The organism is Carnobacterium jeotgali MS3, from assembly GCF_000745125.1.
GTDB lineage: Bacteria > Bacillota > Bacilli > Lactobacillales > Carnobacteriaceae > Carnobacterium_B > Carnobacterium_B jeotgali.
Window position 1 is genome coordinate 632,994 of record NZ_JQNF01000005.1, and the last position, 83,581, is coordinate 716,574.

The window sequence follows — 83,581 nt, forward strand, 5'->3', positions numbered from 1 at the left end:
TTGACTGAAAGAGCAACGATGGCAGCTGCAGATAGTTCGGCATTCTATGATAAATCAATTGAAGAAACAACAGAAACGTTACAATCATATTTAAAAGGTAACTATGAAAATGACGCTGCACTAGGTATTTCTTCTACAGAAACAACCAGAAATGCAGCAGCTAATAAACTTTATGGGAAATCTTTTAATGATCTTGAAGAATCACAGAAACAGTTAACTCTTTTGCAAATGGTTGAGGATGGAAACAAATTGGCCGGAGCATTTGGACAAGCAGCTCGTGAAACTAATGGATTAGAAAACGTCTTAGGTAACATGAAACAAGTTGTCACAGATGTAGCAGCCGCTTTCGGAGCTCCTTTACTGGCTCCGTTTATTGCAGGCGCTAAAGGTGCTATAAGTGTTTTGAGCGGATTTGCTAAAGCTTTAACCGCTAATCCTGCTTTAGTCTATGCAATCGCTGGAGCAATCGTTACCTTAGCTAGTGCTTTCGGTGCGGTTTATTTAGCAGCAAATAAAATGAAAATACTAGCTTCAATCCAGTCTGGTTTTGCGTTATTAACGAACCCAGTCTTTTTAGTAGTTTTAGCAATAGGAGCATTGGTTACAGCGTTTGTTTACTTTTATAAGACGAGTGAGAAATTTAGGAATATTATTCAGAAAATTGTTAGTCCGTTAAAAGCACTATCTCCATATATTGATAAAGCAAAAGATAAAATTAAAGAGTTGTTTGACAATTCCGTATTTAAAAATGCTAGTTCAATTGGCGATGCTATTACTAAATTGGTGGATAAATTCGTTGCATTTGTTAAACCAATCGCACAAGCAGCTAAATCAATGAATTTAGTAGAAATAGCCTTCACTATCCTAAAAGCAGCTGCATTAACCTTATTAGGCCCAATCGGCTTAGTTATCAAGATAGTTGAATTGGTAGCTAAAGCATTAGGTGGTGGAGATGTACAAAATGGTATTCAAAAAATGTTGGACGGATTTAGCGACTTAGCTAGTGGAGTGAAAGAAGCTGGCGGACAAGTCGGGGCAAGTGTTGGTGACATGTTAGCGGGTATTTTAACCGCAATTGGCGCTGCACTGCCGGGAATTATATCTGGTGCTTTATCAATCATTGCTGGATTTATTTCTGGTTTAGCTCAAGGGTTGCCACAAGTCGCTTTAGCAGCAACTCATTTAATTTTAGCATTTACAGCAAGCATGTTGTTATTGATCCCAACTATTGCAGCCTCAGCTACTTTATTGATTGTTGCATTGCTTGGAAGTTTAGCGGCCGGTTTGCCACAAATCATTTTAGCAGGTATTAATCTAATCGTGTCGCTAGTTGCCGGTTTAACTGCTGGCATACCTCAATTTGTAATAGCAATTACTAATTTAATTGTTGTATTTTTAGCGAGCGTTACTGCTAACTTACCAAGAATTTTATTAGCAGGTACAAATTTATTAATCGCTTTCCTTCAAGGATTGATTGATAATTTGCCAAAAATTGTTGAGACAGTCGGCACTTTAATCACGACATTCCTAGATGCGATTACTGAAAAACTACCGTCAATTATAACGAGTGGAACTAATTTGTTAGTTGCTTGGTTGCAAGGAATTGCGAATAATTTACCAGATGTTATCACGGCTGCCGTAGATGTAATTGTTGCTTTCTTGAGTGGAATTGCTAACAATTTACCTAGAATTATTACTGCAGCAGTGAGCGTAATCGTTGCTTTCCTAAACGGGATTGCGAATAATCTACCTCGTATTATTGCTTCTGCAGTCAATTTGATTGTGGCTTTTTTACGCGGGATTGCTAGTCAAATAGGCAGAATCGTAAGCGCAGCAATGGATTTAGTCGATGCAATGGTTCGAGGGATTTTACAAGCACAAGGTCGTTTAACTAGTGCAATCATTACTTTAATGAACGGCTTGGCTAGAAACATTGAACAAAGCGCACCTCAAATGAAATCAGCAGCAGGTAGATTATTGAGAGCTATTATAGAAGCGTTTCCTGGAGGTGGACTAGTTACAGCTGGTTATGACTTAATGTCTGGTTTAGCTAGAGGTATTGGCAATGCGGTAGGTAACGTTATATCAAAAGCAAAAGAAGTTGCTGGAAATATCATTGGTGCTGTTAAAGGTGCTTTCGATATAAATTCACCTTCAAAAGTTTTTGAAAAAGAAATAGGGGTTTATCTACCACAAGGTATCGCTGTTGGTATGGAAAAAGATACGAGCAAAGCAGTTAAAGCGGCCAGATTAATGGCCAGTAAAGTAGTTAACTCAATACCTAGTGCCGAAATGGCAATGGGAATCAATGCCAAAATGAGCACAAGTATATCAAGTGTTTCTGGTAGTGCTGGAAGTTCTAACGCTTCTTCGGATACAAGTTACAGCGAAATGGTTAAATTGTTGAAACAACTCGTTAATAAAGACGGAAACGTCTACTTTAACGATGCGTTAATTGGAACGATTGGACCTGGTGTAGATACATTTTTAGGGACAGAAACAACAAACAGTGGAAGGTGGGGATAGATAATGGGGTTTAAAACAAAACAAAAAAGTCCAGAAGAATTTGGATTAAGACTAATTTCTCGTTATCTTCCACCACCAGAAGATGTGGATCTGCCAGAAGAGATTCCTGGTATGCATGGTTCGGTTGATTTTTCGATGATGTTCGGTGAAAGGATTGCTAAAAACAGGCCATTGACTTATGAATATCAATTATTCGAACCAGAACCAATCAAGCGTAATTTTGTTAAACGTCAAGTTGAAAACTGGTTATTAAGAGGTACTCACGAACCGTTATGGGACGATTCAGAGCCGTTGTATTATTACATGGCTAAAGTTATCAATGTGGATACAAGTGTTGATATCGCAACAGGTATGATGAAATACACGATTGAGTTTGACGCTTACCCTTATAAGATTAAAGAAACGCCAGAAGATGATCCTTATTGGGATACGAAAGATATTACGGATTACGTTCAAGATACCGCATTTACGATTAGTGGAAGCAAGGTAGTCGATTTAGTTAATGTCGGAATTATCGGAAGTGTTCCAACGATTACATCAAGTTCAGCAATGATAATCAGCAAAGGAAATAAAACCTTTCAAATATCAGCAGGAACAACTAATTCAGAACGTTTCAGACTTGAAATTGGGAACAATCCAATGACGATTACAGGTAACGGAACGATTTCATTTAGTTGGCATAAGGAGGTCAAGTAATGTATTGGTTGACCTTGCACGACGGACCAAATGATAAAGAAGGAACAGTTATCCATAACCCTTTTCCAAAAGGCGCTAAAACATCAGTAGCAAACGGTAAACTTAAAACGAAAGGCATTTCTACTATGACGTTCACTGTTAACCCGTTCAGTCCTATGTGGGGTAGAATTAAGCCTTATCAAACGTTGATTAAGGTAACAGACGACCAAACAGACGAATTAGCGTTTAACGGTCGCATATTCAATTTAAAACAGTCTATGTCAAATGGTTCGATGTTCTCAGAAACGTATGAATGCGAAGATGTATTGGCTTATCTATATGACACTACCCAAACTTACGGGCGTTTCCAAAACATATCCGTTTTTGATTTGTTTAAGACAATAATAGGCCGCCACAACGCGCAGGCTGAACCGCATAAACGTTTTAAAGTAGGTAATGTAACGGTAACAGATCCCAACGATTCGCTTTACCGCTATTTAGGTTATGAGAAAACGTATGACACGATTAAAGATAAGTTGCTTGATAGATTAGGTGGCTATCTAGTTGTGCGTTATGAAGAAAGCGGTATGTATCTAGATTATTTGGCAGAAGTTGGACAAGTTGCAGAACCAACGATTCAAATGCGCAAAAACATGAAAAGTTTAGAAAAGAATATAGATCCAAGCGGATTGGTAACAGTGTTGATTCCGAAAGGTGCAACGATTGACACAGATGATGAAGATACCAGCGCAAGCAAACCAAGAGTTGGGATTCAGTCAGTGAATAACGGCATTGAGTATATTCGTGATGAAGAGTTGATTGCTGAATTTGGTGAGGTAAAGAGTTCTGAACCTTATTACGATGATGTAAACGAACCTTCTATTTTGCTTACTAAAGCAAGAGATTTCATGGACAGTCAAAAGGCGATTAAAACAACATACAACGTTTCTTCGTTGGATTATTCGTTAATAAATGGCGGAATAGGTCAATTAAAGAAAGGAAATTGGCATTATATAGATAATCCAATTCTAGCAATTGACGAACCTATTCAAATTGCAGAAATAGGTATTGATTTCATTGATCCTCGCAACCCAGATTTAACACTAGGAGAAAAGCAACCAACGTTAACGCAGTACCAAAAAGAATCGAATAAACGTGCAGTAAATATTGATAACTTGCAAAAGATAGTGGATAACCAAGCAAATTCTATTTTTAGATTAACGGAGTCAAACATAGAAATTGTTGATAGATACAACGAAATCCAAACGTCATATAATAATTTAAACACGACTTTAGAAATAGACGATGAAACAGGTACGAGTTTAGCTTTGCAAAATTTAAAAAAAGCAATTGACGATTTAGGCGTTAATATAGAAGACTTACCGATTTATGTTCCAGTAACTCCAGTACCAGGAAGTCCTCCTGGAACCATGACACCAGAAGACAAAGTAAAGTTAGATAACCTAAAAGAATACATCGAGGCTACTCATTTACAGAGTGGTCTTTTTAGCGCATCTGATAAGACTAAACTAGATTTGGTTACTGTTATTAGTCCGGTTGATTTGAATGACATAGTAGCAAGATTGACAGCATTAGAACAACCAGAATAAAGGAGTGAGACATTTGGCAGAAACAACTGAACAATATCGTACAAGAATTAGTCAAATAAAAACAAGTATCGAAAATGAACCAAGGATCGTAAAAATGCGTGACGATATCGCAGAAGGTATTTCTAAAACAGGTAACCGTCAAGCAGATATCGAAGTACGACAAGACACATTAGAAGATGATTTTGTAGCCGTGCAGCAAGATGCTTCATCCGCTTCTCCATCGGGTGCTGAGGTAGCCGTTGCACGTGCAGGATATAACACGCTAAATGGAAGGTTGACGGCAAAAGAACAAGAGATTGTCGCTCAATTCACGAGAACCGGCACTTATTTTACTGATGTAGGCGGGGTAGGAGATGGTGTGACAGACAATACCGAGGCTCTTAAAGAGTTCGTTTCTTTAGGTGGAAATCTAGTAGTTCCTGAAGGCACGTACATGTTAAGAGCTGATTTCTATGAAATAGCAAGTAACACAAAACTATTTTTTATCAATAACGCTACGTTAAAATTGTTGCCTCATAATGCTTCAAACTATTCTATTCTACAGTGCAAAGGTGTAGATAACGTTCTTATTGTCAAACCACAAATTGACGGAAGCAAAGCGGACAATTTGGCGACGTCTGGCGAGTGGGGACACGGAATAGACATACTAAATTCAACTAAAGTTAAAGTCATCCATCCTATTGTCCGCAATACTTTCGGGGACGGTATTTATATAGGTCATGATTACTTCGGAACAAGTTTAAAAGAAACTGAAGATGTAGACATTATCAGACCCCTAATTGATGGCTCGCGCAGAAATGGCTTGTCGTTGTGTAGCGGTAGACGCATTAATGTGATATATCCAACTTTTAAAAATATTACTGACGTGAACCCTAAAGCGGGAATCGACATCGAACCAGAAGGAGAAGGCCCATTAAAACCAATTCTCGAACACGTTCTTATAGATAGTCCTGTTTTTGAAAACTGCACGGTAGGAATAGATCATAATTTGTTCAACTTGATGGACAGGGACCTTGGTGTTGACATCGTGATAAGAAATCCTACGTTTATAAACTGTTCGCATCCATTGATGTTTAGACCCTTGACAGGAAAGTTAGGCGGATCTATAAGCATATCCAAACCAATCATGAGAGGTACTCTTAAAGACGTTCTACATGTTGATAATTACTGCACAAGAGATACTCCACACGTGACGATTGATAGACCTGAGATTTATGGTTTCAATTTGTCCGGTTCACAAGATGAGTTTTATAACCATTGTTTTACTTTTTTGAAATTATCTACTACGACAGATCCGGTAGATATAGGCAATTTTTCGATAATCAACCCATACATCGAAGATAATAATAATGGAGCTTTTAAACTATTATTCGCGAGTGCAGGTGGAGTCAAAAAAATTGGGAATGTAAAAATCGTAAACCCAGAGATCAAGACAACGAATCTTTTACAGAACTTCGTTAGGGACAATCCTGATTTACAAATCATAGACGGGTTAGATTCAATGGTTTTGAAAGATCCTTACTTCACTCACGATATAGCTCAGACTTTAGCTACACAAGTCACCAATCCCGATGCGAGTGTTTGGAATACCTATACGTCCACAGATGCAAATATTCCTTACGGCCACAAAGTCAAATTTAGAGTGGTGAAAAACATGCGTATGACATTCAGACCAACAGGCGGAATAGTCGGATATTCAGGGGCGAATAAAGGTATTTACAGCGAGACTGTAGGAAGCATGATAGAGCTTATTTATCTCGGCAAGTGGTATGTTGAAAATAAAGCTGGTGAATGGTTAGTAGAAACTTAAAAAAAGGGGATTATATGATGAGTAATAGTAGAGAAATAGGTATTTCTATTAGCCGATATAAGAACGTGTTGGTCGAAGAAAAGGCAGTAAAAGAAGAATTAGTTAACGTAAATCATAACATGGCAGATAAACACATAACTATTCAATCGAGATTTTTAAACTCTGCAGGAGAATTTATCAAAGAGGACACCACTTTCGTATCGGGAGAGGAATATGCGTTGCTGATGAGCGATTCTGATATTTTTGGAGTTGGGAAATTGTCAGGCGTATTTAAAGACTCGGATTTGTGGTACATGATTGATAAAATAAGAGGAAAACAAACAAGTTAATTTATGAAAACGAAGATCTACTCAATCGAGTGGGTCTTTTTAATTTGAGAAAAGGATGGTGAGAAATGGTAAACAGGAAATTAAAACAAGATTTGCAGAAAGCTTCCTACAAACGCCCTAGTGACTTCTGGGGTGCTTTAATTGCTGTTGTTAGTATTTTGTACGGTGAATTTATATTTAGAGTGGACGGCTATTTAATTGCAAGCGCGGAGCCATATTTGAGCAAACTACCAGAGAATATCATAGGAATATTACTTCTTATTTTAGGGATGCTGAAACTAGCTGGATTAGGATTGCAAATAAACCGTTAAAAAAAATCAGTATTTGGCTTTTAAGTGGTATGTGGAGCGGATTATTCTTTGTTGCTCTTACGTACTCATTTGGCACAGGGTATCCACATCCGTCATATTTATTTGCTGGAATGATAGCAATAGGATGTTTAAGAGTATCGCTCAAGGGGGATTATAGTGCATGACGTGGCAAATGTTAATAGGTTTATTCGTTGGAACAGGAGGCGCGGGAGCTATTCTATCCGCTTACTTCACGCACAAAAGCAACAATCAAAATCACGAATTGAATTTGTTGGATCGTGCGCGTGTAGAAATTGAACGATTAGATACCAAAATAAAAGAATTAGAAAAAGAAGTAGACGAAAAAGACGAAGAAAATAGCACTCTGAAAGGTATCATTCAAGACTTAAGATTTCAGATGAATGAATTGAAATCAACCATAAAAAAAGGAGAGAACGCAGAATGATTTTAAATAGTAAATACTACGACATTTTAAAATGGATCGTAACAATCGTATTACCAGCTTCTATCGCATTAATTGGTACGGTAGGCGGTAGTTTCAATTGGGATTATACAGAAGTGACCATGACTATTGTTGGAGCTGTTACAACGTTTCTAGGTGCTACACTAGGGGTTTCAAACTCTAACTATAAGAAGGAGGAAAATAAATAGTGGGTACTGTAACCAGAATTAATCGTGATGATATTATTAATGGTAAAGCAGGTAAGCGTCAAGGAAAACCAAAAGGTGCTGTAATACACAACGATTACGGTGCTATGACACCAGAACAATACGTAGATTGGTTAGTTAGAAGAAAAAATGCAGGACAACTAGGATTAGGATTCGCTCAATACTATGTAAATAAAACAACCGTATTAAGAGCGGATAATACTGGAAACAAAGCTTGGCACACTGCTAACAACGAAGGAAACGCTTGGTATCTAGGATACGAAGTTGTACAAAGTTATTACGGTATTATTTCTGATAAAGAATTTATTAAAAACGAAGACATGACTTTGCGCCAAGTAGCAGAGGATTTTCATTACTACGGATTGAAACCGAATAGAGACACTATTAAATTACACAAACAATTTTCTTCAACTTCATGCCCGCATCGTTCTTGGGAATTACATGGGAAATCTACTAACGCAGTAAAAGATTATTTTATCAATAAAGTAGCTCGCTATATGTCTTTAGGTAAAACTGTTGAAAATATGCTGGCTAAAGAAGGAGTATCTGCCCCCGTCGCAACAGTTCCGAATACGGTTACACCTCAACCAGACGGTAAGACAGTTAAAGTTGGCAAGCAAGCAACTCACTGGGAAACAGGTAAAGTTATTCCTAAATTTGTAATCGGACAAGTATATGATGTATTAGCATCTAAGCCTGTCACAAAATCTAAGTCTAAAAAAGCCTACCTAATTGGTAAAGGAAAAGTTGCTACTGGATGGATATTAGAACAAGATGTTGACGGATTCAAAACCGCCGGTGGCGGAAACACAAATAAAGCTACTCCTGCAACTAAACCAGTAATTACAGGAACAACAACAGAGACTCAATCAATTGCTGGGGTTCAAATGTTCTTGAATCGTTGGTTCTACGGTGGTTTAACTGTTGATAATTTAGCTGGTTCTGCAACGTATAAAGCATTGATTAAAGCTTTACAAACGGAATTAAACAACCAATTTAACGCTGGACTTGTGGTAGATGGCTACTGGGGAGCTAAAACTAAGGCAGCATGTGTAACGGTTCGTAAAGGAGCCAGTGGTAACCTTAGTCGTTTAATCCAAGCTGCATTGATTTGCAAAGGTTACAACGTTGGTAAGTTTAACGGAGTATTTTCAGACGATTTATATAATGCAGTGATCCGATTCCAGAAAGCAAAAGGGTTATCAGCAGATGGAATTGTTGGTAAGGATACTTTTGAAGCGTTGTTTAAATAGACACAACAAAACCCTATCTCTTAAATGAGGTAGGGTCGTTTTTTTACAGCGTTTCTTCAATAGAATTAATAGTGTCCGAAACTCCTTTATATATTTGTTTAAGAGTCTCAATTACCGGTAGTTTTAATTCTTCAAAAGAAAGCTTGTTTTTTGCTGTGATATCTTGGTTGATTGAACCTGGAGGGAAGGTGTTTATTAAATCGTAGTCTTGATTACCTATTCTTATAGGAACTCCGACATTTGTCATAGTGATGTTTGTAAATTTAGCTCCCCCGAACTCAAGACTTTTGATATTGATACTTTTCTCTGATGTGTTAAAAGTAAGCTTAGCGTGCTTATTTTCATTAACTAGAAATGTTAATTGACTTAACCATTGTTCGTTGTCTTTAAATGGTTGTGACTTTTCAATTTCTTTAACTATATCGTGTCTTGTATCGTTCAATCCAATAAAATTTGCGTGTAAATTGTTGTGTAATTTATGTTTTTTATAACTTATTGGATAATTATGTTTTATGTTTTTTAGTTGTTTAAAAGTGTAGTTTTCTTTACAGTAGGTATCAAATAAATAATTCGAAATATAGTCGAGTGGTGATCGACAGTTTTCTAGGCAATTTTTTATTTTCGGCTTACAACGTTCCAATAGTTCTATATCATGTATTGAATTCTTTTCTAACTCTTCTATTTGTTGAATAATTTCTTCTGCTTCATTTAAACATAGTAAAGAATCTTTATACCAATTCATATTATCACCTCCTTTATGATATAATTATATTAATAATACATCATAAAGGAGGCTAATGTATGGCTAAGGAAAATATTTTAGAAGTAGTCGATGAAATATTACAAAAATACTATTGGTCAGAAATGGCATGTATTAGTGAATTTGCAATAAACAATGATGGAAGTTTAGAAGATGAATTAGAAGTAGAAGTAAATGAATATAGAAATAAAATAAATATTCTTATAAATAGTTAAAGCCTCTAACCATAAATAATGGTCAGGGGCTTTTTTTGCATTAAAACATAGTTTTCTTAAATGGCAGTCTCCTACCTTTATAGTCCCATAATTGACCTAAAAGAGTAGGCTGACTGTCAATTTTGTATTCTTGAATGATCAGTTGTTTACGTTCATTAATCGTGCAATCAACTGTTAAACCAGTGCCATTTTCAACCTCGTAAACAAATTTAAAAGCTTTCCGCCCAGCAATCAAACAGTTATGAATTTGTCCATTAACCTCTAAAGCAATGTAGCAAAATGGGTATCCATGTTTAGTGTTGATCACTTTTACATCCGAAACTACTTTCCCTGTCATCATTGCAGCATTCATGATCCTCATCCTCCTTCAATAGTTCATCTAATTCATCTTCAATAAGTAACAGTGAAGATTCACTCAATCCCCAAATATCATCCACAATCATTCCTCCATTTCGATAGTAATGATAAATGCATTAAATCCAAAAGGAACGCCATCCAATCGATATTTTCCAATTTCGCCCATATAAATCGTCTGTACCATAGCTGAATATTCGATATTGTATTCTTTGACTTCTTGATGAGAAATCTTATCAAGTATGTAATCAGATTGGTCTCTTTCTGGATATTCTTCAAAACTCATTTCTTTTTCGTTAAACATCATATAATTTTGGTCGAATTCTTGTACTATACATTTCTTCATAATAAATCACCTCGTGTTTATTATACGAACGCACGTTCGTTTTGTAAAGGGATAAATACCCTCGCTGGATGAGGGAGAGCGAGGGCTGGGTATCTATAATATATGCAAATTGAACTAAATAATTTTATTATGGTATAATTTATTTTAACAGAACTCCAAACACCTCTTAACAATGTGTCCCACGTGGAGACGTTATTTATCATCCTACTCGCTAAGGGTTAGAACTTACTAGTTACTATAGTAGGTTCTGTTCTATTAATAGGGCAGAAAAAGGGCATAATTGTGTTTATTCATGTGTATACATATTTATTTTGGAACTCGCTTTATCAAGCGTATCACTTCTTATTATCTCTGGTTTATTCCAGCTCTTATATAAAATTGTATGAGGCACAATTTAGTCAATAAAACAGATGAAAAAAGCCACTAGTAGGATTATTTTCCTTACACTAGTGGCTTTTTTCTAGTTTTTACGTTCAAGAGTGATAATTAATAGATGAGGTTTATTGTTAATCCGAAATGGGAACACGCTGTTCCCGATTCCTCGGCTTACCACTAGCTGCTTTGTAGGGTCTTTTTCACTAGTGTAAATACCTGTGGTATATTTAGGGAAAAATCCTTGGCCAGGAGAGTATAAAGGACCGATAAGTGGCAGTCTTATTTGTCCGCCGTGGGCATGGCCACTAAATGTGATATCCGGCTGGATCATTGGATTAGAAGTGAGATACTGCTCGAAGTATTCCGGGTGATGAGCGAGCAGCAATAATGGTGTATCGTCGCTTATGGAATCTGATAGAGGCACTTCATTGGGAAAGGATTCATCTCTAACACCCACTAGCGCGAGTTGAGCATCATTAACGGTTAAGGTAAGTTGACTATTGTTTAATAGCGTAACGCCACTATGACTTATTTCACTTTCCCATGCGACTAATTGTCCGCTGCTTGTTTCATGATTACCGGATACGGCATATGTTGGAGCAATACTCATTAAAGAGCGACCAAATTCTTCAAGAGGTACTTTACTTAAGTCTGCCGTACGATCGATTAAATCACCCGTCAAAAGAATAATGTCGGGTTCGGCTTGTTCAATTTCAGAAAGTAACGTGTCAATTGAAATACGATTTCTTTCAAAATGAGTATCCGACAAATGAACGATTTTTAAATGGTCTAACTTTGGTGGCAAGTCTTCCAAAGCAATAGTTTGATGATCAATGTCCAATGAACGATTTTCATAGTAGCCATAGAGGCAAAAGATGATAGTTAAGCTCATGAGTAAAAGAAAAATAAATGCCAATTTTTTCATTTGATCTCCTTGTTAAAACGTTTTTTATAGTATAGCACATTTTTGACAAATTTTTACGGATGATAAGTTTTATATAAACGCTTTAATTGAAGCAAATTAGGGTATAATTAAGAATAAAAGAGTGCATTAATTGAAAAGGACTGATTTTTGATGGAAGCAACTAAAAGAAGAGACAGTATTGTTTCGATTTTATCACAGGAGAATAGACCGGTAAGTGCCAGAAAGTTAGCAGAACGGCTAAGTGTGAGTCGTCAAATTATTGTAGGCGATGTGGCTTTATTAAGAGCGAGTGGTATTGATGTCATAGCTACTCCCAAAGGATATGTATTGGAATCTGCATCAATGACCAATAAATTTGTCGGTCAATTAGCCAGTGACCATAGTGCATCCGAAACAAAAGCTGAATTGTATGCAGTAGTGGACAATGGAGGAGAAGTAGTAGATGTTATCGTAGAACATCCTATATACGGAGAGTTAAAAGGGCGTTTAACGATTTCTTCGCGTTACGATGCGGATCGCTTTATGGATACGATAGAAAGTAAACAAGCCAACTTATTGTCAGAATTAACTGATGGCGTTCATTTGCATACTATTGCGTGTGCTGACAAAAAAACGTTTGATCGAATAAAAAAGGTGCTGGATACGCTAGGTCTGTTGTACAAAAACTAAAGGTGTCTTGACAACTTTCGGAAAACAGCTATAATTAAATTTGTTAGCATGTCATGACACGTGATAATGCACATTTGAGAGTAGGAGTTGTTGAGATGAAAACGAATAAGATTCATAAATTAACGATTGCAGCACTGTTAGTAGCGATAGGTATTTTAATTCCAATGGTTTCGCCAGTTAAATTAGTTTTAGAACCAGCATCCTTTACATTAGCGAGTCATGTAGCTATTTTTATTGCGATGTTTATCTCACCGATGATTGCCATAGCAGTGGCATTGGGAACAGCTGTCGGATTTATGCTGGGAGGTTTTCCAGTCATCATTGCACTAAGAGCCTTAACGCACGTTATTTTTGCAGGAATTGGATCGTATGTGTTGTTTAAAAAACCAGATATCCTTCAGTCTGCTGTTAAAACACAAATCTTTTCGTTTTTAATCGGTGTGCTACATGCATTTTGTGAAGTAGCCGTTGTATCTGTTTTTTATTTCGGTGGGGGAATGACAACTGCTTACTATGCGCAAGGTTTCTTACAGTCTGTTTTCTTACTAGTTGGAGCAGGGACAATTATTCATAGCATGATTGATTTCATGCTTGCACATGTTGTTTGGAAGACACTAATGAGTCGCAACTCATTTGCTACAACTATGGCAAAAATTAAATAACTAAATCAGAAACAATTAAGTTTGGAAATTCGATGAGAATTTTCAAGGTTAATTGTTTTTATAATTACCATTACACCGTTTATTTATTCCTGCTAAAAATTTGTTTTATTTCGCTAAATGTGCTAATATGAATCATGTATAGTTCTGTCTGAGAATAGATTTTGAGAGTAGAGTCGCACTTGTTTTTGAGTGCGGCTTTTAGAGACTTAATGTTCTTACTGATAGGGCCTAACGTTCTTTATTTTTATTAAGAGGTGAACAGCTTGGCAATGATGATTCCAGAAGAAACTGTCAATAAAATACGGCAAGAAACCAATATAGTGGATGTCGTCAGTCAGTATGTTCAATTAAAAAAGAAAGGCAAAAATCTCTTTGGCTTTTGTCCCTTTCATGAAGAACGGACTCCGTCATTTTCGGTAACAGAAGAAAAACAAATTTTCCACTGTTTCAGTTGTGGACGAGGCGGTAATGTTTTCACTTTTTTAATGGAAGTTGATGGGTTATCTTTTCCAGAAGCGGTCATTAAAACAGCAGATTTGAGTCAATTTCAACTAGATGAATCTTTGGTTCAAGACCATAATCATAAAAATCAACCAACTGACTCAACAAAAGAAAAACTTATTCGTGTCCACGAAGAAAGTGCTGAATTATTTCATCATATTCTATTGAACACAAAAATTGGAGAAGATGCTCTAGAGTATTTAACTCAAAGAGGATTGACTCGAGAAGTAATCGATACATTCAATATTGGGTTTGCTCCACGAGAGCGAACGATGTTGCAACAGTATTTAGTCGGGAAAAATCATGAGCAAGAGTTATTAAAAAAGACGGGTTTGTTTGTCGAAAAAGACAATGGGGATTTGCTAGACCGGTTTTACAATCGGATCATCTTTCCTATTCGCAATCAGCAGGGTAAAACCGTGGCGTTTTCAGGACGTATCTTTCAGCAAGATGCTGAAGACGGCGCTCCTAAATATTTAAATAGCCCTGAAACCCAGTTGTTTAATAAACGAACCATTCTTTTTAATTTTGATCTGGCTCGTCCTGCTATCAGACGAGAAAAAGAAGTCATACTATTTGAAGGATTTATGGATGTTATTGCAGCTTGGAAAGTGGGATTAACAAACGGAATCGCTTCAATGGGAACCAGTCTCACAAATGAACAAATTCATTTGATTGATCGGGTGACAGACCATGTACTGATTGCTTATGATGGAGATACTGCAGGAATTGAAGCAACTAAGAGAGCAAGCGATCTGTTAGCGGCAGAGACTAACTTTGATATCGATATTATTCGTTTCTCTGAAGGCATGGATCCAGATGAGTACATTAAAAAAAATGGTGCGGATGCTTTTAAAGAGTTAATCGCTCATGGGAGAGAAACACTCTTTGGTTTCAAAATGGCTTATTATCGTAAGTCACTTAATTTATCAAATGAGAGTGAGCGTTTAGGGTATATCGAAAAAATATTATCCGAATTGCTTACGGTCACGTCGGCTGTGGAACGTGAATTGTACTTTAAACAGTTAGCCAGTGAGTTTGAACTCTCCATTGACTCTTTAAAGGAACAATTCCAACAGAAATTTCATGAGTCGCGCAATCAACGAACGAAAGAAAAACAGCAATTGTATCAAAAGCAACCTGTTGAAAGAAATTATCCTCAAGTTCAAATGCAAAAAAGAAAACCGGATAATATTGAAAATGCAGAACGTTTATTGTTGAATCGTTTGTTTCATTTTGAAGAGGCTTGGATTATAATGAAGAATGGTGCTGATGATTTTCATTTTGTACATGATGAGTATCAAATGCTGTTTATTTTATATGAAAGTTTCCGAGAACATACGGATAATGAAGGTCCTATTGATGCCTTTATTGACTTCGTTAAAGAACCGGAACTGAAAAATTTGATTGTTGAAATTGAACTTTTGTCTATCAGCAACGAAGTCACCGCTAGAGAAATAGAAGATTATCTAGATATGATTTCAAGAAAGTCAATTCTTCAAATGAAATTGAAAGAAAAACAAGAAGCATTGACAGAGGCATCAAGGCGAGGCGATAAAGACCAACTTCGCGTATTAATGATTGAAGTAGTCAATTTATCTCGTTTATTAAAAAATAAGTAAGTAAGACTCTAGTAATAAAGTGCTAGTAAGATTGATAGAGGAGGCTTTTTAATGGCTGATAAAAACCCAACAACGAAAAAAGCATTTGATAGCGAAGTAAAGAAATTGATTAAAGAGTACAAACCAGCAGGAACGATTCATTATGATGATTTGACAAATAAAATAGCAACGCCTTTTTCATTAACTGCTCAAAAAATGGATGCACTTATCCAAACGGTTGAAGATGCAGGTGTTGGAGTGGTTGGAGACGATGGTGGTCCAACAGCTCGTCAATTGAAATTGAAAGAATTGAAAGCCGAAAAAGATGCTGAAAAACCTGAAGACTTAACGGCTCCTCCGGGCGTGAAAATTAACGATCCTGTTAGAATGTATTTGAAAGAAATCGGGCGTGTCAATTTATTAACGGCAGCTGAAGAAGTTGAATTAGCCATTAAAATTGAAGAAGGCGATCAAGAAGCTCGTCAACGTCTTGCAGAAGCTAATTTACGTTTAGTTGTTAGCATTGCCAAACGTTACGTTGGACGTGGAATGCAGTTCTTAGATTTGATCCAAGAAGGAAACATGGGATTGATGAAGGCTGTTGAAAAATTCGATTATAAAAAAGGGTTTAAATTCTCTACGTATGCTACTTGGTGGATTCGCCAAGCGATTACGCGTGCTATAGCCGATCAAGCTCGTACGATTCGTATTCCAGTGCATATGGTTGAAACAATCAATAAATTGATCCGTATCCAACGTCAATTATTACAAGATTTAGGACGCGAACCAACTCCAGAAGAAATCGGAGCAGAAATGGATTTACCGACTGAAAAAGTTCGTGAAATCTTAAAAATTGCTCAAGAACCAGTTTCTTTGGAAACGCCAATCGGAGAAGAAGATGATTCTCATTTAGGTGATTTTATTGAGGATCACGATGCAACTAGCCCAGCAGAAAATGCAGCTTATGAGTTGTTGAAAGAACAATTAGAAGATGTTCTAGACACTCTGACAGACCGTGAAGAAAATGTATTGCGTTTACGTTTTGGTCTTGATGATGGACGTAACCGTACGCTTGAAGATGTAGGTAAAGTATTTGGGGTTACGCGCGAACGTATCCGTCAAATCGAAGCTAAAGCACTACGTAAATTACGTCACCCTAGTCGTTCAAAACAATTAAAAGACTTTTTAGAATAAAATTAAAAGAGGGTCGTCCAAAATGAGCTTTATTTGGGCGACCTTCATTCGTTCATAACTAAAATTTAATCGGTTTATTTTAGTATTGATGATCTTAAAAAATTCAGGGATAAGACGGTACCAGGGATCTTACAAGCAAATCCGTCTATTCCGTAAGAATTTTTTGAAGCAGCGCACTGTTTGATGAAGAATCATAAAAATGAACGAATGACAGAAAAAACTGGTATAATAATAAACGATGTAAGAATGAAGGGATGAATGACATGTTATCATTTGAAGAAAAAAAGGCTATCTTTGATAGTTACGAGGAATTAACAGCAACAAAAGTATCAATGAACCGATTGAACTACCACTTTAAGGACAGCGCAGTACCTAAAACAATGGCGATCCGTTTCCTTCACCCGAATGGAAATGCTCTGATTTATGCAGGTTATTTGCCGAAAGAAGAAACAGATAAAGGCTATGTATCCGTTAGAGATGAAACAGAAGAAACGATTCGTTCTATGGTAGATCAAGCGATTGCTCACTTAAAGAAAACAGCTGATGGCTATGAAGAAGGATACACAGAATTATGGTTTGACAATAATGGCGACATTTTACGTTTAATTTATGATAATCCTACATGGGTAGTAGCCTTACCAAATGATCAAGTTGAAGGTGTTTTCAATACTAAAGATGCCGCAGAAGGTTACTTAATGGATGAAGAGTTCTTCGAAGGATAAAGAAAATCATTAATTGAAAGAAGTGTTGAGTATGGACGAAAGTCAATTGTCACTGCGTTTAAGTACAGCTGCATCTTATGTTGAACAGGGTGATCGTTTAGCAGATATTGGTTCTGATCATGCCTATTTACCTTGTGCTTTAGCAAGTAATGGAAAAGTTGCTTTTGCGATAGCTGGGGAAGTTGTTAAAGGTCCGTTTCAAGCTGCACAAAATCAAGTGAATCGTTTAGGGTTAACTAAACAAATCAGTGTTCGTTTAGGTGATGGATTAGAAGTGCTTTCTCCAGCAGACGAAGTATCGGCCATCACTATTTGTGGCATGGGTGGTTCGTTAATTGCTTCTATTTTAGATAATGGCTTTAAAAAAGGTCATTTAACTGGTAAAGAACGATTGATTTTACAACCGAACGTAGGAGAACTAACATTACGCAAATGGTTGGTGGATCATAACTACATGATTACTGCAGAAGATATTATCGAAGAAAATGATAAAATCTATGAACTGATGGTTGCGGTGAAAAGCCCAACAGAAAAGTTTGTAGCAACAGCTTCTCAGTTGACATTTGGATTTTATTTAAAAGATAAAAACTCAGCTATTTTCAAAAAGAAATGGCAAAAAGAACTGGAAAAGAACCAGTACATTCTCGCTAGTTTAAAAAAATCAAGTGTAGATCAAACAGCAAAAATCAAACTAATCCAAGCAGAAATTCAAGAAATAGAAGAGGTGCTGAAATGACTAAGACTTATGGAAGTGAATTTATCCAAAAATTTGAATCATTTGCTCCAAAACAGCTAGCTGAAGCTGGAGATCCGGTTGGGTTAGCAGTAGGAACGTTAAAGAAACCGATTGGAAAAATGATGGTTACGTTAGATATTCGACCTAAAGTCGTACAAGAAGCGATTGAGAAACAAGTAGACTTTATTTTTGCACATCATCCGCCAATTTTTCGTCCGATTAAAAACTTGGCAACAGACGATGCACAAACGAAAATGTACGCTGATTTATTGAAGCATGATATTACCGTTTATGCTGCTCATACCAATTTAGATGTGGCAACCAACGGTATGAATACGTGGTTAGCCGATGCATTAGCGCTAAAAGAAACCGAAATCATGCACGTGACTAAAAGACTAACCTATAAAAAAATTGCCGTATTTGTTCCTGAAGAAAATCAAGCAGAAGTCCGCAATGCATTGACGGCTGCAGGAGCTGGACAAATAGGTCCAAATTACAAAGATTGTACGTATACATTTGCTGGCGTCAGCCGCTTTACACCGATTAATCAGGCTAATCCTACAAAAGGAACTATCGATGAAACGGAACATGTAGCTGAAGTTCGGATTGAAGTTGTTTTTCCAGAACACTTAACGCAAACGATTGAAAAAGCGTTATTTGGAGCGCATCCTTATGAGGAACCGCCATATGATTTGTATACAATTGAAAATTTTGTGGATGAATATGGTCTTGGGAGAGTCGGCAATTTAGCAGAACCCATTTCAGTTGCTGACTTTGCTCAAAAAGTCAAAGATGTTTTTGGAGTGTCTGGTTTGCGTTATGTTACATCAGATAAAGATCAACTAATCCAACGTGTGGCAATTTGTGGTGGAGATGCTGGAAAATATTATCCGGATGCGCTAAAAAAACAAGCTGATGTTTTTATCACAGGAGATGTTTACTACCATACAGCTCATGATATGTTAGCGGATGGATTAAGTGTGATCGACCCTGGTCATCATATTGAAAGCATTTGTAAACCAAGATTAGTAGATTTGTTTACACAATGGAAAACAGAAGCAAATTGGGATTTTGATATTATTCAATCGAAATTAAATACTGATCCTTATAACTTTTTATAAAAAACAATTTTGAAAGGAAGTTATCTTTTATGTATGAAAACCTTGTACCTCGTTTTATTCGTTATGTAAAAACAGAAACACGTTCTAATGAAAACAGCACGACTATTCCTTCAACGCAAAGCCAAGTTGCATTTGCTAAGACGTTAATGAAAGAATTAGAAGAAATTGGATTAAGCGATATTGCATATAACGAATCCAATGGTTATGTTACAGCAACTTTGCCTAGCAATACAGCTAAAGAAGTACCAACAGTTGGTTTTATTGCTCATATGGATACGGCTGATTTTAATGCAGAAAATGTGAACCCTCAATTCCATGAACAGTATAATGGAGCAGCAATTGTATTAAATGAAGAACAACAAATTGTTTTAGATCCGAAAGATTTTCCTAATCTGAAAAATTACGTGGGACAAACGTTAATCACAACAGACGGAACAACTTTATTAGGGGCTGACGATAAAGCGGGAATCGCTGAGATTATGACAGCTATGGAAGTCTTGATTAACGACGATTCAATCGAACACGGTACTATTCGTGTTGGCTTTGGTCCAGATGAAGAAATCGGCATCGGAGCAGATCGTTTTGACGTACCGGGTTTTAATGCAACATTTGCTTATACCATGGATGGTGGTCCAGTTGGCGAATTGGAATTTGAAAGTTTCAACGCGGCTTCAGCGATTGTGAAGATTCAAGGGAAGAATGTTCACCCTGGAACTGCTAAAAATACAATGGTCAATGCCGTTAAAATTGGAATGGCTTTTGATGCCTTATTGCCTCAAGATGAAGTACCTGAGAAAACAGAAGGACGCGAGGGATTCTACCACTTAGTTGGGATTACTGGAGAAGTAGATGAAGCAACTTTATCTTATATTATCCGTGACCATGACCGTGAAAAATTCGAAGCGCGTAAAGCCTTTATGCTTGAACAAGCTGCAACCTTAAATAAAGAATATGGCAGCGAACGAATCACGATTGAATTAAATGACTCTTACTACAATATGGGCGAAATCATTGAAAAAGATATGACTGTAGTTGATATTGCTGAAGAAGCAATGAAGAATCTGTCTATTAAACCAATCATCGAACCGATTCGCGGTGGAACAGATGGCTCGAAAATTTCCTTTATGGGGCTTCCAACGCCAAATATTTTTGCTGGTGGAGAAAACTTTCATGGCCGCTATGAATTTGTGGCAGTTGAAAGTATGGAAAAAGCCACTGCAGTTATTGTTGAAATTGCTCGTTTGAATGCTGTAAAAGGAGCATAAAGATGATCTTTTTATGGATTTATTTGTTATTGTGCAACAGTTTATTATTCGTATTGATGTACGTAGATAAACAAAAAGCCGTTAAACGCCAATGGAGAATACCTGAAAGAACATTGTTAGGTCTGGGTCTTATTGGTGGTGGAATCGGTGGAATCTTAGGTATGAAATTGTTTCGCCATAAAACGACAAAGGGTTCTTTTAAAGCTATCTACACTTTAGGCGCTGCCTTTGCTATTTTCTTGGTTGTCTATTTTTCATAAAATAAAGGACTTATACATTTTCATTTTGTATAGGTCTTTTATTTTTTGCGTATGTTAAAATAAGAGAGACGAAAGTTGAACGAGAGGATGTGTGAAACACTATGGGATTACAATTTGTTTTAGGTCGTGCCAATCGTAATAAACGTTCGGTACTGTTGGATGAAATAGCCGAAAGTCTGACTAACCATACTGAAGAGTCCATTTTTTATTTAGTGCCGGACCATATTAAATTTCAAGCTGAAATGACTGTTTTGGGAAGTTTGAGTCAATACCCTTATTTTAAAAATAAACCGATGATGGGTATGATGCATTTACAAGTATTTAGTTTTACACGATTAGCCTGGTATTGGTTAAAAGATACGGATATTTACGCTAAACCTCAGTTAACAACGACTGGGCTATCCATGCTGATTCGTAAATTATTGATTGAACACGAAGAAAAATTAACTATTTATCGTGGTGAAGTCCGTAAAGAGGGCTTCGTTCAGCAAATGACCGATTTATTTTTAGAACTGCGGAGCGGTCGGATTACACAAATTGATTTAGATCAAATGATTCTTAATTTAGGTAATTCTCCTAAAGAAACTGACTTCAAATTGAAATTACAAGATTTGTCATTAATTTACCAAGCATTTGATGCGGCGTTACTAAATAAATATATCGAATCTGAGGATATTGTGTCTGCTTTAATCCAAAAAGTAACAGAATTAGATTTATCTGAGACAACCATTTATATTGAAAGCTATTATCAATTTACGGCTCAAGAACAAGCGCTTATTTTGGCGTTAATGAAAGCTGCTAAAAAAGTAACCATTGCTTTGACTACAGATAAAGCTTATGCCGTTGAAAAACCAGAAATGCATAATTTGTTTCAAACATCAGGGACAACTTACTACAAACTGTATCAATTGGCTCGCCAAAATAATGTACCTGTTTATAAAGATAAGGTGATTCAAGAAAAAGATGCATCTTATTGTGAGGAATTAAATCAATTGGAAGATTTTTGGGTAGAGACCAGCCAACTTTCACCAGCAACCACTGTCTCTTTAGCAAGTTCTGATGCAATGGGCAACTGTATTGAGGTATGGGCCGCAGAAAATAAACAAGCAGAAATTACACATGTGGCGAAAGAAATTCGTAAATTGGTTGCGACGGGACATTACCGATATAAGGATATATTAGTCTTGACTCGTAATATGGATGATTATTTAGCTATCATAGAACCGCTATTTACGAGCCATGCAATTGAATTGTTCATTGATAGTGCAGAATTGATGAATCAACATCCACTTATTGAAGTGATTGACGCATTAGTCAGTATTTATAAACGCAATTGGCGTTACGCAGATGTGATGCGGCTGCTTAGAACAGAATTAGTGATTCCTGCGTTTGAAGAGCAAGAATCCCTTTCAAAAGAACGAGCGCAACGTGTGAGTCAACAGGTTGAGCGTGCACAAAAGTATCGCGAAAAAGTGGATATTACCGAGAATGTTTTACTAGCATATGGCTACGAAGGCTACCACTGGACGAAGACGGAACCTTGGCATTATACACGCTACTTTTATGAAGATGCCGAATTTCAGTCAGATAATGATCAACGTATTGAACAAACGGCAAATTCGATTAAAACAGCTGTCTCAGGATTGTTAGTTCCGTTTTTCAAACGATTAGAAAAGGCTAAAACAAGCAAAGATGCGGCTAAAGAACTCTATTTATTTATGGAAACGGTCGGCGTTAATGACCAAATAGGCTTTTGGCGTGACCAAGCTATTGAAGACAATAATCTTGAAGAAGCACGTAAACATGAACAAACGTGGCAAACTTTTTTGCAACTGCTAGATGAGTATGTAGAAGTGTTAGGTGATGAACCGTTTGATTTAGATAGTTTCCATGCCATTTTAATGACTGGATTCGATAATGCCACTTACAGTATGGTTCCACCAAGTATTGATCAAGTGACTTTTTCAGGAATTGAAGGAACGAGAATTGGTACAGCAAAAGTGACTTTTATGTTAGGCGTGACAGATGCTCATTTGCCAGCTAAGACGGAAAATAAAAGCATCTTAACTGAAGAAGACCGAGATTTCTTTTCCTATTTCTTAGATGAAACACAGTATTTAAAACCAACTGTTGAAGCCGTAATGGCCTCTGAACCGTTTATTGCCTATCAAGCATTCTTAGATTCTTCAGAAAAACTGATTTTTAGTTATCCGACTAGTGATGAAACGAAAAATGGGCCGAAATTATCGCCTTATGTAGATAGAATTGCAAAAGCATTCCAACTTCCTATTCAAGCTAAACTCATGGATATTACTTCTTTAGAAGACCCGACTGGCAATGAATTGTTGGATTTTGTAGGTACAAAGAAAACAACTATCAGCCAGTTATTGATGGTTTTACGCAAGGAGCAAGACCAAAAAGGGCAATTAAATGCATTTTGGCAAAATCTGTACATGTTCTTTAAACGAGATAAACAAGTGGCACGCGATTTTAATCATTTGCTTGTCAGTTTAGTTAAAAAGAATGTACCAATGCCGTTAAGAAATACGATTGCGACAGATTTATATGGCAAAGATTTGTATTTATCTGTTTCGCGTTTAGAAGCTTTTTACGCGGATCATTACGGTCATTTCTTGACTTATGGGTTGAAATTAAAAGAACGAGATGTTTTTGAGCTTTCGCCAGCGGGTACAGGAGAATTCTTCCATGATGCATTGGATCATTTATTTAAAACAATTATTCAAAAAAATCTCAGCTTTAATCAATTGAATGAAGAGATGCTTGAAGAACTGACAACCGAAGTTTTGACGGAACTTTATGGCAAACCAAAATTTTCTATCTTAAATGCGTCTAATCGTATGAAATATATTCGTGATCAATTAGGGCAAACCATCAAGAAAATGGTGTGGGTCATTGGCAATCAAAGTCGACGCACGAATATGAAAAATATCCAAACTGAAGTGTTATTTGGACATGTAGCAAATCAAACAGGTATCGAAGGTTTATCTTTCCGACTTAATAATGGAGGAACCCTTTATTTGCGAGGGAAAATCGACCGAGTAGATGCCATGACAGTAGGAACTGAATCTTATTTAAGCGTAGTAGATTATAAGTCAAGTGCACATAAATTCAATTACCAGGATGCTTATTATGGTTTAGCGATGCAGATGATTACGTATTTGGATACTGCTCTTCAAAATGCGGTTGATTTAATTGGGCACGAAGCTAAACCAGCTGGCGCATTTTATCTACATGTATCCAATCCTTTTATGAAAAAAGGAACTTTTTTAGATGAAGATGCGTATATCAAGGAATTATTAAAGTCTTATAAAATGGATGGTTTGTTGCTTGAAGACGAAGCGATGTTGCTGTCGCTAGATCCAACGATTGAACCAACGACTGCTTCACTCGTTTACCCTTTTAATCAGCTGAAAAGTGAAGCGTTAAAGTCTACTAAATTTGTGACATTAAATGAAATGACAGCTTTGCGTCAGCACAATAAAAAGTTGATTATCGATGCCGGTAATAAAATAGTCGAAGGTGTAACGACTTTAAATCCTTTCTATGAAAAAAGACAATTTATCCCAACTGTTAATGGACCATTGCGCGCTGTTTCTCAATTTGATGCGATGTTGCCAGAAAATAATTACCGCCGGATGGAGTCATTAAAAAGAGAAGATATTCTTAAGAAAATGCAAGAAGAGGAGGAAGATGAAGAATGATGAACCCACTTCCGCTAAAACCTGAAAATAGTCATTTTACAGATGGTCAGTGGCAGGCTATCTATGAAGAAGGACATAATATACTTGTATCAGCTTCGGCTGGTTCAGGAAAAACCACCGTTCTTGTTCAACGGGTCATTGAAAAAATAAAAGCTGGCACAAATGTGGATGAAATGCTGATTGTGACCTATACAGAAGCTGCAGCCAAAGAAATGAAAGCACGAATACAAGTGGCCATTCAAGAATCAGTCACTTCCGAAAGTGACATGGAATTAAAACGGCACCTTACGAGACAAGTGACGTTGATCAATCAAGCTTCTATCAGTACACTACATGCCTTTTGTCTCCAAGTTATTCGCCGGTATTATTATTTGATCAATTTAGACCCTATCTTTCGTTTGTTGACGGATGAAACAGAGATTTTGCTATTAAAGGAAAGCGTTTGGGAAGATGTACGAGAAGAGTTATACGGAGAAGAAGATACGTTGTTCAAATCTTTAACAGCCTCTTACTCTAATGATCGAAGTGATGCAGGCTTAACCGATTTGATTTTCTCGCTGTATGAATTTTCAAGAGCCAATCCTAGACCGGAAGCTTGGTTGGAGCAATTGTCTTATTTGTACCAGGTTGAAGGCAATGATTTAACCAATGGCGTTTTATTTAAAAAACTGTTAAAACCGCAAATTTTGTCGGTACTAGACAGTCTAGTTGAACTGTCACAAACGGCTGCTCAATTAGGTGAAGGCAGTGAGGAATTGCAAAAACAAACCGCTTTAATTCGAATAGAATGGACAGCTCTGCAAGAAATACAACTGGCTATTAACGAAAACGATTATCAAACAGCTTACAATTACAGCAAACAGTTTGAATTCTCACGGTGGAATGCTGTCAAAAAAGGTACTGATGAAGCGATAAAAGAGACGGCCGAAGAAATGAAGCTGTTAAGAGATCAGTATAAAAATCGATTCAAAGAATTAACCAATGATTATTTTTCTGCTTCACCGCAAGAGCAAATTGATCTTATGTTAAATGCCGCACCGCTTGTAGAAGAGATAGCAAGAGTCACGCAGCTTTTTACCGATGCCTATCGTCAACGTAAAGATGAACGAAATCTATTAGATTTTAATGATTTAGAGCATTTGACGCTGCAAATTTTGGCTCAATTTAAAAAGCAGGATTGGGTTCCAACAGAAGCTTCCATGCACTACCGAGATAAATTTAAAGAAGTTATGGTAGATGAATACCAAGATATCAACCAGCTGCAAGAAAATATTTTACGCTGGTTAGCACATGATCAATCGGATCAAGGAAACTTGTTTATGGTAGGAGATGTCAAACAGTCCATTTACTCTTTTCGTTTAGCTGACCCAGGATTGTTTTTAAAAAAATATGAGCAATATGGACACCATCAATCTGGTGAACGAATTATATTAGCTGAAAATTTCCGTTCTAGAGGAGAAGTTTTGCAATTCACGAATCTAATCTTTGAACAACTGATGGATAAAGCGGTTGGACAAATGGATTACGATGAAGCTGCTCAATTGGTCCAAGGGTTTTCTGGTTTTCCAGCACTGCAAAAACACCATCCTGAATTGTTGATCTATGAAAAAGGAACAACTGATAGCGAAGAGGACAGTGAAGAAACGGAATCAGTCAATTGGGATATGCGTATTGAAGATAAAACAGAAGGCGAATTATTAATGGTTGGCCAGAAAATACAAGAGCTCATTCAAACCCAATTTCCGATTTATGACAAACGTTCTAAAACAACTCGGCCAATCCGTTACAAAGACATTGTCTTGTTAACACCGACGAAAAAAAATAACTTGGTATTGATGGAGATGTTTAAACGACTGTCTATTCCATTGCAAGTAAATGATACGCAAAATTATTTTCAAACGACTGAAATCACCATCATGATGTCTTTATTAAAAGTGATTGATAACCCTTATCAAGATATTCCTTTGGCAGCTGTCTTGCGTTCGCCAATTGTGGGATTGGATGAAAATGAATTGGCTTCAATTAGGATTAGTCAAAAAACGGGTGATTATTACGATGCGTTAAAAACATTTTATCAAACTTATCCAGGTATCGAAAAAGCCAGCCGCTTTACGACAAATTTATATGGAAAAATCGATGTCTTCTTGACTCGCTTGAACAAATGGCGTGAGCTTGCTCGACGTGACCACTTAGTCGCACTTATATGGGCAATTTATGATGATACAGGTTTCCTGGATTATGTCGGAGGAATGAACTCTGGTAAACAGCGGAAAGCGAATTTACACGCTTTATATGAACGTGCAGCTAGTTATGAAAAAACTAGTTTCAAAGGGTTGTTTCAATTTGTTCGATTTATTGAGAAAATGCAAGAAAAAGATAAGGATTTGGCAGAACCCACAGCTATATCTGAAGATGAAGACGCAGTTCGAGTCATGACGATTCATGCGAGTAAAGGGTTAGAATTTCCAGTTGTATTTGTCTTAGATTTAACGAAGAAATTTAATCTCCAAGACATCAAGAAAAGTTATGTTTTTAATGAACAATACGGTGTGGGGACTGATTACAAAGATTTGGAGCGCCGGATCCGGTATCCTTCTTTGCCAGAAACGGCTTTAAAAGTTGAAAAGAAAACGAAATTATTATCCGAAGAAATGCGAAAGTTATATGTTGCGTTGACCCGAGCAGAAGAAAAATTATTCTTAGTGGGTTCTTATAAAAATGAAGAAGCTGCATGGAAAGAATGGGGCGTCGTTAGTTCTCATACGCCTACTGTTTTGCCAGCTGATATTCGGTTTACAGCTGGAAGTTTAATGAAGTGGATCGGATTAGCGTTGGTTCGCCATCCTTCAAGCGAAAATGAATTTACATCTTTCACAGCTCGCAATGGCACTATTACAAACCATTCAGCTCATTTTGCTGTTCATTTTTACGATGAAAGTGTGATTCAAGAACAACTGATTTCAAAAGATGTGGATTTAGATGAAAACTGGTTAGAAAAATTAGACGAGCAGCAAGAAAAAACTCCAACCGATGAATCCATCCATCAAACGGTTCAAAAAGCGTTAGCCTTGATGAATTACACTTATGAACATGAAGGAGCTTCACATACAACGAGCTATCAGTCTGTTTCAGAAATTAAACGATTATTTGAAGAACCGGATAGTGATCAAATGGTGAAAATTGATGTCAGTCAACCTAGAAACCGAAACCGGTATGTTGAAGACAGTTTAGACCGTCCTTTATTTATGACGGAACTGACAGTACCTTCTAATGCAGAGATAGGTACAGCAACTCACTCAGTTATGCAAGCAGTTGACTTAGCTACCAAGCCAACTAAAGAGTCGCTTGAAGCGCTCATTGCTTCTCTAATCAAAGCTGGCGTTTTAAAAGAAGAAGTTGCTTCAAAAGTCAATGTAGGACAACTGGTTCAATTTTTCGCTACACCGCTGGGAAATATGATTTTAGACTATTCAAAAGAAGTCCATCGTGAAGAACCGTTCTCACTTTTACTAGAAGCTGAAAAAATCTTTACAGATATGAACGGCGATGCTGAAGATAAAATTTTGATTCACGGAATTATTGACGGCTATATCGAGTTGGAAGACCACATTATTTTATTTGACTATAAAACAGATAGAGTCAGTCATTATGGAGCACAAGCAGGAAAAAATATGCTAGAGAAGTATAAAGGTCAAATGAATTTATATCGATCTGCATTAGAATCTATTTTAAATAAAAAAGTAACGGAAGCCTATCTTTGTCTACTGGAGACAGGTGAAATCATTCCTGTACCTCAATAGAAATAGAAGGGTTATAAGTAGTAATTGAAAGAAAAATGAGTTAACAACTTTATAAGCAAAAAAAAAGACTAATTCCCTAATCGAGTAAAGCTCAATTAGGGAATTAGTCTTTTTGTAGTAGTTAATCTGCTATTTCGACGACAATGCCGAAGTGATCAGAAATGATAGGTTCATTGTTATCATTAAAAATTACTTGAGAAGAAATTGTTTTTACCGGTTGATTGGCAAAAATATAATCGATTCTTAAGCCGCTTTGATTTTCGGACCAACCATCGATAGCATCTGCCACCGTAAAACCTGTGTCTTTTTGTGCTGCTAAGTGATAAGTATCAAACCAATTTTGTGTGACTAACTCATAACCCTCTTGTTTAATATGAGCTGGGTTATTGAAATCGCCAAGTAAAAAGATTGGTTCTTTTAAAGTAGCGAAATGTGCAGTGCATTTTTCCCATTGACCTGGAAAAGGGTCGTGCTTATCTTGCCACCAACCTAAATGCACGTTAAAGTACCATTGATTTTCTGATTTGATGCCAATAACTTTTCGGCTCTTATAGTCATTATACGCCGTATTTTCTGAAGCAAAGAAAGAGCGAGTTTCTTGAATCGGATTCAAACTCAAAACAGCCAGACCCTCATCATACCGGTCATAACCGATATGTGAAGGTTCCCACGTCCAGTAGTACTCCAATCCATTCTTTTGCAGTTCTTGTTGCAATAAGAACGCAAAGTTATCTTCTTTGATAGGATGCTCATTGTTCGTAGCTGAAAAGGTAACCAATAATGATTGGTCTACTAGGGCAGAAGTCATAAGTTGATTGACTTCTTGCAAGGCAATCACATCAAATGACTGACGAGTAATCGCATCACATAAGTTTTTCAATTTTATTAAAGGATCCTTTTCCATCCAACTGTGTGTGTTTAACGTTAAAAATTTCAAAAATTACACTCCTAATACATCATTGATATCTGATTTTAATACATCAGCTTTTGGTCCGTAAATCGCTTGAATACCTGTTCCTTTTTTGACTAAACCTAAAGCGCCTAGTTTTTTCCAAGCAGCTTCATCTTGAACTGCATCAGGATTTTTAACTGTTACACGTAAACGTGTCATACAAGCATCTACATCTGAAATGTTTTCACTTCCACCTAGAGCTTCGATGATACCATTAACTTGTGCATCAGCAGAAATTGTTGCGCCAGCAGGAGTTCCTTCAGTTGCAGCTCCATCTTCAGTAGCAGTTTCTTCGATATAGTTTCCTAAACGACCTGGAGTAGCAAATTTAAATTTGCCAATCATCCAGTATGAAATAAAGTATGCCAAGAAGAAGAATACCACACAAGAGATAACAAAGTTAACAACATCCCAGATTAATCCGGCATTGACAGACATTGGGATACGTGTCAAGAATTCAAGCGTACCGAATGAGTGAACACGTAAATGAATTACATCTGCCAGTGCAAATGAAACACCTTGAAGAATAGCGTATACTCCATACAAAGCAGGAGCAGCAAACATGAACATAAATTCAAGAGGTTCAGTAACACCTGTTAAGAAAACAGCTATAGCAGCTGATAAAAACATTGATTTGTATTTTGAACGTTTGTCTTTATCTGTGCGACGGTACATAGCAAATGCGATACCTAATAACGTACCAGCTGCACCAATCATTTGTCCAACTTTAAAACGTGCAGGAGTAATAGAAGATAATAATTCATTATAAGCAGTAGTATCGCCAGCATTTTTCAAGTTCACTAAGTCACTGACCCAAGCTAACCACAATGGATCTTGTCCGAATACTTGACTACCAGCACCAGAACCAGTTAAGACAGTGTAAGTACCACCAAGAGCGGTATAGTTTATTGGAATAGTCAACATGTGGTGTAAACCAAATGGAAGCAATAAACGTTCTAATGTTCCGTAGATAAATGGTGCGAATATAGGTGCAGTTTCGCTAGAATTTGCAATCCATTGTCCAAAGTTATTAATTCCTGTTTGAATGACCGGCCATACAAGAGCCAATCCGATTGAAATAATTACAGACCATAAAATAACGACGAAAGGTACAAAACGTTTTCCGTTAAAGAAAGAAAGGGCTTCCGGTAATTTGCGGTAATTATAATATTTATTGAATACAACCGCTCCCACAAATCCAGAAATAATTCCGACGAACACACCCATATTTAAAGCAGGTGAGCCTAGAACAGATGTAAAGTAACCATCTACAGGGATTGTTTGTCCGAATAGAGTAGACGTTGTAGCGCCTTCAGTTAATAACATATCAGAAGTGACTCCGAAGATAGCTCCTGAAGTCATATTAATTAAGATAAAAGCTAAAAGAGCAGCGAAAGCTCCACCGGCACGTTCTTTAGCCCAAGAACCACCAATAGCAACTGCGAATAAAATATGTAGGTTACCAATAATAGCCCAACCTAGGTTTTCCATAACACTACCGATTGTCAGAACTAGGGTGATGTCTCCACTGAACATGGCAATCATTTTTCCAATACTAATCATCAATCCGGCTGCTGGCATAACAGCCACAACAACCATTAACGCTTTACCTAATTTCTGCCAAAAATCAAATGAAAAAATTTTTTTCATTTTTAAAATCCTCCTCGTGAATATAAATATGAATAAAAGTTCGCTATGCAAACGATTGCTTTAAATATACGGCTTGATTTAAAAAAATGCAACCGTTTAAAGTAATCGTTATCTTGTTACCGGTAACAAGATAACGGAATTGCTTTAAATCAGTGTTTCTTTAACTCTGTTCATTAGGAGAGACAAAGTTTTATCCTTTTCAAATTGACAATGCAATCGTTTGCGCTTAAACTTGCGTTAGCTAATAAAGAAAGCGTGAATTGCGAAAATAATTTTTATGCAATTCCTGCGATAGGAGGAAAAAAATGTCATATACACAATTGTTTGAGATAGATGAATGGAAAGTTAGAACAACAGAATTGAATAAAGAAGAACGTCGCTTACAAGAAAGTTTAACAAGTATTGGAAACGGTTATATGGGTATGCGGGGTAATTTTGAAGAAGCTTATTCAGGGGACCATCATCAAGGAAGTTATATCGGTGGCGTTTGGTATCCAGATAAAACACGTGTCGGCTGGTGGAAAAATGGCTATCCTGAATATTTTGGTAAAGTAATTAATACGATGAACTTTATCCAAGTTGATTTATTGATTGATGGCGAAAAAGTTGATTTATATACCGATAAAGTAACCAATTTTGAGTTGGAATTAGATATGCAACATGGAATCTTGAGAAGAAGCTACTTAGTAGAAAAAGGCGGTAAAAAAGTTCAAGTTGTTGTAGAACGCTTTGTCAGTTTGGATCAAAAAGAACTGTGTGCCATTAAAATGGAAGTGACCAGTTTATCCGATCAAGTGAAAGTAGAAGTGATTCCAGCTCTTGATGGAAATGTAACTAATGAAGATTCGAATTATGATGAACAATTTTGGTTGCCTATTTCTCAAGAAACGACTAGCTTAGTTATTGAAACAAAACCGAATGATTTTGGTATTGATCAGTTTACAGTGGGCGCTACAATGTCAAATCACGTTACAAATTTAGAAAAAACAACAAATTTTGTTTCTGAAATGAAAGTTTCAGAAACGTATGCTGGAATTTTAGCCGTTGGAGAAAAAGCTGTCATTGAAAAACGAATTGTATTAACGACTTCACGTGACTACAACAAAGAAGATGTGAAAAAGCAAAGTCAAGCAATCAGTAAACGTGTTGATCAATTATCAATTGAAGAATTGCGGATGCGCCATGAATCTCTTTGGTTAGAACGTTGGAAAAAAGCTGATATTGAAATCGGTGGAGACCCTGCTGCTCAACAAGGCATTCGTTTCAATTTATTCCAATTGTTTTCAACTTATTATGGTGAAGATACACGATTGAACATTGGACCTAAAGGCTTTACTGGTGAAAAATATGGTGGAGCAACGTATTGGGATACTGAAGCATATGCTGTACCGTTGTATTTAGCTTTAGCAGATCCAAAAATTACAGAAAATCTATTAAATTACCGTTACAATCAATTGCCACAAGCAGAACACAATGCTAGACAACAAGGTTTGAAAGGTGCTTTATACCCAATGGTAACCTTCACAGGCGTGGAATGCCACAATGAATGGGAAATCACTTTTGAAGAGATTCACCGTAATGGTGCGATGGCTTATGCTATCTACAACTACACAAATTACACTGGCGATGAAAGCTATTTAAAAGAAAAAGGATTGGATGTGTTAGTAGGCATCAGTCGCTTTTGGGCAGACCGTGTACATTATAACCGCAGAAAAGACCAATACATGATGCATGGCGTAACTGGTCCGAATGAATACGAAAATAATGTCAATAACAACTGGTATACAAACAAGTTAGCCGTTTGGACATTGAAATATACGCTAGAATCTTTACTATTGTCAGCAGACAAAAAAGAAAGTTTACAAGTAACCGAACAAGAAATCGGGAAATGGCAAGAAATCATTGAGAAAATGTACTATCCTTATGATGAAGAAGAGCAAGTTTTTGTTCAACACGATACTTTCTTAGACAAAGAATTGCGTCCAGTTTCTGAATTAGATGTAGCAGATCTGCCATTAAACCAAAAATGGTCATGGGATAAGATTCTTCGTTCGCCTTTTATTAAACAAGCAGATGTTTTACAAGGAATCTACTTCTTTAAAGAAATGTACACTATGGAAGAAATTGAGCGTAATTTTGATTTTTACGAACCAATGACGGTACATGAGTCTAGTTTATCTCCAAGTATCCATGCGATTTTAGCAGCAGATATTGGCAAAATGGACAAAGCTGTTGAATTTTATGAACGTACGGCACGATTGGATTTAGATAATTATAATAATGATACAGAAGATGGGTTGCACATCACCTCTATGACAGGAAGCTGGTTGACGATTGTTCAAGGCTTTGCAGGAATGCAGACGGTTAACGGACAACTATCGTTTAGACCTTATTTGCCAGAAAACTGGACGAATTATGCTTTCCATATCAATTATCGAGGACGCTTATTGAAAATTAACGTGACGAGTGAAGAAGTATCAATCGTATTGCTTGATGGTGAGTCTTTGGAGCTAGCTGTTTACGATGAAGCAGTCGTTTTGAATGATATATACAGTGCAAGAACCAAATCACCAAATAAAACAACTAACTAACAGGAAGGAAGATACTCTATGAAAGCAGTACTATTTGATTTAGACGGCGTGATTACAGATACAGCTGTCTACCATTATGAAGCATGGAAAGCATTAGGAACTAAGCTTGGTATCGAAATCGATGAGGAGTTTAATGAACAATTAAAAGGAGTGAGTCGGACAGACTCATTGAACCTCATTTTAGAAAAAGGCAACAAACAAGATGCTTATACAGAAGCAGAAAAAGTAGCAATGGCTACAGAGAAAAACGACTTATACAAAACATTAATCGAAAAAATGTCGCCAACAGATTTGTTGCCTGGAATCAAAAATTTATTAGATGAACTAAAAACAAAGTCTATTTTGATTGGCTTAGCCTCTGCCAGTCAAAATGGACCGATAATCTTAGACAAACTGCAAATTACCGATTATTTTAATGAAATTGTTGACCCTGCTAAATTAAAAGCGGGTAAACCAGATCCAGAAATTTTTGTGACTGGTGCTCAACAACTTGGTGTTGATGTGAGTGAGTGTGTGGGTGTAGAAGATGCAGCAGCTGGCGTGGATTCAATCAATGCTGCTCATATGGTTTCTGTTGGTGTTGGCGAAGCTAAGAATTTAGGTAAAGCGACAAGAGTTGTCCCAAGTACGAGCGATTTGACAGCAGCACTATTAATGGATGTATGGAGTGAAACTGTTGGACGCGCATAAACGACATTATGGTTGGCATGAAGGGCAAGAAGTTTTTGAGTACGTTCTTACTAATGATCAACAAGCTGTTTTTCGTTGTATCAATTATGGAGCGGTTGTAACGAAAATCGAAGTGCCTGATCAGTTAGGAAAAATAGAAAATGTCGTACTCGGATTTAATCAGTTTGAAGATTATGTAACGGACTCGCCATATTTTGGTGCTTTTGTTGGAAGAGTAGCAGGTCGTATCGCTGATGGTGCATGGTCAGATTATCAACTAACAAAAAACGAGAGAGAACATCATATTCACGGCGGAAATCAAACTTTCAGTCAAGTTGTTTGGGACAGTCAATTAGTCAAAGAACAAGATAAAATCGGTGTGTCTTTTTCATTTGTCAGTCCAGATGGAGACAACGGGTATCCAGGAAATCTCAGCGTGACGGTCACCTATTATTGGACCAATGAGAATGTGTGGGAAATGCTAATCACTGCTAAATCGGATCAAGAAACGCTGTTTAACCCTACAAATCACACGTATTTTAATCTGAGCGGACAAACGAAACGAAACGTATTGAATCACACTCTTCAAATGGAAGCAGCAAACTATGCGGAAACGAATGAATCTAAATTGCCGACTGGACGCTTGCTTCCTGTTGCGCAGACAGCTTTCGATTTTAGAGAACCTAAAAAGATGGATTTAGCCATTCAAGACCGGCCTGTAGGATTTGATACGCCATTTAAATTATCAGGAAACAAAACTATTCGACTTGATGATCCAGATAGTGGTCGAATCTTAAAGATGGAAACAAACCGAGAAGCCGTAGTGGTATTTTCAACTACAGGTATGGAAGAAGAATACCTGGTGGACGGTGAAAAAATGAGCAGTCATCGAGGAATTGCCTTGGAAACCCAAGAATTACCTGATGCAATAAATCATCCTCAATTTTGCTCTATCGTGATTGAACCGGGAAAAACATATCATTATTGGACAAAGTATACGTTTACAACGCATTAAATATAGCCTAGAATAAAGGAAGAAAGGATGTGCGCAGATGTCAGTCACAATCAAAGATGTAGCCAAAAAAGCTGGAGTAGCCACTTCAACTGTCTCGCGCACCATCCAAGATTCTCCCAGCATCAGTGAAAAAACAAAACAAAATGTTCGACGTGTGATGAAAGAAATGGGGTACCGCCCAAATTTAACCGCACGCGGATTGGTGAATCAAACGACACAAACGATTGGAGTTATTTTGCCCGTATCTCAAGGGCAAGGTTTTCAAAACACTTTTTTTCTCAGTATGATTCGAGGAATAAGCAAGGCATGCAACGAAAAGAAATACATGGTTTCGCTTGCTTCTGGAACGACAGAAGCAGAATTGTTGGAGAGTATCCAAACAATGGCTGAAGGTGGTCGCGTCGATGGATTTATCGTTTTGTATTCTAAAAAAGATGATCCAATCATTGAATACCTGCACCAAGAAAAAACACCATATGTGATGATTGGAAAACCATATAAATATGAAAATGAAATGCTTTACGTAGACAATGACAATATTATTGCTGGAAAAGATGCAACAAATTATTTGTTGCAGTTGGGGCATAAAAAAATTGTTTTTGTTGGAGAAAACACTAAACAAATGGTGATTCAAGCGCGTTTAAAAGGCTATACGCGTGCGTTAGAAGATGCTGGAGTTCTAGTAGACCCAAATTTGATTCTGGATGTGACCCTTCCAAAAGCAGCTTATCGTAAAAAAACGCAGCAACTTTTTGAAACTGATGATTTTCCGACGGGGATTGTAGCTAGTGATGATTTAATTGCTTTGAATATGAGTTATTTACTTAGTGAGTTTGGTTTGAAAATACCAAACGATGTTTCGATAATCGGCTTTAATAATTCTATTTTTGCTGAAAAGTTCCGTCCTGAATTAACTTCGATTGATTTGCATACTGATTCGTTGACTTCACAAGCAGTGTATCAACTGATTCAATTGATCTTAGGCAAACAAACATTAGCAGTCAAAATCATTTTACCTCATCAAATCATCGAAAGACAATCCTGTATAAGAAATGATAACTAGAAAAAAGCTGCCACCCTCCTTTTCAATAAAAGAGGGTGGCAGCTTTTTCTATAGGATCTGCTTTCTTCTTCTTCATCAAGTGATATTGGCAGGGTAAATGTTTATTTACAATAGATAAAATTAGATAAAGCCGTGCGTGCATTAAAATGTAAACCAATGGTTGCTAGATGTAAACCAAACGGTGCGTTACTTTTCAAATGAAATAAGAGATAATAGGACTCGTAAGTATTATTTCCGGTATTTATTTTAACTGGTATTCTGTTTTAGATTATTTTCTAAATTGAGTAAGCATAAGGGGGGATAACAATGAAAGTAACCAAAATATCCATGATTATAGCTATCATTATTGGAATAGTATTCTTATTTATTATTCCTTCTGCTAAACAAACGCTTTATTTTTTGCCGCTAATAATCATTGTCAATATAATTAGAATTTGGGAAAAGGCTGTAAATAACAACAATCAAACTAAACATTGATGGTTATTATTTTAAAATGGATGAATCACTTGTATGTTGCTATAAATATGTGGATATTTTTTAGTTGTTTTAGGTAATTTTTCTTCTCTGAAAACCAGAATTGGTTGACAGAAATTCTTTAATCAAGGTTGCGATGAAAAATATAAAACTTAAATATAGATGTTTACCTTGAGGAAAAAATAATGGTGCAGTTTTGGCATTACTAAATATTTTGAAAGCTAGACTTATGATTTTTCTTGAAAAAGATGTTTGATAGTAAAGTTAATTTATCTACAAATACTCTAGAAAGTACTATAAAAGTATCAAGGGAGGAGATGTTTTGAAAAATAATATGTACTATATCCTAATGATTTTTTATTTTCTTTTTATTATACCCTTATTTTGTACCACAATATCTTTCTTTAGATGGTTTTCTATTAAGTTGGTTGTTATTTGTAGCTTTAACGGCCACGTTGATTAGATTAATAATGTCGTATTTGAAAAAAAAAAAGATAATTAATTTCATCTATCCCTTTTATAGTATTTGCATTAAACTAAAAACGATAATATGTTTTTGGTTCCAAAAATTATTCTTTATAGATCTAAGACTATTTACATTGAAGCTATAGTTTATTTAGATACTCAAAAAAGAAAAGAGGTACTCAAGTGAAAAAATACAATAAAATACTCATTGCTTTGGTCATCATACTGGCTGTTCTTGTTCTTGCTCCAGTTATTATATACTTAGTTTATAGTTGATTTCATTTAAAAGGTAGGGAATGAATATGAAAAAGAATATGAGCGTTCTTCTCGCAAAAGTCATTTATAGCTTATTCATAATGGCAACGATAATAGCTCTTATAGTTGTTTATAAAAACATAGAGAATCCTGTTTCTACTAATTTTTTATTGGGTTATGTCCTTTTTGCAGTCTTGATGGTTATTTATATTCCTATTATCACTATTGTGAATGCAAGAAATTTTACATGGAATCAAATAAGAAAAAGAATTGTTAAATTTACTAGCTTATTAATATTGTTTACTGCAGTAAATTATTGTTTTGATTACATAGTTCGACCAACTGAGATAGATTTGCTGAAAAATGCCAGTACTGGTTTAGGAGTATCATTTGGCATAGCTTTTTTTGATATCGTATTTTCAAAAAATAAAACGACGGTATAAATAAGAAAGGGGACAGCTAATGAGTAGAGTTGACTACCGAGAAATCACAAAAGAAAGTGAACTAGATTTACGCCTGCCAAATGAATCATTCGACGTATTTGGCAAATTAATTGTCAGTCGTCTAAATGAGAACTGGAAAACAGATATAGAGTTATTTAGCGAAGTTCATTCTATGGTGTTTCCCAATGAAGCATATCAGTTTGAAGAAATGAATAAAGACGGGTTTGCTCTGGGTGCTTATGAAGGTGGTAATTGTATTGGCTTAGCTGTTTTTAAAGCAAATTGGAACAGCTACATGTACGTTTATGATTTGAAAGTGAATCAAAAATTTCGCAAAAAAGGGATTGCCGAAGAATTGATTTCCAGAGGATTGAAAATAGCTCTGAAACTAGGTTATGTAGGATTGTACACTGTTGCGCAAGACAATAACATAGCTGCGTGCACATTTTACTTAAAACAAAAATTTATCATCGGCGGACTAAATACCAATGATTATAAGCATACAAAACAAGAAGGAAAGTCAGACATCTATTTTTACTTAGAAGGATAAAGGAAAAAAACAGCTGGGTTTTTATTAAAATAGGACGAAGCTTTACCAGTAATAACAATAAAAATGAAATATCCAGAAAAGATGGGAGGAATAGATCAAAGTGAAAGCAGTATTCCAGATTGTCTCATTTTTAATGTTCATATCTCTGATCATTATTTATATTAATTATGTTAATTATTATGATCACTTAATTTGGTTTCCGGGGATATTATTATTCGCAGGACTAGTTTTTAATTGGTATCTTTTTTCTAACCTTTTCACTAAATTGCGTAAGCAGAAAGAGGATAAAAAATAATTCAGATTCTATAGACGGTTTATTTAGCTTCTGATTAGATTTTTACTCATATTATCAAGGCATGCGAGCGAATGAATGTCAAAGGGGATGATATTTACGTTTAAATCAGAAAAATTTTATAAGTTTACTGGATTAATGATTGTTTCAATTGGATATATCAGAGTATCCGCAACAGGAGATTTTAGTAAAGGTAGATATTTAATCTTAGTCGGTTTATTGATTCAAATGATGGGATTACCATTTTATTTTCGTAAACGTTATAATAAAAAACAAAAATAATTGTTTATTGTAATTTTTATTACAAAGTATAGACAGAATACAAATTAGTCCGTAATTAAAAACTCTAGAGCTCTACAAGTGAAACAGCCATAATCTATTTGCTAATAAACGTATTATAAGGATAGGTGAATTACAATATGAAAGCGATAAAAATACTCATTCATCTGGTTACAATTGTGTTGTTGATTGTCCTTGGATTTAGTTATGTTAAATATATCAAACTTGAAGCTAACTTAATATGGATTCCTGGTTTTTTATCTTTTTTTGCTATTTGTTTTAATTGGTATTTCTACTCGAAATTATTTAATAAATTAAGTAAGGATAAAAAGAAATAAAAAAACATGAAGTTGGATAAAGTCTTGTTTATAGAACCTTATTAAAGTTGAAACAGACGTGATATCTCTAACTAAACAAAAGACCACCACTTTATTAGTAGAGTGGTGGTCTTTTATTCAGTTGGATAATGAAACCTTTTTCTTTTTTTGTTTTTTAGAACTAATCCAAAAGAATGTATTGAAAGCCAATACTCCAGAGATTAAAATAATGACACACATTCTTAATGCGACATACGTATCCAACAAAGTTGCCCAGTCTCCCTGGCTAATCCATTGTATGACTTGCATTAAAAGTATAGATAAACTAAGAAATGCCAGGCCTAAGCTGACCGTGAGTTTATTTGAAGAAAAATCTTTTTTCGATAAACTATAAAGTGGAATAATCCAGCTTCCCAAACCTAAAAGCAATACCAATATCAGACCAACTTCTTCTAAAAACATAATTATTTTCTCTCCTTTATGTTTAGTCTATTTTATTTCTATTACAAAACCTTAATTGATTTTAGTATACATTCTCTTATTAAGAATGACCAAGTTTTAACTATTTTATTTTACTTAAGATTTAATTTTGAGCTTCTTAAACCTTTTTGTTTTTTCATATAAATTGCTTGAAATAAGTGCATTTTTTTACTTTTTATCAAACCTCTTTAGGTGATATTTTATGAAAGAAATATGACTTGGTTTAATTGTTTCCGAATTGACTCGCGAAGTTGATGAGTGATCATTAATACGGTTAGTTCGTCATTTTTTATCAATTGGTTTTCGATTTCTAACGCACTCTTTTCATCTAAGCTAGAAGTTCCTTCATCAAGAAGGATGATTTTTTTGCCACGAACCAAACCACGAGCAAGCGATACGCGTTGTCGTTGTCCGCCTGAAAGTAGACGACCTGCATCACCAATATTTGTATCGATTCCTTGAGGTAGCTTTCTTACCACATCTTCTAAATAGCTACTCTTTAAGGCCTGATGAATTTGTTCATTGGAAAAATCTTCGTCTAAAGTGATATTTTCGCGGATTGTTCCTTCAAATAAATACGGAATTTGATCCATGTATAAAATATGTTCACGCAATTCCCTTCCAGATAAGAGACTTAATTCTTTTCCTGCAAATTGGACTGAACCATCGTAATCCGTTAATTTGCCGTTTAGAATATTTAATAGAGTTGTCTTTCCGCTACCACTTTCACCAACTATGGCATATTTTCCACCTAGCTGAAATGAGAAGTCTAAGTTATTCAGAACCACCTTGTCACCGTAAGCGTAACTTAAATTGTCTAAAAAAATTCCTGATTCAACTCGTTTAATTTCTTCAGTGGGTTTCTCAAATGAAGGTTCAATGCTTTCTAACTTTTTAAAAATTGGGTCAGCTGATCGAATGGCAGCAATTTGTTGGCTGATGTTTCCGACGGTATTAAATACATTGCTAGCTAACTCTCCGGTTGCCATGATTGAACCTATGGAGACGATTGATTGAAAAACTAAAAACCCAGTTAGACTCATAATCGACAGTTGCCCTAAAATATTTCCAAAAGTACCTAACAAAGCTACCTTTGCAGTCACTTTAGCTCGATTATTTTTAGCATCAGCTAGTTTGATAGATGCTTCTTTCGTATTTTTTGTTATATTTTCTAATAAATTAAAGGAAAAAAATGTATCAAATCCATTTAAGGTATCTGTCACTTTACTTAAGAATCGTTCGCTTTCTTCAGTTACGAATAAAGAGGACATGCTGAGCAGCTTTTGGTACACCATGGGTAATAAAATTGTTAAAATAGTAATAGAGAGGGTCAATAAAACAATGGACCAATGAAAGATGAACATGGCAATAATGGAACTAAAAGTGCTAATCATTCCTCCTAAGACGGTATAAAATTGATCGAAAGCAACTGTTTCAATCGTATTTAAGTCATTACTGAGCCAGGAAGCATATGTTCCAACTGATTTTGTATGGAAATTTGAGTAGCTAGTCTGTTCCATTCGTTTTGTAACATCTGTTCGAATAGCAGTAGCCATTTTTTGTTTTGTTTGGCTTCTTTTATTGATTTCAATATAGGAAAAGAATAAAAACACCATAAAAATTGCCGCATTGGCTAAAATTGTCTCAAAAAATAATGTAAAATTAAGATCAACTAATGCATTTAAAGAGGAAGCCATAACTACACTCACTAATGTTAGACAAACATTAGTGATGACTAATAAGCCAAAAATTAACAAGTTATGTTTCCAGAAACGCAATATATATTTTTTCATTTTTTCTCCTCCTAGTCATTCTTTCACTTAGAACAAATTATTTAGTAATTATGAGGTATAAGTCTAGTTTTAAATGAAAGGATACTGTATTGAATGTACAATTATTTTATTTGTATCTAAATTATAAACGAACTATACTTAATCAAAATAAAGAATTGCATATATGCAATAAGTTGGGAGAAAGTATGAATTATAGCAAAACATTTAAGAAAATACGAATAGCAAAAGGCATGAAGCTAAAAGAAGCTGCTGGAAATACACTATCAATTTCTCAATTGTCTCGTTTTGAAAACGAACAATCCATGATTTCAATTGATTCATTTATTGAATTGCTAAAGAATGTAAACACCTCACCAGAAGAATATTTTTACTTATTGAGAAAAGAAGAAAATGAATTAAAGAAATATTTTAATATAATAAAGAATTTGCTCAATAATAGAAAGTATGACAAACTTGAAGAGTTGGCTATTGATTTAAAAAATCAAAAACCTACATCGAATAGTTGGATGAGTTTCATAGTATTGTTTGTGGATAGCATTATTATTCTAGATAAAGAAAAAAGAATACTAAATCAACCAAGAGTTCTTTCTTACTTGATGAAAGTAGAAGACTGGGGAGAAATGGAATTATATATTTACGCCATTTTTGGTTTTGTATTTGATGTAGAAACAACCTATCTTTTAATGAAAACAGCGATTAAAAAAAGCCGATTATACCAATCGATTCCACAAGATATGAATCTACTATTTAGCATTTTGTCAAATAATTTTTCTACATTTATTCTACATAAGCGCTACGATTATGCAGAAGAAACTCTTGCTATTTTCGAAAAAAAACTATCGGAGAATACCCTATTAATTGAACCTCATTTAGATTTTTTATTTAATAAGGGGATCTTGGATTTTACGCAAGAAAAAGAAGAAAAGGCAAAAGAGCATTGCGAACAAGTATTTGAACTTTGCCGTTTATTTAAGCTAACTGAACAAGAAGAAAACTACCGAAAGCGCTATCTTATTTGGTCGAAAAGTTATCTAGATCCAGATTTTCAAGAACTAATAATCAAAATTGGATTCATAGTTTAAATGTTGTGGCTAAATAAATTTAGAATAAATAGTGCATCTCGATTTTATTAAGTTATGTATAATCCATTTTAAAAAGAAGTAGGATTTTTTTATAGAATTTAGTCGATAAATAATTAAAAAAGGTATTGCCATTATGGTATCATTTAAAATTAATAGCGCTCTATTAATAAACTGAATCAATACCTGATGAAGGAGAACTTATGACAACTCAAAAAAGCCGTATTTTATTACTAGCTGAAAATACTATTTTAGAAACAGAACGTTTGATTTTAAGGCCCATAAATTTGGAAGATGGCACAGATTTTTTTGAATACGCTAGCGATGAAGAAACAATGAGATACATTTTCAATCCACATACGTCATTGCATCAAACAAAAGAGTTTATTGCGAATTATTACTTAACATCCCCATTAGGTTTTTATGCGTTAGAACATAAAGAAGATCATAGAATGATTGGCGTGATAGAGTTTAGAGTAGAGGATAAAAAGCATGAAGGTGAAATTGGGTACATGTTGAATAAAAAGTACTGGAGACAAGGCTTAACAACTGAAGCCTGCTTACGCATATTATCACTAGGTTTCAACACGCTCCGTTTAGAACATATCTCTTCTGGTCATGATACTGGTCACATAGCTTCAGGAAATGTATTAAAAAAAGTAGGTATGACGTTCGAAAATATTACTAAAGATTCACATGAATTAAAAGGTAAGATGGTAGATACCCATTTTTATGGAATAACTAGAGATGCTTATTTAACAAGCCATCCTAAAAAAGCTGATTTAAATTAAATAACGAAGAGTCATTTTAGTAATTCCTTACCTGAATAATACATATATATATATATATATATATATATGCAATTTTCAAATATACTATACTAGTAACTGACTATACAACGTTTTGACTTGTAAGATGAAAAATTATATAATAGAACAATACCATTTTGGGAATGAATGTCTCCCTTAGCATACTGCTTAAACCGCTTATTAAAGCTGATGACTTCTGCGCATAGGCCGCAGTCTGTCTTCAGCTTTTTTTGTGGAGAGTGAGCAAATTATTTTTTTATTTAGAAGGAGGTAGAGTAAAGAATGCTTTTAAGTATAGCTTTGATATTAATTGTTGGTTTTATATTTAGTTCAATTTTTAGTCGTTTCCGTTTACCAGGTTTATTGGGTCTTATTTTAACTGGAATTATTTTAGGTCCATATGGTTTAAATCTTTTAGATTCTAAAATTTTATCTATCTCAGCTGATATACGTCAAATTGCATTGATTGTTATATTATTTAGAGCAGGATTGACCATGAACATCAGTGACTTGAAAAAAAAAGGTCGTCCGGCTATTTTAATGACCTTTTTACCCGCTACATTTGAAATAATTACAGTAACGATATTAGCCCCATTATTATTTGGAATTAGTACTTTAGAAGCGGCTATTTTAGGAGCTGTTTTGGGAGCTGTTTCCCCTGCAGTTGTGGTTCCGCGAATGATTGGCCTTATCGAAAGTGGCTATGGAAAAGCGAAAGGAATTCCCCAAATGATTCTAGCTGGTGCCTCTGTAGACGATGTTTTTGTGATAGTTTTATTCACATCATTTTTGGGAATGTTTCAAGGGAATAGATTTGACTTCTTTTCATTACTTTCGGTTCCTGTAGCGATTTTATTTGGTATTCTTTTAGGAGTTCTAGTTGGATACATTATGGTTAAACTATTCAAGTATCTTCATGTTCGCGATACTGTAAAAGTGTTGTTGATTTTAAGTGTTTGTTTTTTAATGGTTTCTCTAGAAGACAGTTTGAAAGGGATTTTTCCTATTTCTGGTCTATTAGGCGTTATGGCTTTAGGCGGGATTATATTGAAGTTATATCCACTTTTAGCTAATAGAATTAACATTAAATTTTCAAAAGTTTGGTCAGGTGCAGAAGTTTTTTTATTTGTATTAGTAGGTTCGGTAACGGATATATCGGCACTTAGTGAAGCAGGATTTTTTGTTGTTCTATTGATTTTTATTTCTCTAATCTTCCGTATGTTAGCAGTGTTTTTAAGTGTTGCTGGTACCAATTTAACAGCTAAAGAAAAATTATTTACAGCAGGCGCTTATACACCAAAAGCTACGGTACAAGCTGCGATTGGTTCTCTTCCGTTAGCGATGGGTGTGCCAGCAGGTAGCCTTATTCTAAGTGTCGCTGTTCTTGCTATTATTTTGACTGCTCCACTAGGTGCAATATTTATAGATCTTTCTTACAAAAAATTATTAGATAAATAAGACTTTACGCTTCTTATAACTACGCTATCATAAGCGATAGGAAAATAAAATTCGTTTTATACTGGATGAAAGGAATACACACATGAGGAAATATATAGTAGAGTATAAAGAAATTGGGATATACGCAGTTGTCGCAGTATTTATTGGGTTAGTAGTTGGAATGTTAGATGCATTATTTGGAGAAGTTCTTATTTTTATCAGCAGTTTTAGAGATAGTCATTTTATTTATTTAGTTCCATTCCTTCCTGTGGCTGGATTGATCATTGTCTATATGTACAAAAAAATAGGAAAGAATACGAATAAAGGCATGAGTTTAGTCTTTTCAGCAGGCAATGAAGAATTGCACGAGATTCCTAAACGAATGATTCCTTTAACCATTATTGGCACTTGGATAACCCATCTATTTGGTGGTAGTGCTGGACGCGAAGGTGTCGCTGTTCAGATTGGTGCGACTTTTTCTCATGCAATTGGTCGGAAAATTCCTTTTAAAAATGCTTCAAAAATAATGTTGATTACAGGAATGGCTGCAGGGTTTGGTGGCTTATTTGAAACCCCATTTGCAGCTACATTTTTTGCACTAGAGGTTCTAGTGGTCGGTAAATTAGAATATTTAGCGTTATTTCCTGCTCTAATCGCTGCATTTGTGGCTAGTTATGTCTCTCACTTTTTAGGCCTAGAAAAATTTTCAGTTAATCTAGATGTTGCTGTAACGATGGATAGTCAAACTATAGTTAAAATGATCCTCTTAGGTATGATATTTGGGATTGTAGGCGGCCTTTTTGCTTATGTTTTAGGCTACTCAAAACAATTTATAGGAAAGAAAATCCCAAATTTAAGTAAACGAATTTTCTTTGTAGGGATTTTAATTAGTTTATTGCTTTTAATTTTCCAAATGGGTAGATATTCAGGTCTTGGAACAAATTTAATTGCCGCAAGTTTTAGTGGAGGAAGTATTTATGGATATGATTGGCTTTTAAAATTCCTTTTAACAATTCTTTCCTTAGCCGCAGGTTTTCAGGGTGGAGAAGTAACACCCATCTTCTCAATTGGTGCTAGTTTGGGTGTTTGGCTTGCTCCTTTATTCGGTTTACCTATAGAGTTTGTCGCTGCATTAGGTTATGCAAGTGTATTTTCTTCTGCTACAAATACACTTATTGCACCTGCACTAATCGGAGCAGAAGTTTTTGGTTTCAATTATCTACCTTATTTTCTTTTAACCGTTTGTATTTCTTATGTTTTTAATGGCAATCATTCTATTTATAAAGGACAAAAGACAGTCTTTTAAAATAGATGAACGTAAAATGCTCATTAATTGCTTGAAATATTATTTATTGTTATTAGTTTGATAAATAACACAATTGACAAAGGTGGTTTGACTTTAACTATCATAAATAGATGTCCTTTTTGTTCTTTAAAATTAAAGAACAAAATAATGTATCAGCAACTAAACAATTGATTAAAGCAAGATAAATATTATTATTTCTATTGAAGGTAGCTTATTAGTATGACATGACATTTTTGTAACTAAGCCAGAAATTTTCTAAGAACAATTGATAAGGGTATCCAATTCTTTTAAAATATTTTCTTTTGAATTTAAAATAATTCTTAGTTGAAACAGTAAATGATTAATAGATTAATATATGAAATGGGTAGAATTAAACAAACAGAACCTTAATTTAACAAGGTTCTGTTTGTTTTTTATAGTTATCTTTATTATTGGATATAATAATAAAGATATATAGAATTGACAATCAGTTTAAAAAAGTATCGACACTAGTAAATTGTTGTTGCATCACCTGAAATTTTAGTTGTTTAACTGCCTGCTAGTAAAAAATATGAATACGTATTGAAGGAGAAGTAAAATCCCTAAAATAACACCCACACCTATTTTACCTTCTTTTGAACTTAATAATTCTGAAAAAATGTCTATCCTAGTAAGAATTCCTAAAATAGCAGAAGTAAGTAAAATTGGAAGAAAAGGTGCCCAAAATTTTCTATCCTTTTCTTTATAAAAAAGATAGAGTATTAGTCCAGATATAAGAATGATGGTAACTATGCCTAAATTACCACTAAGATTTACTTTGAGTGGCGTAGATATTAAAAAATTAATATAAAAACCAACTGAGACGCCTAATCCAACTAATAAAAGTAAAACTAGTTTAGAAAATTTGTCTTTAAATCGATATAAGCTAATCCCTAAAAGCCATAGAGAAAAGATAACCATAATAGCCCAATAGAATCCGCATATCAATAAGCTTCCGATATCTAGGGGTTCATCTGGAAAAATAAGGTTGGGTAAAGTGTTAAACATACTATAACTTGCTAAAGCTATTAGGATTATCTTTAGAGTATCTAAAAGGTTAATGGGCAGTTGTTTAATGATTTCATCAGCGACTTTTTTTGGATTTTCTCCAAAATATTCTTCTGCAGAAAATCCTTGTTCTTGCGCATCTAGGATATCTCGTAACACTTCTAGCAATAATTCTTCACTCTTTTTCACATCTCTAAAAACAGCCATTGTTCTAATATAAATAAGTAGGTTTCCGTAGTATTTTTCGTTTTCTTTTGTCAACGAATCTTGTAAGCTAGCAGTTGTTTCAATCAATTCATTTTTTTCCAATTTATTCACTTCCTTCTACTAGATTATCAACACTTTCTCTTAACTTATTCCATTGCACTGTAAATTCATTTTTTTCTATTAGTCCTTTTTCAGTAAGAGAATAATATTTTCTTTTGGGCCCTGTATCAGAGTCACGCAATGTCCCTTTAATTAATTCTTTTTTTTCCAGTGAGAGCAAAAGGGGATAGATCGTTCCTTTAGGAATATCAGTAAAACCAAATTTTGTAAGTTTTTCGCTCAGTTTATAACCATATAATTCTTCTTGATAAAGTAAAAGTAAGATACTACCTGATAAAATTCCTTTTAACATTTGAGAGTTTATTTTATTGTCCATAACATTCCTCCGCTAGTATGCTTTACAAGTTAGTTATACCAAAAAACTACTAACTTGTAAAGCATACTAGTTATTTTATAAAAATAGTTTGAGTTGTATTAAGCTAAGTTACTAAAAATTTCATAAGTAAATTGTGTAGGACATTCGTGATCACTTCTATGTATTCTTTGGTCAGAAATACATGATGAGTGTACCCAGAATGGCTTTTTTAGTTATCTAGCTAAGTCTTATTATACTCGGCGAAACTATATCATGTTGTACTCATTTAAATAGATGGTATAATTTACTTAGTGTAATATATATGTCATATAGGGAGTGATAATATGGCTAAGAATTTAAGATTGAAGGTAGCACGAACTAAGAAAGATATGTCTCAACAGCAGTTAGCAGATGCAGTAAATGTTACTCGACAAACAATCAGCGCTATTGAAAGAGGAGATTACAATCCGACGATAAATTTATGTATAGAGATTTGTAAAGAATTTAATCTAACATTAAACGATTTATTTTGGGAGGAATGAAAGTGAAACAATACGATGAATTCCAAAAATTAATGAGATATAAATATGGTTATTATTCATTTATTTCTTTAGCTAGTTTGATTATATTAAATTACATTCTTGGTTTATTTCTTGATTTTCATTGGGGTGCAACTAAAGAGCTAGAAATATTGATAATAGTGTACATAGTGGCGTTATTTTTTGTGAATATTTGTGTTTATCATAATGCTTACTTTCGCAAAAATGATAACAAAATGATTCTCTCATGGCTATGTTTAATTACGGGATTAATCGGTCTATATACGACTTACCAAACTTTTTTAATTAGGCCTGAAGAAATAATTATAGATGGAAAAATAGGTAGTGGGGTTATTCAATTATTTTCAAGTATTCTGTTTTTGTCTATCCCTGTTACTGACTTCATAAGAAATAGAATTGATAAAAAAATAGAAAAAAAAGAATGTCAACATAGTTAATTAAAAAAACAATACTTGTAAGGAAATAGAATCAAGTATTAATAACTTATTATTTCAGCATCAATTGTTATAAAAAAATATTCCTAAAAGGTAAAATGATTAAAATAGTGCTATGTTTAATTTAATTAAGGGAGGTTGATTGAAGAATGAAAAATAAAGGTATTTATTTTATGGAATTTAATGAAAGTGATTTATCAGAAGTGGTAAATGTTTATATCGAAGTGTTTTCAGCTGAGCCTTGGAATGATAAATTAACAGATAACCAAATTACATCCTATGTTAACCAAATGACTGAATTGAACACATTTAAAGGATATATCGTTAGAGAAGAAGGTACAGCTAATTTATTGGGTGCTGCATTAGGTTTTATTAAACCCTGGTATATGGGAAAAGAATACCAGTTAGATTCCTTCTATATTTCAAATGATTATCAAGGGAAAGGGATAGGTACAAAATTCTTGAATTTTATCAAAGGACAATTAAAAGATAGTTGTATACCCACTATAATATTAGATACCGATCGAGGCTATCCAGCTGAATTATTTTATTTAAACAATGGTTTTGAGCATTCAAATTCATCAGTTATACTTCACGGAGATACTTCTAGCTAAGTTTAAAAATAGGATATATTTTTTTGTTAATACAAGGTTCTCTTTCATTGGAAAGCGCTTTATTTTTTTGAAATAGGCTAGTACCATAGCAATAGAGTAAAAAGAAGTACTTATGATACTGCCTATTAAGTAATTATAAATAGTTTTACCAGGATGGAAAAAGTAAAAAAAGATATACATAAAAATGAAGAAAGTAACTGCACTTAAAACTTCTCGTTTTACTCCTTTTATATTCATAGGTTCTCCTTTTTATGAAAATATGTTATGAGCGGTATAAAACTTTCGTTATCGCTATTACAACGTGGACACGTTGCGCTAATTGAGATCTTTGGTCATAGAAACATGAAAAGGTCACGAAGCATTATATTGAACTTCAGATTGATTTATTAAGCTTATACTTTGAATAAAGTCCAATGAAATCAATTATTTTCATTGGACTTTTTTTCTATTGTTAATAACAAAAAAATTGATTGCCACAACTATAAGTAGTGAGGGAATTGCCCAAATAAAACTAAAGAAAAATGCTGAATTAAATGCACTTTTTATTGTTTAGTTGTTGTTAAACATAAAAATGAATCTTGTACCTAAAAGCACTAGTGCGAATGATAAATAGGAATAAGCGAAGGTTTTAAGATAGTTCTTTGCTTTTTCTGACAATTTAGTTCCTTCTTTTGAATTGGTTGTTATTTATTTAAAATAATTAGTTAATAACACTACTTTATCTGCTATATTATAGATGTTATTAAAAAAATGTTTGGAGGAATTTAATTGAAAAAACTAGTAGTTCTTTTATGTTGGTTCATCTTTTTTAGTCTAGACGTTACAGAAGTAAAGGCGGAAGAAGCTAATTCTATTGATACAAAAGAAGTGATCTATGATTTAGCAGTTGGAGGGACACAAACATTTGAAAGTTTGAGCCCTGATGGTGAGCAACTGATTATCGAAATTGAAGAAATACCTAGTTATTTTAGAGCTGTGAAAAATGGCAGTTACCAAATTGCAGCCTCTACTGCTGGTCAATGGAAAGCGAGTTACCAAATTACAGTGAGTGGCGATAAAATTACAAGAGCATATTCTCCTGCTATTGTGGCTTATACAGGAAGTTTTACACAAGCAGAATTGAAATTAGATAGTTCTATTCAATCTACTTACTATTTGAAAAGGAAAGTAGGTTTATTTACAACTTCAATCAATTTAAGAGCAAAGTTACAGTCTAATAAAATTTCTATTACGTATTAATTATCCTAAATACTCAACAGTAGTTGTTCCCCAACCAAAAATATCACTTAAAATGCCATAGCCTATAAATAAATTATAGGCTATACAACAAATGCACGCTATGTAGATCAACCTGTAGAGTGTGTTTGTTTTTTTATTTCTAATCATTAAAATAGGTGAGATAAGTAACCCTAAAGGTGAGATCAAGAAACTAAGAAATGAGAGACCTAATAATACCAAACCTTCATCATTTTGACTTATGCCACGAATAAAATTTAACTTTTGACTCTTATCTTCAATTTCGAGCTCATTTGCTTCGATTTTATTTTTAAGCTGTTTATTTTCTTTTAATAATTCATCTATAGATACTTCATAGTAGTTACTTAGTTTTACTAAATTAGCTAGATCAGGGAGGCTATTCCCATTCTCCCATTTTGAGATAGATTGTCTTGAAATATTTAAATGATCTGCCACATTTGTTTGTGAAAACCCTTTGTTAGTTCTACTTTGTTTTAATCTTTCTCCTAGTTCCATTATTTCCTCCTTGTGTTTCGTTTTTCTTTATCATACATAATTGAATAGTCGGTGGCTACCATTTATTGCCTTAAATTCTTGAAAAAAAGTATTAGCAACTAATAGTTGCTAGGATGTAAACTGTTGGTTGCTAGTAGTTGCTACGACGTTTAGATATAATAAAGGAACTATTTCAGTTGGAGGTGAGTTTGTGTTTACTAAATATAAAAAATTTAAAGAAAAACGGCCATATGCGAATGTCATACTGATAATGATATTTACGAGTTTTATTGGTATTTTAATAGAGTATATAGTAAATAAAGACTTTATCGGTTCAGGATTATATCCTGCTGTAGCATTCACTTTAATAGGCGTTTTAAGAGTCAAAAGAAGAAATAAAACAAAACAGGATTTATAATTGTCTTGTGAAATAGGATTAACCGATTACTTAACAATAATAGAAGCCTCTTTGTCAACTAATAGGGATTTAAAAAAATTTATGGGATAGACGGATTTGCCTGTAATAGTCCTGGTTTAAGCCAAATTCTTAAGAACTGTTAAGCCTCAAACACAGCTTAACAGCATTGAATACTTCATAGGGCTACAAGCAATTTTATTCCTCCAGAATGATAAGTATGAACTAAATTTAGCTATCAACACTAAAAGTATAGAGCAAAAAAGAACCCCCTCTGCAATTTAAGAGGGGGTTCTTCAAGTATCTATTTGAGAATTGTTTTTATGTTAGCCATTATTCCATATTGTAAGTTACACCTGGTGTGTAACTATTAGAAGCATCCCACAATAGAAATTCATTTACTCCAGCGTCGTGTAATGCTCTTACTTGATCTTCAACTTGAGCTGCACCATATTGTTGGTAATTTCCAGCTCCTAAGTAAGAAGCAGTGAAATCTTGTAGCCATGGTCTTGATTTTGGAGGTGTTTCTAAACCTAAAAGCAATTTGTTTTCAACTTTCATATACTCTGCAACTAAATTGTAAGGTTCTAAGTCTGGTTTACTAATTCCAAAGTAAGAGTTCCAATGACTTGGGTAAATCATAGAAGAAATAACGTCAACATTTTCAGAAATCTTAGAGAAGTTTTGTCCAATGCCAGGAGCTTCTGGAACGGTTGCTGAATAGCCAAAGATATCAACGGAAACTTCTACATCATAAGCTTTAAGTTGTTCTCTAGCGTAAGCCACAAAATCACTAACAGCTGAAACGCGTTGTTGAACGTCATCAAAATCGCTTGTTTCGTAATCACCCAAAGTGTAATCTAATGATTTGCTTTCGTTTTCAAAGCCTTCTGGGAAACGAACATAATCAAACTGAATTTCTTTGAAGCCCATTTTTGCTGCTTGTTTAGCTACTTCAACATTATAATCCCAGACTTCTTTAGAAAAAGGATTTACGAATGCATCGCCGTTAGCATTTTTCCAAACACTGCCGTCAGCTTTTTTAAAAGATAATTCAGGTCTAGCTTCAGCCAGTAAAGTATCTTTAAAGACCACCACCCGAGCGATAGGGTAGACTTCATTTTCTTCAAGTTGTTTCATCATAGCAGCTGGGTCAGTAACGTAATGCTTTGTACTATCTTGGACGATCTTATTTTCAGATTTCAAATCCATAGTCATATTACCGACATCGTCTTTGACATCAATAACCATTGAGTTTAACCCACTAGTATTGACAAAATTAATCAATTCTTTCATTTTATCTGTTCCACCGGCTGAATAGGCGGTAACGTAAATTCCTTTTACGCCATTTTCAGGATAGTCAATAGCAATTCCACTATCATAAGTGAATTTTGATGGGAATTGGACGGGTGTGCTTAGAATAGGTTCTGCATTAATCTCTAGTAGAGTTGGTTCAGAATTCTCATCTGCTGATACAGCAAGAGGGGAGAATCCAAAACTTGCTGTAACGAGTAGTCCAAACCAAAAAGATGTTTTTAATTTCATGTTTTTATTCCTCTCTTTCAGGTGTTTCAATAAGTTTAGGATCAACTAAGATATAGCCTTTTTCAACTAGGCCTTCCGCAATGGGTAACACTGCTTCATTCGTCCATGAACGGTCATGCATCAACAAATTAGCGCCATCATTTAGATATTCTGTAGTCAACATGATATCGGTTAAGGCTTCGCTTGTTTGATAATCTGCTTCCCAATCGTATCCGTAAGTCCAGTTCATAGAAACCATGCCTTCTTCAGCCATAATGGCATCAGAGGTTTCAGTTGTTACACCATGTGGTGCGCGGAAGAAGTGTGGCTTTTCACCTGTGACTTCATAAATCAATTCATTGGTTTTCAAAATTTCTTCACGTTGTTCTTCAGAGCTGATGGTACTTAAATTTGGATGTGTTTGGGTATGGTTTCCAATTTCAAATCCCATGTCATAAATTTGTTTCAATTTGTCTTTGCCTTCATCTGATTCTATGTACATACCGTTTACAAAGAAGATAGCAGGGGCGTTGATTGTTTTTAATTGTTTGGCTATATCTACCGCATGTTGATCTGGAGAGTCATCAAACGTTAAAAGAGCTACTTTTGGGTTGGTTTCTGAATCGATTGGTTCGACAACTGAAGTAGTTGGATTTATTTTGTAACGGTAAGCTTCTTGTTCGGTAGGCAATTCTTTAGTGGATTCGATTGAACTCTGAGCTGAACTACTTGTTTCACTTGAAATACTTGATTGATCTCCACTTGTTTCAGAAGTAAGTGAGCTGCTCGTATCATTGTCAGTTGCGCCAGATGTTTGACAGCCACTTAGAATAAGTGCACTCATAAGAGACACTCCCAGTAAAATAGTTTTCATTTTTAGAACTCCTTTTTCGTTACTTATTTTGAATCATCATTTAATTCGTTCAGAGATGCCGTTGTATTCTTATTTGAATCTTGAACCTCAACAAGTTGTTTATCCAACTTTAAAAGCAATTCTTTTGTTTTGGCATCTTGTTTATTAATTGATTCCATACCAGTAGTAAGTGTTTCGTATGTGGCTTCTCCTTTGCCTAAATCTGTGAAGTAAGTTTCTTGATCTGCTAATACTGATTCATAATGAGTGATGTACTCATCTAATGAAGCAGTTAACGTTTCTATTGTTGTCGTTAATTGGTCTAATTCTACTTGTGGCAATTTATCACTTGTTTTTTTGTCTAAAAGGACTTGTTCTTCTTTTATAGTAGTAGTGGCTTCTTTTAGTTCAGATAGTGAATTCGAACGCGTATCAACATTTTCAAAAACGGCAGAAGTTCCATCTGCGAATGTGCTTAAGGTTTCATCTTCAGCAAGTGTGTTTTCAAAAGATCCTTGCAATTTTTTTTCTTGTTCGGTAATGGCGTTTAAATCACCTACAATCTGATCTTCATGTGACTTAATGGCTGTTGTTGAATCTAATGCTTCTGCAACGTCATTGTTTCCACAAGCAGTTAAAAACAAGGCTACTGCGAATAGATTTGTGACTAAGTATTTTTTTTTCATTTTTATGCAAAACTCCTTTTTTTAGTTTAACCAGATTCGATTTAAGAAAAGAACGTCAAAAAAAGTGTAACATTACGTTCTGATTTAAATGAATCGCTTTTTCTATTATAGCAAACGCTTCCTGATATCTAAAGCAATACGAGTCGTTATTTAATGGTACAAAGTAATGGAATAAAAATAAAAAACTATCTCTTGACTAGAGAATCATGTAAAATGGTAGAGTAAGTGAAAAATAGAATGAGATAAAGAGAGGGCTAATATGTTTATATATTATATCTTAGCAGCCATCATAGTGGCCGTTGATCAGTTCACTAAATTCTTAACCGTGCAGAATATTGACTTATATGAAACAGTAGAAGTTATTCCAAATGTCTTATCATGGATGTACATTCGCAACACTGGGGCAGCTTGGAGTATTTTAGAAGGCCAAATGTGGTTTTTTTATCTTATAACCATCATAGTAGTAGGTGCAGTCATCTATTATTTGCAAAAATTCGGCAAGAACAGTCGATTATTTTCAATTGCTTTAGCACTTATTTTAGCTGGTTCAATCGGGAATTTTATTGATCGTATTCGCTTTGAATATGTTATCGACATGGTTCGTTTGGAATTTATAAATTTTCCGATTTTTAACGTAGCAGATATGTCTTTAAGTATCGGAGTATTCTTAATGATTATTTTTGTTTTCATAGACGAAAGAAATGAAAAAAAGAAACACTAAACCATTGCTTTATTGGAAAGAGTCGGTTTAAAAAAGGAGATCAAGTATGCCACAAGAACATAATTTTATTATTAAAGAAGAAACAGGTCGCTTAGACAAAGTATTAACGGAATTGCTGCCGTCTATCACCCGTTCGCACATCCAACAATGGATTAAAGAGGGAAATGTCACTGTCAATGGCGAGAATTTAAAAGCTAATTATAAGGTACAACCAAATGACGAAATTGTTATTATTGAACCAGAATTGGTTTCATTGGAAGTACTTGCAGAAGATATTCCAATCGAAATCGTATACCAAGATGAAGATGTCGTAGTGGTTAATAAAGCACAAGGTATGGTTGTTCATCCTTCTGCCGGTCATCAAACGGGTACTTTAGTAAATGCATTGATGTATCATATTAAAGATTTATCTGGTATTAACGGAACGATCCGTCCAGGAATCGTTCACCGTATTGATAAAGATACTTCTGGTTTACTAATGGTTGCTAAAAATGATAGTGCCCATGAAAAACTAGCTGCTCAATTAAAAGACAAAACGTCTTTAAGAGAGTATATAGCGCTTGTACATGGTGTGATTCCTCATGAAAAAGGCACAATTGATGCACCGCTTGGACGTTCAAAAGTTGACCGTAAAAAACAAGATATTATTGATGGCGGAAGAGAAGCTATCACACATTTTACTGTTCTTGAACGCTTCAAAGATTTCACTTTAGTGTCCTTAAAACTAGAAACTGGCCGAACTCACCAAATTAGAGTTCATATGAAATACATTGGTTACCCTTTAGCAGGAGATCCAATATATGGACCAAGAAAAACCTTAGAAGGCAAAGGTCAATTTTTACACGCCCAAACACTAGGATTTAAACACCCAACAACGGGAGAATTTGTAACGTTTGAAGCTCCGTTACCACAATTATTTGAAGATACATTAAAAAAATTAAGAAATGATTAATTCTTTTGATTGACTTTCTAAAAGACGCTCTGTATAGTCAGTAGTGACAGAAAGATAAATTATCCTTTAATCCTAGTCCTGTGAGACTAAGAAGGAGCATATTAAGAAAAGGTGGACGAAACCTTCTCTTCTATTACTCAACCGTAATATGCCCTCTTCGACCATTAAAGGTTAAGAGGGCATTTTTTATTGGATGATCCTAGTTAAAGCGATAAAAAAAGAAAGTTGGAGGGAAAAACATGTCAATCAAATCTGAAGTAGAAGTAGTCGATCAAGCTGCTGTAAAACGTGCTTTAACACGTATTACTTATGAAATCATTGAAAGAAATAAAGGAATTGACGATTTGATTTTAGTCGGTATCAAAACACGTGGCATCTATCTAGCGCGAAGAATTGCTGAACGAATGAAACAATTAGAAGGTGTGGAGATTCCAGTAGGTGAATTAGATATTTCACTTTACAGAGATGATGTCCATTCAAGTTCTGCAACTAGCGAGGCTCAAATAAATGGTTCAAGTATTCCAGTATCTATTGAAGGCAAACAAGTGATTTTGATTGATGACGTCTTGTACACTGGCCGTACGATTCGTGCCGCTTTAGATGCTCTAATGGATATTGGTCGTCCAAGCAAAATAGCCGTTGCAGTATTAGTAGACAGAGGACACAGAGAACTGCCTATCCGTGCAGATTTTGTGGGTAAAAACATTCCAACATCTCTAGAAGAACAAATCAAAGTCGGCGTCGAAGAACTTGATGGAGAAGATCATGTTCTCATTCAAAAATTAATTAAATAAAGCTTAAGTGAAACTTTAAATTAGCCCTGTGAGACTAATAAGGTCACTACTATAATGCTGCCCTGATACTATGCTGAGAGTCACTTCCAGATACAGGGCGATTATTCTAGAACCTAAAGTTTTCCATAAAACTTTAGGTTCTTTTTTTGTACAATTTAGCCACTTTTACGCATGAAAAAAGGATTAGGAGGAAAAATGACATGGAAAAAATTTCTGCAACGATTCCTTTGGACCATTTTGTCTCGGTAGAAGATTTAACAAATAAAGAAGTGCTTACTTTAATTAAAAGGGCAGCACAATTTAAAAAAGGGACGATTTCACCCCAGGTAAGGGAGTCTCTTTATGCGGTGAATTTGTTCTTTGAAAACAGTACACGTACCCATAAAAGTTTTGAAATGGCTGAAAAAAAATTGGGTATCGAAATCATTGACTTTGAACCGTCAACAAGCAGCATTAAAAAAGGAGAAAGCCTATACGACACTGTTTTGACCATGTCGGCTCTCGGTACCGAGATTGCGGTTATTCGGGATAGTAAAGAAGCATTTTACACCGAATTGATTACGAGTCCTTCAATCAAATGTTCCATCATCAATGGAGGAGATGGAACGGGTCAGCACCCTAGTCAATGCTTATTGGACTTGATGACTATTTATGAAGAATACGGCCATTTTGACGGGTTGAAAATAGCCATTGTAGGAGATTTAAAACATTCAAGAGTCGCCAAGTCAAATATGCTGATGCTGAAACGATTGGGTGCAGAAGTTAGCTTCTCTGGCCCTGCTCGCTGGATGAACGAAACTTTTAGCGAATATGGTCAGTATGTAGCCATAGATGATCTCGTGCCGGAAGTGGATGTTGTCATGCTATTACGTGTCCAACATGAACGGCATGAAACGCACGACGATGTTAACGTTGAAACGTATCTAGATGATTACGGTTTAAATGAAACTCGTGAAAAGAAAATGAAGCCGTCAGCAATTATCATGCATCCTGCGCCAGTTAACCGAGGCGTGGAATTGCAAAGCTCGCTCGTTGAATGCGACCGCTCAAGAATTGTGACGCAGATGTCAAATGGCGTATTTGCCAGAATGGCTATTTTAGAAGCCGTCATTGCTGGAAGAAATAAAGCCGCTGAAACAAGTTATTGATACTTTTACCTCAGGAGATGAATAGATGACGATTTGGATAAAAAATGCTACGTTGTTAAATCAAAAAGAAAAAATTGTGCCCATTGAGCTAGTACTCAACCAAGAAACGATTCAAGCCATGGGAAAGAATCTAGCTTCGCTTAATTTAGAAGTTGACGAAATAATTGATGCAAGAGGCGCCTTAGTTACGCCTGGTTTGATTGATGTACATGTCCATTTAAGAGAACCGGGATTTTCTTATAAAGAAACCATCAAGTCAGGAACAATGGCAGCTGCGCGCGGTGGGTTTACAACTATTTGCGCTATGCCAAATGTTCAACCTGAACCGGATACAACTGAAAAAATGAAAACTCTTCAAGCAAAAATAGCACAAGACGCTGTTGTAAAAGTCAAACAGTATGCGCCTCTTACGATGGGCTTACACAGTGACACGTTAACCAATCAAACAGATTTACTAGATGCGGGAGCATTTGCCTTCACAAATGATGGAGTCGGTGTTCAGTCAGCAGGTACGATGTATCAAGCGATGAAAGAAGCGGCTAAGAATCAAACAATCGTCGTTGCTCACACAGAAGATGATTCGCTTTTATTTGATGGCGTGATGCATGAAGGAAGGCGGAATAAAGAATTGGGATTGCCGGGGATTCTTAGTGTAACGGAAGCGAGTCAAATCGCACGCGATGTCTTATTGAGTGAAGCAACAGGAGCACACTACCATGTCTGCCATGTTTCAACGAAAGAAAGTGTCCGAGTCATTCGTGATGCCAAACGCGCGGGGATAAACGTAACCGCTGAAGTGACACCACATCATTTATTGTTAACGGAAGATGCGATTCCTACTGATTCTAGTCTGTATAAAATGAATCCTCCGCTAAGAGGAAATGACGACCGGGAAGCGTTGATTGAGGGGTTGTTAGACGGTACGATCGACTTGATTGCCACGGATCATGCGCCACATAGTGAACAAGAAAAAGCAGGGGGCATGGTAGGATCGCCTTTTGGAATTGTCGGCAGTGAAACAGCCTTTTCATTGTTATACACGCATCTCGTTGAAACAGGCATCGCAACGCTAGTTCAACTCATCGACTGGATGACGGTTAAGCCAGCTAAAGTTTTTCAATTAGAAGGCGGAACAATTGAAGTTGGTCAAAAAGCCGATATAGCTTTTTTCGACTTAACAACAACTAAAAAAATTAAAGCTGAAGATTTTCTTTCTATGGCAACGAATACTCCTTTTATCGGATGGTCTGTTAGAGGAACGACAACAATGACGTTTGTCGATGGGAAATTGATCTATCAGGAGGGAGCTAATAAATGAAACGATTATTAATATTAGAAGACGGCAGCATTTTTAAAGGCCGAGGATTCGGAGCGGCAAATGATGCAACTGGAGAAGTCGTTTTTTCAACTGGCATGACTGGATACCAAGAATCCATTACTGACCAGTCGTATAATGGCCAAATGCTCATTTTTACTTATCCTTTGATTGGCAATACTGGAATCAATCGAGAGGATTATGAATCCATTGATCCTACAACGAAAGCTGTGATCGTTAAAGAATTTGCTCGTGTTCCATCTAACTGGCGAAGCCAAATGAGTTTAGATGAATTTTTAAAAATCAAGAAAATTCCTGGGATAGCCGGTGTAGATACTCGTAAGTTGACCCGCATTATTCGCCAACACGGCACGATGCGCGGCATGATCATTGATGCAGAAGATGATCTCAAACATGCTTTTGATCAATTGAAAGCCACTGTTTTGCCTGTGAATCAAGTTGCTCAAGTGTCCACGAATCGTTCGTATGTTAGCCCTGGAGAAGGTAAGAATGTGGTGGTCGTTGATTTTGGATTAAAACACAGTATCTTAAATGAATTAAACAAAAGAAATTGTCATGTAACGGTGTTGCCGTATAACACAACTGCTGAAACAATCCTAAGTTTAAATCCAGATGGAGTGATGTTAACCAATGGACCAGGAGACCCTACTTCAATCCCAACAGTCCTTACAATGATTCAAGGTATCCAAGAGAAACTGCCAGTATTTGGTATTTGTTTAGGGCATCAGTTGATTGCTTTAGCAAATGGAGCCCAGACATTTAAGATGAAGTTTGGTCACCGCGGATTTAACCATCCAGTAAAGGAAATCGCTACAGGAAGAATTGATTTTACTTCGCAAAATCATGGCTATGCAGTAGACGCCAATTCCATTGATAAAGAAAAATTACTTGTGACCCATATTGAACTAAATGACGGAACCGTTGAAGGAGTTAAGCATCGCTATCACCCAGTATTTAGTGTCCAATATCACCCAGATGCAGCACCAGGACCACACGATGCAGCTCATCTTTTTGATCAATTTATGGAATTAATGGATGCTTGGAAGGAGACAAATAAGAATGCCTAAACGGACAGATTTAACGAAAATTATGGTAATCGGATCAGGACCAATTGTCATCGGTCAAGCAGCTGAATTCGATTACGCGGGTACTCAAGCGTGTCTTGCATTAAGAGAAGAAGGTTATGAAGTTGTATTGGTCAACTCTAATCCTGCTACAATCATGACAGACAAAGAAATTGCCGACAAAGTATACATTGAACCCATTACATTAGAATTTGTTTCGCGTATTTTACGTAAGGAACTACCAGATGCGATTGTCCCAACGCTAGGCGGACAAACGGGCTTAAATATGGCTATGGAATTAGCCAATTCTGGGATCCTTGAGGAACTAGATATTGAGTTGCTTGGGACTAAATTAAGTGCAATTGATCAAGCGGAAGACAGAGATTTATTCCGTAATTTGATGAATGAGTTAAATGAACCCGTACCAGAGAGCGCTATCGTCCATACGGTTTCAGAAGCGACAGTATTTGCTGAAAAAGTTGGCTTTCCAGTCATTGTTCGCCCAGCTTTTACTTTAGGTGGAACAGGCGGCGGAATCTGTGATAATGAAGAAGAGTTAAAAGAGACAGTAGCTAATGGCTTGAAATTATCTCCCGTAAGTCAGTGTTTAGTTGAAATCAGTATTGCAGGTTATAAAGAAATTGAGTATGAAGTGATGCGGGATAAAAACGATAATGCAATTGTTGTCTGCAACATGGAAAATTTTGATCCAGTAGGTGTTCATACGGGAGATTCAATCGTTTTTGCACCAACACAAACATTAACGGATAAAGAACACCAAATGCTGCGTGATGCGTCATTAAAAATTATTCGGGCTTTAGGAATTGAAGGAGGCTGCAACGTTCAATTAGCGCTTGACCCACATAGCTTCAATTACTACATTATTGAAGTGAACCCACGTGTCAGCCGTTCTTCTGCATTAGCAAGTAAAGCAACCGGTTATCCAATTGCAAAACTAGCTGCTAAAATTGCCGTTGGGTTAACGCTGGATGAGATGAAGAATCCAGTAACTGGAACAACATATGCTGAGTTTGAACCAGCACTTGATTATGTCGTTGCCAAAATTCCACGTTGGCCATTTGATAAATTTGAACAAGGCGACCGTCGTTTAGGAACCCAAATGAAAGCCACAGGAGAAGTTATGGCTATCGGACGGACATTAGAAGAAGCTTTATTAAAAGCCGTACGTTCATTGGAAATTGGGGTATCTCATGTCTCGTTAGAAGAAGCTTCCCTGGCAAAAGATGAAGCTTTAATCGAAAAAATGATTAAAGCTGAAGATGACCGGTTGTTCTATTTGGTAGAAGGAATTAGACGCGGCTATACGATTGAAGACTTAGCCAATTTAACGAAAATTGATTTGTTTTTCTTAGACAAATTGTTGCACATCGTAGAAATAGAAGCAGAACTGAAGCAACAGGTGAAAGATATTACTATACTGGCTACAGCTAAAGAGTACGGCTTTTCGGATAAAGCGATTGCCCAGCTATGGGAGATGACTGAACGAGACGTTAGTAACATCCGTTACGAAAATGACATTGTCCCAGTCTATAAAACAGTCGATACTTGTGCGGCAGAGTTCGAATCCAATACACCTTACTTTTACAGTACGTATGAAGAAGAAAATGAAAGTATCGTTTCCGACAAGAAATCGGTTTTAGTTTTAGGATCCGGTCCCATTAGAATCGGACAAGGAGTGGAATTTGATTATGCTACCGTTCATTCGGTTAAAGCTATTCAACAAGCGGGCTACGAAGCGATTATTATGAACAGCAATCCTGAAACCGTTTCGACTGACTTTTCCATTTCAGATAAATTGTATTTTGAACCTTTGACTTTAGAAGACGTCATGCATGTCATTCATTTAGAAAAACCGGTTGGTGTAATTGTTCAATTTGGCGGACAAACAGCTATCAACTTAGCAGAACCGTTAACTAAAATGGGCGTAACGTTATTAGGAACTCGTGTCGAAGATTTAGATCGCGCCGAAAACCGTGATTTATTCGAGCAAGCGTTGAATGAACTCAATGTTCCGCAACCTCTAGGAGATACGGCTACAACGGCAGAAGAAGCTGTCGTTATCGCAGACCGAATCAACTACCCCGTATTGGTTCGTCCAAGTTACGTTTTAGGCGGACGTGGTATGCAAATTGTCGATACACAGCCGGATTTAGAAAACTATATGCGAAATGCTGTAAAAGCTTCTCCAGAACACCCCGTTTTGATTGATCGGTATTTAGTAGGAAAAGAAGTGGAAGTAGATGCGATATGTGATGGGAAATCGGTCCTTATTCCTGGCATTATGGAACACATTGAACGCTCAGGTGTCCATTCTGGCGATTCGATGGCCGTTTACCCACCTCAATCCTTATCAAAAGAAATTCAAGAGACCATTGTTGACTACACCACTCGTTTAGCTCTTGGCTTAAATTGCTTAGGAATGATGAATGTTCAGTTTGTGATTCATGAAGATACGGTCTATGTCATCGAAGTTAATCCGCGTGCCAGTCGTACAGTACCGTTCTTAAGCAAAGTGACCGGTATACCGATGGCTCAAGTAGCTACCAAAGCAATTTTAGGCCAATCTTTAAAGGAACAAGGATATGCGGACGGCTTATATAAAGAATCTGCTTTAATACATGTTAAAGCTCCTGTGTTCTCGTTCACCAAATTACAAAAGGTTGATGCTTTGTTAGGTCCTGAAATGAAATCTACAGGAGAAGTCATGGGAAGCGATACGACTTTAGCAAAAGCTCTTTATAAAGCATTCGAAGGAAGTTACTTGCATTTGCACGATCACGGGACGGTCTTGTTTACTGTAGCTGATGAGGACAAAGAAGAATCCCTCCTATTAGCGCAACGGTTTCATGAGATTGGGTATACCATCGTGACAACGGAAGGAACAGGTCAGTATTTTGCAGCACATCAATTGCCGGTAAAAATCGTTGCAAAAATCCAACACGAGGAAGACGAAACCGTATTGGATCTTATTCAAGGCAATGACATTCAACTAGTAATCAACACCATGACCATTGGAATCGGAGTAGTAAACGACGGGAAAGTTATTCGGAAAGCTGCGATTGAGCAAGGCATTCCATTATTGACGTCACTTGATACGGTATCAGCTATTCTAAATGTACTTGAATCTCGTAACCTTATGACTAACCCACTGTAATAGGGATAAAGCAACAAGCTCAATCAAACAAAAAAACGACGTGGAGGCCAACAAATGAATCGTTTAGCAGTAAACCTACCAGGGTTAGAATTGAAAAATCCCATTATGCCAGCCAGTGGAACATTTGGATTTGGAGAACTTCACCTGGACAAGTATGACTATAATCTATTAGGTGCCATTGTCATTAAATCAACGACTATTGATGCACGAGTAGGAAATGCGTATCCTCAGTACCATCACTCAGAAACGGGTGTACTGAATGCGGTAGGGCTAAAAAATCCAGGCGTAGATGTGATTGTTACTGAAAAATTACCGGCATTAGCAAGATTTGATACACCGGTAATAGCAAGTGTAGCTGGTACAACGATTGAAGAGTATTGTGAAGTTACAAAAAGATTGTGCCAATCGCCCACTGTACGCGCACTTGAAATAAATGTTTCTTGTCCAAATGTGAAAGAAGGCGGATTAACTTTTGGTGCGAGTCCTGAATTGGTTTATGATATAACAAAAGCCGTAAAAGCTGTTGCTACGGTTCCCATTTATATCAAATTGACTCCAAATGTAACAGATATCGTTGCAATCGCCCAAGCCGCTGAAAAAGCAGGAGCGGATGGCATCAGTATGATTAATACGGTGCTAGGAATGAGCATCAATCTCGAAAGTAGAAAACCAGTCTTAGCGAATAAGACTGGCGGACTTTCTGGTGCAGCTATTAAACCGATTGCTATTCGGATGGTTTATCAAGTCGCTCGTGCAGTTTCGATTCCGATTATTGGAATGGGCGGTATTTCGACAGTTGATGATGTGCTTGAAATGTTCTTAGCGGGTGCTAGTGCGGTTGCAATTGGGACGGCCAATTATGCCAACCCAATGATTTGCAAAGAGTTGATTGAAGCTTTACCTAAACGAATGGATGAGTTGGGGATTGCATCCATCAAAGCATTGATTAAAGAAGTAAAGGAAGGTCAAAAAAATGATAACTAGACCCATTATTGCTTTAGATTTCGCTACGGTGTCTCAAGTTGACGCGTTTTTAAGCACGTTTAACGGCGAATCTTTATTTGTTAAAGTAGGTATGGAACTGTTTTATCAAAATGGGCCAGCAATAGTCACGCATCTTAAACAATTAGGCCATGATGTTTTTTTGGATTTAAAGCTACATGATATTCCCAATACAGTTCAACGTTCCATGAAGGGACTTACAGCATTAGAGGTCGATATGCTCAACGTTCATGCAGCGGGTGGCCAAGACATGATGGAAGCCGCGATGGAAGGGATTCTTTCAGGCACACCAACTGGTAAAAAGCGACCGAAGCTGATTGCTGTCACACAATTGACTTCGACAACGCCACTTGCTATGCAGCAAGAACAACTGATTGCTGTTCCATTGATGGAAAGTGTGATCCATTACGCCAAATTAACTCAGTTAGCTGGGTTAGACGGTGTGGTGTGTTCTGCATTAGAAGCACGTAAAATAAAAGAAAATACTGGAAAAGAATTTTTATGTGTCACTCCAGGAATACGTCCAGCTGGAACCGATGTAGGAGATCAAAAACGCATTTCGACGCCTGCTATGGCTAAGAAAGAAGGCGCATCCTATATTGTTGTCGGCCGTCCTATCACACAAGCTGATGATCCATTAGCGGCTTATCGGACAATAAAAGAGCAATGGAACGGAGTGGATAAATAAATGACGAACGAAAAGAGAATTGCTGAGAAATTATTAACCATTAAGGCAGTGAGTCTTAATCCAACAGAGCCATTTATCTGGGCAAGCGGAATGAAAAGTCCGATTTATTGTGATAACCGCATCACCATGAGTTATCCCGCAGTCCGACGGGAGATAGCAAATGGTTTAGCAGCATTAATTAAACAGCATTACCCAGCTGTGGAAGTCATTGCTGGAACAGCTACAGCAGGTATTCCTCATGCAGCATGGGTAGCCGAATTATTGGACTTACCGATGGTGTATATACGAGGCAAAGCGAAAGACCATGGCAAAGGAAATCAAATTGAAGGACGACTAACACAACATCAGAAGATAGTTGTGATTGAAGATTTAATTTCTACCGGTGGTAGTGTTATTGAAGCGGCACAAGCGGCGACTAATGAGGGAGCTGACGTTTTAGGTGTTGCAGCAATCTTCACCTATGAGCTGCCGCAAGGAATTAAAAATTTCAGTAACCAAAATATTTCATTAAAGACATTGACTAATTATTCTAATTTAATTGATGTCGCTTTAGAAAAAGGCTACATTGATGCATCAGAATTAGCCCTCTTAAAAGAATGGAAAAAAGACCCAGAACACTGGTCTATTAACTAAAAAAAAGTAACGCATACCTGTTAAATTCAGGCAATGCGTTACTTTTATTTAACTGAAATTGTAGTTCTTAGACTTTCAATCGATTAACCAAGTCCTTATCCGGAGTTACAAAAACAGTATGTTGACCTTCATAGATGACAAAGCCAGGTTTAGCTCCATTCGGTTTGCGAATTTTCTTCACTTCAACATAATCTACCGGAACAGAGGCAGATAACTGCGATTTAGAGAAATAAGCAGCAATATTAGCAGCCTCTAGAATCGTTTCTTCACTAGGGTCAGCTGATTGGATAATGACATGCGAGCCGGGAATGTTTTTTGTGTGGAGCCAAATATCTGACTTACGTGCTGTTTTAAGAGTTAATTGGTCATTTTGCAAATTATTTTTCCCAACTAAAATCATTGTCCCGTCTGTAGAACAATATTGATCCGGTTGACTTAATTTTGCTTGTTTTTGTTTTTTCTTGGTTTTCTTTTTCTTCATGTATCCTTGTTGAATCAATTCTTCTTTAATATCCGCAATATCTTTTGGTGTAGCCAACTCAACTTGTGTTGAAACAGATTCTAAGTAATCAATCTCTTCACTAGTCAAGCGCATTTGTTCGTTTACAAAAGCAATAGCATTTTTTAGTTTTTGGTACTTTGAAAAATACTTTTGTGCATTTTGAGAAGGTGTTTTTCTAGGATCAAGCGTTATCGTCATAGGTTTCTCGTCATCATAAAAATTCGTTAATGTAACTTCTTTTTGGCCTTTGGTCATGGTATAAAGATAAGCTGTTAACAATTCGCCTCGAACTCTGTAATCGTCGGCTAATTCAGTTTCATCTAATGTATTTTTAAGTTTTTTCATTTTTTTCTTATTGCGTTGAAGTTCCGTTTGAATTAAATGAATGAGATCTGATCCCTGTTGCTTGACACGGTCTCTATCGGCTTTACTTTCATAGTACTTATCTAACAATTCACTCAACGTTGAGTAACCAACATGTTCTCCTTCAATACTTAGATAAGGAAGGGGAGTGAAAAATTCTTTTTTAGAACCTAGTGTCAACGTTGGTGAAACAGAACCTTTGCGAATACTATCCATGAATGAATCAAATAAAACAGATACGTTCTGAATATTATTTTCACTGCGGTACATGAGTTCTTTAGCTGTGTCTGCACCAATACCTTGATAGACATGCTGCAATCTTTTTTCGTATGATAAATCTGGATCTTCAAAAGCCGTCATTAACTCTGCTAGTTCAGAACTACTTGTTTCAAAGGGATTCAATTTATCTTGGTGAGGTGGCGCTTGATAGGTAGCACCTGGCATGATGAAGCGATATGAATTTTGACTTGTCGGGACATGTTTAATTGTATCCAAAATACGCTGTGTATCTTGCTCAATAAGTAAAATGTTACTGTGTCGACCCATTAATTCGACAATTAAAATAACATTTTGAACATCTCCGATTTCATCGCGACTTTTAAATCTAAAATGAATGACACGGTCGTTACCAACTTGTTGAATATCTTCTAAAATAGCCCCTTCAAGATGTTTCCTCATAATCATACAAAAATTGGGCGGAGAACTCGGATTTTCATAAGGAATCTCGGTTAGTTGAATACGTGCATAGCTTGGATGAGCAGACAAGAGTAATTTATGGTTTTTTCCATTGGCTCGCATAACAACAACTATTTCGTTAGGATAAGGTTGATGGATTTTTGACACTCGTCCATTCTGTAATGCTTGGCTTAATTCATTCACCATTGCATGGGTAAAAATACCATCAAATGACATGTGTTTTCCTTCTTTCATTCTCAATTATTTCAATCGATTCTAGTCGACTAATAGGATAATTAACTTCTATTAGTGCTGTATTTGTAATTATACCATTTTTTGTTCAGAAATTGTTAGTAGAAAATTAGAGCGAATTAGTTGCAAATTTTTTGCTAAAAAAGTTACAATAGTTCTTGAAAACTTTAGGAGGGAAACACATGGAATGGAACTACCAAGGAGATAGAGGGCCGGACAATTGGAAAACGATTTGCTCAGCTTTTTATCAAGCAGAAACAGAAAGTTTACAATCTCCAATTGCTTTAGATGACGATCAAATAAAGTTGACAATCTCACAGCAGTTACTGACGTTTAACTACAATAAAACACTATTTGAAACGTCATTTTTTAACCATACCGTACATCTAGTGCCAAAAACTAATGAAAATTTAAACACGATTACATTTAATCATAAAAAATACTTTTTGGAAGACTTGCACTTTCATTTACCTAGTGAGCATGTCATCAACCATGAATCCTTTCCGTTAGAATTCCATTTGGTTCACCGTTCTGCAAAAAATGAACTTCTCGTTGTAGGAGTGACTGTTTTGCCGTCTGAACGACCGATGAATAAAGTGTTTGCGGCAGTAGATGAAAGAGCCTTAAATCCACGTGTAGTAAAAAGAGGATTGACGGTTCCAATAGAACTAGACAGATTGCTCCCTAAGAGTAAAGAATTCTATCACTACACAGGATCCTTGACGACCCCTCCAAGCTCTGGACCAGTCGAATGGATTGTATTCCGTAATCAAACCTTCATGCGTCAGGGGTTACTACAAGCCTTTAAACGAAATGTTGGCAAAACCAATAGACCTTTGCAACCTATAAATAATCGGCCCATCTACACATCAAAATAATAAACTGTAATTAAATTCTCATTTATTACTTGACACATAAACAGACAACTAGTAAGATTATCGTAATAGAAAAACAACAAAGGAGTTCTTATGATGCTAATGACCTTATCTAATGGACAATTGAATAGCAGTTGGCAAAGCCAAGATAGATAGGTTGATCAATGAGAACGCTCATAGATGCAGCCTTCAGTACACTGAATGTATGCATCTATGTTGGTTTATTTGAAGATAGGCTAGACTTCCAATCCGCATAGAGAGAGTATTTGATTCTATTTCTATGTGGATTTTGTTTTGCATAAAAACAGCTTCCACGCATTTTTGTGGTAGCTGTTTTTTTTATTAATCTAATTTGAGGTGAGTACATATTATGGAAAAGAAACGATGGCGAATGTACTAAAAAATTTGACTAACACTAAATCATTACTGGAGGATAAAAGAAATGAAAAAAATGATAGGTTTCATTATTTGTTTGACGGCACTTTTAACAGTTGCGTTTTTTACTTCTTCAAATGAAACAGCCCCAACAAAAGATAGTAAGCCGATGGTTGGTATTTTGCAACTGACAAGTCACCCAGCACTTGATCTAATCTATCAGGGTACGGTAGATGCATTAAATGAAGCCGGCTATATCGATGGAGAAACAATGACATTAGATTTCCAAAATGCTCAAGGAGATCAAAGCAATCTAAATTCAATGAGTGCTCGTTTTGTCAGTAGAGGGGCGGATGTTATGGTTGGAATCGCAACGCCTTCCGCCCAAGCATTAGCTAACAGCTCACAAGAGATTCCAATTGTGTTAGGTGCAGTTACTGATCCTGAAGGCTCGGGATTGGTTAAAAGTAATGCAACACCTGGTGGAAACATAACCGGTGTGAGCGATTTGACACCTATCAAAGAACAATTCGCTTTAATCAAAGAAATCTTACCAGAAGCTCAAACGATTGGTATTTTGTATTCTTCAAGTGAAGATAATTCAATTGTACAAGCTGATCAAGCGATTGAAATTGCGCGTGAAATGGGATTGGATACCCAGGTTATGACAGTTTCTTCTACAAATGACGTTTCGCAAGTTGGGGCTACATTAGCTTCACAAGTAGATGCTATTTGGGTACCGACTGATAATACAGTAGCTAGTGCAATGAATACGTTGGTTTCAGCTGCAGATTCGAACGGCATACCGATTTTCCCAGCTGTAGATACGATGGTTGAAGAGGGAGGTCTAGCTACTGTTGGATTAGATCAGTACGAATTAGGTCGTTTAACAGGAGAAATGGTTGTGGCTATTTTAAATGGTGAGTCAGAGCCAGCAACTACGCCTATTCAGTATTTAGATCAAGGTAAAGTTATTATAAATGAAGAAAAAGCCAAACAACTTGGCATTACGATTCCAACCCAGTTATTAGAGCAAGTAAAATAAACGATTAATTTAGTTAATGAGAGTGGAGGAAATCAAATGGATTTAATTGTTACAGCAACAGCACAAGGGTTGTTATGGGGAATGATGGCTTTAGGCATTTTTATTACCTATCGGATTTTAGATTTGCCGGATATGACTGCGGAAGGTTCTTTTCCTTTAGGAGGCGCTGTATGTGCTCAACTCATTATTTCAGGTGTAAATCCTTTAGTTGCGACTGCTAGTGCATTTGTAATCGGAGCCTTAGCTGGAGCCATTACAGGATTTCTAATTACAAAAGCACATATTCCTGGGTTACTAGCTGGAATTTTGACGATGACTGGATTGTATTCTATTAATTTACGAATCATGGGTCGGGCTAATTTAAGTTTACTAGGAGAAGAAAAAGTAACGGATCTTTTCGAACGTTTTACCTTGCCAAGTCAATTTGATACCATATTTATGGGAATTATTATTGTCGTTAGTGTCATTACATTACTAGTCTTGTTTTTCAAAACAGAACTTGGACAAGCTGTTATCGCTACAGGTGATAATGAAAAGATGGCACGTTCGTTAGGAATTTCTACGAATCAAACGAAGATATTGGGACTTATGCTCTCAAATGGTTTGATTTCTGCGGCTGGTGCGCTGATTGCTCAAGATAACGGATATGCTGATATCAGTATGGGAATTGGTACAATTGTTATTGGTTTAGCGTCTGTCATTATTGGGGAAGTTATTTTTGGAAACCTATCATTTGTCAATCGTCTGATATGTGTCATATTAGGAGCAATTATTTACCGTTTCATTATCATGTTCGTCTTATTGATTGGTCTACAACCAAATGATTTGAAACTTATTTCAGCTATCATTTTAGCTGTGTGTCTGGCATTGCCTAGCATACGCACCAAATATAATTTGAATTTCTTTCAAAAAAAGGAGCTGTTGTAATATGAGTAATACACCTGTCTTATCTTTAAAAGGAATCACTAAGCAGTTCAATAAAGGAACAGCCAATCAAAATACCGTGTTAAATCAGTTGGATTTAGAAGTAAAAAAGGGGGACTTCATTACTATTATTGGGGGGAATGGAGCTGGTAAATCTACCCTACTGAATAGTATTGCTGGGAACTTTATGATTGATAAAGGATCCATTATGTTAGGAGATAAAAATTTGACTGCTTTGAAAGAAGAAAAACGTGCGGGCTTTATCGGACGTGTCTTTCAAGATCCTGTCATGGGAACCGCTCCTCGGATGACTGTAGGCGAAAATTTGGCTATTGCTTATCGTAGGGGAAAGAAACGTTCTTTGCGAAAAGGTACAACAGAGAAGGAACGCGCTTATTTTAAAAGTATTTTAGGCGAATTAGGTTTAGGATTAGAAAATCGTTTGGATAATGAAATGGGGTTATTATCTGGTGGACAACGACAAGCCATTGCTCTTTTGATGGCAACAATGAATAAACCCGATTTATTATTGTTAGATGAGCATACTGCAGCACTAGATCCAAAAACAGCTAAAATTGTTTTAGAAATTACTCGTAAACGAATTGAACAAGAAGAGTTGACTACTTTAATGATTACTCATAATATGAATGACGCATTAAAGTATGGCAATCGATTAGTTATGTTAGACAACGGACAAGTTATTGTAGATTTATCTGGTGAAGAGAAAAAGAATTTAACAGTAGCAGATGTTCTAGTTCTATTTCAAACAGCTACGGATGAAGACGGTGGAGCTGGTCAATTACCAGATGAACTTTTATTAAGTCGTTAAACTAAAAACTCATTAATCTGCAAAAAAGTTCAAGAGTTAATCTTGAACTTTTTTTGTTTTCTGTACATTTTAAGGCGTTAGTTGTATACTACATGTATAATAGTTGCACCATACAACTACATTGATATAGGAGGTTTTGATGAGGAATCAACCAGAAATACCCATCCATTCGCTTATTCAACGTTTCACTGAATTTAACCAAAATTTTTCAAACTTAGAAAAACAAGTATTTGCTAAATACAACGTCACTAAGTCAGGTTTTGCTGTTCTATCATTTATTAAAGACGAAAAAATATCCTTAAATGAATTGGCCGAGCATTCTGGATTAGACAAATCAACTTTAAGCAGACAAGTTAAAAATTTGGAAAAAAAGGGTTTTGTAATGAAGGAATCAGGAAAGGATAAACGTTTTACTTATGTATCTTTACCTTCTGAATCCCAACAACTTATATTAACCATTTCATTTGAGCTCGAAAAAGCCTATAGTTTAATCTTTAAAAGTTGGCCTGCTGATGAGAAGCAACTTTTATTGGTACTGATGGGTAGAGTGAACCGCAGTATCCAATCTTTTCAATTAGTGAAGTAGTAGAATTTTACAATTAGATATAAACCATCTACAATTACGAGAGAGTCAATATACAAAGGAGACAACTAAATGGATTCAAAAACACTTAATGCTTTATCAAAAGAAGATTTAATAGAACTTGTCATTCGTCAGAGTGAAGAACTTAAAGAACAAGATATTCAGTTAGAAGCAGAACTTGAAGAAAATCGCTTTATTAAAAGCCTGGGTTTTGTAGATGGATATAAAAATTATCGAAATTACTTTATTCGCTTTTTTGAAGATGAAAGTGATGGAACAGCTAAAAAAGGGAGCATCTTTTTAGGAATAATGGAAGATTTTATTAATGACTATGGTAGTGAGCCCGTTCGCGAGTTAATGGACGAGTTTATTGAAGATCACGTTTAAGTAAACGGGATAGTTGCTCTCTAATAGTAGAATTGATAAACTAAGCATATGGACAAATTGAAAGATTGAAGGAGGACTAAAAATGACTGTAGAAAATAAGAAGATTATTGCTTTAGTTAGTGATGATTTTGAAGATTTAGAGTTATGGTACCCTGTTTTACGTTTAAGAGAAGCTGGTGCAACTGTTCATTTAGTTGCTGAAAAAAAAGAAACTGTTTATCATGGAAAGTACGGTGTGCCTGTCACTTCTGATTATAGTTTTGAAGACATTATCAAAGAGAATTACGATGGTATTTTAGTTCCTGGAGGATGGTCACCGGATAAACTAAGACGCTTTCCTAAGGTTATTGAGTTTGTTCAATATTTTGATCAACAAAAGAAACCCATTGGACAAATTTGTCACGCTGGTTGGGTATTGATTTCGGCAGGAATTCTTAATGGTGTAAATGTTACGAGCACACCAGGGATAAAAGACGATATGACGAATGCTGGGGCCATTTGGCATGATGTTCCTGCTATAACAGATGGTCACATTATTTCAAGTCGTAGACCTCCAGATCTACCTGAGTATATGAAACAATATATTGCGGCTTTCGCATAAACTTAACCATTTATTAAGGATTAAAGAGGCTGGGACAAAAGGTCTCTCAAAAAAATACACTCCCAAAACTATGAACTATTTTGTTCAGTAGTGGGAGTGTATTTTCTATATCTCTATCAAAACAAACGAAAGTGGGACTACTTTTTTCACAAAAGTAGTTTTGTCCCAGCCTCTTTTTTTTTCTAAAAATAACGGCTCCTTAAAAAGGCTAGTCTAGGGTGAATGATCATTCATTAACTGAAGTGACCTATTCACACGATAAATACATAAGCTCTAATATAAAAATAACAAGTGTATCTTTTAAGAAAAAGAAAAGAAATTTATAATGATATTTTTAATAATATAATGTAAAATAACAGAGTATACAGATAATCGTTTTTTAGATAGAAAGAAGGGATTCAGGTGTACCAAAAAAATAAAAGCGCTTATAGAACAGCTATTTTAGGTATTCTTACAGCAATTGTTATTATTCAAAATTTTGTTCCATTACTGGGGTATATTCCTATACCTCCTTTAAATCCTACCATAATTCATATTACTGTTATTGTTGTTTCTCTTACACTCGGGACAAAAGATGGTATGATTATTGGTTCCGTTTGGGGTATCACACGAATGGTCAAAGCTTTTACACTGCCTGCTTCACCATTTGATTATTTTTTATGGCGAAATCCCATTATTGCGATTTTCCCTCGTATTATGGTCGGCTTCGTGGCTGGCTATGTTTATAACGTATGTAGAAAGAGATTTAAAAAGGATTCAACAGCAATGATTCTTTCTTCTGTTTTAGCTTCATTGACCAATACGATTTTAGTTTTAGGACTGATATATCTTATCTATGGAGAAACCTATGCGGCACTTTTAAAAGTTGATTATTCAAATCTTTTAGGTGTATTAGGAACAGTTGTTTTAACAAGTGGGATAGGAGAGGCGATAGCCGCTGCCATTATTGCACCAATTATCGCACGACCATTAAAGAAATTTAGAACTCAAAAATAAAAAAAAATCCATTAGAAGCCGGTGGCTTTCTAATGGATTTTTCTCTTATAATAATTCTTTTCTCAGTTGTTCAGAAGATTTATCTGATAAATAAGCCATAGGAACATCTAAGACACTAAATGCACCGGTTTTAACTTCATTTTTAAACTTAACGGCAGCTCTTGCATAAGCCACTAGAATAGAAGACGTGAATTCTGGATTGCTTTCTAATTCAAGCTGGAATTCAGCTTTTTGTTTGCTTCCAGTTTCAGATTCACCCGTACGGATAACAAACCCACCATGTGGCATTTGTTGGTGATCTGATTCAAATTGTTCTTCGTCAATGAAATGAACCACTGTTTCATAAGGTTCAAAGTAATTTGGCATTGATTTGATTGTTTGTTCTATTTCTGTTTGATTTGCGCCATCTTCAGAAACTACGTAGCAAATGCGCATGTGTTTTTCGCGAGTAGATAATTCAGGATTCAAACCTTTGCGAACTTCTTCTAACGCTTTATCTAATGGCAGAGTGTATTGAACACCTTTTTTCACGCCAGTTACCCGTCGAATAGCATCAGAATGGCCTTGGCTTAATCCTTTACCCCAAAAAGTATATGTTTGTCCTACAGGAAGAACAGCTTCAAATAATGCTCGGTTAATTGAGAATAAACCTGGATCCCAACCTACAGAGATAATGCTGACATTTTGACCACTTTTAGCAGCCGTATCCATATCTGCAAAATAAGCTGGTATCTTTCCGTGGTTATCATAGCTATCAATCGTTGAAAAGTATTTTGCTAGTTCTGGCCCTTGTTCAGGTAAGTCCGTAGCTGATCCACCACATAAAATTAAAACATCGATAGCATTTTTGTACTCTAGGATATTTTCAATTTTTACTGCAGGAAGCATTGATTTTACTTCTGCTGGGTTTCTTCTAGTAAAAACAGCCACACCTTCCATATCAGGAAATTGATTAATTGCTAACTCAACACCTCTGCCGATGTTTCCATATCCAACCAAGCCTATACGAATCTTTTGAGTCATTGTTTTGTCTCCAATCTGTGTTTCAAATTTTATTATTCACCTTATTAGTATAATAGATAATGAAAGATAATCAAATCTTGTCAGTAAAAAGAACTAGTGTTTGTTTGTTAGTGTTTTTTTAGCTAGTATATATGGTACAATTTAAAGCGTAGAAAAGTTTAAGGCGGTGGCTAACTCTTATAAAAAGGGGTGATGCCAATGTTTTTTGTTTGGGCTTTCCCTAGAAAGGAAAACTCATGAGCATTTATGAGGCACTGATGTTTGCATTAGCTTTTGCAACTCTTGTTTTAAAAATCTCGTCAAACAAAAAAAAGTAACCGTCTAAGCTTTAGCGAGTAGGACGATTACTTTTGTATGATATTCTATAGTAGCTGCCGTCTTTAACGGTTCTATTCTAAAGAGGGGTATGTTGACGCATATCTCTCTTTTCATTTATAGTTTAGCATGGCTAATGAGATTTTTCAATTAAAACACTGTTAATAGTGTTATCTGTCGAACCTTGCAACGGTTGAAAACAAAACAATGTAAAAAACGAAATAGAATAGTAATGCTTGCTTAACGTTTTTAATCCATTTAAGTGGTATACTAGTTAAGAAGTTTTTTGAAAATATCAAAAACGAAATAAAACTTAATTGAAAAGATTGGAGAATTAACATGAAAGAGCCTAAAGACAATAAAAAGAATACTCGTTCAAATAAATATGACAAAGAAAGAAAAACGGTTAAAATATTGACTTTTGCAGTCATTATTGCAGCTTTGATCGTTATCCTATTATTAATCATGTCGCTTTTTAGTGGAGGAGATAAACCTCAAGAAGTTGCAACTGAAAGTTCAAGTAGGGTTATAAAAAATAGTGAAGAATCAACTCAAAGTGAAGTACAAAATTCTGAAAAAAGTAGTGAAAGCAGTTCTGAATCTGAAACATCTCAAAGTGAGTCAAGCGAGTCCGCAGAAAGTGAATCATCAGAATCTGTTGAAACAAAAGAAACGGAGCCAACGGACGAAAATGTAACAGAAGCCTATACCGGAGACTGGAAACCCGTTGAAACACAACAAGAGGGAGAACACACAACGAATTTTAACGATGGATCTCAAGACCGTATTGAAATTAAAAAAGCAACTGCCAATGCTACAGGATTAGATGAATCAGCTATGATTGAATGGTGGGTCGAAAATAGTGGAGAAGGGCAGGTAGTCGCTACTGTCTCAGATACTGGTCAAACCAAAAATTATCGTGTTTACTTAAAATGGGTAGACAATCAAGGATGGCAACCTATTAAAGTTGAACAGTTGAAAGAAAATGATAAAAATTAAACTTGTAACTTAAATTTAAGAGCTGGTATTAAAGCGATTGATTGCTTAATACCGGTTTTTTTGTGTGTTTGAATCTAATTTAGTTAATAAGTCGCTTAAGAAGCGCTTTTCATTTCTGTTCTGAGTAGAAAAGATGATATGATAGTCTTAAGTATCAGCAATTTTAATGTGTGAGGGAGTGATACTATGCGTTGGAAAGACAGAAGAAAAAGTGACAACTTAGAAGATCGTAGAGGAAAAAGCAGTGGTGGTAAGACGTTAGTTGGGGGCGGGATAGGCGGAGTTCTTATCTTGTTGGCATTCACTTTTTTAAGTGGTGGAAATTTAGGTGATTTTTTAAATTCAGTTGTATCAGATCCTAGTGGGAATACGGCGACCGGTTCCTATCAAGAGACTGAGACCGAATCTGAGCGAGCTGATTTTGTCTCGGTAGTCTTAGCAGATACTGAAGAGGTTTGGACAGATGTTTTTCAAGCCTATGGGTATACGTATGAAGAACCAACTTTAGTGCTATTTTCTGAATCAGTTCAATCAGCATGTGGTGTAGCGGGTTCTTCAACGGGACCATTTTATTGTCCTGGTGATGCTAATTTGTATATTGATTTAAGTTTTTATGATGAATTAAGCCAACAGTTCAACGCTCCAGGTGATTTTGCAATGGCTTATGTCATTGCTCATGAAGTAGGCCATCATGTTCAAACGCAGTTAGGACTGACAGAGCAGCTAAATATCTTACGGAATGAATTAAGTGAAACAGAATTCAATAAATACCAAGTTCGCTTTGAGTTGCAGGCTGATTATCTTGCAGGTGTATGGGCAAATTATGCTCAAGGATTAGGCTATTTAGAAGAAGGAGACTATGAAGAAGCTATCAACGCTGCGGGTGCAGTAGGTGATGATCGTCTCCAACAACAAGCACAAGGATACGTTGTTCCTGAAAGTTTTACTCATGGTACTTCTGAGCAAAGAATGGATTGGTTTAAACGCGGATTTGAAGCCGGTAATTTGGAAGATGGAGACACATTTGACGGAAATGCTAAATTTAAACTTCCTTAACAATGTTCTAAATTTCAGTGTAAAGTCAAACTACGGAGGTTATAATGAAAAATTTAGATAAGAATTTTAATATGGTACAAGATATTTTAAACAAAACAGAAGAGGAACTAAAAAAGATGAACCCAGTCAATATCATGGTAGTAGGTAAGACAGGGGTAGGTAAGAGTACGCTAATCAATAATTTGTTTAGAGAAAATCTTGCTCTAACCGGTATTGGAAGACCGATTACAAAACATTTAAGACGGATTTCTAAAGACGGAGTCCCTTTGGTTTTATATGATACTAGAGGTCTAGAGTTAAGTCTCGAAGTACAAAAAGAAATTAAAAGTGAAATTTTTGACACAATTAAAGAAAATAAAAAACTAGGTGTTCAAGGAGAAATTCATCTAGCTTACTACTGTATTAATGCAAATTCTTCACGAATAGAACCAACAGAACTTGAACTTATAACGGAATTAAGTGAAAAAGTCCCGGTTGTGATCGTTTTGACCCAATCAATCGGTGAACCAGCAGCAACATTTAAAACCTATATTGAAAACCTTAATTTACCGATTTATGGTGTTGTATCTTTGATGGCTGAAAGCTTCAAATTGACGGAAGAAATGTCGATTCCAGCATTTGGATTAAAAGAATTGCTTGAATTAAGTTTTGAAATCATACCAGAAGAAGCAAAAAAGGCTTTTAACAATGCCCAACAAGTAGATATTGCCCGAAAAGCGAATTCTGCTCGCAGTTGGGCGACAAGATATATCGCTACTTCATTTGGCGTAGGTTTTTTACCGATTCCTTTTTCTGATGCATCCGTTCTTGTACCAATGCAAGTAACATTATTGGCCCATATTACAGCGATTTTTGGTATATCAATGGATAAAGCCACTATTGCAAGTCTTGTAGCAGCAATAGGAGGGACTGGGGGAGCTACATTTGCGGGAAGGTACATCGTTTCAAATGTGATAAAAATGATTCCTGGAGCGGGTACAATTGTTGGAGGACTAATTAGCGGTACAACAGCTTCAATCATCACAACGGCGCTTTCTATGAGCTATATAGAAGTGTTAGCCATCATAGCTGCCGGAGAAAAAGATGGAAAATACCCGGATTTAAAAAATATTGAACAGTTAATGAAAGAAAAATTTCAAGAACGACTAAAAAAAGGCGCTAAAATCGATAAAAAACTTGATTTAACAACTGATTTATCAAAAGAAAACTTAGAATTAGACGATGCAAAAAAAGATCATTTTTTAAGTAAATTTAAAAGGTTTACTAAGCGAAAAAAATCTTAAAATGATTCATAAATACATTTTGTCCTAACTCAAAAAAATAGCAAAAATACTTTAAAACCAAAATAATTATTTTGGTTTTTTCTTTAATTATACTAATTCAGCAGTATATTGAACGGTATTTAAAATTTCCCAAAGCATTTTTATGCTTATTTTACGTAAACACAGTATAGATGTAGTTAACATAATTAGATTATGGTTAACTACATCGAACAATTTATCGCTAATTAATAAAATAATAAAGCTCACCCTTAAGATTCAGTCTTAGATGAATTTTATACAAAGATTCATCTAAGACTGAATCTTATGGTATAATCAAAAAAAGAGGTGATTAGATGACCAGACAAACTGTAAGGACTCCATATGCAGCCATTATAGGAGATATTAAAGACTCTCGTAAAATTGCGGATCGAAAAGAAGTGCAAGAACAATTTCATTCTATTTTGCAAATAATAAATGAGAAATATGCAGAAGACATTGCTTCTAATTTCATTATTACTTTAGGAGACAGCTTCCAAGGATTACTAAAAAATAAACAAGTGATTTTAAGCATTATTTTTGAAATCGAATTGGCCATGGCTCCCATTGAATTGCGATTTGGCATTGGCTTAGGCAGTATCAGTACACCGATCCAACGAGATAATTCTATGGAGATGGATGGCACAGCCTACCACCGCGCAAGGCAAATGATTGAAACTATTGAAGAAAATGAAAATAAATATACCACAAGCGAGACCAATATGATGATTTGTTCCGGAGAAGGCTACCAACGAACAGATCAGCTATTGAATACTATTCTGTCACTGGCCACAGCATTGAAATCAAAGTGGTCTGCTAGACAAAAAGAAATTATGTATGCTTATTTCACACATGGAGAAAATCAATATAAGACAGCTGAAGAATTAGGGATTGGCCAATCTAGTGTTAATAAAGCTCTGAATACAGCGAAATATTATACCTATAAAACAGCTTTGAGAGACGCTAGCCACTTTTTAATTCAGGATATAGAGGAGGATGAATAGTTGAATCAAGTCGTATGGATAGTATTATTTATCGGACATATCTTGGGAGACTTTTATTTCCAATCGTCCGCGTTAGCGAGAGAAAAGGATGTATTTGGTAAGAAATTAGTGCTCCATTGTTTTATCTATTTGATCACTATGGTAGGCGTGATCATTCCTATTTTTAGTTGGCCTTTATTAAAAGTGGTCATAGGGATTTCAGTGCTGCATTTCATGATAGATGGTCTAAAATTTTTGCTTGCGAATCGCTTTTTCATTCATAATAATAAAGATACGGTTATCTTTCTAGTAGATCAAGGGCTACACATCCTTGTATTACTTGCGGCAGTTGTCTATATCACAGTATCTAATATAGAGATTGACTATATGCCAGGATTAGAAACCTTGTCGAGTAGTTTAGGTTTGGATATGAAAAATAGTTTGTCATGGATACTGATTCTATTGGTGATGATCCGGCCATGCAGTGTAACGATAAAAAAAGTATTGAATCACTATCGCCCAATCAATGAAAATCAAATAGATGAGGGTATCCCAAGTGCGGGGGCGTTGATTGGTGTTTTTGAACGTTTCTTTATTTTGCTGATGCTGTATGCTAATCAATTTACGGCTATTGGATTTGTTCTGACAGCGAAGTCCATTGCTCGGTACAATAAAATTTCAGAAAATCCTCAGTTTGCAGAATACTATTTACTGGGAACCTTATTGAGCACTTTGTTGATTATCGTCAGTTACTTCTTTATTTTCTGATGATGCAGCTGTAAAAGAATCAATTGTTGAGATTCGCTTATTGTTGAATCTTTGGACTTTTGAATTGGTAGTTAAATAATCAAAGTAGCATTTGTTCCCTTAGGTATTATAAACTATAAGGACAAGGTGTAGAATAAAGTCATTACGCATAAGGAAAAGGAGAATTCTATGGCATTTAAGCAAATTGAGACACAAGAGTTACCGGATATTCAATCTGTGGGAACCGTTTATGAACACGTTGAGACAGGAGCCAAGGTTCTTTATCTAGCAAATGACGATTCCAATAAGGCGTTTACGATTGGGTTTAAGACACCTCCGTATAACGATAACGGAATTGCTCATATCATAGAGCATTCAGTTTTAAATGGATCTGAAAAATACCCTTCAAAAGAACCATTTGTTGAATTAGTCAAAGGGTCATTGAATACGTTCGTCAATGCAATGACTTTTTCAGATAAGACAATTTATCCAGTTGCTTCTACTAATAAAAAAGACTTTATGCATTTAATGAGTGTTTATTTAGATGCTGTGTTTAAGCCGAACTTTTACAGTAATGCACAAATATTAGCGCAAGAAGGTTGGCATCATCATTTAGAGTCAGCAGAAGATGACCTGATTTATAAAGGGGTTGTTTACAATGAAATGAAAGGGGCGACAGCCTCTCCTGAAAGACAAGTTCAACAGCATTTGACTCATCAGTTGTACCCCAACAGTATTTACCGGCACGAATCTGGTGGAAATCCAAAAGCCATCCCTAGTTTAACGCAAGAAGAATTTGTTGCGTTCCATCAAACTTATTACCACCCAAGTAATTCTCTGACTGTCTTATATGGAGACATTGATAAAAAAGAAACTTTTGCTGCATTAGAGGACTATTTCAGTGGCGCAGGCAAACATAGTGAAAAAGTCGACTTATCTTTTGAACCAGCTGTTCCTGATGATGCTGTATTTGAAGATACTTACTCAATAACTGCAGGAGATAACCCTGAAGGAAAAAGATTATTTGGCTTTAGGGTGGCATGTATCTGAACCGAATGATGTACTGGATATGTATGGACTAGAAGTTTTGGAAGAGATTTTATTTGGCAATAATCAATCACCGCTTAAAAAAGCTTTATTGGATGCGGATATAGGTGGGGACATAATAGGTGGCGTTGCTGATTTTGGCTATCCAACGGGGTTTATGATCACTGCTAAATATTCTGATGCCTCTAAGATGACTCGATTCAAAGAAGTTGTTCAAGAGACTTTAAAACAGTTAATGACTGAAGGAATCGATGAAGGGCTGATTGATTCAGCGTTGAATAAAATTACTTTTCAAACGAAAGAAGCGGCTATTTCGGAAGACAACCCACGTGGAGTCATTTATGCCATTAATGCTTATCAATCCTGGTTGTATGACAAGAGTCCTTATGTGAACTTGCAATTTTCAGGTTATTTGAAAGAACTAGCAGAATTGGCAGGTAAGGGGTATTTTGAGCAACTGATCAAAGAAAAACTAGTATACAATCCTTTGCGTACTGCAGTGATTTTAAAAGCTGAACCGGGTAAAAGCGATCAATTTGAAGCGAAAACTCATCAGCAATTGCAAGAATATAAAGCTAATCTATCTAAAGAAGAAATCGACAAAATGATAGCTAAAACACAAGAGTTGATCAAGCGTCAAGAAGCGCCGGATAAACCGGAAGATCTAGCAAAGATTCCAACACTGACGAAAGAAGATTTAAGCACACAGGTAGAAGAGTATCCACTAACGGAAATTCCTTTTAATGAGGGAACTCATTTTTATCAGGCTGAACAATTCACTTCCGGCATTGACTACCTTAGTTTGTATATTGATTTGAAAGATGTTGCAGCTGAAGAATATCAGTGGTTGGGTTTATTGAGTCATCTTCTTGGGAAGCTAGACACTAAGAAATATGATGTCGCAACTTTGCAGCGTCAAAAAGATCTGTACACAGGCGGTATTTACGGAAAGATTGATATTTATGAAGATAAAGCAGGTCAACTAAAGCCTTATTTTATTTTTACGCGGAAAATCTTTGGAATCTTCTTTTGAGGAACTGGTCTCATTAATGCAAGAAATCCTGTGCCACACGCAATTTGAAAATAAAGATGATATTTTGAAAATCACTCAACAGCTGATTTCTAATTTCGAACGACGCATTAATTCTAGTTCCCATGTTCTAGCTGCAAACCGGGCCTTGAGTCAAGTGAAATCTTCAGCCAAATTAAATGAACTGATTAGTGGAATGGATCAATTCCTTTTTTTGAAAGACATTCGTGCTGCTTTACAATCCGATAAGTCAAAAGAGGCAACAGAGCGTATCAAGCAGACAGTAAAGGGTTTGCTAAATAAAAATCGCTTGAACATTTTATACGTCGGTGAGAAAGATCGAGGAGTACTGGTCAAAGAAACATTAC

At 35.7% G+C, this 83,581-nt stretch carries 78 protein-coding genes, 2 pseudogenes and 1 riboswitch (1 of these 81 running past the window's edge); of the genes and pseudogenes, 64 read left to right on the top strand and 16 right to left on the bottom strand.

Going from position 1 to position 83,581, the window contains the following annotated elements:
- The 9 genes from BP18_RS12325 to BP18_RS12710 form a co-directional block, all read left to right on the top strand.
- A protein-coding gene (locus tag BP18_RS12325; protein WP_051669235.1) for a phage tail protein crosses the window boundary here: on the top strand, positions 1 to 2,526 show its 3' portion. It extends 402 nt beyond the left edge of the window; 2,526 of the gene's 2,928 nt are visible here — the last part of the coding sequence; the start codon falls outside the window, past its left edge; the stop codon is at positions 2,524 to 2,526.
- Between the two features lie 3 nt (positions 2,527 to 2,529).
- Positions 2,530 to 3,222 (top strand): hypothetical protein, encoded by a 693-nt coding sequence (locus BP18_RS05595; RefSeq protein WP_029277477.1) that lies wholly within the window; start codon positions 2,530 to 2,532, stop codon positions 3,220 to 3,222.
- A complete protein-coding gene (locus tag BP18_RS05600) occupies positions 3,222 to 4,811 on the top strand; it encodes a phage tail protein (RefSeq protein WP_029277476.1) in 1,590 nt (529 codons plus the stop codon). The genes BP18_RS05595 and BP18_RS05600 overlap by 1 nt, the downstream gene beginning before the upstream one ends.
- A 13-nt stretch (positions 4,812 to 4,824) precedes the next feature.
- On the top strand, positions 4,825 to 6,621 hold the full coding sequence (locus tag BP18_RS05605; protein ID WP_029277475.1) for a hypothetical protein: 1,797 nt from the start codon (positions 4,825 to 4,827) through the stop codon (positions 6,619 to 6,621).
- Between the two features lie 17 nt (positions 6,622 to 6,638).
- The gene (locus tag BP18_RS05610; RefSeq protein ID WP_029277474.1) at positions 6,639 to 6,950 is read left to right on the top strand and encodes a hypothetical protein; all 312 of its coding nucleotides are present in this window, start codon (positions 6,639 to 6,641) and stop codon (positions 6,948 to 6,950) included.
- 65 nt (positions 6,951 to 7,015) lie between these two features.
- Positions 7,016 to 7,261 carry a hypothetical protein gene (locus BP18_RS05615; protein ID WP_029277473.1) on the top strand — a complete coding sequence of 82 codons (246 nt, stop codon included), beginning with the start codon at positions 7,016 to 7,018 and terminating at the stop codon, positions 7,259 to 7,261.
- A 160-nt stretch (positions 7,262 to 7,421) separates the two neighbouring features.
- Positions 7,422 to 7,706, top strand: a complete 285-nt coding sequence (locus BP18_RS05620) for a hypothetical protein (protein WP_035050395.1) — start codon at positions 7,422 to 7,424, stop codon at positions 7,704 to 7,706.
- Complete coding sequence (locus tag BP18_RS05625; protein ID WP_029277469.1) at positions 7,703 to 7,912, top strand: phage holin; 210 nt, start codon at positions 7,703 to 7,705, stop codon at positions 7,910 to 7,912. Before BP18_RS05620 ends, BP18_RS05625 begins: the two co-directional genes overlap by 4 nt.
- Positions 7,912 to 9,183, top strand: coding sequence for a peptidoglycan recognition protein family protein (locus tag BP18_RS12710; RefSeq protein WP_051669234.1), 1,272 nt, complete (start codon positions 7,912 to 7,914; stop codon positions 9,181 to 9,183). Before BP18_RS05625 ends, BP18_RS12710 begins: the two co-directional genes overlap by 1 nt.
- Positions 9,184 to 9,226: 43 nt before the next feature.
- On the opposite strand, the gene BP18_RS05635 is transcribed toward BP18_RS12710, so the two are convergent.
- A complete protein-coding gene (locus tag BP18_RS05635) occupies positions 9,227 to 9,925 on the bottom strand; it encodes a hypothetical protein (protein ID WP_029277467.1) in 699 nt (232 codons plus the stop codon).
- Between the two features lie 59 nt (positions 9,926 to 9,984).
- On the opposite strand from BP18_RS05635, the gene BP18_RS12585 reads away from it, so the two are divergent.
- A complete protein-coding gene (locus BP18_RS12585; protein ID WP_155860416.1) occupies positions 9,985 to 10,158 on the top strand; it encodes a hypothetical protein in 174 nt (57 codons plus the stop codon).
- Between the two features lie 40 nt (positions 10,159 to 10,198).
- On the opposite strand, the gene BP18_RS05640 is transcribed toward BP18_RS12585, so the two are convergent.
- From BP18_RS05640 to BP18_RS05650, 3 genes are all read right to left on the bottom strand, one after another.
- A complete protein-coding gene (locus tag BP18_RS05640; protein WP_029277466.1) occupies positions 10,199 to 10,510 on the bottom strand; it encodes a hypothetical protein in 312 nt (103 codons plus the stop codon).
- An 87-nt stretch (positions 10,511 to 10,597) separates the two neighbouring features.
- Entirely contained in the window at positions 10,598 to 10,858 is a 261-nt protein-coding gene (locus BP18_RS05645; RefSeq protein ID WP_029277462.1) for a hypothetical protein, read from the bottom strand.
- 460 nt (positions 10,859 to 11,318) lie between these two features.
- Positions 11,319 to 12,158, bottom strand: a complete 840-nt coding sequence (locus BP18_RS05650) for a metallophosphoesterase (protein WP_029277461.1) — start codon at positions 12,156 to 12,158, stop codon at positions 11,319 to 11,321.
- 150 nt (positions 12,159 to 12,308) lie between these two features.
- Between BP18_RS05650 and BP18_RS05655 the strand changes: the two genes are divergently transcribed.
- The 11 genes from BP18_RS05655 (at position 12,309) to addA (ending at position 28,411) form a co-directional block, all read left to right on the top strand.
- On the top strand, positions 12,309 to 12,827 hold the full coding sequence (locus tag BP18_RS05655; RefSeq protein ID WP_029277460.1) for a transcription repressor NadR: 519 nt from the start codon (positions 12,309 to 12,311) through the stop codon (positions 12,825 to 12,827).
- Between the two features lie 95 nt (positions 12,828 to 12,922).
- The gene (locus BP18_RS05660) at positions 12,923 to 13,489 is read left to right on the top strand and encodes a hypothetical protein (protein WP_029277455.1); all 567 of its coding nucleotides are present in this window, start codon (positions 12,923 to 12,925) and stop codon (positions 13,487 to 13,489) included.
- 269 nt (positions 13,490 to 13,758) lie between these two features.
- Positions 13,759 to 15,612 carry a DNA primase gene (gene dnaG / locus BP18_RS05665; RefSeq protein ID WP_231549442.1) on the top strand — a complete coding sequence of 618 codons (1,854 nt, stop codon included), beginning with the start codon at positions 13,759 to 13,761 and terminating at the stop codon, positions 15,610 to 15,612.
- A gap of 51 nt (positions 15,613 to 15,663) precedes the next feature.
- Positions 15,664 to 16,785 carry an RNA polymerase sigma factor RpoD gene (gene rpoD / locus BP18_RS05670; RefSeq protein ID WP_029277454.1) on the top strand — a complete coding sequence of 374 codons (1,122 nt, stop codon included), beginning with the start codon at positions 15,664 to 15,666 and terminating at the stop codon, positions 16,783 to 16,785.
- A gap of 263 nt (positions 16,786 to 17,048) precedes the next feature.
- Positions 17,049 to 17,507: a hypothetical protein gene (locus tag BP18_RS05675; RefSeq protein WP_007722806.1), complete on the top strand. Its 459-nt coding sequence runs from the start codon at positions 17,049 to 17,051 to the stop codon at positions 17,505 to 17,507.
- Between the two features lie 31 nt (positions 17,508 to 17,538).
- Positions 17,539 to 18,243, top strand: a complete 705-nt coding sequence (locus BP18_RS05680; protein WP_007722804.1) for a tRNA (adenine(22)-N(1))-methyltransferase — start codon at positions 17,539 to 17,541, stop codon at positions 18,241 to 18,243.
- The gene (locus tag BP18_RS05685) at positions 18,240 to 19,364 is read left to right on the top strand and encodes a Nif3-like dinuclear metal center hexameric protein (protein WP_035050400.1); all 1,125 of its coding nucleotides are present in this window, start codon (positions 18,240 to 18,242) and stop codon (positions 19,362 to 19,364) included. The genes BP18_RS05680 and BP18_RS05685 overlap by 4 nt, the downstream gene beginning before the upstream one ends.
- Before the next feature lie 29 nt (positions 19,365 to 19,393).
- A complete protein-coding gene (gene pepT, locus BP18_RS05690; protein ID WP_007722801.1) occupies positions 19,394 to 20,629 on the top strand; it encodes a peptidase T in 1,236 nt (411 codons plus the stop codon).
- Between the two features lie 2 nt (positions 20,630 to 20,631).
- Positions 20,632 to 20,889 (top strand): DUF1294 domain-containing protein, encoded by a 258-nt coding sequence (locus BP18_RS05695; RefSeq protein ID WP_007722799.1) that lies wholly within the window; start codon positions 20,632 to 20,634, stop codon positions 20,887 to 20,889.
- 101 nt (positions 20,890 to 20,990) lie between these two features.
- On the top strand, positions 20,991 to 24,611 hold the full coding sequence (gene addB / locus BP18_RS05700) for a helicase-exonuclease AddAB subunit AddB (protein WP_029277453.1): 3,621 nt from the start codon (positions 20,991 to 20,993) through the stop codon (positions 24,609 to 24,611).
- Positions 24,608 to 28,411 (top strand): helicase-exonuclease AddAB subunit AddA, encoded by a 3,804-nt coding sequence (gene addA / locus BP18_RS05705; protein WP_029277452.1) that lies wholly within the window; start codon positions 24,608 to 24,610, stop codon positions 28,409 to 28,411. Before addB ends, addA begins: the two co-directional genes overlap by 4 nt.
- Positions 28,412 to 28,532: 121 nt before the next feature.
- On the opposite strand, the gene BP18_RS05710 is transcribed toward addA, so the two are convergent.
- Both BP18_RS05710 and BP18_RS05715 read right to left on the bottom strand, forming a co-directional pair.
- Positions 28,533 to 29,348 carry an endonuclease/exonuclease/phosphatase family protein gene (locus BP18_RS05710; RefSeq protein WP_029277451.1) on the bottom strand — a complete coding sequence of 272 codons (816 nt, stop codon included), beginning with the start codon at positions 29,346 to 29,348 and terminating at the stop codon, positions 28,533 to 28,535.
- Between the two features lie 12 nt (positions 29,349 to 29,360).
- A pseudogene (locus BP18_RS05715) lies at positions 29,361 to 31,013 on the bottom strand (PTS transporter subunit IIBC); the annotation flags it as partial.
- 305 nt (positions 31,014 to 31,318) lie between these two features.
- On the opposite strand from BP18_RS05715, the gene BP18_RS05720 reads away from it, so the two are divergent.
- The 8 genes from BP18_RS05720 to BP18_RS05755 all read left to right on the top strand — a co-directional run bounded on the left by BP18_RS05720 (position 31,319) and on the right by BP18_RS05755 (position 39,112).
- Positions 31,319 to 33,604, top strand: coding sequence for a glycoside hydrolase family 65 protein (locus BP18_RS05720; protein ID WP_007722784.1), 2,286 nt, complete (start codon positions 31,319 to 31,321; stop codon positions 33,602 to 33,604).
- An 18-nt stretch (positions 33,605 to 33,622) separates the two neighbouring features.
- Positions 33,623 to 34,294 (top strand): beta-phosphoglucomutase, encoded by a 672-nt coding sequence (gene pgmB / locus BP18_RS05725; RefSeq protein ID WP_007722781.1) that lies wholly within the window; start codon positions 33,623 to 33,625, stop codon positions 34,292 to 34,294.
- Positions 34,272 to 35,288: an aldose epimerase family protein gene (locus BP18_RS05730; RefSeq protein WP_407921352.1), complete on the top strand. Its 1,017-nt coding sequence runs from the start codon at positions 34,272 to 34,274 to the stop codon at positions 35,286 to 35,288. Before pgmB ends, BP18_RS05730 begins: the two co-directional genes overlap by 23 nt.
- Positions 35,289 to 35,325: 37 nt before the next feature.
- Positions 35,326 to 36,351 (top strand): LacI family DNA-binding transcriptional regulator, encoded by a 1,026-nt coding sequence (locus BP18_RS05735; protein ID WP_007722775.1) that lies wholly within the window; start codon positions 35,326 to 35,328, stop codon positions 36,349 to 36,351.
- Positions 36,352 to 36,657: 306 nt separating this feature from the next.
- Entirely contained in the window at positions 36,658 to 36,828 is a 171-nt protein-coding gene (locus tag BP18_RS12715) for a hypothetical protein (RefSeq protein ID WP_007722772.1), read from the top strand.
- Positions 36,829 to 37,592: 764 nt separating this feature from the next.
- On the top strand, positions 37,593 to 37,988 hold the full coding sequence (locus tag BP18_RS05740) for a hypothetical protein (RefSeq protein WP_029277448.1): 396 nt from the start codon (positions 37,593 to 37,595) through the stop codon (positions 37,986 to 37,988).
- A gap of 19 nt (positions 37,989 to 38,007) precedes the next feature.
- Entirely contained in the window at positions 38,008 to 38,538 is a 531-nt protein-coding gene (locus BP18_RS05745; RefSeq protein ID WP_029277446.1) for a GNAT family N-acetyltransferase, read from the top strand.
- 370 nt (positions 38,539 to 38,908) lie between these two features.
- Complete coding sequence (locus tag BP18_RS05755) at positions 38,909 to 39,112, top strand: hypothetical protein (protein ID WP_035019414.1); 204 nt, start codon at positions 38,909 to 38,911, stop codon at positions 39,110 to 39,112.
- A 452-nt stretch (positions 39,113 to 39,564) separates the two neighbouring features.
- Here the strand turns inward: BP18_RS05755 and BP18_RS05765 are convergent, their stop codons facing one another.
- Entirely contained in the window at positions 39,565 to 39,888 is a 324-nt protein-coding gene (locus BP18_RS05765) for a hypothetical protein (RefSeq protein WP_029277436.1), read from the bottom strand.
- Between the two features lie 218 nt (positions 39,889 to 40,106).
- Positions 40,107 to 41,699, bottom strand: coding sequence for an ABC transporter ATP-binding protein (locus tag BP18_RS05770; RefSeq protein ID WP_007722739.1), 1,593 nt, complete (start codon positions 41,697 to 41,699; stop codon positions 40,107 to 40,109).
- Positions 41,700 to 41,884: 185 nt separating this feature from the next.
- On the opposite strand from BP18_RS05770, the gene BP18_RS05775 reads away from it, so the two are divergent.
- The 4 genes from BP18_RS05775 (at position 41,885) to BP18_RS05790 (ending at position 46,330) form a co-directional block, all read left to right on the top strand.
- Positions 41,885 to 42,781, top strand: a complete 897-nt coding sequence (locus BP18_RS05775) for an Rgg/GadR/MutR family transcriptional regulator (RefSeq protein ID WP_029277434.1) — start codon at positions 41,885 to 41,887, stop codon at positions 42,779 to 42,781.
- Positions 42,782 to 42,981: 200 nt separating this feature from the next.
- Positions 42,982 to 43,569, top strand: a complete 588-nt coding sequence (locus BP18_RS05780; RefSeq protein ID WP_029277432.1) for a GNAT family N-acetyltransferase — start codon at positions 42,982 to 42,984, stop codon at positions 43,567 to 43,569.
- A 148-nt stretch (positions 43,570 to 43,717) separates the two neighbouring features.
- Positions 43,718 to 43,793: riboswitch (Fluoride riboswitch) on the top strand.
- Between the two features lie 76 nt (positions 43,794 to 43,869).
- On the top strand, positions 43,870 to 45,045 hold the full coding sequence (locus BP18_RS05785; RefSeq protein WP_035050403.1) for a cation:proton antiporter: 1,176 nt from the start codon (positions 43,870 to 43,872) through the stop codon (positions 45,043 to 45,045).
- 82 nt (positions 45,046 to 45,127) lie between these two features.
- Positions 45,128 to 46,330, top strand: coding sequence for a chloride channel protein (locus BP18_RS05790; protein WP_029277430.1), 1,203 nt, complete (start codon positions 45,128 to 45,130; stop codon positions 46,328 to 46,330).
- A 519-nt stretch (positions 46,331 to 46,849) separates the two neighbouring features.
- Here the strand turns inward: BP18_RS05790 and BP18_RS05795 are convergent.
- Both BP18_RS05795 and BP18_RS05800 read right to left on the bottom strand, forming a co-directional pair.
- Positions 46,850 to 47,674 (bottom strand): DUF1129 domain-containing protein, encoded by an 825-nt coding sequence (locus BP18_RS05795; RefSeq protein WP_081835475.1) that lies wholly within the window; start codon positions 47,672 to 47,674, stop codon positions 46,850 to 46,852.
- On the bottom strand, positions 47,667 to 47,999 hold the full coding sequence (locus tag BP18_RS05800; RefSeq protein ID WP_007722721.1) for a PadR family transcriptional regulator: 333 nt from the start codon (positions 47,997 to 47,999) through the stop codon (positions 47,667 to 47,669). The genes BP18_RS05795 and BP18_RS05800 overlap by 8 nt, the downstream gene beginning before the upstream one ends.
- Before the next feature lie 323 nt (positions 48,000 to 48,322).
- Between BP18_RS05800 and BP18_RS05805 the strand changes: the two genes are divergently transcribed.
- The 4 genes from BP18_RS05805 to BP18_RS05820 all read left to right on the top strand — a co-directional run bounded on the left by BP18_RS05805 (position 48,323) and on the right by BP18_RS05820 (position 50,825).
- A complete protein-coding gene (locus BP18_RS05805; RefSeq protein ID WP_007722718.1) occupies positions 48,323 to 48,520 on the top strand; it encodes a helix-turn-helix transcriptional regulator in 198 nt (65 codons plus the stop codon).
- Positions 48,517 to 48,975, top strand: a complete 459-nt coding sequence (locus BP18_RS05810; protein ID WP_007722715.1) for a hypothetical protein — start codon at positions 48,517 to 48,519, stop codon at positions 48,973 to 48,975. Before BP18_RS05805 ends, BP18_RS05810 begins: the two co-directional genes overlap by 4 nt.
- Positions 48,976 to 49,121: 146 nt before the next feature.
- Positions 49,122 to 49,586, top strand: coding sequence for a GNAT family N-acetyltransferase (locus tag BP18_RS05815; RefSeq protein ID WP_007722712.1), 465 nt, complete (start codon positions 49,122 to 49,124; stop codon positions 49,584 to 49,586).
- A 768-nt stretch (positions 49,587 to 50,354) separates the two neighbouring features.
- Positions 50,355 to 50,825 (top strand): DUF5626 family protein, encoded by a 471-nt coding sequence (locus BP18_RS05820; RefSeq protein ID WP_007722709.1) that lies wholly within the window; start codon positions 50,355 to 50,357, stop codon positions 50,823 to 50,825.
- On the opposite strand, the gene BP18_RS05825 is transcribed toward BP18_RS05820, so the two are convergent.
- Complete coding sequence (locus tag BP18_RS05825) at positions 50,826 to 51,338, bottom strand: helix-turn-helix domain-containing protein (RefSeq protein WP_007722706.1); 513 nt, start codon at positions 51,336 to 51,338, stop codon at positions 50,826 to 50,828.
- Between the two features lie 190 nt (positions 51,339 to 51,528).
- Here BP18_RS05825 and BP18_RS05830 point away from each other — a divergent pair, with 190 nt between their 5' ends.
- A complete protein-coding gene (locus BP18_RS05830; RefSeq protein ID WP_029277426.1) occupies positions 51,529 to 51,735 on the top strand; it encodes a hypothetical protein in 207 nt (68 codons plus the stop codon).
- Positions 51,736 to 52,065: 330 nt separating this feature from the next.
- Here the strand turns inward: BP18_RS05830 and BP18_RS05835 are convergent, their stop codons facing one another.
- The 3 genes from BP18_RS05835 to BP18_RS05845 are packed head-to-tail and all read right to left on the bottom strand — an operon-like array spanning position 52,066 to position 54,795.
- A complete protein-coding gene (locus BP18_RS05835) occupies positions 52,066 to 53,277 on the bottom strand; it encodes a putative glycoside hydrolase (RefSeq protein ID WP_007722699.1) in 1,212 nt (403 codons plus the stop codon).
- Positions 53,278 to 53,281: 4 nt separating this feature from the next.
- Positions 53,282 to 54,130, bottom strand: a complete 849-nt coding sequence (locus BP18_RS05840; RefSeq protein ID WP_007722697.1) for a polysaccharide deacetylase family protein — start codon at positions 54,128 to 54,130, stop codon at positions 53,282 to 53,284.
- 23 nt (positions 54,131 to 54,153) lie between these two features.
- Entirely contained in the window at positions 54,154 to 54,795 is a 642-nt protein-coding gene (locus tag BP18_RS05845) for a YkyA family protein (RefSeq protein WP_007722674.1), read from the bottom strand.
- A gap of 259 nt (positions 54,796 to 55,054) precedes the next feature.
- Here BP18_RS05845 and lspA point away from each other — a divergent pair, with 259 nt between their 5' ends.
- From lspA to pyrE, 10 genes are all read left to right on the top strand, one after another.
- Positions 55,055 to 55,516 (top strand): signal peptidase II, encoded by a 462-nt coding sequence (gene lspA / locus BP18_RS05850; protein WP_007722673.1) that lies wholly within the window; start codon positions 55,055 to 55,057, stop codon positions 55,514 to 55,516.
- A gap of 46 nt (positions 55,517 to 55,562) precedes the next feature.
- Entirely contained in the window at positions 55,563 to 56,468 is a 906-nt protein-coding gene (locus tag BP18_RS05855) for an RluA family pseudouridine synthase (protein WP_029277423.1), read from the top strand.
- Positions 56,469 to 56,707: 239 nt separating this feature from the next.
- Positions 56,708 to 57,262: a bifunctional pyr operon transcriptional regulator/uracil phosphoribosyltransferase PyrR gene (gene pyrR / locus BP18_RS05860; protein ID WP_029277422.1), complete on the top strand. Its 555-nt coding sequence runs from the start codon at positions 56,708 to 56,710 to the stop codon at positions 57,260 to 57,262.
- A 200-nt stretch (positions 57,263 to 57,462) separates the two neighbouring features.
- The gene (locus tag BP18_RS05865) at positions 57,463 to 58,410 is read left to right on the top strand and encodes an aspartate carbamoyltransferase catalytic subunit (protein ID WP_029277420.1); all 948 of its coding nucleotides are present in this window, start codon (positions 57,463 to 57,465) and stop codon (positions 58,408 to 58,410) included.
- A gap of 25 nt (positions 58,411 to 58,435) precedes the next feature.
- Positions 58,436 to 59,728: a dihydroorotase gene (locus BP18_RS05870; RefSeq protein ID WP_029277417.1), complete on the top strand. Its 1,293-nt coding sequence runs from the start codon at positions 58,436 to 58,438 to the stop codon at positions 59,726 to 59,728.
- Entirely contained in the window at positions 59,725 to 60,813 is a 1,089-nt protein-coding gene (locus BP18_RS05875; RefSeq protein WP_029277415.1) for a carbamoyl phosphate synthase small subunit, read from the top strand. Before BP18_RS05870 ends, BP18_RS05875 begins: the two co-directional genes overlap by 4 nt.
- Positions 60,806 to 63,985, top strand: a complete 3,180-nt coding sequence (gene carB, locus BP18_RS05880; RefSeq protein WP_035050406.1) for a carbamoyl-phosphate synthase large subunit — start codon at positions 60,806 to 60,808, stop codon at positions 63,983 to 63,985. The genes BP18_RS05875 and carB overlap by 8 nt, the downstream gene beginning before the upstream one ends.
- A 54-nt stretch (positions 63,986 to 64,039) precedes the next feature.
- Entirely contained in the window at positions 64,040 to 64,969 is a 930-nt protein-coding gene (locus tag BP18_RS05885; RefSeq protein WP_007722656.1) for a dihydroorotate dehydrogenase, read from the top strand.
- A complete protein-coding gene (gene pyrF, locus BP18_RS05890; RefSeq protein ID WP_007722654.1) occupies positions 64,959 to 65,675 on the top strand; it encodes an orotidine-5'-phosphate decarboxylase in 717 nt (238 codons plus the stop codon). Before BP18_RS05885 ends, pyrF begins: the two co-directional genes overlap by 11 nt.
- On the top strand, positions 65,676 to 66,308 hold the full coding sequence (gene pyrE / locus BP18_RS05895; RefSeq protein ID WP_007722651.1) for an orotate phosphoribosyltransferase: 633 nt from the start codon (positions 65,676 to 65,678) through the stop codon (positions 66,306 to 66,308). It begins immediately after the preceding gene.
- A gap of 67 nt (positions 66,309 to 66,375) precedes the next feature.
- Here pyrE and BP18_RS05900 read toward each other — a convergent pair whose 3' ends face one another.
- Entirely contained in the window at positions 66,376 to 68,085 is a 1,710-nt protein-coding gene (locus BP18_RS05900; protein WP_029277411.1) for an NFACT RNA binding domain-containing protein, read from the bottom strand.
- Between the two features lie 197 nt (positions 68,086 to 68,282).
- Here BP18_RS05900 and BP18_RS05905 point away from each other — a divergent pair, with 197 nt between their 5' ends.
- The 8 genes from BP18_RS05905 (at position 68,283) to BP18_RS05940 (ending at position 74,715) form a co-directional block, all read left to right on the top strand.
- On the top strand, positions 68,283 to 68,978 hold the full coding sequence (locus BP18_RS05905; RefSeq protein ID WP_007722647.1) for a carbonic anhydrase family protein: 696 nt from the start codon (positions 68,283 to 68,285) through the stop codon (positions 68,976 to 68,978).
- Between the two features lie 439 nt (positions 68,979 to 69,417).
- Positions 69,418 to 70,395 carry a tryptophan ABC transporter substrate-binding protein gene (trpX, locus tag BP18_RS05910; protein ID WP_029277409.1) on the top strand — a complete coding sequence of 326 codons (978 nt, stop codon included), beginning with the start codon at positions 69,418 to 69,420 and terminating at the stop codon, positions 70,393 to 70,395.
- A gap of 36 nt (positions 70,396 to 70,431) precedes the next feature.
- A complete protein-coding gene (locus BP18_RS05915) occupies positions 70,432 to 71,322 on the top strand; it encodes an ABC transporter permease (protein ID WP_007722642.1) in 891 nt (296 codons plus the stop codon).
- A 1-nt stretch (position 71,323) separates the two neighbouring features.
- Positions 71,324 to 72,148: an ABC transporter ATP-binding protein gene (locus tag BP18_RS05920; protein WP_007722640.1), complete on the top strand. Its 825-nt coding sequence runs from the start codon at positions 71,324 to 71,326 to the stop codon at positions 72,146 to 72,148.
- Positions 72,149 to 72,287: 139 nt separating this feature from the next.
- On the top strand, positions 72,288 to 72,734 hold the full coding sequence (locus tag BP18_RS05925; protein WP_007722638.1) for a MarR family winged helix-turn-helix transcriptional regulator: 447 nt from the start codon (positions 72,288 to 72,290) through the stop codon (positions 72,732 to 72,734).
- A gap of 69 nt (positions 72,735 to 72,803) precedes the next feature.
- Positions 72,804 to 73,118 (top strand): hypothetical protein, encoded by a 315-nt coding sequence (locus tag BP18_RS05930; RefSeq protein WP_007722636.1) that lies wholly within the window; start codon positions 72,804 to 72,806, stop codon positions 73,116 to 73,118.
- An 82-nt stretch (positions 73,119 to 73,200) separates the two neighbouring features.
- A complete protein-coding gene (locus tag BP18_RS05935; RefSeq protein ID WP_007722634.1) occupies positions 73,201 to 73,719 on the top strand; it encodes a type 1 glutamine amidotransferase domain-containing protein in 519 nt (172 codons plus the stop codon).
- 402 nt (positions 73,720 to 74,121) lie between these two features.
- A complete protein-coding gene (locus tag BP18_RS05940; protein ID WP_007722632.1) occupies positions 74,122 to 74,715 on the top strand; it encodes an ECF transporter S component in 594 nt (197 codons plus the stop codon).
- Positions 74,716 to 74,760: 45 nt separating this feature from the next.
- Here the strand turns inward: BP18_RS05940 and BP18_RS05945 are convergent, their stop codons facing one another.
- Complete coding sequence (locus BP18_RS05945) at positions 74,761 to 75,738, bottom strand: diaminopimelate dehydrogenase (RefSeq protein ID WP_029276034.1); 978 nt, start codon at positions 75,736 to 75,738, stop codon at positions 74,761 to 74,763.
- Positions 75,739 to 76,392: 654 nt separating this feature from the next.
- Here BP18_RS05945 and BP18_RS05950 point away from each other — a divergent pair.
- The 8 genes and pseudogenes from BP18_RS05950 to BP18_RS12935 form a co-directional block, all read left to right on the top strand.
- Positions 76,393 to 77,052, top strand: coding sequence for a YrrS family protein (locus tag BP18_RS05950; protein WP_007722628.1), 660 nt, complete (start codon positions 76,393 to 76,395; stop codon positions 77,050 to 77,052).
- 186 nt (positions 77,053 to 77,238) lie between these two features.
- A complete protein-coding gene (gene ypfJ, locus BP18_RS05955; protein ID WP_007722626.1) occupies positions 77,239 to 78,108 on the top strand; it encodes a KPN_02809 family neutral zinc metallopeptidase in 870 nt (289 codons plus the stop codon).
- 44 nt (positions 78,109 to 78,152) lie between these two features.
- A complete protein-coding gene (locus BP18_RS05960) occupies positions 78,153 to 79,391 on the top strand; it encodes a GTPase (RefSeq protein WP_007722624.1) in 1,239 nt (412 codons plus the stop codon).
- A gap of 332 nt (positions 79,392 to 79,723) precedes the next feature.
- Positions 79,724 to 80,410: a SatD family protein gene (locus BP18_RS05965; protein ID WP_029276032.1), complete on the top strand. Its 687-nt coding sequence runs from the start codon at positions 79,724 to 79,726 to the stop codon at positions 80,408 to 80,410.
- Positions 80,411 to 81,157 carry a DUF3307 domain-containing protein gene (locus BP18_RS05970; protein ID WP_029276030.1) on the top strand — a complete coding sequence of 249 codons (747 nt, stop codon included), beginning with the start codon at positions 80,411 to 80,413 and terminating at the stop codon, positions 81,155 to 81,157. It begins immediately after the preceding gene.
- A gap of 168 nt (positions 81,158 to 81,325) precedes the next feature.
- The gene (locus BP18_RS12925) at positions 81,326 to 82,186 is read left to right on the top strand and encodes an insulinase family protein (protein WP_269319402.1); all 861 of its coding nucleotides are present in this window, start codon (positions 81,326 to 81,328) and stop codon (positions 82,184 to 82,186) included.
- Complete coding sequence (locus BP18_RS12930) at positions 82,161 to 83,216, top strand: insulinase family protein (protein WP_269319403.1); 1,056 nt, start codon at positions 82,161 to 82,163, stop codon at positions 83,214 to 83,216. Before BP18_RS12925 ends, BP18_RS12930 begins: the two co-directional genes overlap by 26 nt.
- 16 nt (positions 83,217 to 83,232) lie before the next feature.
- Positions 83,233 to 83,581: pseudogene (locus BP18_RS12935) on the top strand (insulinase family protein); the annotation flags it as partial.

Coding starts and splice junctions, on each gene's coding strand:
- BP18_RS05595 (WP_029277477.1), top strand. CDS start 2,530: ATGGGGTTTAAAACAAAACAAAAAAGTCCAGAAGAATTTGGATTAAGA.
- BP18_RS05600 (WP_029277476.1), top strand. CDS start 3,222: ATGTATTGGTTGACCTTGCACGACGGACCAAATGATAAAGAAGGAACA.
- BP18_RS05610 (WP_029277474.1), top strand. CDS start 6,639: ATGAGTAATAGTAGAGAAATAGGTATTTCTATTAGCCGATATAAGAAC.
- BP18_RS05615 (WP_029277473.1), top strand. CDS start 7,016: ATGGTAAACAGGAAATTAAAACAAGATTTGCAGAAAGCTTCCTACAAA.
- BP18_RS05620 (WP_035050395.1), top strand. CDS start 7,422: ATGACGTGGCAAATGTTAATAGGTTTATTCGTTGGAACAGGAGGCGCG.
- BP18_RS05625 (WP_029277469.1), top strand. CDS start 7,703: ATGATTTTAAATAGTAAATACTACGACATTTTAAAATGGATCGTAACA.
- BP18_RS05635 (WP_029277467.1), bottom strand. CDS start 9,925: ATGAATTGGTATAAAGATTCTTTACTATGTTTAAATGAAGCAGAAGAA.
- BP18_RS12585 (WP_155860416.1), top strand. CDS start 9,985: ATGGCTAAGGAAAATATTTTAGAAGTAGTCGATGAAATATTACAAAAA.
- BP18_RS05640 (WP_029277466.1), bottom strand. CDS start 10,510: ATGAATGCTGCAATGATGACAGGGAAAGTAGTTTCGGATGTAAAAGTG.
- BP18_RS05645 (WP_029277462.1), bottom strand. CDS start 10,858: ATGAAGAAATGTATAGTACAAGAATTCGACCAAAATTATATGATGTTT.
- BP18_RS05650 (WP_029277461.1), bottom strand. CDS start 12,158: ATGAAAAAATTGGCATTTATTTTTCTTTTACTCATGAGCTTAACTATC.
- BP18_RS05655 (WP_029277460.1), top strand. CDS start 12,309: ATGGAAGCAACTAAAAGAAGAGACAGTATTGTTTCGATTTTATCACAG.
- BP18_RS05660 (WP_029277455.1), top strand. CDS start 12,923: ATGAAAACGAATAAGATTCATAAATTAACGATTGCAGCACTGTTAGTA.
- dnaG (WP_231549442.1), top strand. CDS start 13,759: ATGATGATTCCAGAAGAAACTGTCAATAAAATACGGCAAGAAACCAAT.
- rpoD (WP_029277454.1), top strand. CDS start 15,664: ATGGCTGATAAAAACCCAACAACGAAAAAAGCATTTGATAGCGAAGTA.
- BP18_RS05675 (WP_007722806.1), top strand. CDS start 17,049: ATGTTATCATTTGAAGAAAAAAAGGCTATCTTTGATAGTTACGAGGAA.
- BP18_RS05680 (WP_007722804.1), top strand. CDS start 17,539: ATGGACGAAAGTCAATTGTCACTGCGTTTAAGTACAGCTGCATCTTAT.
- BP18_RS05685 (WP_035050400.1), top strand. CDS start 18,240: ATGACTAAGACTTATGGAAGTGAATTTATCCAAAAATTTGAATCATTT.
- pepT (WP_007722801.1), top strand. CDS start 19,394: ATGTATGAAAACCTTGTACCTCGTTTTATTCGTTATGTAAAAACAGAA.
- BP18_RS05695 (WP_007722799.1), top strand. CDS start 20,632: ATGATCTTTTTATGGATTTATTTGTTATTGTGCAACAGTTTATTATTC.
- addB (WP_029277453.1), top strand. CDS start 20,991: ATGGGATTACAATTTGTTTTAGGTCGTGCCAATCGTAATAAACGTTCG.
- addA (WP_029277452.1), top strand. CDS start 24,608: ATGATGAACCCACTTCCGCTAAAACCTGAAAATAGTCATTTTACAGAT.
- BP18_RS05720 (WP_007722784.1), top strand. CDS start 31,319: ATGTCATATACACAATTGTTTGAGATAGATGAATGGAAAGTTAGAACA.
- pgmB (WP_007722781.1), top strand. CDS start 33,623: ATGAAAGCAGTACTATTTGATTTAGACGGCGTGATTACAGATACAGCT.
- BP18_RS05735 (WP_007722775.1), top strand. CDS start 35,326: ATGTCAGTCACAATCAAAGATGTAGCCAAAAAAGCTGGAGTAGCCACT.
- BP18_RS12715 (WP_007722772.1), top strand. CDS start 36,658: ATGAAAGTAACCAAAATATCCATGATTATAGCTATCATTATTGGAATA.
- BP18_RS05740 (WP_029277448.1), top strand. CDS start 37,593: ATGAAAAAGAATATGAGCGTTCTTCTCGCAAAAGTCATTTATAGCTTA.
- BP18_RS05745 (WP_029277446.1), top strand. CDS start 38,008: ATGAGTAGAGTTGACTACCGAGAAATCACAAAAGAAAGTGAACTAGAT.
- BP18_RS05755 (WP_035019414.1), top strand. CDS start 38,909: ATGTCAAAGGGGATGATATTTACGTTTAAATCAGAAAAATTTTATAAG.
- BP18_RS05765 (WP_029277436.1), bottom strand. CDS start 39,888: ATGTTTTTAGAAGAAGTTGGTCTGATATTGGTATTGCTTTTAGGTTTG.
- BP18_RS05770 (WP_007722739.1), bottom strand. CDS start 41,699: ATGAAAAAATATATATTGCGTTTCTGGAAACATAACTTGTTAATTTTT.
- BP18_RS05775 (WP_029277434.1), top strand. CDS start 41,885: ATGAATTATAGCAAAACATTTAAGAAAATACGAATAGCAAAAGGCATG.
- BP18_RS05780 (WP_029277432.1), top strand. CDS start 42,982: ATGACAACTCAAAAAAGCCGTATTTTATTACTAGCTGAAAATACTATT.
- BP18_RS05785 (WP_035050403.1), top strand. CDS start 43,870: ATGCTTTTAAGTATAGCTTTGATATTAATTGTTGGTTTTATATTTAGT.
- BP18_RS05790 (WP_029277430.1), top strand. CDS start 45,128: ATGAGGAAATATATAGTAGAGTATAAAGAAATTGGGATATACGCAGTT.
- BP18_RS05800 (WP_007722721.1), bottom strand. CDS start 47,999: ATGGACAATAAAATAAACTCTCAAATGTTAAAAGGAATTTTATCAGGT.
- BP18_RS05805 (WP_007722718.1), top strand. CDS start 48,323: ATGGCTAAGAATTTAAGATTGAAGGTAGCACGAACTAAGAAAGATATG.
- BP18_RS05810 (WP_007722715.1), top strand. CDS start 48,517: ATGAAAGTGAAACAATACGATGAATTCCAAAAATTAATGAGATATAAA.
- BP18_RS05815 (WP_007722712.1), top strand. CDS start 49,122: ATGAAAAATAAAGGTATTTATTTTATGGAATTTAATGAAAGTGATTTA.
- BP18_RS05825 (WP_007722706.1), bottom strand. CDS start 51,338: ATGGAACTAGGAGAAAGATTAAAACAAAGTAGAACTAACAAAGGGTTT.
- BP18_RS05835 (WP_007722699.1), bottom strand. CDS start 53,277: ATGAAATTAAAAACATCTTTTTGGTTTGGACTACTCGTTACAGCAAGT.
- BP18_RS05840 (WP_007722697.1), bottom strand. CDS start 54,130: ATGAAAACTATTTTACTGGGAGTGTCTCTTATGAGTGCACTTATTCTA.
- BP18_RS05845 (WP_007722674.1), bottom strand. CDS start 54,795: ATGAAAAAAAAATACTTAGTCACAAATCTATTCGCAGTAGCCTTGTTT.
- lspA (WP_007722673.1), top strand. CDS start 55,055: ATGTTTATATATTATATCTTAGCAGCCATCATAGTGGCCGTTGATCAG.
- BP18_RS05855 (WP_029277423.1), top strand. CDS start 55,563: ATGCCACAAGAACATAATTTTATTATTAAAGAAGAAACAGGTCGCTTA.
- pyrR (WP_029277422.1), top strand. CDS start 56,708: ATGTCAATCAAATCTGAAGTAGAAGTAGTCGATCAAGCTGCTGTAAAA.
- BP18_RS05865 (WP_029277420.1), top strand. CDS start 57,463: ATGGAAAAAATTTCTGCAACGATTCCTTTGGACCATTTTGTCTCGGTA.
- BP18_RS05870 (WP_029277417.1), top strand. CDS start 58,436: ATGACGATTTGGATAAAAAATGCTACGTTGTTAAATCAAAAAGAAAAA.
- BP18_RS05875 (WP_029277415.1), top strand. CDS start 59,725: ATGAAACGATTATTAATATTAGAAGACGGCAGCATTTTTAAAGGCCGA.
- carB (WP_035050406.1), top strand. CDS start 60,806: ATGCCTAAACGGACAGATTTAACGAAAATTATGGTAATCGGATCAGGA.
- BP18_RS05885 (WP_007722656.1), top strand. CDS start 64,040: ATGAATCGTTTAGCAGTAAACCTACCAGGGTTAGAATTGAAAAATCCC.
- pyrF (WP_007722654.1), top strand. CDS start 64,959: ATGATAACTAGACCCATTATTGCTTTAGATTTCGCTACGGTGTCTCAA.
- pyrE (WP_007722651.1), top strand. CDS start 65,676: ATGACGAACGAAAAGAGAATTGCTGAGAAATTATTAACCATTAAGGCA.
- BP18_RS05900 (WP_029277411.1), bottom strand. CDS start 68,085: ATGTCATTTGATGGTATTTTTACCCATGCAATGGTGAATGAATTAAGC.
- BP18_RS05905 (WP_007722647.1), top strand. CDS start 68,283: ATGGAATGGAACTACCAAGGAGATAGAGGGCCGGACAATTGGAAAACG.
- trpX (WP_029277409.1), top strand. CDS start 69,418: ATGAAAAAAATGATAGGTTTCATTATTTGTTTGACGGCACTTTTAACA.
- BP18_RS05915 (WP_007722642.1), top strand. CDS start 70,432: ATGGATTTAATTGTTACAGCAACAGCACAAGGGTTGTTATGGGGAATG.
- BP18_RS05920 (WP_007722640.1), top strand. CDS start 71,324: ATGAGTAATACACCTGTCTTATCTTTAAAAGGAATCACTAAGCAGTTC.
- BP18_RS05925 (WP_007722638.1), top strand. CDS start 72,288: ATGAGGAATCAACCAGAAATACCCATCCATTCGCTTATTCAACGTTTC.
- BP18_RS05930 (WP_007722636.1), top strand. CDS start 72,804: ATGGATTCAAAAACACTTAATGCTTTATCAAAAGAAGATTTAATAGAA.
- BP18_RS05935 (WP_007722634.1), top strand. CDS start 73,201: ATGACTGTAGAAAATAAGAAGATTATTGCTTTAGTTAGTGATGATTTT.
- BP18_RS05945 (WP_029276034.1), bottom strand. CDS start 75,738: ATGACTCAAAAGATTCGTATAGGCTTGGTTGGATATGGAAACATCGGC.
- BP18_RS05950 (WP_007722628.1), top strand. CDS start 76,393: ATGAAAGAGCCTAAAGACAATAAAAAGAATACTCGTTCAAATAAATAT.
- ypfJ (WP_007722626.1), top strand. CDS start 77,239: ATGCGTTGGAAAGACAGAAGAAAAAGTGACAACTTAGAAGATCGTAGA.
- BP18_RS05960 (WP_007722624.1), top strand. CDS start 78,153: ATGAAAAATTTAGATAAGAATTTTAATATGGTACAAGATATTTTAAAC.
- BP18_RS05965 (WP_029276032.1), top strand. CDS start 79,724: ATGACCAGACAAACTGTAAGGACTCCATATGCAGCCATTATAGGAGAT.
- BP18_RS12925 (WP_269319402.1), top strand. CDS start 81,326: ATGGCATTTAAGCAAATTGAGACACAAGAGTTACCGGATATTCAATCT.